The sequence below is a fragment of the Brevundimonas sp. NPDC055812 genome, from assembly GCF_053616535.1.
The window spans coordinates 110,400-221,995 of the sequence record NZ_JBSHDX010000006.1; the positions used below are offsets into that span (position 1 = coordinate 110,400).

101 protein-coding genes, 2 tRNA genes and 1 pseudogene (1 of these 104 only partly in view) are annotated in these 111,596 nt (G+C 68.5%); 65 read left to right on the top strand and 39 right to left on the bottom strand.

All coding sequences use genetic code 11. The features are described 5' to 3' along the window. The first annotated feature begins 9 nt into the window (after positions 1–9). Together ACWGL1_RS11530 and ACWGL1_RS11535 are read left to right on the top strand one after the other, a co-directional pair. Positions 10–2,007, top strand: a complete 1,998-nt coding sequence (locus ACWGL1_RS11530) for a DEAD/DEAH box helicase (protein WP_452112071.1) — start codon at positions 10–12, stop codon at positions 2,005–2,007. Positions 2,008–2,181: 174 nt separating this feature from the next. Next, a complete protein-coding gene (locus ACWGL1_RS11535; protein WP_291779419.1) occupies positions 2,182–2,502 on the top strand; it encodes an Mpo1-like protein in 321 nt (106 codons plus the stop codon). 77 nt (positions 2,503–2,579) lie between these two features. Here the strand turns inward: ACWGL1_RS11535 and ACWGL1_RS11540 are convergent, their stop codons facing one another. Beyond that, complete coding sequence (locus ACWGL1_RS11540; protein WP_291779423.1) at positions 2,580–3,143, bottom strand: 3D domain-containing protein; 564 nt, start codon at positions 3,141–3,143, stop codon at positions 2,580–2,582. 393 nt (positions 3,144–3,536) lie between these two features. Here ACWGL1_RS11540 and ACWGL1_RS11545 point away from each other — a divergent pair, with 393 nt between their 5' ends. The 3 genes from ACWGL1_RS11545 to ACWGL1_RS11555 all read left to right on the top strand — a co-directional run bounded on the left by ACWGL1_RS11545 (position 3,537) and on the right by ACWGL1_RS11555 (position 5,854). Beyond that, positions 3,537–4,568: a S1/P1 Nuclease gene (locus ACWGL1_RS11545; RefSeq protein ID WP_452112072.1), complete on the top strand. Its 1,032-nt coding sequence runs from the start codon at positions 3,537–3,539 to the stop codon at positions 4,566–4,568. Positions 4,569–4,748: 180 nt separating this feature from the next. Continuing rightward, positions 4,749–5,534, top strand: coding sequence for an RNA methyltransferase (locus ACWGL1_RS11550; RefSeq protein WP_452112073.1), 786 nt, complete (start codon positions 4,749–4,751; stop codon positions 5,532–5,534). Then, complete coding sequence (locus ACWGL1_RS11555) at positions 5,531–5,854, top strand: YnfA family protein (RefSeq protein ID WP_088410402.1); 324 nt, start codon at positions 5,531–5,533, stop codon at positions 5,852–5,854. Before ACWGL1_RS11550 ends, ACWGL1_RS11555 begins: the two co-directional genes overlap by 4 nt. Here the strand turns inward: ACWGL1_RS11555 and ACWGL1_RS11560 are convergent. Beyond that, entirely contained in the window at positions 5,851–6,552 is a 702-nt protein-coding gene (locus tag ACWGL1_RS11560) for an NAD-dependent deacylase (RefSeq protein WP_452112074.1), read from the bottom strand. The two genes, ACWGL1_RS11555 and ACWGL1_RS11560, sit on opposite strands and share 4 nt — an antisense overlap. An 11-nt stretch (positions 6,553–6,563) precedes the next feature. Beyond that, positions 6,564–7,436: a LysR family transcriptional regulator gene (locus ACWGL1_RS11565; RefSeq protein WP_452112075.1), complete on the bottom strand. Its 873-nt coding sequence runs from the start codon at positions 7,434–7,436 to the stop codon at positions 6,564–6,566. A gap of 173 nt (positions 7,437–7,609) precedes the next feature. On the opposite strand from ACWGL1_RS11565, the gene ACWGL1_RS11570 reads away from it, so the two are divergent. The 8 genes from ACWGL1_RS11570 (at position 7,610) to ACWGL1_RS11605 (ending at position 15,165) form a co-directional block, all read left to right on the top strand. Continuing rightward, on the top strand, positions 7,610–8,716 hold the full coding sequence (locus ACWGL1_RS11570) for an S-(hydroxymethyl)glutathione dehydrogenase/class III alcohol dehydrogenase (RefSeq protein ID WP_291779442.1): 1,107 nt from the start codon (positions 7,610–7,612) through the stop codon (positions 8,714–8,716). Between the two features lie 16 nt (positions 8,717–8,732). After that, entirely contained in the window at positions 8,733–9,197 is a 465-nt protein-coding gene (locus ACWGL1_RS11575; RefSeq protein ID WP_338577987.1) for a GFA family protein, read from the top strand. A 103-nt stretch (positions 9,198–9,300) separates the two neighbouring features. Then, positions 9,301–9,687, top strand: coding sequence for a VOC family protein (locus ACWGL1_RS11580; RefSeq protein ID WP_312219307.1), 387 nt, complete (start codon positions 9,301–9,303; stop codon positions 9,685–9,687). A 10-nt stretch (positions 9,688–9,697) separates the two neighbouring features. Further along, a complete protein-coding gene (locus ACWGL1_RS11585) occupies positions 9,698–10,252 on the top strand; it encodes a hypothetical protein (protein ID WP_452112076.1) in 555 nt (184 codons plus the stop codon). Positions 10,253–10,269: 17 nt separating this feature from the next. Next, on the top strand, positions 10,270–11,103 hold the full coding sequence (gene fghA / locus ACWGL1_RS11590; RefSeq protein WP_452112077.1) for an S-formylglutathione hydrolase: 834 nt from the start codon (positions 10,270–10,272) through the stop codon (positions 11,101–11,103). A 5-nt stretch (positions 11,104–11,108) separates the two neighbouring features. Further along, positions 11,109–11,351 carry a hypothetical protein gene (locus ACWGL1_RS11595; RefSeq protein WP_291779457.1) on the top strand — a complete coding sequence of 81 codons (243 nt, stop codon included), beginning with the start codon at positions 11,109–11,111 and terminating at the stop codon, positions 11,349–11,351. A 90-nt stretch (positions 11,352–11,441) separates the two neighbouring features. Next, complete coding sequence (locus ACWGL1_RS11600) at positions 11,442–13,277, top strand: DUF885 domain-containing protein (RefSeq protein WP_452112078.1); 1,836 nt, start codon at positions 11,442–11,444, stop codon at positions 13,275–13,277. A gap of 91 nt (positions 13,278–13,368) precedes the next feature. Beyond that, a complete protein-coding gene (locus ACWGL1_RS11605; protein ID WP_346484841.1) occupies positions 13,369–15,165 on the top strand; it encodes a DUF885 domain-containing protein in 1,797 nt (598 codons plus the stop codon). An 81-nt stretch (positions 15,166–15,246) separates the two neighbouring features. On the opposite strand, the gene ACWGL1_RS11610 is transcribed toward ACWGL1_RS11605, so the two are convergent. Beyond that, positions 15,247–16,371, bottom strand: a complete 1,125-nt coding sequence (locus ACWGL1_RS11610; RefSeq protein ID WP_452112079.1) for a DUF1176 domain-containing protein — start codon at positions 16,369–16,371, stop codon at positions 15,247–15,249. A 187-nt stretch (positions 16,372–16,558) separates the two neighbouring features. Here ACWGL1_RS11610 and ACWGL1_RS11615 point away from each other — a divergent pair, with 187 nt between their 5' ends. Next, positions 16,559–17,779 (top strand): NADP-dependent isocitrate dehydrogenase, encoded by a 1,221-nt coding sequence (locus ACWGL1_RS11615; protein ID WP_291779469.1) that lies wholly within the window; start codon positions 16,559–16,561, stop codon positions 17,777–17,779. Between the two features lie 361 nt (positions 17,780–18,140). After that, positions 18,141–18,692 carry a DUF2939 domain-containing protein gene (locus tag ACWGL1_RS11620; RefSeq protein WP_452112080.1) on the top strand — a complete coding sequence of 184 codons (552 nt, stop codon included), beginning with the start codon at positions 18,141–18,143 and terminating at the stop codon, positions 18,690–18,692. Between the two features lie 93 nt (positions 18,693–18,785). On the opposite strand, the gene alaS is transcribed toward ACWGL1_RS11620, so the two are convergent. The 4 genes from alaS to ACWGL1_RS11640 form a co-directional block, all read right to left on the bottom strand. Further along, entirely contained in the window at positions 18,786–21,431 is a 2,646-nt protein-coding gene (alaS, locus tag ACWGL1_RS11625; RefSeq protein ID WP_452112081.1) for an alanine--tRNA ligase, read from the bottom strand. A gap of 278 nt (positions 21,432–21,709) precedes the next feature. Continuing rightward, positions 21,710–22,192, bottom strand: a complete 483-nt coding sequence (gene rraA, locus ACWGL1_RS11630; protein ID WP_452112082.1) for a ribonuclease E activity regulator RraA — start codon at positions 22,190–22,192, stop codon at positions 21,710–21,712. A 628-nt stretch (positions 22,193–22,820) separates the two neighbouring features. Then, complete coding sequence (recA, locus tag ACWGL1_RS11635; RefSeq protein WP_291779483.1) at positions 22,821–23,900, bottom strand: recombinase RecA; 1,080 nt, start codon at positions 23,898–23,900, stop codon at positions 22,821–22,823. A gap of 169 nt (positions 23,901–24,069) precedes the next feature. After that, complete coding sequence (locus ACWGL1_RS11640; protein ID WP_452112083.1) at positions 24,070–25,587, bottom strand: CYTH and CHAD domain-containing protein; 1,518 nt, start codon at positions 25,585–25,587, stop codon at positions 24,070–24,072. Between the two features lie 80 nt (positions 25,588–25,667). Here ACWGL1_RS11640 and ACWGL1_RS11645 point away from each other — a divergent pair, with 80 nt between their 5' ends. Continuing rightward, on the top strand, positions 25,668–27,248 hold the full coding sequence (locus ACWGL1_RS11645) for a GNAT family N-acetyltransferase (protein WP_452112084.1): 1,581 nt from the start codon (positions 25,668–25,670) through the stop codon (positions 27,246–27,248). Positions 27,249–27,373: 125 nt separating this feature from the next. Here ACWGL1_RS11645 and ACWGL1_RS11650 read toward each other — a convergent pair whose 3' ends face one another. From ACWGL1_RS11650 to ACWGL1_RS11660, 3 genes are all read right to left on the bottom strand, one after another. Further along, positions 27,374–28,432, bottom strand: coding sequence for a CaiB/BaiF CoA transferase family protein (locus ACWGL1_RS11650; RefSeq protein ID WP_452112085.1), 1,059 nt, complete (start codon positions 28,430–28,432; stop codon positions 27,374–27,376). A 125-nt stretch (positions 28,433–28,557) separates the two neighbouring features. Then, entirely contained in the window at positions 28,558–30,495 is a 1,938-nt protein-coding gene (acs, locus tag ACWGL1_RS11655) for an acetate--CoA ligase (protein WP_452112086.1), read from the bottom strand. A gap of 35 nt (positions 30,496–30,530) precedes the next feature. Further along, complete coding sequence (locus ACWGL1_RS11660; protein WP_452112087.1) at positions 30,531–31,874, bottom strand: DcaP family trimeric outer membrane transporter; 1,344 nt, start codon at positions 31,872–31,874, stop codon at positions 30,531–30,533. Between the two features lie 181 nt (positions 31,875–32,055). On the opposite strand from ACWGL1_RS11660, the gene ACWGL1_RS11665 reads away from it, so the two are divergent. Then, the gene (locus tag ACWGL1_RS11665; protein ID WP_452112088.1) at positions 32,056–32,670 is read left to right on the top strand and encodes a response regulator; all 615 of its coding nucleotides are present in this window, start codon (positions 32,056–32,058) and stop codon (positions 32,668–32,670) included. 166 nt (positions 32,671–32,836) lie between these two features. Here ACWGL1_RS11665 and ACWGL1_RS11670 read toward each other — a convergent pair whose 3' ends face one another. The 5 genes from ACWGL1_RS11670 to ACWGL1_RS11690 all read right to left on the bottom strand — a co-directional run bounded on the left by ACWGL1_RS11670 (position 32,837) and on the right by ACWGL1_RS11690 (position 41,859). Then, positions 32,837–36,211 (bottom strand): hybrid sensor histidine kinase/response regulator, encoded by a 3,375-nt coding sequence (locus ACWGL1_RS11670; RefSeq protein ID WP_452112089.1) that lies wholly within the window; start codon positions 36,209–36,211, stop codon positions 32,837–32,839. 262 nt (positions 36,212–36,473) lie between these two features. Beyond that, on the bottom strand, positions 36,474–38,144 hold the full coding sequence (locus ACWGL1_RS11675) for an MFS transporter (RefSeq protein WP_452112090.1): 1,671 nt from the start codon (positions 38,142–38,144) through the stop codon (positions 36,474–36,476). 296 nt (positions 38,145–38,440) lie between these two features. Beyond that, complete coding sequence (locus tag ACWGL1_RS11680) at positions 38,441–39,886, bottom strand: NAD-dependent succinate-semialdehyde dehydrogenase (RefSeq protein WP_338578003.1); 1,446 nt, start codon at positions 39,884–39,886, stop codon at positions 38,441–38,443. An 87-nt stretch (positions 39,887–39,973) separates the two neighbouring features. Next, entirely contained in the window at positions 39,974–40,576 is a 603-nt protein-coding gene (locus ACWGL1_RS11685; RefSeq protein WP_291779514.1) for a response regulator transcription factor, read from the bottom strand. Continuing rightward, positions 40,573–41,859, bottom strand: coding sequence for a two-component system sensor histidine kinase NtrB (locus tag ACWGL1_RS11690; RefSeq protein ID WP_452112091.1), 1,287 nt, complete (start codon positions 41,857–41,859; stop codon positions 40,573–40,575). Before ACWGL1_RS11690 ends, ACWGL1_RS11685 begins: the two co-directional genes overlap by 4 nt. 374 nt (positions 41,860–42,233) lie before the next feature. On the opposite strand from ACWGL1_RS11690, the gene ACWGL1_RS11695 reads away from it, so the two are divergent. The 13 genes from ACWGL1_RS11695 to ACWGL1_RS11755 are packed head-to-tail and all read left to right on the top strand — an operon-like array spanning position 42,234 to position 52,718. Then, entirely contained in the window at positions 42,234–42,968 is a 735-nt protein-coding gene (locus ACWGL1_RS11695) for a TorF family putative porin (protein ID WP_291779521.1), read from the top strand. A gap of 49 nt (positions 42,969–43,017) precedes the next feature. Continuing rightward, positions 43,018–45,018 (top strand): methyl-accepting chemotaxis protein, encoded by a 2,001-nt coding sequence (locus tag ACWGL1_RS11700; RefSeq protein WP_452112092.1) that lies wholly within the window; start codon positions 43,018–43,020, stop codon positions 45,016–45,018. After that, a complete protein-coding gene (locus ACWGL1_RS11705; protein ID WP_452112093.1) occupies positions 45,018–45,299 on the top strand; it encodes an STAS domain-containing protein in 282 nt (93 codons plus the stop codon). The genes ACWGL1_RS11700 and ACWGL1_RS11705 overlap by 1 nt, the downstream gene beginning before the upstream one ends. Further along, positions 45,296–45,661, top strand: coding sequence for a response regulator (locus tag ACWGL1_RS11710; RefSeq protein WP_003169188.1), 366 nt, complete (start codon positions 45,296–45,298; stop codon positions 45,659–45,661). Before ACWGL1_RS11705 ends, ACWGL1_RS11710 begins: the two co-directional genes overlap by 4 nt. A 17-nt stretch (positions 45,662–45,678) precedes the next feature. Then, on the top strand, positions 45,679–47,979 hold the full coding sequence (locus ACWGL1_RS11715; RefSeq protein WP_452112094.1) for a chemotaxis protein CheA: 2,301 nt from the start codon (positions 45,679–45,681) through the stop codon (positions 47,977–47,979). A 4-nt stretch (positions 47,980–47,983) separates the two neighbouring features. After that, positions 47,984–48,469, top strand: a complete 486-nt coding sequence (locus ACWGL1_RS11720; RefSeq protein ID WP_291779539.1) for a chemotaxis protein CheW — start codon at positions 47,984–47,986, stop codon at positions 48,467–48,469. Continuing rightward, positions 48,466–49,332 (top strand): CheR family methyltransferase, encoded by an 867-nt coding sequence (locus ACWGL1_RS11725; RefSeq protein WP_452112095.1) that lies wholly within the window; start codon positions 48,466–48,468, stop codon positions 49,330–49,332. The genes ACWGL1_RS11720 and ACWGL1_RS11725 overlap by 4 nt, the downstream gene beginning before the upstream one ends. Further along, on the top strand, positions 49,329–50,366 hold the full coding sequence (locus ACWGL1_RS11730; protein ID WP_452112096.1) for a protein-glutamate methylesterase/protein-glutamine glutaminase: 1,038 nt from the start codon (positions 49,329–49,331) through the stop codon (positions 50,364–50,366). Before ACWGL1_RS11725 ends, ACWGL1_RS11730 begins: the two co-directional genes overlap by 4 nt. An 8-nt stretch (positions 50,367–50,374) precedes the next feature. Continuing rightward, on the top strand, positions 50,375–50,764 hold the full coding sequence (locus ACWGL1_RS11735; protein ID WP_291779547.1) for a response regulator: 390 nt from the start codon (positions 50,375–50,377) through the stop codon (positions 50,762–50,764). Beyond that, positions 50,761–51,303, top strand: coding sequence for a chemotaxis protein CheD (locus ACWGL1_RS11740; protein WP_291779550.1), 543 nt, complete (start codon positions 50,761–50,763; stop codon positions 51,301–51,303). Before ACWGL1_RS11735 ends, ACWGL1_RS11740 begins: the two co-directional genes overlap by 4 nt. Continuing rightward, complete coding sequence (locus ACWGL1_RS11745; RefSeq protein ID WP_452112097.1) at positions 51,303–51,677, top strand: hypothetical protein; 375 nt, start codon at positions 51,303–51,305, stop codon at positions 51,675–51,677. Before ACWGL1_RS11740 ends, ACWGL1_RS11745 begins: the two co-directional genes overlap by 1 nt. Before the next feature lie 4 nt (positions 51,678–51,681). Beyond that, positions 51,682–52,269: a response regulator gene (locus ACWGL1_RS11750; RefSeq protein WP_312219826.1), complete on the top strand. Its 588-nt coding sequence runs from the start codon at positions 51,682–51,684 to the stop codon at positions 52,267–52,269. Positions 52,270–52,277: 8 nt separating this feature from the next. After that, entirely contained in the window at positions 52,278–52,718 is a 441-nt protein-coding gene (locus ACWGL1_RS11755) for a chemotaxis protein CheE (RefSeq protein WP_452112098.1), read from the top strand. 31 nt (positions 52,719–52,749) lie between these two features. Here the strand turns inward: ACWGL1_RS11755 and ACWGL1_RS11760 are convergent, their stop codons facing one another. Together ACWGL1_RS11760 and ACWGL1_RS11765 are read right to left on the bottom strand one after the other, a co-directional pair. Beyond that, complete coding sequence (locus ACWGL1_RS11760; RefSeq protein ID WP_452112146.1) at positions 52,750–54,030, bottom strand: D-amino acid dehydrogenase; 1,281 nt, start codon at positions 54,028–54,030, stop codon at positions 52,750–52,752. Between the two features lie 153 nt (positions 54,031–54,183). Next, positions 54,184–55,875 carry an MFS transporter gene (locus ACWGL1_RS11765; RefSeq protein ID WP_291779567.1) on the bottom strand — a complete coding sequence of 564 codons (1,692 nt, stop codon included), beginning with the start codon at positions 55,873–55,875 and terminating at the stop codon, positions 54,184–54,186. A 179-nt stretch (positions 55,876–56,054) separates the two neighbouring features. On the opposite strand from ACWGL1_RS11765, the gene trhO reads away from it, so the two are divergent. Together trhO and ACWGL1_RS11775 are read left to right on the top strand one after the other, a co-directional pair. Next, positions 56,055–57,017 carry an oxygen-dependent tRNA uridine(34) hydroxylase TrhO gene (gene trhO, locus ACWGL1_RS11770; RefSeq protein WP_452112099.1) on the top strand — a complete coding sequence of 321 codons (963 nt, stop codon included), beginning with the start codon at positions 56,055–56,057 and terminating at the stop codon, positions 57,015–57,017. 173 nt (positions 57,018–57,190) lie between these two features. Next, positions 57,191–58,807 carry an acyl-CoA dehydrogenase family protein gene (locus ACWGL1_RS11775; protein WP_452112100.1) on the top strand — a complete coding sequence of 539 codons (1,617 nt, stop codon included), beginning with the start codon at positions 57,191–57,193 and terminating at the stop codon, positions 58,805–58,807. A 61-nt stretch (positions 58,808–58,868) separates the two neighbouring features. On the opposite strand, the gene ACWGL1_RS11780 is transcribed toward ACWGL1_RS11775, so the two are convergent. The 3 genes from ACWGL1_RS11780 to ACWGL1_RS11790 form a co-directional block, all read right to left on the bottom strand. Next, positions 58,869–58,944, bottom strand: a tRNA-Ala gene (locus ACWGL1_RS11780). Between the two features lie 92 nt (positions 58,945–59,036). Beyond that, positions 59,037–59,112, bottom strand: a tRNA-Ala gene (locus ACWGL1_RS11785). 129 nt (positions 59,113–59,241) lie between these two features. Beyond that, positions 59,242–59,706, bottom strand: a complete 465-nt coding sequence (locus ACWGL1_RS11790; protein WP_291779575.1) for a TIGR02300 family protein — start codon at positions 59,704–59,706, stop codon at positions 59,242–59,244. Positions 59,707–59,840: 134 nt separating this feature from the next. On the opposite strand from ACWGL1_RS11790, the gene aroA reads away from it, so the two are divergent. From aroA to mscL, 5 genes are all read left to right on the top strand, one after another. Further along, on the top strand, positions 59,841–61,193 hold the full coding sequence (gene aroA / locus ACWGL1_RS11795) for a 3-phosphoshikimate 1-carboxyvinyltransferase (protein WP_452112101.1): 1,353 nt from the start codon (positions 59,841–59,843) through the stop codon (positions 61,191–61,193). Then, the gene (cmk, locus tag ACWGL1_RS11800; protein ID WP_452112102.1) at positions 61,190–61,834 is read left to right on the top strand and encodes a (d)CMP kinase; all 645 of its coding nucleotides are present in this window, start codon (positions 61,190–61,192) and stop codon (positions 61,832–61,834) included. The genes aroA and cmk overlap by 4 nt, the downstream gene beginning before the upstream one ends. Before the next feature lie 182 nt (positions 61,835–62,016). Continuing rightward, entirely contained in the window at positions 62,017–63,714 is a 1,698-nt protein-coding gene (gene rpsA, locus ACWGL1_RS11805) for a 30S ribosomal protein S1 (RefSeq protein WP_291779584.1), read from the top strand. A 276-nt stretch (positions 63,715–63,990) separates the two neighbouring features. Then, the gene (locus ACWGL1_RS11810) at positions 63,991–64,281 is read left to right on the top strand and encodes an integration host factor subunit beta (RefSeq protein ID WP_003165992.1); all 291 of its coding nucleotides are present in this window, start codon (positions 63,991–63,993) and stop codon (positions 64,279–64,281) included. Between the two features lie 26 nt (positions 64,282–64,307). Continuing rightward, complete coding sequence (mscL, locus tag ACWGL1_RS11815; protein ID WP_087141720.1) at positions 64,308–64,718, top strand: large-conductance mechanosensitive channel protein MscL; 411 nt, start codon at positions 64,308–64,310, stop codon at positions 64,716–64,718. Positions 64,719–64,740: 22 nt separating this feature from the next. On the opposite strand, the gene ACWGL1_RS11820 is transcribed toward mscL, so the two are convergent. Next, complete coding sequence (locus tag ACWGL1_RS11820; protein ID WP_452112103.1) at positions 64,741–65,907, bottom strand: N-acetyltransferase; 1,167 nt, start codon at positions 65,905–65,907, stop codon at positions 64,741–64,743. Positions 65,908–66,108: 201 nt separating this feature from the next. On the opposite strand from ACWGL1_RS11820, the gene ACWGL1_RS11825 reads away from it, so the two are divergent. After that, the gene (locus tag ACWGL1_RS11825; protein WP_343828575.1) at positions 66,109–67,875 is read left to right on the top strand and encodes a peptide MFS transporter; all 1,767 of its coding nucleotides are present in this window, start codon (positions 66,109–66,111) and stop codon (positions 67,873–67,875) included. Between the two features lie 137 nt (positions 67,876–68,012). On the opposite strand, the gene ACWGL1_RS11830 is transcribed toward ACWGL1_RS11825, so the two are convergent. Further along, positions 68,013–70,061, bottom strand: coding sequence for a TonB-dependent receptor plug domain-containing protein (locus ACWGL1_RS11830; protein WP_452112104.1), 2,049 nt, complete (start codon positions 70,059–70,061; stop codon positions 68,013–68,015). A gap of 142 nt (positions 70,062–70,203) precedes the next feature. On the opposite strand from ACWGL1_RS11830, the gene ACWGL1_RS11835 reads away from it, so the two are divergent. Genes ACWGL1_RS11835 through mnmH form a run of 3 tightly spaced genes read left to right on the top strand, consistent with a single transcriptional unit; the run spans position 70,204 to position 73,344 of the window. Further along, positions 70,204–71,205, top strand: coding sequence for a TraB/GumN family protein (locus ACWGL1_RS11835; protein ID WP_452112105.1), 1,002 nt, complete (start codon positions 70,204–70,206; stop codon positions 71,203–71,205). Between the two features lie 31 nt (positions 71,206–71,236). Continuing rightward, positions 71,237–72,292: a selenide, water dikinase SelD gene (gene selD / locus ACWGL1_RS11840; RefSeq protein ID WP_452112106.1), complete on the top strand. Its 1,056-nt coding sequence runs from the start codon at positions 71,237–71,239 to the stop codon at positions 72,290–72,292. Then, a complete protein-coding gene (mnmH, locus tag ACWGL1_RS11845) occupies positions 72,292–73,344 on the top strand; it encodes a tRNA 2-selenouridine(34) synthase MnmH (RefSeq protein WP_452112107.1) in 1,053 nt (350 codons plus the stop codon). Before selD ends, mnmH begins: the two co-directional genes overlap by 1 nt. On the opposite strand, the gene tldD is transcribed toward mnmH, so the two are convergent. The 4 genes and pseudogenes from tldD to ACWGL1_RS11865 all read right to left on the bottom strand — a co-directional run. Continuing rightward, positions 73,341–74,771 (bottom strand): metalloprotease TldD, encoded by a 1,431-nt coding sequence (tldD, locus tag ACWGL1_RS11850; protein ID WP_452112108.1) that lies wholly within the window; start codon positions 74,769–74,771, stop codon positions 73,341–73,343. The genes mnmH and tldD overlap by 4 nt on opposite strands. 251 nt (positions 74,772–75,022) lie before the next feature. Beyond that, the gene (locus ACWGL1_RS11855; RefSeq protein WP_291779621.1) at positions 75,023–75,802 is read right to left on the bottom strand and encodes a GIN domain-containing protein; all 780 of its coding nucleotides are present in this window, start codon (positions 75,800–75,802) and stop codon (positions 75,023–75,025) included. A gap of 24 nt (positions 75,803–75,826) precedes the next feature. After that, entirely contained in the window at positions 75,827–76,393 is a 567-nt protein-coding gene (locus tag ACWGL1_RS11860; RefSeq protein ID WP_291779624.1) for a DUF1700 domain-containing protein, read from the bottom strand. Positions 76,394–76,509: 116 nt separating this feature from the next. Continuing rightward, positions 76,510–76,821, bottom strand: a pseudogene (locus tag ACWGL1_RS11865) (PadR family transcriptional regulator); the annotation flags it as partial. A 264-nt stretch (positions 76,822–77,085) separates the two neighbouring features. On the opposite strand from ACWGL1_RS11865, the gene coxB reads away from it, so the two are divergent. The 11 genes from coxB (at position 77,086) to ACWGL1_RS11920 (ending at position 87,276) form a co-directional block, all read left to right on the top strand. Continuing rightward, on the top strand, positions 77,086–78,045 hold the full coding sequence (gene coxB / locus ACWGL1_RS11870; RefSeq protein ID WP_346484775.1) for a cytochrome c oxidase subunit II: 960 nt from the start codon (positions 77,086–77,088) through the stop codon (positions 78,043–78,045). 23 nt (positions 78,046–78,068) lie between these two features. Beyond that, the gene (gene ctaD, locus ACWGL1_RS11875) at positions 78,069–79,715 is read left to right on the top strand and encodes a cytochrome c oxidase subunit I (protein ID WP_452112109.1); all 1,647 of its coding nucleotides are present in this window, start codon (positions 78,069–78,071) and stop codon (positions 79,713–79,715) included. 65 nt (positions 79,716–79,780) lie between these two features. Next, the gene (gene cyoE, locus ACWGL1_RS11880) at positions 79,781–80,758 is read left to right on the top strand and encodes a heme o synthase (protein WP_312220017.1); all 978 of its coding nucleotides are present in this window, start codon (positions 79,781–79,783) and stop codon (positions 80,756–80,758) included. A gap of 5 nt (positions 80,759–80,763) precedes the next feature. After that, the gene (locus ACWGL1_RS11885) at positions 80,764–81,018 is read left to right on the top strand and encodes a hypothetical protein (protein ID WP_291779635.1); all 255 of its coding nucleotides are present in this window, start codon (positions 80,764–80,766) and stop codon (positions 81,016–81,018) included. A gap of 5 nt (positions 81,019–81,023) precedes the next feature. Next, entirely contained in the window at positions 81,024–81,599 is a 576-nt protein-coding gene (locus tag ACWGL1_RS11890; RefSeq protein ID WP_291779638.1) for a cytochrome c oxidase assembly protein, read from the top strand. Positions 81,600–81,641: 42 nt separating this feature from the next. Continuing rightward, entirely contained in the window at positions 81,642–82,520 is an 879-nt protein-coding gene (locus tag ACWGL1_RS11895) for a cytochrome c oxidase subunit 3 (protein ID WP_291779643.1), read from the top strand. A 92-nt stretch (positions 82,521–82,612) separates the two neighbouring features. Continuing rightward, on the top strand, positions 82,613–82,942 hold the full coding sequence (locus ACWGL1_RS11900; protein ID WP_452112110.1) for a DUF983 domain-containing protein: 330 nt from the start codon (positions 82,613–82,615) through the stop codon (positions 82,940–82,942). Further along, a complete protein-coding gene (locus tag ACWGL1_RS11905) occupies positions 82,942–83,670 on the top strand; it encodes an SURF1 family protein (protein ID WP_312220016.1) in 729 nt (242 codons plus the stop codon). Before ACWGL1_RS11900 ends, ACWGL1_RS11905 begins: the two co-directional genes overlap by 1 nt. Positions 83,671–83,725: 55 nt before the next feature. Further along, complete coding sequence (locus ACWGL1_RS11910) at positions 83,726–84,940, top strand: M16 family metallopeptidase (protein ID WP_346485623.1); 1,215 nt, start codon at positions 83,726–83,728, stop codon at positions 84,938–84,940. A gap of 45 nt (positions 84,941–84,985) precedes the next feature. Further along, the gene (locus tag ACWGL1_RS11915) at positions 84,986–85,606 is read left to right on the top strand and encodes a GNAT family N-acetyltransferase (protein ID WP_343828586.1); all 621 of its coding nucleotides are present in this window, start codon (positions 84,986–84,988) and stop codon (positions 85,604–85,606) included. Further along, entirely contained in the window at positions 85,603–87,276 is a 1,674-nt protein-coding gene (locus ACWGL1_RS11920; protein ID WP_291779656.1) for a putative bifunctional diguanylate cyclase/phosphodiesterase, read from the top strand. Before ACWGL1_RS11915 ends, ACWGL1_RS11920 begins: the two co-directional genes overlap by 4 nt. A gap of 9 nt (positions 87,277–87,285) precedes the next feature. On the opposite strand, the gene ACWGL1_RS11925 is transcribed toward ACWGL1_RS11920, so the two are convergent. Then, a complete protein-coding gene (locus ACWGL1_RS11925; protein ID WP_452112111.1) occupies positions 87,286–87,855 on the bottom strand; it encodes a YqgE/AlgH family protein in 570 nt (189 codons plus the stop codon). Between the two features lie 135 nt (positions 87,856–87,990). Between ACWGL1_RS11925 and ACWGL1_RS11930 the strand changes: the two genes are divergently transcribed. Together ACWGL1_RS11930 and ACWGL1_RS11935 are read left to right on the top strand one after the other, a co-directional pair. Beyond that, the gene (locus ACWGL1_RS11930; RefSeq protein WP_291779660.1) at positions 87,991–88,479 is read left to right on the top strand and encodes a peroxiredoxin; all 489 of its coding nucleotides are present in this window, start codon (positions 87,991–87,993) and stop codon (positions 88,477–88,479) included. Positions 88,480–88,523: 44 nt separating this feature from the next. Continuing rightward, positions 88,524–88,946 carry a very short patch repair endonuclease gene (locus tag ACWGL1_RS11935; protein WP_338578032.1) on the top strand — a complete coding sequence of 141 codons (423 nt, stop codon included), beginning with the start codon at positions 88,524–88,526 and terminating at the stop codon, positions 88,944–88,946. Here ACWGL1_RS11935 and ACWGL1_RS11940 read toward each other — a convergent pair. The 5 genes from ACWGL1_RS11940 to ACWGL1_RS11960 all read right to left on the bottom strand — a co-directional run bounded on the left by ACWGL1_RS11940 (position 88,943) and on the right by ACWGL1_RS11960 (position 93,593). Next, on the bottom strand, positions 88,943–90,781 hold the full coding sequence (locus ACWGL1_RS11940; RefSeq protein ID WP_452112112.1) for an ATP-binding protein: 1,839 nt from the start codon (positions 90,779–90,781) through the stop codon (positions 88,943–88,945). The two genes, ACWGL1_RS11935 and ACWGL1_RS11940, sit on opposite strands and share 4 nt — an antisense overlap. Positions 90,782–90,906: 125 nt before the next feature. Further along, on the bottom strand, positions 90,907–91,944 hold the full coding sequence (locus ACWGL1_RS11945; RefSeq protein WP_452112113.1) for a quinone-dependent dihydroorotate dehydrogenase: 1,038 nt from the start codon (positions 91,942–91,944) through the stop codon (positions 90,907–90,909). 2 nt (positions 91,945–91,946) lie between these two features. Beyond that, positions 91,947–92,300, bottom strand: a complete 354-nt coding sequence (locus tag ACWGL1_RS11950; RefSeq protein WP_452112114.1) for a DUF952 domain-containing protein — start codon at positions 92,298–92,300, stop codon at positions 91,947–91,949. Then, a complete protein-coding gene (locus ACWGL1_RS11955; RefSeq protein WP_338578036.1) occupies positions 92,297–92,791 on the bottom strand; it encodes a SixA phosphatase family protein in 495 nt (164 codons plus the stop codon). Before ACWGL1_RS11955 ends, ACWGL1_RS11950 begins: the two co-directional genes overlap by 4 nt. Positions 92,792–92,801: 10 nt before the next feature. Next, on the bottom strand, positions 92,802–93,593 hold the full coding sequence (locus tag ACWGL1_RS11960; protein WP_291779679.1) for a class I SAM-dependent methyltransferase: 792 nt from the start codon (positions 93,591–93,593) through the stop codon (positions 92,802–92,804). A gap of 132 nt (positions 93,594–93,725) precedes the next feature. On the opposite strand from ACWGL1_RS11960, the gene gloB reads away from it, so the two are divergent. Both gloB and ACWGL1_RS11970 read left to right on the top strand, forming a co-directional pair. Further along, positions 93,726–94,457, top strand: a complete 732-nt coding sequence (gene gloB / locus ACWGL1_RS11965) for a hydroxyacylglutathione hydrolase (RefSeq protein WP_452112115.1) — start codon at positions 93,726–93,728, stop codon at positions 94,455–94,457. Between the two features lie 42 nt (positions 94,458–94,499). Then, positions 94,500–95,384, top strand: coding sequence for an SDR family NAD(P)-dependent oxidoreductase (locus tag ACWGL1_RS11970; protein ID WP_452112116.1), 885 nt, complete (start codon positions 94,500–94,502; stop codon positions 95,382–95,384). A gap of 169 nt (positions 95,385–95,553) precedes the next feature. Here the strand turns inward: ACWGL1_RS11970 and ACWGL1_RS11975 are convergent, their stop codons facing one another. The 3 genes from ACWGL1_RS11975 to ACWGL1_RS11985 are packed head-to-tail and all read right to left on the bottom strand — an operon-like array spanning position 95,554 to position 99,971. Continuing rightward, positions 95,554–97,032, bottom strand: a complete 1,479-nt coding sequence (locus tag ACWGL1_RS11975) for an indolepyruvate oxidoreductase subunit beta family protein (protein ID WP_338578040.1) — start codon at positions 97,030–97,032, stop codon at positions 95,554–95,556. Positions 97,033–97,037: 5 nt separating this feature from the next. After that, complete coding sequence (locus ACWGL1_RS11980) at positions 97,038–99,179, bottom strand: thiamine pyrophosphate-dependent enzyme (protein ID WP_452112117.1); 2,142 nt, start codon at positions 99,177–99,179, stop codon at positions 97,038–97,040. Positions 99,180–99,185: 6 nt separating this feature from the next. Beyond that, positions 99,186–99,971: a cyclase family protein gene (locus ACWGL1_RS11985; protein WP_291779694.1), complete on the bottom strand. Its 786-nt coding sequence runs from the start codon at positions 99,969–99,971 to the stop codon at positions 99,186–99,188. A gap of 120 nt (positions 99,972–100,091) precedes the next feature. Here ACWGL1_RS11985 and ACWGL1_RS11990 point away from each other — a divergent pair, with 120 nt between their 5' ends. From ACWGL1_RS11990 to ACWGL1_RS12005, 4 genes are all read left to right on the top strand, one after another. Then, positions 100,092–100,568 (top strand): MarR family winged helix-turn-helix transcriptional regulator, encoded by a 477-nt coding sequence (locus ACWGL1_RS11990; protein ID WP_312218379.1) that lies wholly within the window; start codon positions 100,092–100,094, stop codon positions 100,566–100,568. 107 nt (positions 100,569–100,675) lie between these two features. Beyond that, positions 100,676–102,979: a bifunctional salicylyl-CoA 5-hydroxylase/oxidoreductase gene (locus ACWGL1_RS11995; protein ID WP_452112118.1), complete on the top strand. Its 2,304-nt coding sequence runs from the start codon at positions 100,676–100,678 to the stop codon at positions 102,977–102,979. 36 nt (positions 102,980–103,015) lie between these two features. Continuing rightward, positions 103,016–103,483, top strand: coding sequence for a MarR family winged helix-turn-helix transcriptional regulator (locus tag ACWGL1_RS12000; RefSeq protein WP_312218376.1), 468 nt, complete (start codon positions 103,016–103,018; stop codon positions 103,481–103,483). A 20-nt stretch (positions 103,484–103,503) separates the two neighbouring features. Then, entirely contained in the window at positions 103,504–103,881 is a 378-nt protein-coding gene (locus tag ACWGL1_RS12005) for an acyl-CoA thioesterase (RefSeq protein WP_338578045.1), read from the top strand. 68 nt (positions 103,882–103,949) lie between these two features. Here ACWGL1_RS12005 and ACWGL1_RS12010 read toward each other — a convergent pair whose 3' ends face one another. Both ACWGL1_RS12010 and ACWGL1_RS12015 read right to left on the bottom strand, forming a co-directional pair. Next, positions 103,950–104,861, bottom strand: a complete 912-nt coding sequence (locus ACWGL1_RS12010; RefSeq protein ID WP_452112119.1) for a fumarylacetoacetate hydrolase family protein — start codon at positions 104,859–104,861, stop codon at positions 103,950–103,952. Positions 104,862–104,871: 10 nt separating this feature from the next. After that, a complete protein-coding gene (locus ACWGL1_RS12015; protein WP_452112120.1) occupies positions 104,872–105,999 on the bottom strand; it encodes a cupin domain-containing protein in 1,128 nt (375 codons plus the stop codon). 102 nt (positions 106,000–106,101) lie between these two features. Between ACWGL1_RS12015 and ACWGL1_RS12020 the strand changes: the two genes are divergently transcribed. From ACWGL1_RS12020 to ACWGL1_RS12040, 5 genes are all read left to right on the top strand, one after another. Beyond that, positions 106,102–107,055, top strand: a complete 954-nt coding sequence (locus ACWGL1_RS12020; RefSeq protein ID WP_452112147.1) for a carbon-nitrogen hydrolase family protein — start codon at positions 106,102–106,104, stop codon at positions 107,053–107,055. Next, complete coding sequence (locus ACWGL1_RS12025; protein WP_452112121.1) at positions 107,045–107,695, top strand: flavin reductase family protein; 651 nt, start codon at positions 107,045–107,047, stop codon at positions 107,693–107,695. Before ACWGL1_RS12020 ends, ACWGL1_RS12025 begins: the two co-directional genes overlap by 11 nt. Positions 107,696–107,812: 117 nt before the next feature. Then, entirely contained in the window at positions 107,813–109,138 is a 1,326-nt protein-coding gene (locus tag ACWGL1_RS12030; RefSeq protein WP_452112122.1) for an amidohydrolase family protein, read from the top strand. Positions 109,139–109,159: 21 nt separating this feature from the next. Continuing rightward, positions 109,160–109,426: a DUF3311 domain-containing protein gene (locus ACWGL1_RS12035; RefSeq protein WP_452112123.1), complete on the top strand. Its 267-nt coding sequence runs from the start codon at positions 109,160–109,162 to the stop codon at positions 109,424–109,426. Next, a complete protein-coding gene (locus ACWGL1_RS12040) occupies positions 109,423–110,874 on the top strand; it encodes a sodium:solute symporter family protein (RefSeq protein WP_452112124.1) in 1,452 nt (483 codons plus the stop codon). The genes ACWGL1_RS12035 and ACWGL1_RS12040 overlap by 4 nt, the downstream gene beginning before the upstream one ends. 18 nt (positions 110,875–110,892) lie before the next feature. On the opposite strand, the gene ACWGL1_RS12045 is transcribed toward ACWGL1_RS12040, so the two are convergent. Continuing rightward, positions 110,893–111,596 carry the 3' portion of a LysR family transcriptional regulator gene (locus ACWGL1_RS12045; RefSeq protein WP_291779730.1) on the bottom strand. 214 nt of this gene lie beyond the right edge of the window, so the window shows 704 of its 918 coding nt (coding positions 215–918); its start codon lies off the right edge, out of view; the stop codon is at positions 110,893–110,895.

Consider the following 111,596-nt stretch of genomic DNA (forward strand, 5'->3'; position numbering starts at 1 on the left):
AGGCCCTTCATGCCCTTTCCCGCGATCCATCCCGCGCTTGACCGCGCCTTGCTGAACAAGGGCTATCTTGAGCCCACGCCGGTCCAGGCGGCCGTGCTGGAAGGCCATGGCGAGGCGGATCTGCTGGTCTCGGCCCAGACCGGATCGGGCAAGACGGTGGCCTTCGGCCTGGCGGCGGCGCCGACCCTGCTGGGCGAGGCGGAGCAGTTTGGTCAGCCGGACACGCCGCTGATGCTGGCCATCGCCCCGACGCGCGAGCTGGCGCTGCAGGTCGCGGCCGAGCTGCAATGGCTCTACGCCGAGGCGGGGGCCAAGATCGTCACCTGCGTCGGCGGCATGGACGCCCGCAAGGAGGCGCGCGCGCTGAACTTCGGCGCCCACGTCGTGGTCGGCACGCCGGGCCGTCTGAAGGACCACATCGATCGCGGGGCGCTGGACCTGTCGGCCGCGCGCGTCGTCGTGCTGGATGAAGCCGACGAGATGCTGGACATGGGCTTCCGCGAGGATCTGGAATACATCCTCGACCAGGCGCCGGAAGAGCGCCGCACCCTGCTGTTCTCGGCCACCATCGCCCGCGACATCGCGATCATGGCCAAGCGCTATCAGAAGGATGCGGTGCGCATCGACACCGTCGACCGCAGCCAGCCGCACAACGACATCGAATACCGCGCCCTGCGCATCGCCCCGAACGAGATCGAGCGCGCCGTGGTCAACGTGCTGCGCTATTTCGAGGCGCCGGGGGTGCTGGTCTTCTGCTCGACGCGGGATTCGGTGCGTCATCTGCAGGCTTCGCTGGTCGAGCGCGGCTTCGCCTCGGTGGCCCTGTCGGGCGAGATGGGCCAGCGCGAGCGCAATGAGGCGCTGCAGGCCCTGCGCGATCGCCGCGCCCGCGTCTGCGTCGCCACCGACGTGGCCGCGCGCGGTCTGGACCTGCCCGATCTGGGGCTGGTGATCCACGCCGAACTGCCGATCAACAAGGCGACCATGCTGCACCGCTCGGGCCGTACCGGGCGGGCGGGCAAGAAGGGGATATCGGTCCTGCTGGTCCCGCACAGCCGTCGCCGCAAGGCCGAGATGCTGCTGGGCTCGGCCGGGGTCGAGGCCGTCTGGTCGGGCGCTCCGACCGCCGACGAAATCCGCGCCCAGGACGAACAGCGCCTGCTGGCCGCGCCGGTCTTCGCCGAGGAAGGCGCGGACGAGGATGCCGGTCTGGTCGAAAAGCTGGTCAAGGAGCGCACGCCGGACGATCTGGCTCGCGCCCTGCTGGTGCTGCTGCGCAAGAACCTGCCGGCGCCGGAAGACCTGACCGATCCGGGCGAAGGCCCGCAGCGCAAGCCGCGCAAGGATCGCGATGCGGCGGGCGGCGACGCCTACGCCCCCGCGCCGTGGCCGGGCGACCGACTGCAGCCGGACGAGGTCAGCTGGTTCCGTCTGGACATCGGCCGCAACCGCAACGCCGATCCCAAATGGCTGATCCCGCTGATCTGCCGCATCGGCGGCATCACCAAGCAGCAGATCGGCTCGATCCGCACCTTCCCCGAAGAGACCCGCTTCGAGGTCGCCCTGACCCACGCCGACGCCTTCCGTGCGGCGGCGGCCCAGAGCAAGGAAGAGGCGAGGATCACCCCGTCCGAGGCGCCGACGCCCGGTTCGATGAAGGGCGCCCGCAACCGCAAGTTCGAGAAGGACGGCGAGGCTCGCCCCTACGCCAAGAAGCCTTTCCGTCGCGACGAGGACGGTCAGGCCCGCCCGCCGTTCAAGAAGAAGCCGTGGAGCCCTGAGGGCGACGCAGGCCGCAGCGCGGATGGCGAGCGTCCCTTCAAGAAGAAGCCCTATTCGCCCCGCACCGATGCGACGCCGGGCGAGGGCGGCTTCAACAAGAAGCCGGGCTTCAAGGACAAGGGCGACAAGAAGCCCTTCACGCCCAAGGCGGGCTTCAAGGGCAAGCCCGACTTCAAGGCTGGCGGCAAGCCGTTCGCCAAGGGGCCGAAGAGCAAGCGGGCTTAACCATCCGCTCATCCCCGCGGAGGCGGGGACCCAGCAAGAGCCACGCGCTCATCGTTCAGAGCGGCTATCCGCGCGCTTTCGGCCAAAGCACTGGGTCCCCGCCTCCGCGGGGATGAGCGGTGCGGCCGGGGTGAGCGACTTGCCCCCGGCGCGATCCGGGGGCAGGCTGGGGTCATGAGCATCGAGCAACCCCAAGGGCGGTACGCCTCGTTCGAGGCCTTCTACCCCTATTATATCCATGAGCATTCCAACCGGACGTGCCGCCGCATTCATGTGGTCGGGACGGGACTGGTGATCGCGGCCTTTCTGGCGTTTTGCTTCACCCTGAACCCCTGGTGGCTGCTGGCCATGCCTGTGGTCGGCTACGGCTTCGCCTGGGTGGGGCATTTCTTCTTCGAGAAGAACCGGCCCGCGACGTTCAAATATCCGCTGTGGAGTCTGATGGGCGACTTCCGCCTGTTTTTCGAGACGGTCAGCGGCAAGCGGAAGTTCTGAAGGCGGGCCGAGGCCCAAAGAAAAAAGGGCGGCCGGTTCGATCCGGCCGCTCTTTTTTGTCGTCAGGCTGAAAGGCCTCAGTTCGAGGCCGTCTCCCACGCCGGGGGGCAGCCGTCGAAATCGCCCGCGTCGGCGATGGTCAGCGTCTTCATGTTCAGGCTCATGGCCGGGCGCATCGAAGCGCGGCCGTGGCCGGTGTAGAGGTCGATCTTGGCGCCCTTGATCGCGCCGCCGGTGTCGGAGGCGTACCAGTAGCCGTCGTGCACCGTGCCGTCGTTCATGCGCAGGCCGACCGTCTCGCGGATGAACAGCTTGGTGCGGCGCGGGATGACGCGCGGGTCGACCGCGACCGTGCGCATCGGAATCGGGCGGCAGCCCAGAGAATCGTTGCCGGTCGCCCCGCCGCCGCCGGCGTGATAGAGGCGGGCCGAGGCGCGCCAGTCGGGGTCGCCGGCCATCAGCTCAAGCTGTTCGGCCGACAGGTCCGCCGTTTCGGCGGTTTCGATGGAACCGAGGGCCGTCGCGGCGGCTTCTACGATGGCGGCGTCGCGGGCGACGGCCGTTTCGTAAGGGACAGGCTCTCCGGACCCGGAGAAGGCCATGGTCCACAGCATGGCAAGCGCGGCGGCCGTGCTCAACATCGATCAAACTCGTGGAAGCACCGGTCCCAACACGCGCCGGCGGCGAGTTTCTGACGGCCAATTACGGCGCAATTGCGGCAAATGAGATCAGTCGCTGTATCGGTAATGGATGAGGCGCGAATGGGGCCAGTCTATCGCCGGTCTGTGTCGGGTCGGGTAGACTATATATATAAAATATTCGACCTATTTCGTTTCTATACTTCTGCGCTTGCCTTGGTCGTTAATGACTTGATCGTCGGCGCTAACACTTTATTGGCAAGAAAAGCTGACGAACTAGCCAAGATAACGGATGCGTGATCGGCGTTCCTCCGGGCGAGGGCGGCGGGTGGAGGCGCGCGCGGGAATGCGATAAGCGGTCGTTTCTCCTTCTGAAATTTCCGACGGCGCCGTCTCATGAACCGACAAGTCAAACGCCTGATGATTTCCGCCGCGGCCCTGGTGCTGGTCGCGGCGCCCGCCGTCCAAGTAGAGGCCTGGGGCAGTTCGGGCCACCGGGTGATCGGCGTGGCGGCGATGCGCCACCTGCCGGGCGATCTGCCCGCCTTCCTGCGCACGGCCGGGGCCGCCGCCGACGTCGGCGAATATTCGCGCGAGCCCGATCGCTGGAAGGGCGCGGGCCAGCCGCATGATCGCGAGCGCGACACCGCCCACTTCGTCGACATGGACGATGAGGGCCGGGTGATGGATGCGCGGGGCATGACCATGGCCGACCTGCCGCGCCTGAAGTCGGAATACGACGCCGCCCTGATCCGCGCGGGTCTGGACGTGGATAAGGCGGGATACCTGCCCTACGCCATCATGGACGCCTGGCAGAATCTGGAGCGCGACTTCGCCTATTGGCGCGTGCTGACCGCCGCCGAGGCGCGCGAGCCGGACCTGGCCAAGCAGGCCTGGTATCGCGCCGACCGCGAACGCCGCGAGCAGTTGATCCTGCGCGACATCGGCGTGCTGAGCCACTTCGTCGGCGACGCGTCCCAGCCGCACCACACGACCATCCACTTCAACGGCTGGGCGGGCGAGACCAACCCCGAGGGCTTCACCAAGTCGCGCCGCACCCACGGCGATTTCGAAGGCGCCTTCACCAGCCGGACCCTGCGTCTGGACGCGGTCGAGGCGGCCATGGCGCCGCCGAACGTCGAGGGCTTCGACCTGCGCGCCCGCACGGCCTCGCACCTGAACGCCACCCTGACGACGGTGATCCCCTTCTATCGGATGGAGAAGGCGGGAGCGTTCAAGGACGCGGACCCGCGCGGCGCCGTCTTCGTCAATGAGCGTCTGGCGGCCGGGGCGTCAGAGCTGCGCGACTTCGTGTCGGCCGCGTGGCGCGTGTCGGCGAACAGCAGCATCGGCTGGCCGGCGGTGAAGGTCGCCGAGGTCGAGGCGGGCCGCGTCGACCCGTGGACCTCCATGGTCGGCGAGGACTGATTCTTCCTTCTCCCCTTGCGGGAGAAGGTGGGCCCGAAGGGCTCGGATGAGGGGTTTCTCTGACCGGGGGCCAAAGCCGCGGGATTAGAAAGGTCGCGAGACCCCTCATCCGTCAGTCCCCGGGACAAGCCCGAGGACTGCCTCCTTCTCCCGCAAGGGGAGAAGGATTAAAGACCGCCCATGACTGAACTCACCCCTCCCGTCGTCGTCCTCGACAAGTCGCAGATGGCCGACAACATCGGCGCGGTCGCTCGCGTCATGGCCAATTTCGGACTGTCGGAGCTGCGGCTGGTCAGCCCGCGCGACGGCTGGCCCCAGGACCGCGCCTGGGCCACGGCCTCGGGCGCCGACTGGGTATTGGACGGGGTGAGGGTGTTCGACAGCGTGGCCGAGGCCATCGCCGACCTGAACACCGTCTTCGCCACCACCGCTCGCCCGCGCGAGACGCGCCAGCCGGTGCGCACCCCGCGCGAGAGCGCGCGCATCCTGTATGACGACACGGCCTCGGGCCTGAAGACCGGCCTGCTGTTCGGCGGCGAGCGCGCGGGGCTGGAGACGACCGACATCGCCCTGTGCGCCGGGATCACCACCATCCCGATCGACCCCAGGCACCATTCGCTGAACCTGGCGCAGGCGGTGGCGATCAACGCCTATGAGTGGCGCACGCTGATCCTGGACGCCCCGCCGCCGCGCTTCCGCGAGGGCGAGCCGCCCGCGTCGAACGACCTGCTGCTCGGCATGTATGAGCATCTGGAGGCGGAGTTGGACAACGGCGGCTTCTTCTATCCGCCCGAGAAAAAGCGCTCGATGAGCCAGAACCTGCGCGTCATGCTGGGCCGGGCCGCCTTCACCGAACAGGAAGTCGCCACCATGCGCGGCGCCATCCATGCCCTTTCGAAGGGGCGCGGCCGGGTGCTGGCCAAGCTGGCGGCCGAGCGGGCTGAGGCGGCGGCGAAGGATAAGTGAAACTCGCCCTCGTCTATCCTCTCGCCGCCCTCGCCGAGATCGGCGGCTGTTTCGCCTTCTGGGCTTGGCTGAAGCTGGATCGCTCGCCGTGGTGGCTGGCGCCGGGCGTGCTTTGCCTTATCGCCTTCGCGTGGCTGTTGACCATGGTTCCGGCCGAGACGGCGGGGCGAGCGTTCGCGGCTTATGGCGGGGTCTATATCGTGGCGTCGCTGGCGTGGATGGCGCTGGTCGAGAAGACGACGCCGGACCGCTGGGACGTCATCGGCGGCGCGGTCTGCCTGATCGGGGCGGCGATCATCCTGTTCGGGCCGAGGGCCTAGAGCGCGTCGAAGAAGGCGGGCACGGTCTCGCTGGCGGGGCCGTAGACGCCCTCGTCGAACAGGGACGCGCCCTGCGTCGGCTCCAGATTGATCTCCACCGTCCGCGCCCCGGCCATGCGCGCCAGCTGGACGAAGCCCGCCGCCGGATAGACTGCGCCCGAGGTGCCGATGGAGACGAACAGGTCGCAGCGCGCCAGCGCCCGCTCGATCCGCTCCATCTCCAGCGGGATTTCGCCGAACCAGACGATGTGCGGGCGCAGGGTTCCGTGCGGGTGATGGGGCGAGGCGTGGGCGGGCTCAAGATCATCATGCCAGTCGCAGACGACGCCCGAGGCGGTGCAGCGCGCCTTCTTCAACTCGCCGTGCATATGGATCAGCTCGAAGCCCGGTGCGGGCGGCGTGTCCATATGCGCCCGGTCGTGCAGATCATCGACGTTCTGCGTCACCAGCAGGATGTCGCCCGTCCACCGCGCCGCCAGATCGGCCAGCGCCCGGTGCGCGGCGTTGGGGTGGACGCCGGCCAGCTGGCGGCGTCGCTGGTTGTAGAAGTCCTGCACCAGGGCCGGGTCGGCGGCGAAGCCCTCGGGCGTGGCGACGGCCTCGACGCGATGCCCTTCCCACAGGCCGTCCGAGGCGCGGAAGGTCGGCACGCCGCTCTCGGCCGAGACGCCGGCGCCGGTCAGGATGACGAGGTTCATGCGGGGCTCCTCTATGTGGACAGTCGGTCGTGCAGCCAGTCGATCATGGCGCGGACCTTGGGCGGGACGTGGCGGGGGTGGGGGTGGACGGCCCAGACGCCTTCGTCGGGCGGGCGGGCCTCGTCCAGCAGGGAGACGAGGGCGCCCGACGCCAGCGCCTCGGCCACGTAGAAGTCGGGCAGCTGGCACAGGCCGAGGCCTTGCAGGGCGGCGTCCAGCACGGCTGCGCCGGAGTTGCAGCGCCAGCGGCCGGTGGGGCGCAAGGACACTTCGCGGCCCGCCTCGGTGAAGCGCCAGTGTTCGGCCGAGCCGATCAGGCCGTCGTGGCTGGCGATCTCGGACAGGTCGCGCGGGGTGCCGCGGCGGGCCAGATAGTCGGGACTGGCGCACAGGATCAGTCGCCGCGAGGCCAGGCGCCGCGCCATCAGCCGCGAGTCGGTCAGATGGCCGAACCGCACCGCCAGATCATAGCCGTCGCCGACCAGGTCGCGCAGGCGGTTGTCGAGGTCCAGTTCGATGCGCAGTTCGGGGTTCAGCTTCGCGAAGGCGTTGACGGCCGGGGCGATGAACTGCTCGCCATAGGAGACCGAACAGGTCATCCGCAGCAGGCCGCGCGGGGCCTGATCGTCGGGCTGGACGGCGGCCAGGGCCTCGTCGCGTTCGTCGATCAGGCGGCGGCAGCGGGAAAGGAAGTCGCGGCCTGCGTCGGTCAGCTCGACCCGGCGGGTAGTGCGGTGGAGCAGACGGGTCTGCAGGCGATCCTCCAGCCGGGCGATCTCGCGACTGACGGCCGAGGTCGACAGGCCCAGACGCCGCGCGGCGGCCGAGAAGCTGGCCTGTTCGGCGACAGCGGTGAATTCGTCGATCCCGTCCCAGCGGCTCATGGGGACGTTGGATCAGGATTGTTGCTCAACAGCAATAATGTTTTGCGGTTGTCGCCGTTTCGACCCGGCCGCAACGGGCGTAGTAAGGTCGCCAAATCACTCGCCCACCTCATGTCCCTGAAGCAGCGAGCGACCGCGTCGCGAGCGATAGGGACGTCCGAAGGACCAGCATCATGAAAACCCGCGCCGCCGTCGCGTTCGAAGCCAAACGCCCGCTCGAGATCGTCGAGGTCGATCTGGAGGGGCCGCGCGCAGGCGAGGTGCTGATCGAGATCAAGGCGACGGGCGTGTGCCACACCGACGCCTATACGCTGGACGGGCTGGACAGCGAGGGTCTATTCCCCTCGATCCTGGGCCACGAGGGCGCGGGCGTGGTGGTCGAGGTGGGGCCGGGCGTGACCTCGCTGGCGGTCGGGGACCACGTCATCCCGCTGTACACGCCGGAATGCCGCCAGTGTAAGTCGTGCCTGAGCCGCAAGACCAATCTGTGCACCTCGATCCGCGGCACGCAGGGCAAGGGGCTGATGCCCGACGGCACCAGCCGCTTTTCCTACAAGGGCCAGACCCTTCACCACTACATGGGCTGCTCGACCTTCTCGAACTACACGGTCCTGCCCGAGATCGCGGTGGCCAAGATCCGCAAGGACGCGCCCTTCGACAAGGCCTGCTACGTCGGCTGCGGCGTGACGACGGGCGTGGGCGCGGTGGTCAACACGGCCAAGGTCGAGCCGGGCGCCAACGCCGTGGTCTTCGGTCTGGGCGGCATCGGCCTGAACGTCATTCAGGGGCTGAAGATGGTCGGGGCCGACATGATCATCGGCGTCGACATCAACGGCGACAAGGAGGAGTGGGGCCGTCGCTTCGGCATGACCCACTTCGTCAATCCGAAGGAGGTGTCGGACGTGGTGGCTCACCTGGTCGAACTGACCGACGGCGGCGCCGACTACACCTTCGACTGCACCGGCAACACCGTGGTCATGCGTCAGGCGCTGGAAGCCTGTCACCGCGGCTGGGGCGAGAGCGTCATCATCGGCGTGGCCGAGGCGGGCAAGGAGATCGCCACCCGTCCGTTCCAGCTGGTCACCGGCCGCGTTTGGAAGGGCTCGGCCTTCGGTGGGGCGCGCGGCCGCACCGACACGCCCAAGATCGTCGACTGGTACATGGACGGCAAGATCGAGATCGATCCGATGATCACCCACACCCTGCCGCTGGAGCGGATTAACGAGGCCTTCGATTTGATGCATGAAGGCAAGAGCATTCGTTCGGTCATTGTCTTCTAACGAGAGGGATACAGCCATGGGCGACTGGAAACTGCCGTGGACGGGGGCCTGCCTCTGCGGGCAGGTGAAAGTTCAGGTCGCCCAGGCCCCGGTCTTTGCCGCGGCCTGTCACTGCCGCGCCTGTCAGAAGCTGACGGGCGGCGCCTATTCGCTGAGCCTGATGCTGCCCAGCGAAGGGCTGACGGTCGAGGGCGAGACGGAGATCGGGGGCCTGCACAATCCTGTGCCGGAGCATCACTTCTGTCCGTCGTGCAAGACCTGGTTGTTCACGCGCGGCATCGCCGGGGGGCAGTTCGTCAACCTGAGGCCGAGCCTGCTGGACGACGGGGCGTGGTTCGTTCCCCATGCCGACACCTGGACGACGGAGCGCCTGCCGGGCGTGCAGTCGGGGGCCAAGGTCGGCTATCCCGAATTCCCGCCGCCCGAGGACTATGGCGAACTGATGGGCGTCTATGCCCGAGAGGGCGCGCGCCCGAAATGAGGGCGGACTGAGCAGGTGCAGCAAAGTTCGTTGCCAAATGAAACCTGCTCGGCTTAGCTGGCCGCGCCCGGCGAAAGGATCGGGCGGATCTGGGAGGATCACCATGTTCACGCACGTCACCGTCGGCGCCAACGACGTCGAGGCCTCGCACAAATTCTATGACGCCGTTCTCGGCGCCCTGGGCCATCAGCCGGGCGCGTTCAGCGACGTGCCGCTGCCGGGCGTCTGGTACATGACGCCGCGCGGGATGCTGGGCGTGGTCAAGCCGCGCGACGGCCAGGCGGCCTGTCACGCCAATGGCGGGACCATCGGCTTTGCGGCGTCCAGCCCCGAGGCGGTCGTCGCCTTCGCCGAGGCCGGGGTCGCGGCGGGCGGCGTGGCGATCGAGGACCCGGCCGGGCCGCGCACCACCCCCTTCGGCGTTCTGCATCTGGCCTATCTGCGCGATCCGTCAGGCAATAAGATCTGCGCCGTTCACCGGCCGGGCTGAGGATAAGGCGATGAAGGCGAAGGCGGCGATACTGGTCGGGCTGGCGGCGTTCAGCCTGTCGGCCTGCGATCGAGGCGGAGATCGGCACGTTGCGCCGCCCGAGGCCGGAGCGCCCGCCGAGGCCTGGGTCCGCAAGGACGTGGTCCTCTACCTGCCCGACCGCGTGATGAAGAAGCGTGCGGACGAGGCGACCCTGTCGCCCTATCTGCAGGCGGCGGGCGCGGCGGCGGAAACGGCGGTGCGCGCCGCCCCGGTCCAGCCCGGCGCCTCGGGCATGGTGCTGGTGATGGTCAAGCCGGGCGGTCGGTCGAAGGCCTGGGTCGTCACGGGCGAACCGGCGCCCAGTCCGGAGACGCTGGCGGCGGCAGTCGCCGCGGTCGAGGCCGTGCCGGCCCCTGCCGTGCGCGAGGGGCCGGTGCTGGTCGGCATCGGCTTCGACGCCTGGGGCGGGGGCGCGGCGCCGGCCGGGGCCCAACCGCCGATCCCGCGCGACTGGTATGCGCATTTCTCGAAGGACGGCGGCCGACTGGACGACGCCTTCATGGCCACGGTCTGGCCGGACTGATCTGGAGTTTGAGTCCTATGGAAACGGTCAAGAGCCACGTCGTTCATGGCGGGACGCTGCGCTATCTGAAGCACGACAGCGCGACGACGGGCACGCCCATGACGCTGTCGGTCTTTGTTCCGGCGGGAGAGGGGCCGTTCCCGGTCCTGATCTGGCTGTCGGGCCTGACCTGCACCGAGGACAACTTCACCACCAAGGCCGGAGCCTACAAGGCCGCCGCCGAACAGGGCGTCATCATCGTCGCGCCCGACACCTCGCCGCGCGGGGAAGGCGTGGCGGACGATCCGGCCTATGATCTGGGGCAGGGCGCGGGCTTCTATGTCGATGCGACCGAGGCGCCGTGGGCGCCGCATTTCCGCATGGAGAGCTATGTCACGGGCGAACTGATCGAGCTGATCGACGCCGAGTTCCCGACGACGAAGACGCGCTCCGTCTTCGGCCATTCGATGGGCGGGCATGGGGCGCTGACGCTGGCCCTGCGGCATCCCGAACTGTTCCGGTCGGTGTCGGCCTTCGCGCCGATCTCGTCGCCGACGCGCTGTCCGTGGGGCGAGAAGGCTTTCTCCGCCTATCTGGGCGAGGACCGGGCGGAATGGGCTAAACATGACGCGGCCCTGCTGATCGAAGGCGGGGCGGCGAAAGGCGTTTTCGACGACATCCTGGTGGATCAGGGCGACGCGGATTCCTTCCTGACCGATCAGCTGAAGCCGGAACTGCTGAAGGCGGCGGCGCAAAAGGCCGGGCAGGGGCTGACCCTGAGGATGCAGCCGGGCTATGACCACTCCTACTTCTTCATGGCCAGCTTCGTGGACGACCATGTGGCCTTCCACGCCAAGCGGCTGAAAGCCTGAGTGTGATGACCGACGCCGCCCCCGATTTCGACTCCATGTTCGCCGACCTGTGCACCCAGGTCGGCTTCTGCCTGCATGAGAAGGGACAGAAGAAAGTCATCGCCGCCCTGCCCAAGGGGCTGGATGCGGCCGTCCGCGCCGTCTTCGCCGCCGAGGGCGTGGACGAGCCGAACGCGCCGGGCGACCTGAAGCGCGCCGTGCGCGACTGCATCAAGGCCCATGTGGGCGCGCCCCGACCGGGCGCATGACTCAGACTTAATCCGCAAGGCGACGATCAAGCCTTGCGGGCGGCCCTTGCATCGTTAGCATCCCCGACCATCGCTTTTGGGAGGAAGCTCATGATGGATCGCCGCCGCCTGTTGATGTCGGTCGCCGCCGGGGGCGCGCTGGCCGCCGTCGGCCCGGTTCGCGCCCTGGCCTCGACAGCCTTGACGCAAGCCGCGCCGAACGCCGCAACGACCGCATTCCACGCCCTGTTGGACCGCATCGCCGACGAGATGCTGCTGTCGGACCCGGAACTGCTGACCATGCTGGGCATGGACCGGGGACCGAAAGCCGACGCCCGCTTCAAGCTGAGCGATCGCTCTCAGGCCAAGATCGACGCCGACAAGGCCAAGTTCGTCGACGCCATGAAGGCGGTGAAGGCCATCGATCAGGGACAGCTGAACGCGGCGGATCAGGTCTATTACGACACGCTGGAGTTCTTCGGCGACACGGTGATGACCGGCTACGACTTCCCCTACGGCGGCGGCTTCTCGCCCTCGCCCTACACCGTCAGCCAGTTGGGCGGCGCGTACCAGCAGATTCCGGACTTCCTGGACAGCCAGCACCGGATCGAGACGGCCGACGACGCCGAGGCCTATCTGTCGCGCCTGTCCGCATTCGCGGCGGGCATGGACGCCGAGCGGGCGCGGATGCAGGCCGAGTTCGCGGCCGGGGCCGTGCCGCCGGACTTCGTCATCGACCGGACCCTGACCCAGATGGACGCCATCACCGGCACCGCTGTCGCCGACTCGGTCATGACCAAGTCCCTGGCGCGCCGCACGGCCGAGAAGGATATTTCCGGCGACTGGGCCGCGCGGGCCGAGGCCATCCTGACCAATGAGGTCTATCCCGCCATCCAGCGTCAGGCCGAGGCTTTCAAGACCGTGCGCCCGAACGCGACCCACGACGGCGGCGTCTGGCGCCTGCCGGACGGCGAGGCCTATTACCGTTTCGGGCTGAAATACTACACCACCTCCTCCATGACGCCGGACGAGGTGCACCAGATGGGGCTGGAGCAGGTGGCTGAAATCTCGGCCCGCACCGACGCCCTGCTGAAAGCGCAAGGCCTGACGCAGGGCTCGGTGGGCGCCCGCGTCGCCGCGCTCGGCGAGGATGCTCGCTTCGTCTATCCGAACACGGACGAAGCCAAGGATGAGCTGATCCAGGAGCTGAATGCGCAGATGGTCGCCATCCAGGCGCGCATGCCGGAATACTTCGGCCGTCTGCCCAAGTCGCCGTGCGACATCCGCCGCGTGCCCAAGGCCATCGAGGCCGGGGCGCCGGGCGGCTACTACATGCCGCCGGCCCTGGATGGGTCGCGTCCGGGCGCCTACTACATCAATCTGCGCGACACGGCCGAATGGCCCAAATGGACCCTGCCGACCCTGACCTATCACGAGGCGGTGCCGGGCCACCACTTCCAGATCGCCCTGCAGCAGGAGAAGCCGGACACGCCGCTGCTGATGAAGGTCATGGGCTTCTCGGCCTATTCCGAGGGCTGGGGCCTTTACGCCGAACAGCTGGCGGACGAGATCGGCGCCTATGAGAACGATCCCTTCGGCCAGATCGGCTATCTGCAGTCGCTGATGTTCCGGGCCGCGCGCCTAGTCGTGGATTCCGGCCTTCACCACAAGCGCTGGAGCCGCGAGCAGGGCATCCGCTACATGGTCGACACCCTGGGCGACCAGGAATCGAGCATCGCCACCGAGGTCGAACGCTACTGTGTCTGGCCGGGTCAGGCGTCCAGCTACAAGGTCGGCCACACCACCTGGGTGCGTCTGCGCGAGGACGCCAAGAAGCGTCTGGGCGGCCGCTTCGACATCAAGGGCTTCCATGACACGGGTCTGAACCTCGGCGGCGTGCCGCTGACGGTGCTGGAGCGGACCATGAACGCCTGGACCCCGGTCTGACGGCCTGATCCGTCCCGGACGCGCCGGTCCGTCATTGAGTGTGATGAGAGCAACGCCCGGCGCGGCGCGGCTCTGTTGGGGGAGTATCCGAATGATCAATCGCCGCAATCTTCTGCTGAGCGCCGCCGCGACTGCGGCCGCAGCGCCCATGCTGGCCCAATGCGCCGCCGCCGCAAACGACGCCGATGCGCGCCTGAACGCCTTGCTGGACGGCTGGTTCGAGGCCGACATCGACGAGAGGCCTGAACGCGCCACCAACCTGGGTCTGGACAAGGACGCCCGCGCCGGCCTGTCGTCCAAGCTCAGCGAAGCGGGGCCCGACGCCATCCGCAAGGATCGCGAAAAGGCGGTCCGACGCTGGGACGAGCTGAAGGCGTTCGACCAGAAGGGCCTGTCCGAGGCCGGGGCGCTGAACTACGCCATCGCCGCCTTCGGGCGCGAGACGTCGGCCGAGACGGCGCGCTTCGACTATGGTTCGGGGCCGGGGCGTCCCTCTCCCTATATCGTGACCCAGCTGTCGGGCGCCTATTTCTCCACGCCCGACTTCATGGACAACCAGCACCGCATCGAGGATGCGGCCGGCGCCGACGCCTTCCTGTCGCGCCTGGAGGCCTTTGCGGGCGTGCTGGACGGCGAGACGGCCAAGGTTCAGGAAGACGCCGGTCTGGGCGTGATCCCGCCGGACTTCATCATCGACCGGATGCTGCCGCAGATCCGCACCCTGCGCGACACTCCGGCCGCCGACATGGCCATGATCAAGTCGCTGGTCCGCAAGGCCGGGGCGCTGAATCTGTCGGGTTATGACGCGCGCGCCGCCGCCCTGGTGGACGAGAAGGTCAAGCCGGCCCTGGCTCGTCAGATCGAGGCGCTGGAAGCGATCCGTCCAAAGGCGGTGCACGACGCGGGCGTGTGGCGCCTGCCGGACGGCGAAGCCTTCTACGCCGCCGGGTTGAAGTCGAACACCACGACCACGCTCTCGGCCAAGGAAATCCACGCCATGGGCGTCGAGCAGGTGGCCGAGATTTCGGCCGAGATCGACGCCATCCTGAAGTCGCAGGGCTATACCCAGGGCACGGTCGGCGAGCGGGTTCAGGCCCTGAACAAGGATCCCGCCCAACTGTTCCCCAACACCGACGCGGGCAAGGAAGAGCTGCTGAAGTGGCTGAACGAACAGGTCGCCGCGCTTGAGCCGAAGCTGCCGACCGTGTTCGGCCGTCTGCCCAAGACCCACGTCGAAATCCGCCGCGTGCCGGTGTCGATCCAGTCGGGCGCGCCGGGCGGCTACTATCAGGGGCCGCCGCTGGATGGCTCGCGTCCGGGCGCCTATTACATCAACCTGCGCGACAGCGGGAACTGGCCGAAGTTCGCCCTGCCGACCCTGACCTATCACGAGGCCTCGCCGGGCCACCACCTGCAGGTCGCCCTGCAGCGCGAGTCGGGCGAACTGCCGCAATGGCGCCGCGCCGGCGGCTTCTCGGCCTTCAACGAGGGCTGGGCCCTGTACGCGGAGGCCGTGGCGGCCAACGACCTGGACGCCTATGCGGCCGATCCGCTGGGCCGGGTCGGCTTCCTGATGTCCTATCTGTTCCGGGCGGTGCGTCTGGTGGTCGACACCGGCATCCACTCCGAACGCTGGAGCCGTGAGCGGGCGGTCGAATATATGGCGGCCTCGGGCGCCAAGCCGCTGGACGCCTCGAACAGCGAGATCAACCGCTACTCGGTCTGGCCGGGTCAGGCCTGCGCCTACAAGGTCGGCCATACCGTCATCGCCCGCCTGCGTGAGGAAGCGCAGGCCAAGGACGGTTTCGACCTGCGCGCCTTCCACGACAAGGTGCTGGGCAGCGGCTCCCTGCCGCTGGCGGTGCTGGAAGGGCGTATGCGCGCCTGACGCGCGGCTGAAGCCTGAAACGAAAGACGGCCCGGACGTTTGCGCGCCCGGGCCGATTTCCTATCGAGCGTCGTCGGTCTGTCAGGTCGCCGCGCGCCAGGTGGTCGGCCACAGGTCCTGCGGCACCGCCGTGCAGATCGGCATCGCCTTCTCGTTCAGCAGGACGAAGCGTTCGCCGGTCCAGGCCCAGCTTCCCATGCGGCCGCAGTCGCCGATGCCGCGTCCGCGGCCGAAGGCGGACAGGGTGCGGCTCTTGGGGTCATAGCGGCTGTTGACCAGCTCATCGTTGCTGCCCGTGGCCGTGGGGAAGTCGATCGGCTGAGGCGAAGTCCCGTCCGCCGGGGTGATGAAGTAGACCTGGGTGAAGTTGTAGGCGCCCTCGCCGCAGGGCACGCTCCACAACAGCTTGTCGGAGGCCAGGCGGGACACCACGACGTCCGGCTCGAACCGCTCGCCCTTGCGGGACGTGGCCAGGCATTCCTGGACCTTGGGATGGGCCAGCAGGGCGGGCGACAGGTCGTCCTGCACCAGGCCGTCCTGAGGCGCGGCGGAGGCGATGGTCACGCGCGGCGCGGCGGGAGCGGCCGGCACCTCGGAGGCGGGGCGTTCGCCGCGCCGGATCAGGGCGGTGGTGGTGTCCAGCCGCCCCTGGCGTTCGTCGATCCACAGGAAGGCGGCGGCGGCCCCGCCCAGGCTGACCTTCATCTGCCGGTCGCCGCGCCTCAGCGCCATGGCCGCGCCGTCGCCCAGATCGTGCAGAAGCTGGGGCGAGGGAGTGTTGAAGGCGACGACGTCGCCCTCCTCGTCCATCTTCGCGTTCCGACCCGCATAGCGACGTCCGTCGATCTCGGCGTAGACGGAGCCCTCGCCGTCCTCCAGGCCCCAGCCCCCCATGTGGACGACCGGGCGGGCGTCCGGTCCCGGCGCCAGGGCGACCAGGACGAAGCCCATCTGGTTCGCGCCCGGTCCGAAGGCGACGCAGTGGTTGGTGTTGTCGCAGGTCGCGGTCCAGTCGCGGAACTCGCGCGTCATGCTGGGCGGATTGGCGGCGATCTGAACGGCGGGGGCAGGCGCGGCGGCGGCTTCAGCAGGAGGAGGCGCGGGCGGGGAGTCCTGCTTCGCGGCGGCCTCGCCGCCCTTGCAGGCGCCAAGAACGAGAGGAAGAAGGGCGACGGAGGCGGCGAACCGCAGGCGGCGAAGCGACATCAGGCGTTCCATGCGTTTATCGATCGGCGACGCCAAGCGTAGCCGTGAAGAAACCAAGCGGCCAAGCTGCGGTTTCGTTCCGGCGGTTCGGTTCGAGCCGTGCGGCTTTCGTCCCCTTTGCGCCCGCGCGCAGGGGTCGCTATACCGCCTGCACCGAATTCCTTCCCTGAGAGACAGAGGCGTAAGCATGGCCAAGATCAAGGTCGCCAATCCCATCGTGGACATCGACGGCGACGAAATGACCCGGATCATCTGGCAGATGATCAAGGACAAGCTGGTCTTCCCCTATCTGGACCTCGAACTCGACTACTACGACCTCGGCATGGAAAGCCGGGACGCCACCGACGATCAGATCACGATCGACGCGGCCCACGCCATCCAGAAGCACGGCGTCGGCGTGAAGTGCGCCACCATCACCCCGGACGAGGCGCGCGTCGCCGAATTCGGTCTGAAGAAGATGTGGAAGTCGCCGAACGGCACCATCCGCAACATCCTGGGCGGCGTGGTCTTCCGCGAGCCGATCATCTGCAAGAACGTGCCGCGTCTGGTGCCGGGCTGGACCCAGCCGATCGTCGTCGGCCGCCACGCCTTCGGCGACCAGTACAAGGCCACCGACTTCCTGATGCCGGGCGCCGGCACCCTGTCGATCAAGTTCGTCGGCGACGACGGCGAAGTGATCGAGCACGAGGTCTACAAGTCGCCGGGCGCGGGCGTCGCCATGGGCATGTACAACCTCGACTCCTCGATCCGCGACTTCGCGCACGCCTCCTTCGCCTATGGCCTGCAGCGCAACTATCCGGTTTATCTGTCGACCAAGAATACCATCCTCAAAGCCTACGACGGCCGCTTCAAGGACATTTTCCAGGAAGTCTTCGACGCCGACTACGCCGAGGAATTCAAGAAGCGCGGCCTGACCTATGAGCACCGCCTGATCGACGACATGGTCGCGGCCGCGATCAAGTGGTCGGGCGGCTTCGTCTGGGCGTGCAAGAACTACGACGGCGACGTGCAGTCGGACATCGTGGCCCAGGGCTTCGGCTCGCTGGGCCTGATGACCTCGGTGCTGATGACGCCGGACGGCAAGGTCATGGAAACGGAAGCCGCCCACGGCACCGTCACCCGTCACTACCGCCAGCATCAGAAGGGCGAGGCCACCTCGACCAACTCGATCGCCTCGATCTTCGCCTGGACGCGCGGCTTCAAGCACCGCGCCAAGCTGGACGACAACGCCCAGCTGGCCGAGTTCGCCGATACGCTGGAGCGCGTGGTCGTCGAGACCGTCGAGTCGGGCTTCATGACCAAGGACCTGGCCCTGCTGGTCGGCGATCAGCAGTCCTGGCTGACGACCGAAGGCTTCCTGGACAAGGTGTCCGAGAACCTGAAGAAGGCTCTGCCGGGCATCGGCTGAGCTTAGCTCAGAATGACATCAAGGCCCGCCGGAGCGATCCGGCGGGCCTTTTTGTTGGCGGCGTCATTCAACCTGCTGCCGTCATCCTCGGGCTTGACCCGAGGATCCAGCCATCCGCGTGCTGAACGTGGGCGAGGTCGAGCGCGCCGCCGCACTGGATCCTCGGGTCAAGCCCGATGATGACGGCGCGTGGGTGTCGGGTGCGGCATGTGCAGAGGGGACGGCGAAGGCGGCAAGACCGCGGGACGGGCCGGTGAAAACACGCATTGAACCGGCCTGCGATCCATGTCCCTAATCCGTTTAGGGATTTTGGCGCCGTTTCGTCGTCGTCCCGTCGCGTTCGTAAGGCAGGGGAGGGCCGATGAACCGCAAGCTGATCATTCGTCTGGGGCTGACGGCGGGGGCCGTCTTCGTGCTCGCCTACGCCGCCTCGCCCCTGCTGGCGGCGCGGTCGTTGATCCAGGCGGCCCGGACGGGGGACGAGAAGGCGCTGGAGCGCCAGGTCGACTTTCCCGCCTTCCGCGCCAGCCTCAAGGACGAGCTGAACGCCCGCATGATGGTCGAGATGCGCAAGGACCGGCGCCTGGCCGACAGCGGCCTGTCTGGGCTGGGGATGCTGTTGGCGCCGGCTCTCGTCGGCGGGGCGGTCGACGCCTTCGTCACGCCGCAAGCCATCTCGATGATGGTGCAGGAGGGCCGCGCGCCCAAGCCGGAGATCACGCGCCAGGAGCCTCAGGAGCCGAAGTCCGAGAACAAGCGCGTGCGCCAGTCCTGGGGCTATCGCGACCTGGACACCTTCGCCGTCACCCTGACCCGCGACGACCAGCCGGATGAGCAGGTCGCCCTGCTGATGAAGCGCCGCAACCTGTTCGGCTGGAAGCTGGCCGGGATTGATCTGGGGAGGCCGGAGTAAAAATATCCGCTCATCCCCGCGGAGGGTTCAGCCCAAGATAAAGGGCGGCGCATCGGATACGCCGCCCTTCGTCGTCTCAGCTTGTGAGGGCGATCAGCCCTTCAGCGCGGACCGGATGGCGTTCAGGCCGTCCTCGGCCTTGGAGCCGTCGGGCGCGCCGCCCTGGGCGAAGTCGGGCTTGCCGCCGGCGCCCTTGCCGCCCATGGCGATGACGGCGTCGCGGGCCAGGTCGGCCGCATTGACCTTGCCCGCCATGTCCGGCGTGGCGGCGACGGTGATGGCCGCCTTGCCGTCGGTGACGCCGACCAGGGCGACGACGCCCGAGCCCACCTGCTTCTTGAAGTCCTCGGCCACGCCGCGCAGGCCCTTGCCGTCGACGCCGTCCAGAACGCGGGCGATCAGCTTGATCCCGCCGATCTCTTCCGGGGCCGCATTGGCGCCTGCGCCGCCGCCCAGGGCCAACTGCTTCTTCAGGTCGGCGACCTGCTTCTCCAGCGTCTTGACCGAGGCCTGCAGACCCTCGACGCGGGCCGGAACCTCAGCGGGCTGGATCTTGAAGCCCTGCGCCAGATGGCGGGCGACATTGGCCTGATCCAGCAAGAAGCGGCGGGCCGCCTCGCCGGTCAGGGCCTCGACGCGGCGCACGCCGGCGGCCACGCCGCCTTCGGAGACGATCTTGAACAGGGCGATGTCGCCGGTGCGGAAGACGTGGGTGCCGCCGCACAGTTCGACCGAATAGGCGCCGGGACCATTCAGCGCGCGGCCGATGGTCAGGACGCGGACTTCATCGCCGTACTTCTCGCCGAACAGGGCCACGGCGCCCGCCGCGATGGCGGCGTCGGGCGTCATCAGTTCGGTGGTGACCGGGACGTTCTGACGGATGACGGCGTTCACCTCGTCCTCGACGCGGGCGATCTCCTCGTCCGTCATCGGGGCGTTGTGGCTGAAGTCGAAGCGCATCCGTTCGGCGTCGACCATCTGGCCCTTCTGGGCGACGTGGGCGCCCAGCACGTTCTTGACGGCGGCGTGGAACAGGTGAGCGGCCGAGTGGTTGGCGCGGGTGGTCGGACGCGAGCCTTCTTCGACGGTGGCGGTCACGATCGCGCCGGTGGCCAGCGAGCCCTTGGTCACTTCCAGGGTGTGAACGTGCAGGTCGCCGCCGTGCTTCTTGGTGTCCAGGACGCGGCCTTCGCCGCCGCTCCAGACGAAGGCGCCCTTGTCGCCCGCCTGACCGCCGCCTTCGCCGTAAAAGGGGGTCTTGTCCAGCAGCACCTCGACGGTTTCGCCGGTCGCGGCGGACGCCGCCTCGGCGCCGTCCTTAACGATGGCGATGACCTTGCCTTCGCCGGTCTCGGACTCATAGCCGGTGAATTCGGTGCCGCCGTGCTGATCGCGCAGGGCCAGCCAGGCGCCGGCCGAGGCCGTCTGGCCCGAGCCCTTCCAGTGCTCGCGCGAGCGGTCGCGCTGTTCGGCCATGGCGGATTCGAAACCGTCGACGTTGACGCTGAAGCCGCGACGACGGGCCTCGTCCTGCGTCAGGTCCAGCGGGAAGCCGTAGGTGTCGTAGAGGGTGAAGGCCGTCTGGCCGTCCAGCATGTCGCCGGCCTTGAAGTCGGCCGTCGCCTGATCGAACAGGTTCATGCCGCGACCGAGCGTGGTGCGGAAGCGGATCTCTTCCTGCTTCAGCGTGTCCTCGATGAAGGCCTGGGCGCGGCCGAGCTCGGGATAGGCCTCGCCCATTTCCTCGACCAGGGTCGGCACTAGGCGGTGCATCAGCGGGTCCTGCGCGCCCAGCAGGTGGGCGTGGCGCATGGCGCGGCGCATGATGCGGCGCAGGACATAGCCCCGGCCCTCGTTCGAGGGGGTCACGCCGTCGGCGATCAGGAAGGCGGTTGAGCGCAGGTGGTCGGCGATGACCCGGTGCGACGGCGCGCGCTCGCCCTCGGCCTTGGTGTGGGTCAGCTCTTCGGAGGCCGCGATCAGATTGCGGAACAGGTCCACTTCATAGTTGGAGTGGACGCCCTGCAGGACGGCGGCGATGCGCTCCAGACCCATGCCGGTGTCGACCGACTTCTTGGGCAGTTCACGAACGATCTCGTCGTTCTCCTTCTCGAACTGCATGAAGACGTTGTTCCAGATCTCGACGAAGCGGTCGCCGTCCTCGTCCGGCGAACCGGGAGGGCCGCCGAAGATGTGGTCGCCGTGGTCGTAGAAGATTTCGGTGCACGGACCGCACGGGCCGCTGTCGCCCATGGCCCAGAAGTTGTCGTTGGTGGGGATGCGGATGATCTTCTCATCGGCGAACCCCGTGACCTTCTTCCAGATGTCGAAGGCTTCGTCGTCGGTATGATAGACGGTGACCAGCAGGCGGGCGGGATCGAGGCCGAACTCCTTGGTCAGCAGGGTCCAGGCGCGCTCGATGGCGTGGTCCTTGAAATAGTCGCCGAACGAGAAATTGCCCAGCATTTCAAAGAAGGTGTGGTGACGAGCGGTGTAGCCGACGTTGTCCAGATCGTTGTGCTTGCCGCCGGCGCGGACGCATTTCTGCGAGCTGGTGGCGCGGTTGTAGGGCGCGGTCGCCGCCCCGGTGAAATAGTCCTTGAACGGCACCATGCCCGCGTTGACGAACAGCAGGGTCGGATCGTTCTGCGGCACGAGCGGAGCCGACTGCACCTTCTCGTGGCCGTCGGCGGCGAAGTAGTCGAGGAAGGTGGAACGGATCTGCTTCAGGCTGGTCATGGGCGTATCGCTCTGGAACTCGGGCGCGCGGGAGGAAATATCGGAACCGGCGTCATATAGGGATTTTGCGCCGAACGCATCACTGAGGCGTGATGCGGGCGGCGCGGGCGGGCGTTTTCGTTGTTCAGGACCATGTCGGCCGTCGCGCTCACCGTCATTCTCGGGCTTGACACGAGGATCGGACTCTCCGCCTGCGGGACGATAGCGACCGAGGCGCGCGCCGCCTCGCGCGATCCTCGGGTCAAGCCCGAGGATGACGGAACGAGGGGAGGCGAGCCTTAGTCGTGCAACCGCTCGGCCGACACGATGACCCCGTCTTCGTCGGCGTAGAGCCAGTCGCCGGGCGTGAAGATGACGCCGCCGAAGGCGGTGGGGATGTCGATCTCGCCGATGGCGTCGCGGTCGGCGCGCAGAGGGATGGTTCCCAGGGCTTTGACGCCGACGTGCATGGTGTTGATGACAGCGCTGTCGCGCACGGCGCCGTGGACGACGATCCCGGCCCAGCCGTTGTCGATGGCCAGCTTCGCCAGATTGTCGCCGACCAGGGCGCGCTTCAGCGAACCGCCGCCGTTGACCACCAGGACGGCCCCCTGACCGGGCCGCTCCAGCGTCTGGCGGACCAGGGCGTTGTCGTCCAGCACGCTGAGGGTGCGGACCGGACCGTAAAAGGCGGTGACCTGGCCGAAGCTGCGGAAAGGCGTCTGGCAGACCTTCACCACGTCGGTGTGGGCGTCGCAGAGGTCGGCGGTGGCGGGGCGCATGCCGTTCCTTCTCATTTGTCAGGAATCGTTGTTATGTGACTAGGTCTGATGGATGTTTCAGACTTTAATTTAGGGAGAATACGTGTGCGCAGGCTAGTCAAATTGGCGATGTCCGGAATTCTTCTCGCTATGGCCGCTTCGCCGGCGGTTGCGTTCAAATCATGGGAATATGTGTACTATTATACATTCTATTCGGACGCATCCATGACGACCGTTGTGGGGTATGGAAGTGATATTTGCCTGGAATCAGGAGGCAGCGTGACGGTAATTACGCCCCTGTTCCCTACGCCTTACTATACGGCGGAGCGGGGGCACGAGTGTCGTCCTGGGGGGCCGCTTTAGAGCTGACGTCAATTTTTCAGCTTTGAGAAAAAAGAGGCCCGCCCGAAGCAGGTCGGGCGGGCCGATCTCCGTCCGACCGGCCACGCGGGGTCGGTAGGCGGGTCGCGCAGCGGCGAACGGAGAAGCTCTGGCCGATCAGGAAAGGCCCGCCCTTTCCGCCGTCATCCTCGGGCTTGATCCGAGGATCGGACCGCCTGCGCGATCCGGGCGGAGAAGGAAGAGGGCGTTTCCCGACTGGATCCTCGGGTCAAGCCCGAGGATGACGGCGTTCAGATGATGGGACGGATCAACCCTCCAGGTCCTGGCCCTCGTCGGGTTCGGGGGCGCCCAGCATGTCGTCGGCGATCTTGGCCGTGGACTGGCGCACCGCCTTCTCGATGGCGAGGGCCATGTCGGGGTTGTTCTTCAGGAACTCCTTGGCGTTCTCGCGGCCCTGACCGATGCGGGTGGAGTCGTAGGAGAACCAGGAGCCGGACTTCTCGATGATGTTGGCCTTGACCCCCAGGTCGATAATCTCGCCGATCTTGGAGATGCCTTCGCCGTACATGATGTCGAAGATGACCTCGCGGAACGGCGGGGCGACCTTGTTCTTGACCACCTTGACGCGGGTGGTGTTGCCGACGACCTCGTCGCGGTTCTTGATCGCGCCGGTGCGGCGGATGTCCAGGCGCACCGAGGCGTAGAATTTCAGCGCATTGCCGCCCGTCGTCGTTTCGGGCGAGCCGTACATGACGCCGATCTTGTGACGGATCTGGTTGATGAACAGGACGATGCACTTGGACTTGGAGATCGAGGCCGTCAGCTTGCGCAGGGCCTGCGACATCAGGCGGGCCTGAAGGCCGGGCAGGCTGTCGCCCATCTCGCCCTCGATTTCGGCGCGCGGCGTCAGGGCGGCGACGGAGTCGACCACCACGATGTCCACGGCGCCCGAGCGCACCAGGGTGTCGACGATCTCCAGCGCCTGCTCGCCGGCGTCGGGCTGCGACACCAGCAGGTCGTCGAGGTTCACGCCCAGCTTTTGCGCATAGACCGGGTCCAGCGCGTGCTCGGCGTCGACGAAGGCGGCCACGCCGCCCTTCTTCTGGACCTCGGCCACGGTGTGGAGGGCCAGGGTCGTCTTGCCCGAGGATTCGGGGCCGAACACCTCGATCACCCGTCCGACCGGCAGGCCGCCGATGCCGAGCGCCAGGTCGAGGCCCAGCGAGCCGGTCGAGACGCTCTCGATCTCGGCCACCTGTCCGGCCTTGCCCAGTTTCATGACCGAGCCCTTGCCGAAGGCGCGATCGATCTGTGCGATCGCCGCCTCGAGAGCGCGTTGTTTGTCGCCGTCTTCTTTACCCACGAGCTTCAGTGCCGCCTGTGACATTGGTTTTCTCTCCCTTGCCATGATTCCCATCTGACTTCGGGAGAGACCCGCCACGGACCCGCTCCCTTGGTGAGCCGGACTATGGACACGGTTTGTTCTTGTTCGCAAGATGTTCTCGTGAACTGAACGAGAACATTTATTGAGATACGACCGATTGTGTCGTGATCTCTCAGCCGCGCCAATAGGGGCGGACGCGGGACAGGCGGGCGAAGGCGCGGCTTGAGGCGGCGTGCAGGACGGCGGCGCTCTGTTCGCGGCGGCCGACCAGGCGTCCGGCGGCGAAGGCGATCTCGGGCGAGGTCAGTCGGGCCTCGGCGGGGATGCGGTCGCGCGCCACGGCCAGGTCGTTGAGGGCGCCGAAGCGGTCCTGCACCTGCTCCAGGCTTTTGAGGAAACGCCGCTCGCGGCGGGGATGGGCGAACAGGCCGGCGAAGAACTCGGCGGCATAGCGCAGGCGTTTGACGCGGATGCGCAGACGGTGGCGGCCCGCGGCGTCCAGTCGGTCGAGACGACGGCCGCCGCGTCGTACGCGTCGGTTCAGCCTTTGCAGGGCCTCGGCGGCGAAGTCGGCGACAGGCCGCTGTCGGCGCCAGGCGCGCACCGGGTCGGGATCGGTCCGCCAGGCGCCGGTCTCGATCCAGGCCAGAGCCTCGAACATCAGGGCGGCGTAGCGCGGCGAATCGATCGCCGCCATCGCCCGGCGGTAGGCGCCGCTGCGGGCCGCCAGCAGTCGCAGGCCCAGGGGGGCGAGGTCGGGGTCGGGCGTCTCCAGCGCGGCCGGGTGGAAGACGTCGCGGATGAAGACGTCGAGGTCGCGGGCGGCGTCGGTCTCATGCGCCAGCCATTTCAGCTCGGCGACGACGGGGGCGGCGTCCTGACCCAGCAGGGGTTTGAATACGGACAAGGCGGCGCGCAGGCGACGCAGGCCCACCCGTAGCTGATGCAGAGCCTCGGGACGGCGCACCCGGCGCAGCAGTTCGGCGTTGGCAGAGACCTGGCCCAGGGCGGCCAGGGCCGTGCGGCGCAGGGCCGCTTCGGCGCTCAGGGCGCGGGGCAGGGGATCGGCGAGGGCGGTGCGGGGCGCGCGCTCAAGCCCTTCGGCCAGGCGCCAGCCGCGTTCGGCCTTGCTCTCGAACAGGGGGACCAGGGCGATGTCGGCCGACAGGCGCCGGGCCAGGGCGAACAGGGCCTGGGGCGGGCCGTCTTTCAGCTCCAGTTCGAGTTCGCGCAGGGGTTCGACGCGGTCGCCCGCCGACAGTTCGCCCTCGTCATAGGCGGCCTCGATCACCGCGCCGTCGAAGGCGACCAGACGGGTGCGGCGGCGCACCGTGCTGGCGAAACGGGGGGCCAGGTCGCGGCGGCGGCCCTTCAGCAGGGCGGCGGCGGGCGTCGCCTTCAGCGCTTTCCAGTCGAGGGCTTCGCCGGCGACCGGCGTCTCCCATTCGGCGCGGTTGAGGACGTCGCCGCCGGTCTGGCCCTTCAGGGTCTGGACGAAGCCGCGTCCCGTGGCGCGTACGCGCAGGCCCCAGCCGGCGCGCCGCAACACCTGGTCGGGCGTGTCGAAATAGACGGAGCGCACGGTCTGCACGCTGTCCTCGCCCGCCAGGGCCGGGTGGACGGCCAGACGGGCGGCGGCGCCCGGCCCCAGCCGAAATTTCAGTTCGATTTCCTGCGTCATGCCGGACATGACGCCATTGTGCGCCTATCCTCATGCCGGTCCAAGACGATGAAATGATCCAACGGCCAAGCTCGAGCGTTAGGGAGTGCATGACTGATCTTCAGACCACCCAAACCACCCAGACGGCCGAACCGGCCAAGCCCGCCGTCCTGACCATCCGCAACGCCCGCATGGGCGACGTCGCCGGGATCAACGCCCTGGTGGCGCGGGTCTACAAGGACATGCCGCCCTATACGGCGGGGATGCTGCGCGGCCAGATCGCCACCTATCCCGACGGCCAGTTCGTGGTCGAGTTCGAGGGCGAGATCGTCGGCTACGCCGCCAGCTTCCGCATCGACGAAAAATCGGCCATGGGGCCGCACACCTGGGACCAGATCACCGGCGGCGGCTATGGCGCGCGGCACGATCCCGAGGGCGAGTGGCTGTACGGCATGGAGGTCTGCGTCGACCCCGCCCGGCGCCGCCTGCGCATCGGCCAGCGCCTGTATGACGCGCGCCGCGACCTGTGCGAGGCGCAGAACCTGAAGGGGATCGTCTTCGGCGGGCGGATGCCGGGGCTGGCGCGCCGCCGCGCCGCCTATCCCGACCCGAACGCCTATGTCGAGGCGGTGCGCGACCGCAAGGTGAAGGACCCGATCATGGCCTTTCATCAGCGCTCGGGGTTCGAGCCGGCGGGGGTGCTGCTGAACTATCTGCCGTCGGACAAGGCGTCGTTGGGCCATGCGGCGCGCTGGGTCTGGCGCAACCCCTACTATGTCGAGGCGACGGGCAAGGGGGCGGCCTTTGCGGTCAAGGAGACGGTGCGCGTCGCCACCGTCCAGCTGCAGATGCGCAAGGTCGAGAGCTTCGGCGAGTTCATGGACAACGTCGAATATTTCGTCGACGTGGGGTCGGACTATCGCGCCGACTTCGTGGTCTTCCCCGAGCTGTTCACGCTTCAGCTGCTGTCGCTGGAGACGAAGAAGCTGACGCCTGCGGAATCGATCGAGGCCCTGACCCGCTACACGCCGCGCTTCGTCGAGGCGATGCGCGAGCTGGCGGTCGGCTACAACGTCAACATCATCGGCGGCTCGCACCCGACGCGGACCGAGGACGGCGAGATCCAGAATGTCGCCTACGTCTTCCTGCGCGACGGCTCGGTGCATGAGCAGGAGAAGATCCACCCGACCCCGAACGAGCGGCACTGGTGGAACATCAAGGGCGGCGACCGCGTCCACGCCATCCCCACCGACTGCGGGCCGATCGGGGTGATGATCTGCTATGATTCCGAGTTCCCGGAACTGGCGCGACGTCTGGCGGACGAGGGGGCGCGCATCCTGTTCACCCCCTTCTGCACCGACAACCGGCAGGGGTATCTGCGGGTGCGCTATTGCTCGCAGGCGCGGGCCATCGAAAACCAGTGCTACGTCGTCCTGTCGGGCAATGTCGGCAATCTGCCCAACGTCGAGAACATGGACATCCAGTACGCGCAGTCGTGCATCCTGACGCCGTGCGACTTCCCCTTCGCGCGCGACGGGGTGGCGGCTGAGGCTAGCGAGAACGTCGAGACGGTGACGGTGGCGGACCTGGACCTGTCCGATCTGGCCTGGGCCAAGGCGCAGGGGACGGTGCGGAACCTGCGCGATCGGCGGTTCGACCTCTACAAGACGGTGTGGACCGACGGAGGGTGACCTTACCTCCGCTCATCCCGGCGGACGCCGCGACCTAGTAAGAGCAGCGCGCGCGAGGCCTGGTTGTTCATGCCGCGCGGGTGGGGCCAAGCACTGGGCCCCGGCGTCCGCCGGGGTGAGCGGGATTATATGGGCTGCTTTGCCGGACTGTTTCGGAACCGGGGCGCAGGCGCGGGCTGCACCACGCCCTGCGCGGTGACGAAGGTGCCGCGAGCGCGGTTGTGCGGGTGGTCGGGGGCCTCGGTCATGGACAGGACGGGGGCGACGCAGGCGGCCTGGGCGTCGGGGTCGTTGCACCAGTCGTCGCGGGTGCGGGTGCGGAAGACGGCGGCCAGCTTGTCCTTCAGCATGGGCCACTGGGCCGGGGCGAACGGCATGGCGAAATCGGGATCGGCGCCCAAACCCGTCAACCGCATCAGGGCGATGTAGAAGGCCGGTTCGATGGCGCCGACGGCGAGGTATTTGCCGTCCTTCGTCTCATAGACCTCGTAAAACGGCGCGCCCGTGTCGAGCAGGTTGACGCCGCGCTCGTCGCGCCAGGCCAGGCTGGGCGGCAGGGGCGCGGGCAGGTTCTGGCGGAAGCCCCAGATCATGCTCATCAGCAGGGAGGAGCCGTCGGTCATGGCGCAGTCGATGACGTCGCCGCGCCCGGTGCGCTGGGCCTTCAGCAGGCCCGCCACCATGCCGAAGGCCAGCAGCATGCCGCCGCCGCCGAAGTCGCCGACCATGTTGATCGGCGGGGTCGGCTTCTCGCCCGCCCGGCCGAAGGCGTGCAGCGCGCCCGAGACGGCGATGTAGTCGATGTCGTGGCCCGGCGCCGGGGCCAGCGGCCCGTCCTGACCCCAGCCGGTCATGCGGCCGTAGACAAGACGCGGGTTGTCGGCCAGCAGCGCGTCGGGCCCGAGGCCGAGACGCTCCATCACGCCGGGACGGAAGCCCTCGATCAGGCCGTCGGCGGTGCGGATGAGGTCGCGGATCAGGGCGGCCCCCTCGGGCGTCTTCAGGTCGGCCTCGACCAGGCGGGCGCGGCTGCGGTTCAGGGGATCGCGCGGGTCGGGCGCGGCGCCGGGGCGGTGGACCAGCACTACCTCGGCCCCATGATCGGCCAGCATCATGCCGCAGAAGGGGGCGGGGCCGATGCCGGCGATTTCGATGATGGTCAGGCCGTCGAGGGTTCCGCTCATGTCCGGCACTGAAGCCGAGGCGGGCGGCCCCGTCCAGCTTGCGCCGTTCGGGACCGCCTCTTCGGGGGGAGCTGAATGATGTACCGCTCACCCCGGCGTCCGCCGGGATGAGCGGATTTGGATGTCTACGCCGCCCGGTTCTTCACCAGATCATCCACGACCGACGGATCGGCCAGCGTCGAGGTGTCGCCCAGGGCGCCCAGTTCGTTCTCGGCGATCTTGCGCAGGATGCGCCGCATGATCTTGCCGGAGCGGGTCTTGGGCAGGCCCGGCGCCCACTGGATCACGTCGGGAGCGGCGATGGGGCCGATCTCCTCGCGGACCTGGGCGACCAGGGCCTTGCGCAGGTCTTCGGTGGCCTCGACCCCCTTGTTCAGGGTGACATAGGCGTAGATGCCCTGGCCCTTGATGTCGTGGGGGAAGCCGACGACGGCGGCCTCGGCCACGTCGTCGTGCAGGACCAGCGCGCTCTCGACCTCGGCCGTGCCCATGCGGTGGCCCGAGACGTTGATGACGTCATCGACCCGGCCGGTGATCCAGTAATAGCCGTCCTCGTCGCGGCGGCAGCCGTCGCCGGTGAAATACTTGCCCGGATAGGTCGAGAAATAGGTCTCGAAGAAGCGCTGGTCGTCGCCATAGACCGTCCGCATCTGGCCCGGCCAGCTGTCGGTGATGCACAGATTACCCTCGGTCGCGCCCTCCAGAACCGCGCCGTCGGCGTCGACGATCTGGAGCTCGACGCCGGGCAGGGGCTTGGTCGCCGAGCCGGGCTTAAGGTCGGTCGCGCCGGGCAGGGGCGAAATCAGGGCGCCGCCCGTCTCGGTCTGCCACCAGGTGTCGACGATGGGCAGGCGGCTCTCGCCGACGACCTCATGATACCAGCGCCAGGCCTCGGGGTTGATCGGCTCGCCGACGGTGCCCAGCAGGCGCAGGGACTTGCGGCTGGACGCCTTCACCGGGGCGTCGCCGTCGCGCATCAGGGCGCGCAGGGCCGTGGGGGCGGTGTAGAAGATGTTGACCTGATGCTTGTCCACCACTTCCCAGAAGCGGCTGACGGTCGGATAGTTGGGCACGCCCTCGAACATCAGGGTCGTCGCCGCATTGGCCAGGGCGCCGTAGACGACATAGGTGTGGCCCGTGACCCAACCCACGTCGGCGGTGCACCAGAAGACCTCGCCGGGGCGGTAATCGAACACCAGCTCATGCGTATAGCTGGCCCAGAACAGGTAGCCGCCGGTGGTGTGCAGCACGCCCTTGGGCTTACCCGTCGAGCCGGAAGTGTAGAGGATGAACAGCGGGTCTTCGGCTTTCATCGGCTCGGGCGCGCAGTCGGGCGAGGCCTTTTCCGTCTCGACGCCCCAGTCCAGATCGCGGCCCGCGACGAGGGGAACCTCGGCCCCGGTATGGCGCAGGACGACGACGGTCTTCACGCCCGCGACCTTTTCCAGCGCCTTGTCGACATTGGCCTTCAGCGGCACGCGCTTGCCGGCGCGGCAGCCCTCGTCGGCGGTGATGACGAACGCAGATTCGCAGTCCTCGATCCGTCCGGCGATGCTGTCGGGCGAGAAGCCGCCGAAGATGACCGAATGCACCGCGCCGATGCGGGCGCAGGCCAGCATGGCGTAGGCCGCCTCGGGGATCATCGGCAGATAGATGGTGACGCGGTCGCCCTTCTGGACGCCGTTGGCCTTCAGCACATTGGCCAGGCGGCACACGCGCTCATGAAGCTGGCCGAAGGTGACGGCTTCGCTGTCGGTCGGCTCGTCGCCTTCCCAGATGATGGCGACCTCGTCCCTGCGGGCGGGCAGGTGGCGGTCGATGCAGTTGACCGAGGCGTTCAGCACCCCGTCCTCGAACCAGCGGATGCGGAAGTCTTCCTTCTTGAAGGAGACGTCCTTGATCTTGGTCGGAAAGGTCATCCAGTCCAGCCGCTCGGCCTGCGTAGCCCAGAAGGCGTCAGGGGTCTCACGCGCCTGAATCCGGGCCGCTTCATAGCCGGCGCGGTCCATGTGGGTGCGGGCGGCCAGTTCGGCGGGGACGGGATAGATTTCCGGATCAGACACGCGATTTTCCTCCAGGGTCTTTTTCTTCTTCGGCCTTAGAAGCCGTATTTGGCGAACAGGATCAGACGGGTCATGTCGCCGTCCAGCCCTGACTCGAGTTTGCGATCAGCGAACATCACCTCGGCGCCGACATCAAACGCCGCAACCGGCGACCAGATCAGATTGGCGTGAAGGCTCTGGGCCGAGCGGTTGGCGGCCGCGCCGGTCAGGGCGACGTCGTTGTCGACCTTCTGCGTGGACCAGATCAGGCTGGAGCGCCAGCCCGGCGCCCAGACGTGGCGATAGGCGGCGAAGCCCGCGACCACGCCGATGGCCTCAAGCTCGCCCGAGGCGTCCAGCACCGCGTCGTTGGAGAAGTTCAGCCCGACATAGCGGCCGATGCCTTCGCCGCCGGTCAGCATCAGGCGGATGTCGTCCTGGGCCCCGACCTTGAATAGCGCCGAGGCCGACAGACCCCAGCCTGTGGCGGTCGAATCGATGTCGGTCGCCGGGTTCTGATACTTCAGCTGACGTACCAGGCCGGACAACTGGACCGCGCCCCACGGACGGCTCAGCGCGTAGCGGGCGGTCAGGTCGGGCAGGCTGTTGTCGTCGGCGATGATCCGCGCGCCGCCGCCGAAGGGGGTGACGGTCGTCTCGGGGTTCTCCAGCGCGATGGAGAAGGGACCGCGCGTGTAGCGGACCTGGGCCTGACGGGCGAAGACCGTGCCCTCGGCCGCGCCGACGAAGTCCGCCGATTCCGGCAGGACGGCGGTGTTCTGGAAGTTGGTCCACTCCTGGCCGATCAGCCAGTTGTCGATGGTGACGAAGGCGCGGCGCAGGGCGGGGTTCGAGCCGCTGGTCGTGCGCTGGTCGCCCGAGCCGGGCAGGGTCTGGAAGTCCATCTCCAGCCGCGTGCCGATCTTGTGGCCGCCGACCATGCCGTCGGTGGTCAGCCAGAAACGGGTCTGGCGGGCGTTGAAGTCGGTTGCGACGTCCTCGCTGTCGCCGCCGACGGGGATGGCGCCGGGCAGGTGATAGTCGCGCAAGGGATCGCCGTTGGCGGGGTCGCCGCCGGAATATTTCGACGCCATGAAGTCGGTCTTGATGAAGCCGCCGAACTTCACCGTGTGGTCGCCGATGCGGAAGCCGTCCGAAGGCGGCGTCGGCGCGGAGACAGGCGCCGGCGCCGGACGCGTCTCCAGACGGATGATGTCCTGGGCCTGCGACGCCTGCTGGGTGCGAGAGGCGGCGACTTCGGACTTTAGGCTGTTCAGCTCGGCTTCGAGCTGGGCGATGCGGGCTTCCAGGGCGGCGCTGGCCTCTTGAGCCAGTGCGGCGCCGGGGACAAGCAGCAACGCGGCCGCAGCCGCGCCGCTGAACAGACGGCAGCTTCCCATGCGAGGTCCTCCCAGACCGTTGTTCCGGGCCCGTCTGTCGCAGGCCTCAGGACGGCAGCATTCCGCTCGGTCAGGGTTTGCGGCCATTAGCCATTCGTCTAGTTTCGACCAAAGTCGAGGCGCGGCATGGTGTCGTCGCGACGCGGCCGATGAACAAGAACCGCGCGCGGGAAGGACGTCCATGGACCGCATCGTCGTCGCCGACGACCACCCCCTGTTTCGTGCGGCCCTGACCTCGGCCGTCGAAAAGGCGTCCGAAGGCGCGCAGATCGTCGAATGCGCCAGCCTGGCCGAGGCGCAGGCCGCCCTGGGCGCGGCGCCGACGGACCTGCTGCTGCTGGACCTGAAGCTGTCGGACGTGGACGGCATGACGGGCCTGACCCTGATCCGCGCCGATCATCCGGCCGTGCCGGTCGCCGTGGTCTCGGCCAGCGAGGAGGCGCCGACCATCCGCCGCGCCCTGGCGCTGGGGGCGGCGGGCTTCATCCCCAAATCGGCCACCCTGCCCGAAATGGTTGAGGCGATCCGGGCCATTCTCGAAGGCGAGACCTGGGCGCCCGAGGTCGAGGCGGCGGGCGAGGAAGAGGCTGACCTGCAAGCCCGCATCGCCAGCTTGACGCCGTCGCAGTTGCGGATTCTGGAGGGGCTGAAGGTCGGGCGGCTGAACAAGCAGATCGCCTTCGACCTGGGCGTCACCGAGGCGACGATCAAGGCGCATCTGACCAGCGTTTTCCGCAAGCTGGGCGTGCAGAACCGGACCCAGGCGGTGATCCTGGCGCAGTCGCTGGATATTTAGGCACGCTTTCTCCCTCCCCTTTATGGGGAGGGTGGCTGAGGCCGTCAGGCCGAAGTCGGGTGGGGGCGGCTTGGTGGTCAGAGGCCGAGGCCAGGATCACTCGGCCCTCCCCACCCGGTCTCCGCTTCGCTTCGACCACCCTCCCCATGAAGGGGAGGGAGAAGGGTCAGCTCCTCAGGAACGCCTTCAGCGCCGCCGGTTTGACCGGCTTCGGCAGCAGCACGGCGCCGGCCGCCGCCGCCTTCTCCTTCAGGCCGTCGCGGGTGTCGGCGGTGACCAGCGCGATGCGCCTGACCCCCTGCGCGCGCAACTCATCCACGGCGGCCAGTCCGTCCGGCTCGTCGTCGCCCAGGTGAAGGTCGACCAGGGCCGCGTCGAACGGGCCGACGGCCGTGCGCGCTTCGGCGACTGAACGGGCGGTCACGGCCTGCGCGCCCCAGCGGTCGAGCAGGGCCGTCAGGGCGTCGAGAATGGCGGGCTCGTTGTCCACGCACAGCACCCGCAGGCCCGCCAGCGGCAGGCGACGATCATCAACCACGATCTCGGGCTCAGGCCGGGCGGCGGCGCGGGGAACGGCGACGCGGAAGGTCGTGCCGCGCCCGACGTGCGAGGCCAGCGACAGCGGGTGGCCCAGCAGGTCCGACAGCTTCTGGACGATGGCCAGGCCCAGGCCGGCGCCCGGCTCGTCCACCGGCGCGCCGGGCAGGCGAACGAACTCGCCGAAGACGGCTTGCCGGTCGGCCTCGGCGATGCCGCGCCCGGTGTCGCTGACCAGGATCTGCACCCGCTCGCCGTCGCGCCGGGCGCCGATCAGCACACGGCCACGGTCGGTGTAGCGGATGGCGTTGGCGATCAGGTTCTGCAGCATGGAGCGCAGCAGGTCGCGGTCCGAGGCGATCCACAGGCTGGAGGGCGCCGCCGTCAGGGTCAGGCCCTTGGCGCGGGCCAGGGGCGTGAACTCGCGCGCCAGTTCGTCGAACAGGCCGCCCAGGGCCAGGGGCGCCACGGCGGGCTGGACCCCGCCCGCCTCCAGCTTGGACAGGTTCAGCAGGGCGGTCAGCAAACGGTGGGCGCTGTCGATGGCGCGGTCGGCGTTGGTCGCCAGGCCGCGCGCGGGCGATCCGGCCAGATCCGCGTCCTCCCTCAGGGCGGCGATGAACAGGCGGGCGGCGTGCAGCGGCTGCAGCAGGTCATGGCTGGCGGCGGCCAGGAAGCGGGTCTTGGAAGCGGTGGCGTCCTCGGCCGTGCGGCGGGCCTCCTCCAGCCGTTCGGTGCGGTCGGCGACGCGGGCCTCCAGCCGTTCATTGGCCTCTTCCAGCTCGCGTGCGGCGCGGCGCAGGGCGGTGATGTCGGTATAGCTGGTGGCGTAGCCGCCGCCCGGAATGGGCGCCCCGGAGGAACGCAGGATGCGGCCGTCGGGCTGTTCGCGCTCGTGGTCGTGGGGGATGCGGCGGGCCAGGGCTTCCAGCCGTCGTTCGACCCAGGCGTCGATCTCGTGATCCGGAACGCCCGCCTCGCCGCGTTCGGCGTTCAGGCGATAGACGGCGGCGACGGGCAGGCCGACGTGGACGAAGCCGGCGGGCAGGTCGAACATCTCGACATAGCGGCGGTTCCAGGCGGTCAGGCGCAGATCCTCGTCCACGACGCTGACGCCCTGGTCGATGTTGTCCAGCGTGGTCTGCAGCAGGTCGCGGTTGAACTGGACGGCCTGGGACGCCTCGTCGAGCATCCGCACCACGTCCTCGGGCGCGCGGCCTCCGGCGGCCAGGGCGGCGGCCAGGACACGACGGGCGGCGGCGGCGCCGACGGCCCCCGCCAGCATCCGCTCGGCCGCACGGGCCAGCGTCGCGTCGGCGGGGTCGGCGTCCTTGAGCCTCACATCCGTTTCGCTCGCCCAGGCGGCGAAGGCGCGCTCGGCCCGCTCGTCGCCGATGAAGCGAGCGACCAGGGCACGCAGGTCGCCGACCGAGGCCCCGGCCGAGCCGCCGCGCCCCTCCATCCAGTCCGGGCCGAGCCGGTCGACGAAGGCGCGGGCCTGGACCCGGTCGATCAGGCGCGGCGGCCGCGCCCGCGACACCAGGACGAAGACGCCCAGGTTCAGCGCCAGGCTCAGGAAGACGCCCGCCGCGAACGGGTCTTCCAGCCCCAGCATGGCGGGGACGTTCAGGCCGAAGCCGGGCGCCAGCTGCGGCGCGGCCAGCATGACGGCCCAGACCGCCATCCCCGCCGCCAGTCCGGCCAGCGCCCCGCTGGCCCGCCCGCCGCGCCACAGCACCGCACCGAACAGCGACGGCGCCAGCTGGGCCATGGCGGCGAAGGACACCAGGCCGATGGCCGCCAGTCCGCTGGTCCGGTCCATCGCCAGATAATAGAGCCACGCCAGCAGCAACAGGGCGACGATGGCCAGACGGCGGATGTTCAGCAGGGTGCGCGCCATGTCCGGCTGGCTGGCGCCGCCTCGCCGCCCGGCGCCCATCAGCGGCAGGATCAGGTTGTTGGACACCATGGCCGACAGGGCCACGGCCTCGACGATGACCATGGCGGTGGCGGCCGAGAAGCCGCCGACGAAGACCACGGCGGTCAACAGGCTCTGCCGCTCGCCCAGGGGCAGGGCCAGCACCAGCAGGTCGGGATTGGTCTGGGGCGTGAACAGCCCGCCCGCCGCCACCAGCGGCAGGACGGCCAGCGTGGTGAGGATCAGATACAGCGGGAAGATCCAGCGCGCGCGGCGCACCTGGGCCGGATCGCCGCCCTCGACGAAGGCGACGTGGAACTGACGCGGCAGGCAGAAGATGGCCAGGGTCGCCACCAGGGTGATGGCCATGAAGCGGGCGTCGATGTGCGGCCATGTCCCCAACTGGCCCAGGCTGTCGGTCACGGCCTGTCGCGACGGCGAGGCGGCCAGCAGGACGACGGCGAAAACGGCGACGGCCAGCAGGGCGGCCAGCTTGACGATGGACTCGATGCCGATGGCCTGGATCAGGCCGCGGTTGTGCTCGGTCAGGTCGGGCCTTCGTGCGCCGAACAGGATGGCGAACCCGGCCAGGACCGCCGCCATGACCAGGACGGTCAGGCTCTCGGACCCGGCGACGGGGGTGCCGACCGTGATCATCTCGCCCGCCATCGACAGCGACTTGAGCTGCAGCGCGATGTAGGGGACCGAGCCCAGAATGGCGACGCCCGCCACCGCCGCGCCCAGCGCCGGGCTCTTGCCGTAGCGGGACGAGATGAAGTCGGCCATCGAGCCGACGTTCTCGCGTCGGGCGGCCGAGGCGATGCGCCGCCACAGCGGCAACAGCAGGGTCAGCCCCAGGATCGGCCCGGCGTAGATGGGCAGATACTCCCACCCGTCGCGCGCCGCCGTGCCGACGGCGCCGTAATAGGTCCACGACGTGCAGTAGATGGCCAGCGACAGCGCATAGAGCGACGGCCCCAGCATCCCGCGCCGCGCCTTGATCTGCGGCCGCTCGTACCACCAGGCGACGCCGAACAGGGCGGCCATGTAGAAGGCTGTCAGGGCCAGGGTGGCGAGGCTGAACATGGCGTCATCTGGGCCGGGGGCGATCGTGCGGGCAAGTGAAAAAGAGGGCGGCCAGGCCGAAGCCGGACCGCCCGCAGGTTGGCGAAAGTCACATCCTTCTCCCTCCCCTTCATGGGCAGGGTGGTCGAAGCGAAGCTGAGACCGGGTGGGGAGGGCCGGGTGATGAGGGGCTCGGTGTGTGAATAGCCAGGCCGCCCCCACCCGGCCTCGCCCTGTCGGGCTCAGCCACCCTCCCCGGGACGGGGAGGGAGAGGCGCGCGTCTTAGTCGTGGATGTTCACGTCCTTGCCTTCCTTCACGAAGAGGACGCCGACGATCAGGGTCAGCACGGCGATGGCGATGGGGTACCAGAGGCCGTAGTAGATATTGCCGGTGGCCGCGACCATGGCGAAGGCCGTGGTCGGCAGGAAGCCGCCGAACCAGCCGTTGCCGATGTGATAGGGCAGCGACATGGAGGTGTAACGCACCTTGGTCGGGAACATCTCCACCAGGGCGGCGGCGATCGGGCCGTAGACCATGGTCACATACAGCACCAGCAGGAACAGGATGCCGATCACCAGGGGCTTGTTGACCAGTTCGCTGTCGGCCTTGGCCGGATAGCCGGCTTCGGTCAGGGCGGCGGTCAGGCCGGCGTCCCAGGTCTTCTTCTGCGCGTCGAACTCGGCCTTGGGCATGGTCTTGCCGTTGAAGCTGTCGACCACGCGGTCGCCGATGCGCACCTGGGCCACGGCTCCGGCGGGCGCGGCCTCATTGACGTAGGTGACGCCCGCCTTGGCCAGATGGGTCTTGGCGACGTCGCACGAGCTGTTGAAGACGGTCTTGCCGACGGGGTCGAACTGGAAGTGGCAGTCGGCCGGGTCGGCGATGACGGTCACCGGGGACGACTCCGCCGCAGCGGCCAGGCGCGGGTTGGCCGCCTCCGTCAGGGCGCCGAACAGCGGGAAGTAGGTCACGGCGGCCAGCAGACAGCCCGCCATGATGATGGGCTTGCGGCCGATCTTGTCCGACAGCCAGCCGAAGATGATGAAGAAGGGCGTCGCCAGCGCCAGGGCGGCGGCGATCATGATGTTGGCCAGGGTCGGATCGACCCTCAGCGTCTTCTCCAGGAAGAACAGGGCGTAGAACTGACCCGTGTACCAGACCACGGCCTGACCGGCCGCCAGGCCGAACAGGGCGATCAGCACCAGCTTCAGGTTCGGCCACTTCATCAAGCTGTCCTTCAGCGGGGTGGTCGAACCCTTGCCCTCGGCCTTCATGCGCTTGAAGGCCGGGCTTTCCGACAGCTTCAGGCGGATCCACAGGGACACGCCCAGCAGCAGGATCGAGACCAGGAAGGGGATGCGCCAGCCCCATGCGACGAAGGCTTCCTCGCCGATGCTGAAGCGGACGCCCAGGATCACCGCCAGGCTGAGCAGCAGGCCCACGGTGGCGGTGATCTGGATGAAGGAGGTGTAGAAGCCGCGCTTGCCGTCGGGGGCGTGCTCGGCGACGTAGGTGGCGGCGCCGCCGTATTCACCGCCCAGCGCCAGGCCCTGGATCAGGCGCATCAGCACCAGGATGATCGGGGCGGCGATGCCGATGGCGGCGTAGGGCGGCAGCAGGCCGACCACGAAGGTCGAGATGCCCATCAGCAGCATGGTCACCAGGAAGGTGTTCTTGCGTCCCCACAGGTCGCCCATGCGGCCGAAGACGATGGCCCCGAACGGGCGCACCGCGAAACCGGCGGCGAAGGCCATCAGGGCGAAGATGAAGCCGGTGGTCTCGTTCACGCCCGAGAAGAACTGAGCGGAGATGATCGCGGCCAGCGAGCCGTAAAGATAGAAGTCGTACCATTCGATGACGGTGCCGACGGAGGAGGCGAGAATCACCAGCCGGTCGTTCTTGTCGACCGTGTGCTCGCCGTCGTCCGCCGCACCCATGGTGCGGTCGGTCATGGGCAGTCCCTTCCTGTGCGGCCGCAATGCGCGGCGCGTTTCCCTCGCGCCCGGCGTGCTTTGCGCCGAGCGTCGGAAGGGAGAGTGACAGCAGGAAACGCCGTTTGCGGAGAGCGACCTTGGTCGAATGGGAAGGCTGAGCAGCAGCCCCATCCGCTCATCCCCGCGGAGGCGGGGACCTAGTAAGGGCTGCAGGCGCCAGCCCGGAAACCTTTGTCAGCTGAAAGGCTTCCGCCGCGTGTGCCGCCAAAGCACTGGGTCCCCGCCTCCGCGGGGATGAGCGGGAACTTGAAGGATCAGAGGCCCATGCAGAGGTATTTGATCTCCAGGTAGTCCTCGATGCCGTGGCTGGAGCCTTCGCGGCCCAGGCCCGACTGCTTGATGCCGCCGAAGGGGGCGACTTCGGTGGAGATCAGGCCGGTGTTGATGCCGATCATGCCGGTCTCCAGCGCCTCGGCCACGCGCCAGACGCGGCTCAGGTCGCGGGCATAGAAATAGCCCGCCAGCCCGAAAATGGTGTCGTTGGCCAGGGCGATGCCTTCCTCTTCCGTCTCGAAGCGGACGACGCCGGAGACGGGGCCGAAGGTCTCCTCGCGGCACATCTGCATGTCCTGGGTCACGCCTGACAGCACCGTCGGCTGGAAGAAGGTGCGGCCCAGTTTATGACGTTCGCCGCCGGTCAGCAGGGTCGCGCCCTTGGACAGGGCGTCAGCGACGTGCTCCTCGACCTTCTTCACCGCCTTCTCGTCGATCAGGGGGCCGATCTGCACGCCGTCGTCCAGGCCGTTTCCGACTTTCAGCGCTTCGGTGGCCTTCGTCAGCTTGGCGACGAATTCATCATGGACGGCGGCCTGCACATAGAAGCGGTTGGTGCAGACGCAGGTCTGGCCCGCGTTGCGGTACTTCGAGGCGACGGCGCCCGCCACGGCGGCGTCCACATCGGCGTCGTCGAAGACGAGGAAGGGGGCGTTGCCGCCCAGCTCCAGGCTCATCTTCTTGATGGTCTGCGACGACTGCTGCATCAGCAGACGGCCGATCTCGGTCGAGCCGGTGAAGCTGATCTTGCGCACCGTCTCATTGGACGTCAGTTCGCCGCCGATGGCCGAGGCCGAGCCGGTGACGACGTTGAACAGGCCGGGCGGCAGGCCCGCCTCTTCCGCCAGAACGGCCAGCGCCAGGGCCGACAGCGGCGTCTGGCTGGCGGGCTTCAGCACCACGGCGCAGCCGGCGGCCAGGGCCGGGCCGACCTTGCGGGTGATCATGGCGGCGGGGAAGTTCCACGGCGTGATCGCCCCGACCACCCCGACCGGCTGGCGCAGCGTCACGAGGCGCTTGGAGGCGTCATGGCTGGGGATGACCTCGCCATAGGTGCGTTTGCCCTCCTCGGCGAACCATTCGATGAAGCTGGCGGCGTAGGCGATCTCGCCCTTTGCCTCGGTCAGGCTCTTGCCCTGTTCGCGGGTCAGCAGGCGGCCCAGGGCGTCCTGCTCGCTCATCATCAGGCCGAACCAGCGACGAAGGATGCGGGCGCGCTCGCCCGCCGTCCTGGCGGCCCAGGGCTTCATCGCGGCCTCGGCGGCGGCGACGGCGCGGCGGGTTTCAACAGCGCCCATGTCGGGGACCGTGGCCAGCACCTCGCCCGTGGCCGGATTGGTCACCTCGATGGTTCCGCCGCCGTCGGCGTCGATCCAGCGGCCGTCGACATAGGCCTGACGGCGCAGCAGGCGGGCGGGATCGGACATGGGGCGGCTCCTTGGACGCAAGACCGGAACAGGGGGAAGCCGACATAACGCGCCGGAGCGGGCGCGGCTGCAAGGCGGTGGAAACCTTTAGGTCAGCATCAGGCCCATGCGCACCAAGGCCGACAGGCTGTCGGCCTCCATCTTGGTCATGACCTTGGCGCGGAAGACCTCGACCGTGCGCGGGCTGATCTTCAGGTTCAGGGCCATCTCCTTGTTGGAGGCGCCGGCCACCAGGGCGTCGAACACCTGGCGCTCGCGCGGGGTCAGGCGGGCCAGGCGTTGGCGGGTCTGCTGGCGGGCCTGCTGACGGGCGTCCAGATCGCCGAGCTGGGCCAGGCAGCCCTTCACCACCTCGACCAGGCGGGCGGGATCGAACGGCTTTTCGATGAAGTCGACGATGCCGGCCTTCATCATCTCAACCGCCATGGAGACGTCGGCGTGTCCGGTGATGACGATCACGGGCCAGGTCTCGCGCAGGTCGGCCAGGCGGCGCACGATCTCCGCGCCGCCCATCCCCGGCATCCGCACGTCGGTGATGACGCAGGCCGAAGCGTCTTCAGGCAGGGCGGCGAAGAATTCGGTCCCGCTGGCGAAGCCGCGCGCGCGCACCCCGCGTCCGCGCAACACCCGCAGGAGGGCGTCCCGGACGGCCGGATCGTCGTCGATGATGAAGACGGAGTGATCGCTCATGCGGCCTCGGCCTCCTGATCCAAGGGCAGGGTGAAGAAGAAGGCCGCCCCGCCCAGGGCCGAGCTGCGGTGCAGATCCAGGGCGCCGCCGTGCCGTTCGACGATGGTGCGGGTGACGGACAGGCCCAGTCCCATGCCGCCGGGCTTGGTGCTGGTCATGGGCTGGAACAGGCGCTCGCGCTGATCGTCGGCGACGCCGGGGCCGTTGTCCTCGATGCTGATGCGGTAGCCGTCGACCTCGGCGCGGCCCAGGATACGCACCTCGGCGCCGTCGCGGCCCGCCGCCGCCTCGACGCCGTTGCGGACCAGATTGACCACGGCCTGCTGGAACTGGATGCGGTCGGCTTGCACCCGATCGGAGAACCCGGCCATGTCGATGTGGACGGCGACGCCCCTGTCCTGGCCGATGCGGGTCAGGATCTGCTTCATGTTCTCGACCATGACCGAGGCGCGTTCCTGCGCCAGGGCGCCGGTCTCCTGGGTCAGGAAGGCGCGGATGCGGCGGATGATCTGACCCGCGCGCAGGAGCTGGGCCTGGGCCAGGTCCAGGGTGCGGCAGGCGCTGTCGCCCAGGGAGCCGGCCTTCTCCATGTCCGCCCGGCTGGCGTGCAGATAGCCGCCGGCTGCGCTCAGCGGCTGGTTCAGCTCATGGGCCAGGGTGGCGGCCATCTCGCCGAGGGAGTTCAGGCGCCAGACGGTGTTCAACTGGGCGTGCAGTTCGCGGGCCTGGGCTTCGGCGGCGTGGCGTAGCGTCAGGTCGGCCAGACTCAGGGCGACATAGTCCTGGTCCGAACCGCCGGGCGTCAGGGCGAACTGGACGCCGACCGGAAAGGCCGATCCGTCCGATCGTCGACCGGTCCAGGAGCCGGAGTCGTTCTCCAGCAGGCCGTTCGATGATCCGGAAGCGGCCAGAACGGCCATGTCGAACCCCGGCGCCAGATCGGCGAAAGGGCGCCCGAGGGCGTCATCCTTTCTGACTCTGAACATGGCGCAGGCGGCCTCGTTGAGGCGCGAGATCCTGCCGTCACGCGTCAGCATCAGGGCCGCCGTCGACAGGAAGGCCACGTTCAGCAGGGCGTCGCGCGCCGCCAGGGCGCCGCTGAGGCTGGAGGCCTGACGCCAGACCAGGACCAGGGCCGCCGAAGCCGCCAGCGACAGGAGCAGGGCGAGGGGGACGAGGCCGCGCGCCGACGACGGCGCGGCCAGCGCCCCCGCCAGGGCTGCGGCGGCGGCCAGGACGCACGACAAGGCGATCGCCGTCGCCAAAGGGCGCCGGGCGGGCATGACGTCAGGCAGGCGGCGGTCCAATACTGAGTAAATCGAGCTAGTCCTCGTCTCCAATAATTCAGGAGCCGGGCCCTTCTGTGTCGTCATCGTCATGAGGCGGGCGAGGATGACTTATTAGATAGGTCTCGCTCGACGTGCAATTGCCGACTGTAGTTGTTCGAGGGCGTCAGAAATGAAGATTTCTGCAATAACGTCGATATATACGCAATCTGAGTTCGTGGTTACTTAATAGTTAATAGTTATGCTGAAGGTTGTGTGCGGCAAAAGCTGTGCATGAGAAAGGCGCGCAATTGCGGGTTTCTACGTACGGTGGAGTTTACGATTGCTACCGTTGTCCCGCTCAGAAAGGCCTCAGTCTCAAAGAGGTCTGAATGCCCTTCGAATTCCTCGCCCGGCGCCAGAATGGCGGCCGCGCGTTTCATCCCCCGCTGTCCGGCGGGCTTCTCATCGCCCTGTCGGCGGCGCTGCCGATCGTCCTGTCGGCGCCTGCGCAGGCTCAATCCTTCGACGCCCAAGTCGGCGTCGCCAGCGAATATGTCGGCAAGGGACTGGGCAAGAGCGCCGGCGACCCGAGCCTGAACGCCAATCTGGAGGCGTCCTACGGCGCCTTCTACGGCAGCGTCTTCGCCTCGACGGCCAAGCTGTCCCAGGGATCGGACGCCGAGATCATCACGGCCCTGGGCTGGCGGCCCAGGGCGGCGGGGGTCGCCTTTGATCTCTCGGTGATGAACCGCGACCTGCCCGGGACGCGATCGGGCGTCGACGCCAACTACTGGGAATATCAGGCTGACGCGTCGCGCAAGTTCGGGCGCGTCTCGGGACGGCTGCGGGTCAACTATACGCCGGACGGTTTCGCCGCGACCAGGGAAGCCTGGTGGATCGAGGCCCAGGCCGCGACGGCGCTGGGGGCGCGGGCCAGGGCCTCGGCGGCCTTCGGGGTGCGCTCGGCGGATGGCGGGGCCGACTACAACGCCTGGAATCTGGGCGTGAAATACAACCTGACCGAGCGGTGGGCCGCGGATGTCCGCTGGTACGACACGGACAGCCACGATCTCGGCGACAACTACGACGGGCGCCTAGTCGGCGCGCTGAGCTTCAACTTCTGATCGAAAGCCGATTCGGCTCTCAAGAGAATCTTCACGGGGGAAGAGTTAGATGGACGCCATGTTGAGCGACCTGAAGATCGAAAAGAAACTGATGGCGGCCTTTGCGGTCGTCATTCTGGCCATCGTCGCCATGGGCGTGATGGTCTTCCTCCAGATCAATGCTCTGGAAGGCGCCCGCCTGGACCGGGTTCGCGCCTCCGCCGTGCAGCGCGAGGCCGAGACCGCGCAATTCTATCTGGCGCGCCAGGAGGCGAGCTATCGCGGCTTCCTCGTGTCGCGTGACGCCTATTATCTCCAGCGACTGGAAGAGCATCGCCAGAGCTTCAACAAGAGCCTGGATCGCGTGACCCAGCTCGACAGGACCAGCGCGCCCCAGGTGCGGACCGCGCGAGCCGCCGCCGACGAATGGCACAAGCAGGTGGTTCAGCGCGGCCAGGCCCTGGTCACGGATCAGGCCGGCTGGATGCGGGCCATCGCCATGGTCGGCCGCAACGGCGAAGCGGACAAATTCATCGACCCGGTCGAGACCACCCTGAACGCCTTGGTGGACAAGAAGGCGCAGGAAAGCCGCGTTTACGGCGAAGTCCAGGTTTCGACGGCCAAGACGGCGCGGATGATCCTGATCGGCGGCCTGGTCCTGGCCCTGGCCCTGGCCGGCGGCATGGCCGTGATGCTGACCAACGTCCTGGCCAGGCCGCTGACGGCGATGACGTCGGCCATGCGCCGTCTGGCGTCGGGCGACACCTCGGTGGCCGTGCCGGCCGCCGGCCGCAAGGACGAGGTCGGCCAGATGGCCGCCGCCGTGCAGACCTTCAAGGACGCCGCGATCGCCAAGGATCGTCTGGAGGCCGAGGCCGCCGCGCAGCGCCAGGCGGCCGAGGACGAGCGCGTCCGGGTCGAGGCCGAGAAGGCCAAGACCGCCGAAGAAGACCGCGTCGCCGTGACGGCCCTGGCCGAGGGGCTGCAGGCCATGGCCAGCGGCGATCTGACCCATCGCATGACTGCCCAGGTGGCGCTGCGTTCGGAGCAGATGAAGACGGACTTCAACGCCGCCATCTCGCAGCTGGAGCAGGCGGTGGCGGCCGTGATTTCCAATGTCGCCGCGATCCGGTCGGGCTCTGGCGAGATCAGCCAGGCCTCCGACGATCTGTCCCGCCGCACCGAGCAACAGGCCGCCAGCCTCGAAGAGACCGCCGCCGCCCTGGATGAGATCACCGCCACGGTGAACAAGACGGCCGACGGCGCGCGTCAGGCGTCGCACGTCGTGCAGACCGCTCGCAACGAGGCCGAGGCCTCGGGCGCCGTGGTCAGCGACGCCGTCGCCGCCATGACCGCCATCGAACAGTCGTCCAACCAGATCGGCGCCATCATCGGCGTGATCGACGAGATCGCCTTCCAGACCAATCTGCTGGCGCTGAATGCGGGCGTCGAGGCGGCGCGCGCGGGCGACGCCGGTCGCGGCTTCGCCGTGGTCGCCTCCGAAGTGCGAGCCCTGGCCCAGCGCTCGGCCGAGGCCGCCAAGGAGATCAAGACCCTGATCACCGCCTCGGGGCGTCAGGTGGAGCAGGGCGTCAGCCTGGTCGGCCAGACGGGCGAGGCCCTGGGCCGCATCGTCGCCGGGGTGGCCGAGATCGACGGGCTGATGTCGGAAATCTCGGCCTCGGCCCAGGAGCAGGCGACCGGCCTGCAACAGGTCAACACGGCCGTGAACCAGATGGATCAGGTCACGCAACAGAATGCTGCGATGGTCGAGGAATCGACCGCCGCCAGCCATTCGCTGGCCCAGGAAGCCGACGTCCTGGCCGCCTCGGTGGCCCGCTTCAAGGTGGCCCAGGATGCGAGTGTGGGCGCGACTCCGGCGCGTGTTTCAGCGCCCGCGTCTCAAGCCCAGCCGGCGTTCAGGGCCCAGCCGGCGCCGGTCGCTGCGGACGCTGCGCCGGCCCGCACGCCGCAGCCGGTGGCCGAAACGGTCGCCGCCTTGAAGACCATAGGACGCGGCGGCGCCGCCCTGAAGCCTGAAGCCATCGAAGACGGTTGGGAGGAGTTCTGATGACGGCTGTGGTCGTTCTGGCCCCGGTTCTGGACCTGCGCGCGGCCGAGCCGCTGAAGGGCGAGCTGATGGCGGCGCGCGGTCAGGCACTGATGCTGGACGGTTCGGCCGTCGAGCGCCTGGGCGGGCTGTGCCTGCAACTGCTGTTGTCGGCGATCCGCACCTGGCGCGCCGACGGCCAGGCCTTGACCTTCATCAATGCCTCCGAGGCGCTGACGACCCAATGGAGCGCCTTCGGCGCCTCGCCTTCCGATCTTTCCGCACAGGACGAAATTCAATGACCAAGACCGTTCTGACCGTCGACGACTCGCGCACCATGCGCGACATGCTGATGCTGGCGCTCAAGGACGCGGGCTATCGCGTGGTCCAGGCCGAGGACGGCGTCCACGGCCTGGAGGTGCTTCAGGCCGAAAGCCCCGACATCGTCATCACCGACATCAACATGCCGCGCATGGACGGCTTCGGCTTCATCGAGGGGATGCGGGCGGACCCGGCGTTCAGCGCCGTTCCCGTGCTGGTCCTGACGACCGAAAGCGACGCCGCCAAGAAGCAGCGCGCGCGTGAGGCCGGGGCCACCGGCTGGATCGTCAAGCCGTTCGACCCCGTGCGCCTGGTCGACGCCGTGCGCCGCGTGGCGGCCTAGGCGAGAGAGACGGGGCGATGAGCGACGATCCGTTCGAGGCGATCAAGGCGACCTTCTTCCAGGAGTGCGAGGAGCTGCTCGCCGATCTGGAAGGCAATCTGCTGACGCTGGAGTCCGGCTCGACGGACATCGAGGTCATCAACGCCGTGTTCCGCGCCGTCCATTCGGTGAAGGGCGGGGCGGGGGCCTTCGGGCTGGAGGACCTGGTGCGCTTCGCCCACGTCTTCGAAACGCTGATGGACGAGCTGCGCTCGGGCCGGAAGCCGTGCGACGAGCTGACGGTGAAGACGCTGCTGCGCGCCTCGGACGTGCTGGCCGATCACGTCGCCGCCGCGCGCGGCGCGGGCGCCGCCGTCGACCCGGCGCGTTCGGCCGGTCTGGTCGCCGAGCTGGAGACCCTGACCTATGGCGGGGCCGCGCCGGTCGCGGCGGCCGAGCCGGAAGAGGACGACTTCGGCTTCACGCCCGTCGCCATGGACCTGGGGGCGTTCGACGCCCCGGCGGGTCTGCCCGACCTGCCGCCGTTGCCCGATCTGGCGGCTTTGGCGCCCTTGCCTGACCTGTCGGCCCTTGCCGCTGCAGGCGGCTGGAAGATCGTTTTCCGTCCCCATCCGCGCCTCTACGCCAGCGCCAATGAGACCGGGCTTCTGCTGCGCGAACTGGGCCGACTGGGCCCGATGCGGGTGCAGATGGACGACAGCGGCGTGCCGTTGCTGGACGCGCTGGAGCCGACCGACAGCCACCTGATCTGGACCATCGAACTGGAGGGCGACGCCAGCGAGGACGAGGTGCGCGAGGTCTTCGACTTCGTGGAGATGGACTGCGACCTGAGCATCATGCCGCTGGGCGATGCGGCTTCGGTTAAGACTGCGCCCGTCGCGGTCGAAGAGGTCGCCCATGACCTCGGCGACGACGCCTCGGCTCTGGCTCTCGCGGCATCGTCGGAACTGGACATCGCCGCCCTGCTGGCCTCGGTCGGCGCCGCGCCGACGGAGGCGCCCGCGCCCGTCGCCGTGACGCCTGCGGTCGAACCTGTCGCGCCGCCGCCGGTCAAGCCAGCGCCCGCGCCGGCCGCACCGGCTCCCGCGCAGGCGGCCGCCCCCGCCGCTGCGGCGCCGGTGACCATCCGCGTCGATCTGGAGCGCGTGGACCGCCTGATCAATGCGGTCGGCGAACTGGTCATCCAGCAGGCCATGCTGGCCCAGCGCGTGACCGAAAGCGGCCTGGCTCGTTCGTCCGACATCGGCCTGGGTCTGGAAGACCTCGAACTGCTGACGCGCGAGATTCAGGACAGCGTCATGGCCATCCGCGCCCAGCCGGTGAAGTCTGTGTTCCAGCGGATGCCGCGCCTGGTGCGCGAGGCCGCCGAGGCCACGGGCAAGAAGGTCAAGCTGGTCACGTCCGGCGAGGACACCGAGGTCGACAAGACCGTGGTCGAACGCCTGGCCGAGCCGATCACCCACATGCTGCGCAACGCCATCGACCACGGGCTGGAAAGCCCCGAGGACCGTCTGGCGGCGGGCAAGCCGGCCGAGGGCACGGTGCGTCTGGCGGCCCTGCACCGCTCGGGCCGGATCGTCATCGAGATCGCCGACGACGGCAAGGGCATCAACCGTCCGCGCGTGAAGGGCATCGCCGTCGAGCGCGGCCTGATCGCCGAGGATGCGGTGCTGTCGGACGACGAGATCGACAACCTGATCTTCCTGCCCGGCTTCTCGACCGCGACCGAGGTGTCCGACCTGTCGGGCCGGGGCGTCGGCATGGACGTGGTGCGCCGCTCGATTCAGTCGCTGGGCGGGCGCATCTCCATCAGCTCGGTTCCCGGCAAGGGCTCGACTTTCACCCTCAGCCTGCCGCTGACGCTGGCGGTGCTGGACGGCATGGTGGTCGGGGCCGCCGAACAGACCCTGGTCGCGCCCCTGGCCGCCATCGTCGAGAGCCTGACGCCGAACGCGGCCGACATTCACTACGTCGGCGGCGTCGATCCCGTGCTGCGCTTCCGCGAGGCCTTCGTGCCGCTGGTGGACGTCGGCCTGGTCATGGGCTTCCGCGACGCCCCGACCGAGCTGAAGGGCGGGGTGGTGATGATCGTCGAGACCGAAAGCCGCCAGCGCGCGGCCCTGCTGGTCGACGCCATCCACGGCCAGCGCCAGGTCGTCATCAAGAGCCTGGAAACCCACTACCGCCACGTCGAGGGCGTGGCCGCCGCCACCATCCTGGGCGACGGCCGCGTGGCCCTGATCCTCGACATCGACGCCCTAGTGACCGCCAAGCGTTCCCGAACCCCGTCGCGTTCCGACCTGCAAATGGCGAGCTGAGACCATGACCCCGACTGAACACCAGACCCTGACCCCGAACGTCGCCGGGACCGACCGCGAACTGATCGCCTTCCGCATCGGCGAACAGGAATTCTGCGTCGACATCATGAGCGTGCGCGAGATCCGCGGCTGGACCCCGGCCACGCCGCTGCCGCGCTCGCCCGCCTATATGAAGGGCGTCATAAATCTGCGCGGCGTGGTGCTGCCGATCATCGACCTGGGCGCGCGTTTCGGCCTGGCCACGACCGAGCCGACCGAGCGTCACGTCATCATGGTGGCCCATGTCGGCTCGCGCCTGGTCGGCCTGCTGGTCGATGCGGTGTCGGACATCGTGCAACTGTCGGACGCGGCCATCCAGCCGACGCCCGACGTGGCCAGCGACCAGGTGAAGTCCTTCGTGAAGGGCATCTTCGCCGTCGAGGGCGGCCGCATGATCAGCCTGATCGACCTGGACCACGTCCTGCCGGAAAGCGAGGCCGAAGCGGCATGACGACCGTCGCCGGGCGGGAAGCCCTGGTCGAAGGCGAGTTCGTCTTCACGGCCGAGGATTTCCGCCACATCGCCCACACCCTGCACGCCCACGCGGGGATCGCCCTCAGCGAGGGCAAGGCGGCGCTGGTCTATTCGCGCCTGGCCAAGCGGCTGCGCGTGCTGGGGCTGCGCAGCTTCCGCGACTACTGCGCCCTGATCGACGGCGCGGAGGGCGTGGACGAGCGCCAGGCGATGATGGCGGCCCTGACCACCAACGTCACCCGCTTCTACCGCGAGCCGCACCACTTCGATCATCTGCGCGACAAGGTGATGCCGGAACTGGCGGCGAAGGCGCGCGCGGGCGGGCGGGTGCGCCTCTGGTCCGCCGCCTGTTCGAACGGACAGGAGCCCTATTCGATGGCGATGACGGTGCTGGACGTCCTGCCGGAAGCGGCCGAACTGGACGTGCGCATCCTGGCCACCGACATCGACCCCAACATGGTCGCCGAGGGTGCGGCGGGCGTCTATTCCGACGACCTGCTGGCCCCGGTCCCGGCGGCGTCGCGCAGGCGTTTCGAGCCGGTCGCGGGCGCGCCGGGCCGGTTCAGCGCCGATGCGACGCTGCGGCGGCTGGTGACCTTCAAGGAGCTGAACCTGATCGGCGACTGGCCGATGCGCGGCCGCTTCGACGTCATCTTCTGCCGCAACGTGGTCATCTATTTCGACGACGCGACCCAGGAGCGGGTCTGGGGCCGGTTCACGCCGATCCTGAACCCCGGCGGCGTCCTCTACATCGGCCATTCCGAGCGGGTGACGGGCCCGGCGGCCCATGTGCTGCAGCCCGCCGGCCTGACCACCTACGTCAAGGGAGCGGGGGCATGAGCGCGGTCACGGTCCTGGTGGTGGACGACAGCGCCACCATGCGCAGCCTGATCAGCGCCGTCCTGCGCCGCGATCCGGAGATCAACGTGGTCGGCACGGCCGCCGATCCGCTGGAGGCGCGCACGAAGATCAAGGCGCTGAACCCCGACGTCATCACCCTGGACGTCGAGATGCCCAATATGAACGGGCTGGAGTTCCTGGAGAAGATCATGCGGCTGCGGCCCATGCCGGTGGTCATGGTTTCGACCCTGACGCAGGCGGGGACCGACGTGACCCTGGCCGCGCTGGAGGTCGGGGCCGTCGACGCCGTGGCCAAGCCCGCGCCGGGCGTGCCCGCCGCCGAGGCCTTCGGCGACCTGGCCGAGAAGGTGAAGATCGCCGCGCGGTCTCGCGTTCGTCCGCTGGAGGAGCGCGCGGTCAAGGGCCACGAGGGCGCCTATCACGCCGACCCCGACCATGTGCTGGCGATCGGCTCGTCCACCGGCGGGGTCGAGGCTCTGCTGACCATCCTGTCGGCCTTCCCGGCGGACTGTCCGGCGACGGTCGTCACCCAGCACATGCCCGCCAGCTTCACCAGGAGCTTCGCCGCTCGCCTGAACAAGGTCTCGGCCGCCACGGTCAGCGAGGCCGAGGACGGCGCGCCGCTGAAGCCGGGCCACGTCTACATCGCGCCGGGCGGCGAGGCTCATCTGGCCGTGTCGGGCGGGCGTTGCCGCCTGGTCGCCGCCGATCCGGTCAACGGCCATCGCCCCTCGGTCGACGTGTTGTTCGGCTCGGTCGCCCAACTGGGCCGCCCGATGACGGGCGTCATCCTGACCGGCATGGGCAAGGACGGGGCCAGGGGCCTGCTGGCCATGCGCCAGGCCGGCGCCCGCACCCTGGGCCAGGACGAGGCGTCCTGCGTCGTCTATGGGATGCCGCGCGCGGCCTTCGAACTGGGCGCCGTCGAGCGCCAGCTGCCCCTGTCCCGTATGGCCCCGGCCATTCTCGAATCCTGCGCCGCCCGTTCGGCCGCGCCCCAGACTGTCGCGTAAGGACGTTCATGCCCGCCGCTTCCGCCATTCGCACCCTTGTCGTCGACGACCAGCTGACGATGCGCTCTCTTGTCCGCGCCAGTCTGCAGCAGATCGGGATGCGCGACATCGAGGAGGCGCCGGACGGCGAGGCGGCCCTGCGGTCCCTGCTGGCGCAACCGGTCCATCTGGTGATCTCGGACTTCAACATGCCGAATCTGGACGGCCTCAGCCTGCTGCGCGCCATCCGGGCGCACCCGCCCCTGTCCAAGACGGCCTTCATCATGCTGACCGGTCGGGCCGATCGCGAGCTGGTTCAGCGCGCCGTGCAGTTCGGCGTGAACAACTACCTGGTCAAACCCTTCACTACCGCCCAGTTGAAAGAGAAGCTGGAAGCGGTGTTCGGCCCGCTGACGTGATCGGCGCGGCCGCTCAGGAGCCGGTCGAGCGGCGCGTGCACGTAGGGCAGGGCGATCACTTCGTGTCGTCCGATCCCGACGTGGTGCTGACCACCGTGCTGGGCAGCTGCGTGGCCCTGTGCCTGCGTGATCCGGCGGCGGGAGTCGGGGGCATGAACCACTTCCTTCTGCCCGAAGGCTCGGGCTCCGGAACGGACGTCGGCCGTCGCTACGGCGCCTATCTGATGGAAGTGCTGATCAACGACGTGCTGAAGGCGGGCGGACGCCGCGAGCGGCTGGAGGCCAAGCTGTTCGGCGGCGGACGCATGTTCGACAGTCTCAGCGACGTGGGCGCCGCCAACGCCGACTTCGCCGAGAAATTCCTGGCCGACGAAGGCATACCCGTCGTCAGCCGCAGTCTGAGAGGCGCGGGCGGGCGCCGCATACACTATTGGCCGGTCAGCGGTCGGGCGCGTCAGCGCGTGGTGACGGACGGCGCGATCCTGCCGCCCGCGATCCCGTCGTCGCCCGTCGCAACCGGAGATCTGGAGCTGTTCTGATGGCCGAGACAGACAATCGCGACCTGTTGGCCGCCATGGCGGCGGAGCTGGCGGACATCCGCGTCGAGATCGAGGCGGCGGGCGGTCTGGTGTCCGAGGTCCTGCGCCAGCTGCCGGCCGAGGCCCGGCTGGGGTATCTGACGCGCAGCCAGACCTTCGACGTGCTCTCCCAGCGTATCGAGGCCCTGGCCGGCCTGGCCCAGGCCGTGGCCGACGACCAGCCGATGGATACCGCCCTGGCGGCGCTGCCCCTGGCCGAGATGGCCGAGCGGATGCAGGAGACCACCCACCGCGCCCGGCCGGGAGCGACCCCCGCCGAGGAGAGCGCCGAAGACGAACGCGTCCCGGCCTCGGGCGTGCTGCAACTCTTCTGAGCCCATGAGCGAGGACCGCATCAATCTGGAGCAGTCGACGGTCCTGCTGGTGGACGACACGCCGCAGGCGCTCGACATGCTGAGCTCGATCTTCCAGGGCTTCGGCGTCAAGGAGCAGATCAAATGCCCCTCGGCCGTCGAGGCGGTGAAGGTCGTGCAGCAGCGTTCGGTCGATCTGATCGTCATCGACTGCGGCGACCCGGAGATGGACGGCTACGCCTTCACCCGCTGGCTGCGACGCGAGACGCCCGCGCCCCTGCGCTACACCCCCGTCATCCTGGTGACCGGCCACGCCGCCCAGTCCAAGGTGCAGGAAGGCCGCGACTGCGGCGTCAGCTTCGTCATCGCCAAGCCCCTGACGCCCGCCGTGCTGCTCAAGCGCATCCTGTGGCTGGGGGCCGACGAGCGCGAGTTCGTGGAATGCGAAACCTACGTCGGGCCCGATCGTCGTGTCCGTAACTTCGGCCCGCCCGTGGGCATGGCGGGGCGCCGCAAGGGCGATCTGTCGGCCCATGTCGGCCACGCCGTAGAGGCCAATATGGACCAGGCCGATATCGACATGCTGCTGAAGCCGCAAAGGGTGTCCCTGTGACCGAGGCCGTGACCACCAGGATCCAGACCTCCCTGGCGCAACAGATGGCCCGGCCGGGCGGCCGGACCCTGGCCGACGTCGAGCGCCGCGCCAACGAACGCCTGGGCCGGCACAAGGCCGAGGTCATGGTCGAGGTCGAGGCCGCCGTCGCGGGGCTGGAAGGGCTGTGCGTCGCGCAGCCGGAGGCGCCGGCGGGGGAGGTCTATCGCCTGGCGACGCGGGTGCTGGACCTGGGGGGGTTCTTCGAGACCGGGCCCTTGTTCGACGCGGGCTACAGCCTGGCCGACATGGCGGACCGCATGGCGGCGGCCGACGCCTGGGAGTGGCCGCCGGTTCAGGTGCACGTCCAGGCGCTGCGGCTGATCCTCAACGCGGGCTGCGAGCGCAATGCGGCGACGGATCATCTGCTGGCGGGCCTCAAGGCCGTCGCGGGGAAGACGGGCGCCTAGGCCCTTCCCCCCTTGTGGGAGAAGGAAGCCGTTAGCCGTATCTGGCGATGCCCAGGTCGGCGGTTTCGATGTCCGGCGTCCGGCCGCTGATCAGGTCGGCGATGACGCGGGCCGAGCCGCAGGCCATGGTCCAGCCCAGCGTGCCGTGGCCGGTGTTCAGGAACAGGTTGTCCAACCCGGTCTTGCCGATGACCGGGGTGCCGTCTGGCGTCATCGGACGCAGGCCGGACCAGTAGCTGGCCGCCTTCAGGTCGCCGGCGCCGGGGAAGAGCGAGCCGACCGAATGCTCCAGCGTGTTGCGGCGCTGTTCCGGCAGGATGTTGTTGTAGCCCGAGATCTCGGCCATGCCGCCGACGCGGATGCGGTCGCCCAGGCGGGTGATCGCCACCTTGTAGCTCTCATCCATGATGGTCGAGACGGGGGCGGCGGGTTCGTCGATGATCGGGGCGGTGATCGAATAGCCCTTCACCGGATAGACCGGCAGGGTCATGCCCAGCGGCTTGACCATCTGCGGCGAGTAGGAGCCCAGCGCCAGCACATAGGCGTCGGCCGTCACCACGCCCTTGTCGGTCTTGACCCCGGTGATGCGGCCGCCCTCGGCGATCAGAGCCTGAATCGTCGTGCCGTACTGGAAGGTCACGCCCTGCGTTGTCGTCGCGTGGTCGGCCAGGGCGTTGGTGAATTTGAAGCAGTCGCCGGTCTCGTCGCGCGGCAGGCGCAGGCCACCGACGAACAGGTCGCGGGTGGCCTTCAGGCCCGGCTCGGCGCGGATGCAGCCGTCCTGGTCCAGCACCTCGAACGGGACGCCGCCTTCGCGCAGGACCTCGGTGTCCTTGTAGATGCCGTCCAGCTGTTTCTGGGTGCGGAACAGCTGCAGCGTGCCCTGGGTGCGGTGGTCGTACTGAAGGCCCAGCTCCTCGTTCAGCGCCGTCTGCACCACCTGGCTGTACTCGGCCAGACGCACCATCCGCGCCTTGTTCAGCGCATAGCGGCTGGAGGTGCAGTTGCGCAGCAGGGCCAGCAGCCAGCGCACGGTCGCCACGTTCAGATGCGGATGCAGGATCAGCGGGGCGTGACGCATGAACAGCCACTTGACCGCCTTGGCCGGGATGCCGGGCGCCGCCCAGGGCGAGGAGTAGCCGGGTGAGATCTCGCCCGCATTGGCGAAGCTGGTCTCCAGCGCCGGACCGCTCTGGCGGTCGATGACGGTGACCTCGTGCCCCTGACGGGCCAGGTAGTGGGCGGTGGTCACGCCGATGACGCCGGCGCCGAGGATTGCGATCTTCATAGGACTTGACCTTACGCGAACCAGACGCGTGGCCTCCTAGACCAGATTTTGCGCCGGTCGCGCAAGTCGGAGTTTGTGTGCGCCGCAATATCGACGACGTTGATAAGGACTGCCTGTGTTCGGCCGATCACGGTTGATTATTTGCTCGCTATATCGGTCAGGCGCGACAAGCTTGGCCTAGGAGGATCGGGTCGGGTCGGTCAGAGGCTCGCCGTAGTGGCGATCGCCATGCAGATTGGCGGCCAGGGGCGCTGTGGTGCGTTCGATCATGCGATGGACGACCGGCTTGTCCGGCCCCTGGTGCAGGGCGCGGATGCCCTCGTTGATCGAGGCGTCGGCGTGGGTGATGCGCTGGTTGTGGCGGATGTAGTCCAGCCAGGTCGGCGTCTGATACTTCTCAACCCAGATCTCGGGTTCGGCCAGGTCGCGCATCAGGCGCCACTGACGCGCGCCGTCGCGGCGGCGGATGCGACGCCGCTCGTCCATCAGGGCCAGGAAGGCGTCGATGTCCTCCTCGCGGATGCGATAGGCGATGGAGACGATCACCGGCCCGCTGCGCGGCTCGATGGCCAGGGCGGTCTGCGGCTCGGTCCAGCGCCGCAGCAGGTCCATGTTCAAATTGGCGGTCGAGGGCAGGGGGACCCTGAGGCCGATCAGCACGCACAGCGTCAGCACGCCCGCCGAGACGGCCAGCGCCGTCTCGACGCCATAGGTCTGGGCCAGACTGCCCCACAGCCAGCTGCCGCCCGCCATGCCGCCGAAGGCCGCCATCTGATACAGCGCCAAGGCTCGCGCCACGACCCAGCGGGGCACCGACATCTGCACCGTGACGTTGAAGCTGGACAGCACCAGCACCCAGCCCGCTCCGGCGATCATCAGGGCCGGAAGCGTCACGACCAGCCAGGGCGCATAGGCCAGGCCCAGGGCCGCCGCCGCAAAGGCCAGGGCGGCGACGCGGACGATGGTCTCCGTCTCATATTTCGCGCGAAGTCGGCCGACGAACAGGGCGCCGCCCACGGCGCCGACGCCGAATGACCCGAGCAGCAGGCCGAAGACCAGAGGGCCGCCGCCGCTCTCGCGCGCGACCACGGGCATCAGGGCCTGGATCGCGCTGGCGCCGACGCCGAACACCAGGGCGCGCAGCAGCACCGCCGTCACGCGCGGCGACAGGAAGGCGTAGCGCACCCCGCCGGCCATGGCCGCCAGCAGCCGCTCTCGCGGCAGGGTCTGCTTGGGCCGCTCGGGCTTCCAGCGGAACAGGACGATCAGCAGGCCCAGATAGCTGAAGGCGTTGACGGCGAAGGCCGCCGCAGCGCCCGCCGCCGCCACGATCAGGCCGCCCAGCGCCGGGCCGACGCTGCGCGCCATGTTGAAGCCCATGGAGTTCAGGGTCACGGCTCCGGCCAGGTCCTCGCGCGGTACCATGTCGCCGACTGACGCCTGCCATGCCGGGCCGTTGAAGGCCGTGCCGCAGCCGATCAGAAAGGTGAAGGTCAGCAGCACCCACGGCGTGATCCAGCCCATCCAGGTCATGGCCGCCAGCCCCGCCGAGACCAGCAGCATGAAGGTCTGGGCCGCCAGCATGATCCTGCGTCGGTCCACCGTGTCGGCCAGGGCCCCGGCCGCAAGCGACAGCAACATGATCGGCAGGGTGATCGACGCCTGCACCAAGGCGACCATCTGCGCTGAGGCGATGGAGGTCATCATCCACGCCGCGCCCACCGACTGGATCAGGCCGCCGAAATTGGTGACCAGGCTGGTGATCCACACCGCCCGGAAGATCGGATGCCGCAGCGGCGCCAGGGCCGAGGGACGCTCCGGCGGGACGGACGGCGGCCCAGAAGCAGCGGCGTCGGCGGTCGAACTCATGCGGGGCGGCTCCTCGCATGGACGACACGGGGGTGAACGATACGCAGCAGACGGGAACCGACGACGATCATGCGGGCAATCCACACGGCTTCGGCGGGGGAAGCAAGGCAGGAAGCGGTCACTCTGGGTTCCGGATTATTGGCGTCGCGAGGGCGATGGCGGGACGCTATAGGAAGGCCGTGACCGTCCCAGCCGTTCCCTCCCAGTCGCCTTCGGCCCCCTTCACCGTGGCCGCCCTGTATCGTTTCGCGCCCGTGGCCGATCCGGCGGCGTTGCGGATGCATCTGCTGGACCTGTGCGGGACGCAGGTGCGCGGCACGCTTCTGGTGGCGCATGAGGGGATCAACGGCACCATCGCCGGCCCCGAAGCCGACGTCGCCCGCGTCGTCGACGGGGTGCGCGTCCTGCCGGGCTTCGAGCGGCTGGAGCTGAAATATTCGACGGCGCAGGCCATGCCCTTCCACCGCATGAAGGTGCGGGTGAAGGCCGAGATCGTCACCATGGGCCAGCCCGACATCGACCCGGTCGAGGGCGTCGGGACCTACGTCTCGCCCCAGGACTGGAACGCCCTGATCGCCGACCCCGACACCGTCGTCATCGACACCCGCAACGACTATGAGGGCGAGATCGGCGCCTTTGCGGGCGCGGTCCAGCCCAACACCCGCACCTTCCGCGAGTTCGCCGACTGGTTCCGCACCGAGGGGCGCGCCCTGCTGGACCGGCCGACCCCGCCGAAGGTGGCGATGTACTGCACCGGCGGCATCCGCTGCGAAAAGGCCACCGCCTTCCTGAAGGCCGAGGGGGTGCGCGACGTGCATCACCTCGAAGGCGGCATCCTGAAATATCTGGAGACCGTGCCGGAGCCGGAAAGCCTGTGGCGCGGCGAATGCTTCGTCTTCGACGAGCGGGTGGCCGTGGGGCATGGGCTGGTCGAGGGCGAGCACGCCTTGTGCCGGGGCTGCCGGATGCCGGTCAGCCCCGAGGGGCGCCGCTCCGCGCGTTATGTCGAAGGCGTGTCCTGCGACCGCTGCTGGGACGACCGCGACGCGACCCAGCGCGAGGGTTACGCCGAACGCCAGAAGCAGATGGAGATCGCCCGCGCCCGAGGCGTGGCGCATGTGGGGGCGGCGCAGAAAGGTTAAGAGGCGCTTCTTCCGCTCCTCTCACTCTCTGCCGTCATCTTCGGGTCAGACTCGAGGATGACGGCATGTGTCGCGGGGATGGGGCGTAGGTGATGACCGACCCGTCGGAGAGGGTCGCGGACGGCGCCCGCCCATGCCATCCTCCTTCCTTCGCTGAATACGGAGGCCCGCCCATGTCCGCCTTTCGTCCCGTCGAGCGCCTCGACACTCATGAGGTGTCCAATCAGGTTCCGCCGCTGGAGGATGTCGACCTGTTCGCGGGCGACAGGGCGCTGCACGACGCCGTGCGCCATTGGGGCGGGGCGGGGCATGTCGAGCGGCTGACCGATCTGGGCCGCCGCTGCGGCTCGGCCGAGGTGATCGACTGGGGCGTGCAGGCCAATCGGGTGACGCCCGTGCTGGACACCCACGACCGCTATGGCCGCCGGATCGACGAGGTGACCTTTCATCCGGCCTATCATCAGCTGATGGATCTGGGGCTGGGCGCAGGGATCGCCGCCAGCGCCTGGGACGGGACGCCGAACGGGCATCTGCTGCACGCGGCCATCCTGTTCCTGACCGGGCAGGCGGATTCTGGGACCAGTTGCCCCATGACCATGACCTACGCCTCGGTCGCGGCCTTGCAGGCCGATCCGGCGGCGGGGGAGCCGTGGATCAGGGGCGTGCTGGCCGGCCGCTATGACCCGGCCGTGCGCCCGGCGGCGGACAAGGCGGGCGTGACGCTGGGCATGGCCATGACCGAGAAGCAGGGCGGCTCGGACGTGCGCGCCAACACCACCCGCGCCGAGCCGGTCGGCGAAGACGGCTGGTATAGTCTGACCGGGCACAAGTGGTTCTGTTCGGCGCCGATGTGCGACGCCTTCCTGACGCTGGCCTATGCGCCGGGCGGGCTGACCTGCTTCATCCTGCCGCGCTGGCTGCCGGACGGGACGCGCAATGCGGGCTTCCGCGTCATGCGGCTGAAGGACAAGATGGGCGACCGCTCCAACGCCTCGTCCGAGGTCGAATATCACGGCGCGCTGGCCCAGCGGTTGGGAGAGGAGGGGCGGGGCGTCGCCACCATCATCCGCATGGTCCAGCACACGCGGCTGGACTGCGTGGTGGGCTCGGCGCTGCAGATGCGCGGGGCGCTGGCGCAGGCCGTGTGGCACGCCGCCCACCGCACCGCCTTCCAGAAACGGTTGCTCGACCAGCCGATGATGGCCGCCGTCCTGACCGATCTGGCGGTCGAGAGCGAGGCGGCGACGGCCCTGTCGATGCGGCTGGCGGCCACCTTCGATACGGACGACGCCGTGGGACGCCTGCTGACGCCGGTCGCTAAATACTGGGTCTGCAAGCGCGCGCCGAACCTGATCTATGAGGCGATGGAGGCGCTGGGCGGCGCCGGCTATGTCGAGACGGGACCGATGCCGCGCCTGTTCCGCCAGTCGCCGCTGAACGCCATCTGGGAAGGCTCGGGCAATGTCATCGCCCTGGACGTGCTGCGCGCGGCGGGGCGCGAGCCGGAGGCCGTCGAGGCTCTGCGCGACTGGCTGGGGTCGCAGGCCGGGAAGTCCGCCGACTACGACCGTTTCATCGCCGGGCTGGGCGTGACGGCGAACGAGGCGGGGGCGCGGCTGGCGGTCGAGCGGCTGGCGCTGGCGGCACAGGCGGCGGCCCTGCTGGAGATGGACAGCCCCTCGGCCGAAGCCTTCATCGCCCTTCGTCTGCGCCCGCGCGGCATGGCCTATGGCGCCTATGAGGTCGAGGTGGATCAGCGGGCGGTGCTGGAACGGGCCATGCCCGCCTGAAACTCGGGAAAAGGGCGCCGGAAAGGACGAAGGCCTCGCGGGGGCTCCGCGAGGCCTTCGGTGGTGGAGCTAAGCGGAGTCGAACCGCTGACCTCTTGAATGCCATTCAAGCGCTCTACCAACTGAGCTATAGCCCCAGGCCGTATCGGCTTGGTCATGTCGTCGACCGTGTCAGGCTGAAGCGCCCGGAAAGGACGAAGGCCCCGCGGGCGTTCCGCGAGGCCTTCGATGGTGGAGCTAAGCGGAGTCGAACCGCTGACCTCTTGAATGCCATTCAAGCGCTCTACCAACTGAGCTATAGCCCCGAACCTTTCGGTCGGTCCCGCCGGGGAAGCTGTCGCCCCCCAGCGAGGCGCGGAAACTAGGTCAGGCCGTTTTGAAGATCAAGCGGGTCTGACACATTTTTTTCCGCTTATTTTTCCGACTCTTGGGCCTTAGTCGTCGTCACGCGACGGCTTGGCCAGCTCTTCGTCGAGGTCGTCGTCGTCCTCGTCCTCGATGAAGGGCACGGAATCGTCGTCGTCATCGTCCAGGACGTCGTCGTCATCGTCGCCGTCGGTCGAGCCCATGCCGGCGTCGTCGCCGCCCGGCTCGCCGTCGTCGTCGTCCGGCGTCAGGATCGGCTCATGGCCTTCCTGGTCGATTTCCGGGGTGGAGCCTTCGGCGTCCTCTTCGTCCTCGTCGCTCTCGACCGACTTGTCGGCGACCTGATCTTCGGCCTCCGCGTCGTCAGCGGCGAAGCCGGCGCCGCGCCGCGCACGGCGGCTACGGACGGCTTCTTCCATCGGATCGAACTCGGTGTCGCACTTGGGGCAGTGGGCCGGGCGACGGTTCAGATCGTAGAATTTGGCCTGGCAGTTCGGGCAGACCTGCTTTTGGCCCAGTTCGGGATTGGCCACGTGATTAGACCTTCGGCGGGTTTAAGGGAGAAATCGGAAATAGGGCGGCTCCCTTGCCACCGGCGGGGGCCGCTGTCAAAAGCCTTCTTTTCCGCGCCTGCGCGGCCTTCCTGACATTCGGAGCCTGCATCAGGGTGAGCACTCCCCAGACCTTCACCGCGTCCCGCGTTTCCAGCCTCGATTCCGGCCTTCGGGGCGTGGTTCGCGCACCGGGCGACAAGTCGATGTCGCACCGCGCCCTGATCTTCGGCGGCATGGCTGAGGGCGTCACCGAAATCGAGGGTCTGCTGGAGGGCGACGACATCTTGGCCACAGGCCGGGCCATGCAGGCGTTCGGGGCTGGGGTGGAGCGGATCGGCGAGGGGCGCTGGCGGGTCGAGGGGCGCGGCGCCCTGCGTTCGCCCGAGGCGGTCATCGACTGCGGCAACGCCGGAACGGGGGTGCGCCTGCTGATGGGGGCGGCGGCGGGCTATGCGCTGACGGCGACGTTCGACGGCGACGCCTCCCTGCGCAAGCGGCCGATGAAGCGGGTCACCGGGCCGCTGGCCGACATGGGCGCGCGGTTCGACTGGAACGCGGCCGAGGACCGGGTGCCGCTGACTCTGCATGGGGGCGGGCTGAAGGGCGTGACCTTCGTCCAGAGCGTCGCCTCGGCCCAGATCAAGTCGGCCATCCTGCTGGCCGGGCTGAACGCGGACGGCGAGACCGTCGTGGTCGAGCCGGAAAAGAGCCGCGACCACACCGAGCGGATGCTGCGCGCCTTCGGCGCCGAGGTCGAGGTGACCGAAGAGGGCGACGGCTGGCGCATCCGCCTGTCGGGCGGACAGAAGCTCAAGGGAACCCACGTCGCCGTACCGGGCGATCCGTCCTCGGCGGCCTTCCCTCTGGCGGCGGCGCTGGTGGTTCCGGGCTCCGAGGTGACGGTCGAGGGGGTGATGCTCAACCCCCTGCGCACCGGCCTGTTCCAGACCTGGCTCGACATGGGCGCGGACCTGACCATCGCCAACCGCCGCATGGCCGGGGGCGAAGAGGTCGGCGACGTCACCGCGCGTCATTCGGCGCTGAAGGGCGTCGTGGTTCCCGAAGACCGCGCCGCCTCGATGATCGACGAATATCCGATCCTGGCCGCCACGGCCGCCTTCGCCGAGGGCCGCACCGTCATGCGCGGCATCAGCGAGATGCGCGTCAAGGAAAGCGACCGCATCGCCCTGATGGTCGCGGGCCTGTCGGCCTGCGGCGTTCAGGTGCAGGAGGAGCCGGAGGGCTTCATCGTCACTGGCGCCGTCGGGGTCGGCCCGGTGAAGGGCGGCGCGACCGTCGACACCGCCCATGACCACCGCATCGCCATGAGCCATCTGGTGCTGGGCCTGGCCGCCGAACAGCCCGTCTCGGTCCGCGACCCCGAGATGATCGCCACCAGCTTCCCCGGCTTCGTGGAGATGATGAACGGGCTGGGCGGGACTATTGTCCAAGGGGATGCGGCGTGAACCTCGTCATCGCCGTCGACGGCCCCGCCGCTTCAGGCAAGGGCACCATCGCCGCGCGTCTGGCCGCTCATTACGGCCTGCCGTATCTGGACACCGGCCTGCTGTATCGCGCCGTGGGGCTGGCCGTGCTGGATGCGGGCGGCGACCTGGGCGACGCCGAGGCGGCGGCGCAGGCCGCGCGGGCGCTGGATCTGGCGAGCCTGAGCGACAATCCCCGCCTGACCGATCGCGGCGCGGGCGAGGCGGCCAGCCGCGTGGCCAGCCATCCGGGGGTGCGCGCGGCCCTTCTGAAGCTGCAGCAGGACTTCGCCGCCCAGGCGGGCGGAGCGGTGCTGGACGGGCGCGACATCGGCACGGTGATCGCGCCGGACGCTCCGGCCAAGCTCTATATCGCCGCCAGCCCAGAGGTGCGCGCCGAGCGCCGCTGGAAACAGTTGACCGCGCGCGGCGAGGTCATCGCCTTCGAGGACATGCTGGAGGATATCCGTCGCCGCGACGCTCGCGACGCCGGCCGCGACGACGCCCCGATGGTCCAGGCGGACGACGCCGTCTTGCTGGATACGACCGATCTGGGTATAGAAGCCGCCTTCGATGCGGCCCGCCGTATCGTCGAGGCGGCGCGAGCCAGGGCCGGGATCTGATCCCGCCGGGCGAATCCAACGCTCCGATCTCCTCGACGGCCGCGGGCGTTCTGGCTTTTGTTTCGCGCTTTTCGAGCGTGCGTCGCCTCGCCTCGTGACGACCTGACTTTCCCTTTTTCACCCCATTCGCGCATGTCCGTTCGGTCGTGCGCGTTTCGCCTTCATCAACCTCAAGAGTTTCCATGACTGAAACCCTCAACCCCACCCGCGACGATTTCGCCGCGCTCCTCGACGAACAGCTGCAAGGCCGCGATCTCGGCGAAGGCCAGGTCGTTCACGGCCGCGTCGTCGGCATTGAAAAAGACATCGTCATCATCGACGTCGGTCTGAAGACCGAAGGCCGCATCGCCATGCGCGAGTTCGGCCAGGGCGAAGGCGCCGTCCTGCCCAAGGTCGGCGACAACGTCGAGGTCTACCTGGAGCGCGTCGAGAACGCGATGGGCGAGGCCGTCATCAGCCGCGACAAGGCTCGCCGCGAAGAAGCCTGGACCCGTCTGGAAGCCGTGTTCGCCGAAGGCCACCCGGTCAACGGCGCCATCGTCGGTCGCGTCAAGGGCGGCTTCACCGTCGACCTGGGCGGCGCCTCGGCCTTCCTGCCGGGCTCGCAGGTCGACATCCGTCCGGTCCGCGACGTCGGCCCGCTGATGGGCAAGGAACAGCCCTTCGCCATCCTGAAGATGGACCGTCCGCGCGGCAACATCGTCGTCTCGCGTCGCGCCATCCTGGAAGAAGCCCGCGCCGAACAGCGCACGGAGCTGGTCGGCCAGCTGCAAGAGGGTGAAGTCCGCGAAGGCGTCGTCAAGAACATCACCGACTACGGCGCGTTCGTCGACCTGGGCGGCATCGACGGCCTGCTGCACGTCACCGACATGTCGTGGAAGCGCGTCTCGCATCCGTCGCAGGTCCTGGCCGTCGGCGACACCGTCAAGGTCCAGATCGTCAAGATCAACCCGGACACCCAGCGCATCTCGCTCGGCATGAAGCAGCTGCAGTCGGATCCGTGGGACGGCGTCGAAGCCAAGTACCCGGTCAACGCCAAATACACCGGCCGCGTCACCAACATCACCGACTACGGCGCCTTCGTGGAGCTGGAGCCGGGCGTTGAAGGCCTGGTCCACGTGTCGGAAATGTCCTGGACCAAGAAGAACGTCCACCCGGGCAAGATCGTCTCCACCTCGCAGGAAGTGGACGTCATCGTCCTGGACGTCGACAGCGCCAAGCGTCGTATCTCGCTGGGCCTGAAGCAGGCTCAGAACAACCCGTGGGAGGCCTTCCTGGAGGCTCACCCGGTCGGTTCGACCGTCGAGGGCGAAGTCAAGAACGCCACCGAGTTCGGCCTGTTCGTCGGCCTGGACAACGACATCGACGGCATGGTCCACCTTTCGGACCTGGACTGGAACGTGTCGGGCGAAGAAGCCATCCAGCGCTACCGCAAGGGCGAGGTCATCAAGGCCAAGGTGCTGGACGTCGACATCGAGAAGGAGCGCGTCTCCCTGGGCGTCAAGCAGCTCGGCGGCGACCCGATGGAAGGCGACACCTACAAGCGCGGCCAGCAGATCACCGTCACCGTGACGGCGATCGAGACCGGCGGCATCGAGGTGAAGTTCGGTGAAGACGACGCGCCGGTTACGGCCTTCGTGCGCAAGTCGGACCTGTCGCGCGACCGCAACGAGCAGCGCACCGAGCGCTTCGCCGTGGGCGACCGCGTCGACGCCATGATCACCGCCGTCGACAAGGCTACGCGCCGCGTCTCGGTCTCGATCAAGGCCCTCGAGATGAAGGACGAACAGGAAGCCATCGAACAGTTCGGGTCGTCGGACTCGGGCGCCTCGCTGGGCGACATCCTGGGCGCCGCGCTCAAGAACGCGGGCAAGGAATAAGCTTCCTTCCCGACGGGAAAACGGGGCGGCCGGAGCGATCCGGCCGCCCTTTTTCTTGGAGCGTGCGCGCCGGCGGGCGGCGGCCGGGCTGAGCCGTTCTGGGAATCGCTCTCAGCGCAGATCGGCTTTTTCTCCCTTTCGGAGCCGCTGGCGGGACGAAACCTGTCGGCCTCGAAAGCAAGAAACCTTCGCGACGATACGTTTTGTCTCTTTCTTCCTGTGGCGACAGACGGTTAGGGTGTCGTCCCGGACGGTGAAGCCAAGGCGGGGGCCTGAATGATCAAGTCTGAACTGATCGAGAAACTGGCGGCTGAGAACCTGCATCTCACCCATGCGGAGGTGGAGCGGGTCGTGAACGTGATCCTGGGCCGCATGACCGAGACCCTCTCGGACGGCGGCCGGGTCGAGCTTCGCGGCTTCGGCGCCTTCTCGGTGCGCAGCCGCCCGGCGCGGACGGGACGCAATCCCCGCACCGGCGAGACGGTCGAGGTGCCGGCCAAGGCCGTGCCCTTTTTCAAGAGCGGCAAGGAACTGCGCGAGCGCCTGAACGCTTCCGGCGACGCCTGATCCCTAATCGAAAGACTGAAGATCCCATGAGCCTGCTGACCGAGTTTCGGGAATTCGCCGCGCGCGGCAACGTCGTCGACCTGGCGGTCGGCGTCATCATCGGCGCTTCGTTCGGCAAGATCGTCACCAGCCTGGTGGATCAGGTGGTGATGCCGCCGATCGGCCTGCTGCTGGGCAAGGTCGACTTCTCCAAGCTGGAATGGGTCCTGGTGCCCGAGAACCCGGCGACTGAGGCGGTCGAGAAGGTGGCCATCCAGTACGGCGCCTTCATCAACACCCTGATCCAGTTCCTGATCGTGGCCTTCGTGGTCTTCCTGGCGGTCAAGGCGATCAACAAGATGCGCCGCGAACAGCCGGCCGAGCCGGAAGCGGCCGGCCCGACGCCGACCGAAGCCCTGCTGGCTGAAATCCGCGACGAATTGAAGGCGCGCCCCTAAGGGGCCGTCTGCGAGCGCCGTTTCAGGCCCGCGCCTCCATCGCGCGACGAGGTGCGGACGACGGCGCCAGCCGCAGGGCGGCGCTGGCCCGCGCGGGCAGCGGCCGCAGACAGAAGGAATAGTCGCCGTCATAGGGGGTGGGCCGCCAGCCGGCGTCCTGCATCCCCGCGTCGAAGGCGACGTGACAGTGGCCCCAGCCGCCTTCGCGCCGTGCGCGGTCGGCTTGCCGTCCCAAGGCCCGCTGCAGTTCCGACGACGCGACCTGCAGCCTGACCTTGGCTGCGCCCAGGGGCGGAGCCAGCCGACGCAGGCTCTCGCACAGCGCCTGGATCGCGCGGGCGTCGTTCTTCAGGGCGATCAAGTCGATGATCTCCAGGGTCGGCGGCTCCAGCGGCGTCTGCTTGTTCAGCATGGCGACGGCGAACCCCGTGATGCGTCCCTCGTCTCTATAAGCCAGCGTCAGCGGCGGCACCGTCAGATCGGGGTCCGACAGCCGCCATCGCATGATCGCCGGGCTGCGGTCCGCCGTCAGCCTCCCCTCGGCGCGCAGGGCCTGCCAGAAGCGGGCGTAGTCCGATCGTTCGGACAGGTCTGGCCTGAGGGTCACGCTGGCGGACAGGCGGCGCTCGGCCTGACGTAGGCCGCGTCCGTTAAGCAGGCGGGGCAGGGGAGACAACTGCTCGCCCAGCAGGCGCGCCAGCGTCGGGGCCCGGTCCACCACGCCGCGCAGGGCGCGTCCATAGAGACAGGCGACGGGGTCGATCACCCAGGCCAGCTTCACCGCATGGGCCTCGGGCGGCCAGGGGATCATGCCGTGCCGCCGGTACAGGGGGCTTGAGCGGGCGTTCGCGTTCAAGGTGTATCGGGCGAAGCAGCCCGGCTGGTTGACGAAGGCGTCGATCAGGGCGCGACTGCGGCCTCTCTGCGCCGGAGGCACCACGATGGAGTAGCCGGTGGCGCCGAACAGGGCGCGATCGTTCAGCCAGAACCGCTGGATGAAGTTGCCCACGACGGCTTCCGCGCCTCTGCCGTGGTCGATCACCCAGCCGTGCGGGGCGTCAATTTCCGAGGCGGCCGGATTGGCCGTCAGCCAGCGCCAGCCCGCCGCCGATCGTTCCGGCCACCAGACGCTGCGATGCAGCCGATTGACGGCGTCCAGGTCTGACGCATGCAGCGGGCGCAGCGGCATGAACGGCTCCTTGTGGAAACTCAGGGAGCATTCACGTAAAAAGTGTAAATTGATCTAACGACACCCAAAGCGAGAATTGTTTGGCCGTTGTGCGACGACCTGACGGCCGGATTTCGCCGTTAACGCTTGTTTGCAATCCGTGACCGTGCTGTTTCTGCACGCTTCCGCGCCCGTCGGGGGCGCAAGAGATGGAGCTTGCCGTTGAGCACGACGGACGCAGGGGGCGCGCTCGAAGCGCCACGCAAGACCTTTCTGGGTCACCCGCGGGGGCTGGTGATCCTTTTCTTCACGGAGATGTGGGAACGCTTCTCCTATTACGGCATGCGGGCGCTGCTGGTCATGTATCTGACCCAGCACTTCCTGTTCGGACCGGCCGAGGCGCAGGGCATCTACGCCGCCTACGCTGCGCTGGTTTACCTGATGCCGGTTCTGGGCGGCATGATCGCCGACAGATACCTGGGCGCGCGCAAGGCCGTGGTCATCGGCGCCGTGCTGCTGGTGGCGGGCCACTTCACCATGGCGTTCGAAGGCTCGGGCGGTAAGGAAAGCCTGACCATCGGCGAGCGCGCCTATCAGATCGAGGTCGTCGGCCGCGATCAGAACCGCACCATGTTCGCCGTCAGCGGCGACGAGCGGGTCCAGATCTCCATCACCCCGGAAGGCGTGTCCAAGGTCGGCGCCGAGCCGGCGGCGGCCCAGGCCGCCGACGCTGCGGCGGTCGCGGCGGTCAGCGAGGGCTTCCCCGCCTTCACGCCCGCAGGCGGCTACAAGGTCGAGACCAAGCGCGACACCGCCTTCGGCGAGCCGGTCCTGTTCCTGGCCCTGTCGCTGATCATCATGGGGGTGGGCTTTCTGAAGGCCAACATCTCGACCGTGGTGGGCGCCCTCTATGAAGAGAACGATCCGCGTCGCGACGGCGGCTTCACCATCTTCTACGTCGGCATCAACCTGGGGTCCCTGCTGGCCACGGCGGCCTGCTCCTACCTGGGCTTCACCTACGGCTGGGCCTACGGCTTCGGTCTGGCGGGCTTCGGCATGCTGTTGGGGCTGCTGACCTTCCTGATCGGCGCGCCCTGGCTGGAAGGCCGCGGCGGACCGCCGGTTCCGCTGAAGGGGCGCTCCATCTTCGGCGTGCCGGTCGAGGCCTTCTTCTGGATCGCGGGCATCGTCGCCGTCTTCCCGGTCTGGATGCTGATGCAGCGTCACGAGATCGTGCAGACGATCCTGATCCCCATCGCCCTGATCACCTTCGTCTCGGTGGTCGGCTACACCGTCTTCCGCCTGAAGGGCGCCGAGCGGTCGCGGATGCTGGTCGCCCAGGTGCTGATCTTCTTCTCGGTGCTGTTCTGGGCCCTGTTCGAACAGGCGGGTTCGTCCCTGACCCTGTTCGCCGACCAGTCGACGCAGATGCCGAGCTGGTTCAACGCCGGCTACACCCAGATGTTCAACCCCGGCATCATCGTCGTGGGCGGGCCGATCATGGCGGCCCTGTGGGTCTGGCTGGGCAAGCGCAACCGCGAGCCGTCGACCCCGGTCAAGTTCTCGGTCGCCCTGGTCCTGGTCGGCGCGGGCTTCCTGCTGCTGTCGTGGGCGGCGGCGAACAACTTCAACGAATCCTTCCGCGTGCCGTTGATGATCCTGTTCCTGACCTACGCCTTCCACACCATCGGCGAGCTGTGCCTGTCGCCGGTCGGCCTATCGATGATCACCAAGCTGTCGGTGGCGCGCGTGGTCGGCCTGATGATGGGCGTGTGGTTCCTGTCGTCGTCGGTGGCTCACATCGTCGCCGGCTGGATCGCCGCCGCCACCGCCACGGACACCGTGGCCGGCGTCGTCACCAATCCGCAGCTGGCGTTGCAGACCTATGGCTCCATCTTCGGGACCATCGGCTGGACCGGCGTCGGCGTCGGCGTCGTGCTGCTGGCCCTGTCGCCCCTTCTCAAGAAGGGCATGGCGGGCGTTCACTGATCGCCTGATCGGTTTGCGACAAGGAAGGGGCGGCGTCTCGCAGGAGACGCCGCCCTTTTCAGTTGGTGCGGGTCGCCCGCCTGGGCCGCTTCGCGTTGGGGAGACGAAGCGACGCCGACGGGTCCTCTTCTTGTGGCTCAGAACGTCTTGCGCAAGCGGATCTGATAGAAGGTCCGCGGATCGATGAAGCGGTTCTCGACGAAGGCGATCGGCCGGGTCTCGCGGTCGCCGAAGACGGTCCGCTCGACGTTGAAGTCGTCCCAGAGGTTGACCTGGCCGCGGATCGACAGGGTTGGGGTCGGCTTGTACTCGGCCCACAGCTCGTAATAGTCGTGGCCGCGCCAGCCGTTGATTTCGTCGGGACGGAAGGTCTTCTGACCCAGCAGCGGGATCCAGGCGCCGCCCCATTGCAGCTTCCAGCTGGTGATGTCCTGCTGGAAGGTGATGGTCGCCTGGGTGGGGCGGATGCCCGAGATGGGGCGGATCTCGCCCGTGGTCGGATCGGTGACCTCGGTGTGGTTCCAGGTGTTTCTGAAGCCGAACTTGCCGCCCGAGAGGCCGAGCTTGTCGGTCGGGACGGTGACGTTCAGCACCAACTGATCCAGCGTGCCGTCGCCGATGTTGCCCACGGCGGCGTAACCGCCCTCAAGGGGGATGACGTCGATGGCGTTCGAGATTTCGTCGTGGCGCAGACCGACGCTGACGATCCCTTCGCCCCAGAAGCGCTTCTCGAAGGTCAGTTCGCCGACCCAGCGGGATTCGGGCTCCAGATTGACGTTGCCGCCGAAGACGTTCTCGTCCTCCAGGTCGGCCGAGGCGGCGAAGTCGCCGAAGTCCAGCTGGCCGACCGTGCGCTCGATGCGCAGGCGCACCTGGGTTGAGGCCGTCGGCGTCCAGGTCGTCAGCAGGCGGGGCTTGGCGTAGAAGAAGCTCTTCTCCTGCTCGGCGTCGCCCGACTGGCTGATGGTCGAGGATTCCAGCCGCAGGCCGCCCTCGAGCGTCCATTTGGGATTGATGCGCCAGGTGGCCTTGCCGAACAGTTCGCCGCGCGTCTCCTCGACCTTGACCGAGGCCGAGGGCAGGGGCTTGTTCACCCCGCCGACCGAATAGGTCTGATCGATCTCCAGCATGTTGTAGGCGATCTCGCCGCCGCCTTCGAACTCCAGGGCGGCGGACCGCTCGAAGCGCAGCAGGCCGCGCAGGATGGTCTCGGAGGAGTCGCCGTTGGCGGCGAACCGTTCGATCGGCTCTTCGACCCCGGCTTCGCGGTTCAGGGCGGTGGCGACGTTGTCGAATTCCTCGAACTCGTGGATGAAGCGCGTCTCCAGCTTGAGCCGCTCCGACAGGGGGCGGGTGTAGACGACGCCGACCTCGCCGCTCTTGGAGTCTTCGTCGGACAGGCTTTCGCGCAGCACGTCCGGCGCGGTCTGGCGATAGACGCCGTGCCAGTCGTTGATCCCGTAACGCGCCGTCAGGTCGATCCTGCCGCCCATTAGCGGGCCGGCGTAGGTGCCTCGGATCGAGTTCCCGCCGCCGTAGCCGTCGTTGTAGTAGTCCTCGGCGCGCAGCAGTTCGCCGTTCGGGCCGACGCGGCGCAGGGGACCGGCGCCGTTGGAATCGCTGTTGGAGATGCCGTCGCTCAAGGTCACGCCCCAGGTGCGGTCGCCCTTGCGCTCGGTGAACTGATAGGAGCCGCCGAACAGGTCTTGGCCGCCCTCGAACAGGAAGGCGTTGCCGGTCAGGATGTGCTCGCGGCTGACGGTGTTCTTCAGGATGACGTTGGCGACGACGGAATAGCCCTGCATCTCGATGCCCGGCGCGCCGCCGCGGATCAGTTCGATGCGTTCGACCTGGGCGGCGACGGTGCGGCCCAGGACGTTGGAGCCGGTGTCGTTCTTCGACGCCGGGCGCGAGCCGTTGATCAGGACGTTGCCGACCGCGCCTTCGAAGCCGCGCGCGCCGTCGCCGTCGTTGACGGAGAAGCCGGGCACCCGGTTGACCATGTCCAGCGCGGTGTTGGGACGGGCGTCGGCGAAGAAGTCGGGGGTGAAGATCAGGACGGCCTGATCGCTGGGCACGGCCGTCTGGCGGGCGGGCGCGTCCGTCCCCTCGGCGGCCAGGGCCGCGGCGGGAGCTGCAGCCAGCAGCAGGGCGGTGGTCGCCAGCAGGGCGCTCTTGGTGTTCATCTTTCCTCTCCCTCGGTGTCGGCAGAGGTGTGACGGCGGCGACGCCCGATCTCCAGTTACAAGCGGGACAGGTGGATTAAATCGCTGACAGCATTACGGAATAGTCACGTGCGGCGGATTGGCCAGACCTTAGTATAGGGGCATGAAAGCTCGCTTCGCGCCGATCGCCCTTCCCGCTCTGCTGGCCGCTCTTCTGGCCGTGTCCGCGGTTCCGATCGCGGCCCGCGCCGGCCAGGCCCAGACCGAGGCGGCGACACGGGTGGACGAGGTGGTCGTCAGCGCGCGACGGGCGGGCGCGCCCATGTGGACGGTGCGGCGCGACGGCGAGGGGGTGATGATCCTGGTCGGCGCCATCGAGGAGGCGCCGCGCGGCTTCGAATGGCGGGCGCGGGCGCTGGAGGAGGCCGCCGCGCGTTCCGACCGCATCCTGTTCCCGCAGCGCGGCCGCGCCTCGCCCGCCGACGTCCTGCGCCTGATGTGGCGCATCCGCACGATCGGCTGGCTGCCGGAAGGCGCGACGACGGCCGACTATCTCTCGCCTGAGGACCAGGCGCGGCTGGAAGCCGTGATGGCGACCGAGAAGAACGATCAGTGGAGGCGCGAAAGCCTGCTGCTGCTCGCCATCGGCCTGATTCAGGACAGGGCGGGCGAAAAGGGATCGCGGCCGGTCGGCGCCGACGACGCCGTGCGTCGCGCCGCCCGCAAGGCGCGCGTGCCGGTCCGCTCCATCGGGGTGGTGCGAGGCGCCGACCTGGTGGAAAGCCTGATCACGGCCCCGCCCGAGACGCACCGGGAATGCCTGCGCGCGGCCCTGTCTGCGGCTGAGCTGGGACCGGACGCCGTGCGTCTGCGGGCCGAGGCGTGGCGCGGGCTGCGGGTGGCCGAGGTGCTGGCCTCGCCGGTGGATCAGGCGGTGGACCGCTGCTGGCCGTGGGGCGATCCGCAGATCGGGCGGCAGTTGCGCACGGAATGGACCGACGCGGTCGCCGAGGCGCTGACCCAGCCCGGCCTGACCATGGCGGTCGCGCCGCTGCGCCGCCTGGCCGAGCCGGACGGCGTGCTGGATGCGCTGGAGGCCCAGGGCTTCGAGGTGGACGGCCCGGAATGGCGCGCGGCCGCCTCCGCCACGCACGAAGGCGGTTGACGTCCGGCGTGCGAAGGCCGACGCCGGGGGGATGAGCGAGACCGAACCCAGACTCACGTCCCTGGCCCATGGCGGCGGCTGCGGCTGCAAGATCGCGCCTGACGTCCTGCAGTCCATCCTGGCCTCGACGCCGCGCACGGCGGCCTTCGCCGATCTGATGGTGGGGACCGAGACTTCGGACGACGCGGCGGTCTGGCGGTTGAACGACCGGCAGGCCCTGGTGGCGACGACCGACTTCTTCATGCCGATGGTGGACGACCCGTTCGACTTCGGCCGAATCGCGGCGGCCAACGCCCTGTCGGACGTCTACGCCATGGGGGCGACGCCGATCTTCGCCCTGGCTATCGTCGGGATGCCGGTCGGCAAGCTGTCGCCCCAGACCATCGGCCGGGTGCTGGAAGGCGGCGCGTCGGTCTGCGCCGAGGCGGGCGTGCCCGTGGCGGGCGGCCATTCGATCGACAGTCTGGAGCCGATCTACGGTCTGGTCGCCCTGGGCCTGGCGCACCCCGACCGGGTGCTGACCAATCGCGGCGCGCGGGCGGGCGACGTGCTGATCCTGACCAAGGCGCTGGGCGTCGGCGTGCTGAGCGCCGCCTATAAGCAGGGGCGGCTGGAGGCGGGCGGCTATGAAGCCCTGATCGGCTCGACCACCAGGCTGAACACGCCGGGACCGAGGCTGGCGGCGACGGACGGCGTCCATGCGGTGACGGACGTGACCGGTTTCGGCCTGCTGGGCCATGCGCTGGAGATGGCGCGCGGCGCGGGGATGACGGTCGAGATCGACGCTGAAGCTCCCGACTTCCTGGACGGATCGCCCGCTTTGGCGCAGGCGGGGGTGCGGACCGGGGCCTCGGTGCGCAACTGGGCGGCCTATGGCGAGGCGGTGACGCTGGACGCCGAGCTGCCGGAATGGCGGCGCGACCTGCTGACCGATCCCCAGACCTCGGGCGGCCTGCTGATCGCCGTCGCGCCCGAGGCGGCGGAGGCGGTGATGAGCCTGGTTCAGGATCTGGGCTTCGCCTCGGCGCGCCGCGTCGGCCGGGTGCGCGAGGGCGAACCGGCGGTGGTCGTCAAGGCGGCCGGCTGATGGCGCGGCTGACGGCGGACGTCTCTCTGGCGGCGCTCGCCCGCTACGACGCCGTCATCGACGTGCGCAGTCCTGGCGAGTTCGCCGAGGATCACCTGCCCGGCGCGATCAACCTGCCGGTGCTGGACGACGCCCAGCGCGCGGAGGTGGGAACCCTCTACGTCCAGACCTCGAAATTCCTGGCCCGGCGCTTGGGCGCGGCCCTGGTGGCGAGGAACATCGCGGCGCATCTGGAAGGGGCGCTGAGCGACCGCGACGGAAGCTTCCAGCCGCTGGTCTATTGCTGGCGCGGGGGGCAGCGCTCGACGGCCATGACCACGGTGATGGATCAGGTCGGCTGGCCCGTCACGCGGCTGGAGGGCGGCTATCAGACCTGGCGGCGGACGGTGGCCGCCGCCCTGCATGATCTGGAGACGGCCCCGGCGCTGAAGCTGGTTCTGCTGGACGGCCTGACCGGCAGCGGCAAGACCGAGGTGCTGGCGCGCCTGGCCGATCACGGCGTCCAGAGCCTGGATCTGGAGGGGCTGGCGGCGCATCGCGGCTCCCTGTTCGGACGCACCGAGGCGGAACAGCCGTCGCAGAAGCTGTTTGAGAGCCGTCTCTACGCCGCCCTGTCCGCTCTGGATCTCAGCCGCCCCGTGGTGGTCGAGGCCGAGGCCAGCCGCATCGGCCGCCTGACGGTGCCGCCCGCGCTGTGGGCGGCGATGAAGGCGGCGCCAACCCTACGTCTGGTGGCTCCGTTCGAGGCGCGGGTCGAGCGGGTGCTGCGCGACTATCAGGCGGCGACTGAGGATGCGGCCGTGCGCGACGCCCTGCTGACGCGGATGCCCAGCCACCACAGCCGCGAGCGGATCGCGCAGTGGCGCGCCCTGTCGCAGGCGGGCGACCTGCGCGCCCTGGCGACGGCCCTGATGCGCGAGCATTACGACCCGGCCTATCGCCGGGCGTCTGCGGGGACGCGCGATCTGGGTGAGATCGTCATGGACGGCGACGTGAACCGTGCGGCTGAGGCGATCGCGGCTTCCCTCTCCCGATGGGAAAGGGTCAGTTAGACCGCCGTGCCGCCGACGGTCAGGCCGCCGATCTTGAGGCTGGGCTGGCCGATGCCGACGGGGACGCCCTGACCAGCCTTGCCGCAGGTGCCGACGCCGGGGTCGAAGGCGAAGTCGTCGCCGATCATCTGGATCTGGGTCAGGGCCGTGGCCCCGTCGCCGATCAGGGTGGCGCCGCGCACCGGCGCCGTGATCCTGCCGTCCTCGATCAGATAGGCCTCGGTGCACTGGAAGACGAACTTGCCGTTGGTGATGTCCACCTGGCCGCCGCCGAAGTTGGCGGCGTAGAGCCCGCGCCTGGTCGAGGCGATCATGTCGGCCTGCGAATCCTTGCCGCCTTCCATGAAGGTGTTGGTCATGCGCGGCATGGGCGTGTGGGCGAAGGACTGGCGCCGACCGTTGCCGGTGGCGTTCGCCCCCAGCTGACGCGCCGACAGCCGGTCGTGCATCAGGCCGACCATGACGCCGTCCTCGATCAGCACGGTGCGCGAGGTCGGGGTGCCTTCGTCGTCGAACGACAGGGAGCCGCGACGCCCGGCGATGGAGCCGTCGTCCACGACCGTCACGCCCGGCGCAGCCACCCGCTTGCCCATCATGCCGGTGAAGACCGAGGAGCCCTTGCGGTGGAAGTCGCCCTCGAAGCCGTGGCCGACGGCCTCGTGCAGCAGGACGCCGGGCCAGCCCGCGCCCAGCACCACGTCCATCTCGCCCGCCGGGCAGTCGACGGCCTCCAGATTGACCAGGGCCTGACGCAGGGCCTCGTCCACCTGAGCCTGCCAGCGTTCGGGGGCGACCCATTCCTCGAAGCCCGCGCGGCCGCCTGCGCCGGACGAGGCGCTTTCGCGCTTGCCGTCCTTCTCGACGGTGACGGAGACGTTCAGGCGGACCAGAGGGCGCAGGTCGCTGAGCAGCCGCCCGTCGCCGCGCAGGATGTCGATGGCGCGGCGCTCGCCGACCAGTGAGGCCGAGACCTGCACCACGCGCGGATCGCGGGCGCGGGCCCAGGCGTCGATCTCGGCCAGCAGGGCGATCTTGTCCGAGAAGGCCGGGGCCAGCAGCGGATCGACCGGATCATAGAGACGCTGGTTGGTGGCGCGCGGCGCCTCGGCGGCGGTTCCGTCATAGCCGCGCTTGGCCAGGGCGGCGCTGTCGGCGGCGCGGCGGATGGCGGCGGCGGAGATTTCATTGGCGTGGGCGTAACCGGCCGTCTCGCCCGCCACGACGCGCAGGCCAAAACCTTCAACAGCATCGTAGGAGGCGCCCTTCAGCCGCCCGTCGTCGAAGACCAGGGATTCGCTCTCGGTCTTTTCGAGGAACAGCTCCCCGTCGTCGGCGCCCGACAGCGCGGTCTGCAGGATCGACAGGGCCTCGTCCGGGGCTACGCCCGCGGCGTCGAGGATGGGGGAGGGGGAGGCGACGGTGCTCATGGACGCTAGATAGGGGTTGCGGGGGCCGCCGTCACGGGGGCAGCAAAAACCCTCTCCTGTTGGGGGAGGGCTTGAGCCTCCAAGAGCCGAAGGCGATTGGCTAAGGCGAAAGGGTGAGGGTTCGCGGTTGATAAGGTCGCGCGGCGGCTTGCGCCGACTGACGGGACAAGCCCCTCACCCTTTCGCGCCAGAACGACGGCTGCGCCGCCGTGCGCTCAAGCCCTCTCCCGCCGGGAGAGGGTGAGCGTTTGTCAGTCCTGCGACACCTCGCCCGAGCCGCTGACCGACTGGCGCAGTTCGGCAGGGCGGCGGGTCAGGCGGACCTCGCCGCTGCCCGAGACGTCGACCTCGGCCTTGCCGCTGGGGCCGACGCGGACGTCGCCCGAGCCGCTGACGCGCACCTTGGCGTCATCGACGATCAGTTCGTCCATGCGGGCGTCTCCGGCGCCGGAGACGTCGACCGTCACGGTCTCGGCGCGGCCCTGGACCCGCACGTCGGACGAGCCGGTCAGCGTCAGGTCCAGCGACGGCTGGTCGTAGCCGCGGATCTTCAGCTCGGTCGGACCCGACAGATCGAAGGCCTTCACCGAGGGGGCCTTGATGATGATCTTCAGGGCGTCCGTCTCGCTCCAGCCGCGAATGCCGGTGCGCGTCCAGCGGACATAGCTGCGGTCGCCCCGCGGGGCCTCGTCCAGCGTCAGGCGGCCGTTGGAGAAGCGCACCCGATCAACCACGCTCTGGGCGCCCGAGACGGTGATGCCCGGCGTCTCGGCCTGCTGGTCGTAGACGACGTCGGCAGGGATGTTGATCGCCAGGCGCTCGTCGCCCGTCCATTCGATGGTGCGCGTGGCGTCGGGCGAAACCTGACCGCGCTCGACGGTGAAGCCGCTGTCGCCGGCCTCATCGTCGGTGATGACCCAGGTCCAGTCGTGGCGGGCCAGGTCGCGGCCGCCCACGGCGAAGGCGCCGCCGATGCCGACGATGGCCAGGATCAGGCCTGCGCCGGAGATGATGAGCAGATTGCGGATCATGACTGTGTTCTCCTCTCTCTGGCTTTAGGCCTGGGGTTCCAGGGCGGGCTTGATGACGCGGTAATGCAGGCGGGCGTACCAGACGGTGGCGTCGATCAGCCATTTGGTCAGCAGGGCCATGGTCCCGATCATGAAGATGCCCATGCCCATCAGGCCGACGCCCAGCAGCGCGGCGGCCAGCGCCCCGCCCGGCAGGCCCATGAAGGCGCCCGCCACCATAACGAAGCCGCCGGCGATGAAGACGCCGACCCCGCCCAGCAGCAGCGACAGAACCGTGCCGAAGACAGGCAGGGCGATGGGCAGAAGGATCAGGATGTCGATGGCGCCCAGGCCCAGGATGCCGAACACGGCCCCGGCGGCGGATGAGGCCGACGGCTCCTGACGCCAGCGCTGGGCGCCGGCCTCGGCCTTCAGTTCACGGGCGAGGCGATCGGGATCGCCCAGGGCCTCGGCCACCTCGGCCTCGCTGCGCCCGGCGGCTGCGCCGTCGGCGAAGTGGGCTTCATAGTCGGCCACGATCTCATTGGCGGTCGTTGCGGGCAGGCCCACCAGGCCGCGGCGCAGGCGCGCCAGGAATTCCGCGCGGTTCATTGGTCCTCTCCCCTGTCAGCGTGGGCGGTCGATTCGGTCTTGGCGCTCTGATCGAGCAGGGCGGGCGTTTCGGCCGGGGGCTCGGCGACGATGACGCTTTCGTCGTCATCGCCAGCAATCAGGGCCTCGACGGCGCGGGCGAACGCCCGCCACTCGCCGGTCTGGCCGTCCAGGGCGCGGCGGCCCGCGGCGGTCAGGCGATAGTATTTGCGCGACGGGCCGCTGGATGATTCGACCAGATAGGTCTCGACCAGGCCGTCGGTCTGCATCCGCCGCATCAGCGGATAGATGGTGCCTTCCCCCATGCCGATGGCGTCGGACAGGCGGCTGGCGATCTCATAGGCGTAGCTGTCTCGCCGGGCGAGCAGGGCCAGGACGCATAATCCCAGCACGCCTTTCTTCAGTTGGATGTCGATGGTGTCGGGCATGAAATCCCTCTCGGTCGTCCCTCGTTCGGGTATCCAAGAGGTATCGCAAGGTATCTTGCCGTGCAAGGTAGCTATCGAAACATGACAGCGATTTAATCGACCGCATTTTGTCGAGACGGCGCCATAGGTGCGCTTGATCGCTTGGCAAGGGCGATCCGAGCCGATAAGGACCGGCCCATGACACGCCGAGGTCCTCTGGGCCCGGCGACGCTTGCGAATTGCTCGCAAACGTCTGCTGCTGAACGGTTTATGAGGACTTCTCGAATGGGGATGGGCATGCGAGCCATGGCGCGGTTGGGAGGCGGTATCGCCGCGACCGCCCTTGCCGCCATTTTCGCCGCGCCGGCGATGGCGCAGGATGTGTTGGGTCAGCCGACGCCGGCAGGCCTGGGCCTGCAGACGGCCGGCGCGCCGCTGGCGCATGAGGCCCACTTCTTCCACAACATCGTGCTGATGCCGGTCATCACCGCGATCTGCGTCCTGGTGCTGGCGCTGCTGGTGTGGATCGCGATCCGCTACAACAAGCGCGCCAACCCGACCCCGGCCAAGTGGAGCCACAACACGGTCATCGAAGTGATCTGGACCGTGGTGCCGGTGCTGATCCTGGTCGGCATCTCCCTGTTCTCCTTCCGCCTGCTGTTCGCCTACCATGACTATCCGGATGCGGACGTCACGGTGAAGATCACCGGCAACCAGTGGAACTGGGGTTATGAGTATCCGGACCAGGGCGTGGCTGAGTACATCTCGAACATGCTGCCGGAAGACAAGGCTCCGGCGCACCTGTACCGCCTGGCCGCCGACGAGCCGATGGTGGTGCCGGTCGGCGAGAACGTCCGCCTGCTGATCACCGCTTCGGACGTGATTCACGCCGTGGCCGTGCCGGCCTTCGCCATCAAGGTGGACGCCGTTCCGGGCCGCGTGAACGAGACCTGGTTCCGCGCCGAGAAGGAAGGCGAATACTACGGTCAGTGCTCCGAGCTGTGCGGCGTCGACCACGCCTTCATGCCGATCCACGTCAAGGTGGTGAGCAAGGACGCCTTCGCCGCCTGGGTCGCCTCCAAGGGCGGCTCCATGACCAAGGCCGCCGACGAAGCCGCCGCCGCCGCCGCGCCTGCCGTCGCCGAAGCGCCCGCCGCTCCGGCTGCTGACGCCGCCGCCCCGACCGACGCCGCGCCTGCGGCCCCCGCAACCGCCGCCGCGCCCGCCGCGCCGGCTGCTCAGTAAGAGAGACGCGAGAGCCCAGATCCATGGCCACCGCTGCACTTCACGATTCACACGACCATAAGCCGGGCTTCTTCACCCGCTGGTTCCTGTCGACCAACCACAAGGACATCGGGATTCTGTACCTGGTGTTCGCCATCTTCACCGGCCTCGTCGGCGGCGCCCTGTCGGGCCTGATCCGCTGGGAGCTGGCCGAGCCGGGCATTCAGCTGTTCAAGGAAGGTACGATCATCCAGTACCTGGGCCTGGTTGAGGCCTCCAAGCACGGCTACAACGCCACGGTCACGGCGCACGCCCTGATCATGGTGTTCTTCGTCGTCATGCCGGCGACGATGGGCGGCTTCGGCAACTACTTCATCCCGATCATGATCGGGGCGCCGGACATGGCCTTCCCGCGCCTGAACAACATCTCGTTCTGGCTGATTTTCTTCGCCTTCGTGCTGCTGGTGCTGTCGATGTTCGTCGACGGCGGGCCGGGCCGCGGTTTCGGCGGGGGGTGGACCTCCTATCCGCCGCTGTCGACCATGGGCCATACGGGGCCGTCGTTCGACCTGGCGATCTTCTCGCTGCACGTCGCGGGCGCTTCGTCGATCCTGGGCGCCATCAACTTCATCACCACCATCTTCAACATGCGCGCGCCGGGCATGACCCTGCACCGCATGCCGCTGTTCGCCTGGGGCGTGCTGATCACGGCCTTCCTGCTGCTGCTGTCGCTGCCGGTCCTGGCGGGCGCCATCACCATGCTGCTGACCGACCGTAACTTCGGCACGTCGTTCTTCGACCCCGCCGGCGGCGGCGACCCGGTGATGTACCAGCACCTGTTCTGGTTCTTCGGCCACCCCGAAGTGTACATCATGATCCTGCCGGGTTTCGGCATGATCTCGCACATCGTCTCGACCTTCTCGAAGAAGCCGATCTTCGGCTACCTCGCCATGGCCTACGCCATGGTCGCCATCGGCTTCATCGGCTTCATCGTGTGGGCTCACCACATGTACACGGTCGGCATGAGCGTGAACCTGCGCGCCTACTTCGTGGCCGCGACCATGATCATCGCCGTGCCCACGGGCGTGAAGATCTTCAGCTGGATCGCCACCATGTGGGGCGGCTCCATCACCTTCAAGGCGCCCATGCTGTGGGCGATGGGCTTCATCTTCCTGTTCACCGTCGGCGGCGTGACCGGCGTGGTCCTGTCCAACGCCGGCATCGACTACAGCCTGCACGACACCTACTACGTCGTGGCGCACTTCCACTACGTGCTGTCGCTGGGCGCCATCTTCTCGATCTTCGCGGCCTTCTACTACTGGTACGAGAAGATGTTCGGGGTGAAGTACAACGAGTTCCTGGCCCAGGCGCACTTCTGGATCATGTTCATCGGCGTGAACCTGGTGTTCTTCCCGCAGCACTTCCTGGGCCTGCAGGGCATGCCGCGTCGTTACATCGATTACCCGGAAGCCTTCACCTACTGGAACCACGTCTCGTCGGTCGGCTACCTCATCACCATCATCGGCGTCGCCGTCTTCCTGGCGATGCTCCTGGAGTCGGCCATCCGTCGCCGCAAGGCCGAGGCCAATCCGTGGGGCGAAGGCGCCACCACCCTGGAGTGGACCCTTTCCTCGCCGCCGCCGCACCACCAGTTCAACGAACTGCCGGTGGTCAAGGCGGACAACCACTGATCCGTATCGGATAGACCCGGAGAGGCCGCCCTTTCGAAACCGGAAGGGCGGCCTTCGCGCTTTATATGACCATGACCGAACGCCCCGCCCGCGAGACCCCCCTCGTCACCACGTCCCAGCCGGAAGACTTCTTCCAACTGCTGAAGCCGCGCGTCATGTCGCTGGTGGTGTTCACGGCGGTGACGGGCCTGGTCGTGGCGCCGGGGCAGCTGAGCTGGGTCAACGCCATCGTCGCCGTCCTGTGCATCGCCATCGGGGCGGGGGCGGCCGGCGCTCTCAACATGGCCGTCGAGGGCGAGACCGACGCCCTGATGCGCCGTACGCGCGGCCGACCGGTCGCCGCCGGCCGCGTGCGCAAGAACGACGCCCTGGCCTTCGGCATGGTGCTGTCGGTCTTCTCGGTCATGCTGCTGGGCATGACGACCAACTGGCTGGCGGGCGGGCTTCTGGCCCTGACCATCGTCTATTACGCCTGGCTCTACACCCTGGTGCTCAAGCGCCGCACGCCTCAGAACATCGTCATCGGCGGCGCGGCGGGCGCCCTCCCGCCGGTGATCGGCTGGGCCGCAGTGACGGGCGACGCGCCCTGGCAGGCCTGGCTGCTGTTTCTGATCATCTTCATGTGGACGCCGCCCCATACCTGGGCCCTGACGCTTTATTCGGCCGGCGACTACGCCAAGGCGGGCATTCCGATGATGCCGGTGGCGCGCGGGGCCAAGTCCACGCGTCTGCAGATCCTGCTCTACAGCCTGGTCTTCGTGCCTGTGGCGATCGCGCCGGCCTTCACCGGCCTGGGCGGGCCGATCTATCTGGTGGTGTCGGCGGTCGGGGGGCTGGGCTTCCTGGCCCTGGCCTTCCGCCTCTGGCGCTCGCGCGCGGGCGACCAGCCCGACAAGGCCGAGGCCGTGGGGCGAGAGGCCGCATTGTATGACGTTCGGGTCGAGGCCAAACCGGCTCGCAACCTGTTCGCCTTTTCGATCTTGTACCTGATGGCGTTGTTCTCGGCCCTGTTGGTCGAGCATCTGTCGGGCGTCGGAGTCTGAATCCCATGTCCAAACCAGAGTTCCTGAAGCTGAACGATGAACAGGTCCGTGCGCGCAAGCGTCGCAACGTGGCCATCGCCCTGGGCCTGCTGGCCTTCATCGCCCTGGTCTACACCGTGACGGTGTCGCGCATGCACGCCAACAACCAGGCGCGGCATGAAGCCGAGGCGGCGGCCCTGGCCACGCTGGAGAGGGCCGATCCGGCCCTGCCGGCGCCGGTCCAGCCGGACGCCCCCGCGCCTGCAACCCAGGAGCCTTGAGGGCTGTGAAGAACAAGAATTCGGTCGCGCTTCTGTGCGCGGCTCTGGTGATTCTGATGACGGGCGCGGCCTTCGCCGCCGTGCCGCTGTACCGGCTGTTCTGCCAGGTCACCGGCTTTGACGGCACGGTGAAGAAGGCCGAGGCCGCGCCGACGGCGGTTCTGGACCAGGAAGTCCTGATCCGGTTCGACACCAACGTCCGCGACCTGCCGATGAAGTTCCGCGCGGAGCAGACCAGCCAGAAGGTTCGCATCGGCGAAACGGGCATGGCCTATTTCGAGGTGACCAACACCTCGGACCAGCCGATCCACGCCACGGCCGCCTATAACGTGGTGCCCGAGCGGGCCGGACCCTATTTCCAGAAGCTGCAATGCTTCTGCTTCGAGGGGCAGGAGATCGCGCCGGGCGCGACGGTGTCCTTCCCGGTGCAGTATTTCGTGGCGCCCGAAATGGCGACCGACGCCGAGGTGAAGGGGGTGCGCCAGATCACCCTCAGCTACACCTTCTTTCCAACCAAAGGCTTTCAGCAGGCCGTTGCGAACGACTCTGCTGTTGGCAAAGCCGGAGAGCGGGGGCTATAGCCCTCTTCAAACGACTCTCGCCTTAATTCAGAGACCTTGGGAATGGCTGACGCTCACGCGAAACCGCAACACGACTACCATCTGGTAGACCCCAGCCCGTGGCCGCTGGTCGGCTCCATGTCGGCCTGCATCATGTTCATCGGGGCTGTGGTGTGGATGAAGGGCCTGTTCGGCCTGGAAGCCGGCACCAAGTGGCTGTTCTTCGCCGGCCTGGCCGGCGTCCTGTTCACCATGTTCTCGTGGTGGTCGGACGTGGTGAAGGAAAGCCGCAAGGGCGACCACACCCCGGTCGTGGGCATTGGCCTGCGTTACGGCATGGTGCTGTTCATCGCGTCGGAGGTGATGTTCTTCGTCTCCTTCTTCTGGATGTTCTTCGACATGGCGATCTTCAACGAAGCGCGCACGATCATCCCGGAAGTCGGCAACTGGGCGGACACCGCCGCCGCCTGGCAGACCTGGCCGCCCAAGGGCGTCGAGCTGCTGGACCCGTGGAGCCTGCCGCTCATGAACACGGTCATCCTGCTGCTGTCGGGCACGACCCTGACCTGGGCGCACCACGCCCTGATCTCGGGCGACCGCAAGGGCGCCAAGCTGGGCCTGCTGATCACCGTCCTGCTGGGCGTGCTGTTCACCGCGGTTCAGGCGTACGAGTATTACCACATCCTGCACGGCCACCTGTTCTTCAGCGAGGAAGCGGCCCAGGCGAAGCTGTACGGCTCCATCTTCTTCATGACGACGGGCTTCCACGGCTTCCACGTGCTGATCGGCACCATCTTCCTGGCGGTCTGCCTGCTGCGCCTCTACGCCGGCCAGATGACGCCGCAGAAGCACTTCGGTCTCGAAGCCGCCGCCTGGTACTGGCACTTCGTCGACGTGGTGTGGCTGTTCCTCTTCGTCTTCATGTACGTCGTCTTCGGTTGATCGAACCCGACGGACAAGTCGAGCTTTCGTCGGCGCGGGGCCCCAAGCCCCGCGCCGATTTGCTTGTCTGGCCCGCCGTGCGCGCAGGGCTCATGGGACGCTGTCCGGCCTGCGGGCGGGGGCCGCTGTTCGAGGGCTTCCTGAAACGCCGCTCGGCTTGCGAAGTCTGCGGCTATGATCTGGGGGCGGTCGAGACCGGCGACGGGGCGGCGACCTTCATCATGCAGATCGCCGGCTTCCTGGTGGGCTTCTCGGCCCTGGCCGTCGAGATCGCCTGGAGCCCGCCGATCTGGCTGCACCTGATCATCTGGCTGCCTCTGGTCGCGGTTCTGGCCGTGACCTTGATGCGCCCCGGCAAAGGGCTGATGACCGCCCTTCAGATGCTGCGTCAGCGCGGCGCCGATTCACACCGAGAGACCTGATGACCGTCGCCGCCCGGCCTCGCTTTCCCATCATCCTGACGGCGGTCGCCGTCCTGCTGCTCGGCGTCCTGCTGGCTCTGGGCGTGTGGCAGGTGCAGCGGCTGCAGTGGAAGCTGGACCTGATCGACAAGGCTGAGGCCGCTGCGGAGCAGGCGCCCATCGCCCTGACCGACGCCCTGGCGCTGGAGGATCCCGAGTTCCGCCAGGTGGTCGTGACCTGCCGGGGCCTGAACGCGGCCCCCTTCGTCGAGCTTCAGACCATCGAGGACGGCGACGCGGGGGTGCGGCTGATCTCGGCCTGTCCGGTCGAGGGGCGGGGGACGGTGCTGGTCGATCGCGGCTTCCTGCCGGCGGATGTCGCCGAGCGTCCCGCCGTGCGCGCCGACGCTGCGGCCATGCCGGTCGTGATCGCAGGCGTGGTGCGCCAGGCGCCCGGCCCCAACGCCCTGACGCCGCCGCCGTCGGGCAAGATCTTCTACGGCCGCGACCGGGCGGCCATGGCTGAGGCTCTAGGCGTGACGGGGGCCGTCTCGCCCTACACCGTCTATGCGACCACCTCGGCCAACCCGGAGCTGACGGGATTGCGGCCGGTGGCGCCGCCCGCCGCCTTCAGCAACAACCACCTGGGCTACGCCCTGACCTGGTTCGGCCTGGCGATCGTGCTGGTCGTCTTCTACGCGGCCCTGCTGCTGCGCCGCTATCGTCCCATGCCTGCCAAGGACCGCTGACCTGACTGCTCGCCTTCACACCCTGTCCAACGGCGTGCGCGTCGTGTGCGACCCCATGCCCGGCCTGCGCACCATCGCCGTGACCGTGGCCGTCAACGGCGGCGCCCGCATGGAGGACGAAGTCCATTCCGGCTGGTCGCACCTGCTGGAGCATCTGGTCTTCAAGGGCGCGGGCGACATGGGCGCGCGCGAGATCGTCGAGCGCATCGAGGCCGAGGGCGGCTCGATCAACGCCGCGACCGGCTATGAGCGCACCAGCTTCGACGTGCGCGCGCTGAAGGGCAGCCTGCCGCTGGCCATGCAGGTGTTGTCCGACCTGGTGTTCCGCCCGACCCTGTCGCCCGAGGAGATCGAGCGCGAGAAGGACGTGGTGGCTCAGGAGATCGCCGAGGCCTTCGACACCCCCGACGACCATGTGTTCGAGATGGCCCAGACCCAGGCCTTCGCCGGCCAGGCCCTGGGGCGGCCGATCCTGGGTTCGGTCCCCAGCCTGGCCCCCGCCGACCGGGCGGCCGTCGCCGACTGGCGCGCCCGTCTCTACTCGCCCGACCGCATGGTCGTGGCGGTTTCCGGCGCGGTCGATGAGGCCGAGTTGTTGACCCTGGCCGAAGCCTGGTTCGGCCAGGCGGCGTCGGCGCCGGGCGAAACGACGGCGCCGGCTGTCTTCACGGGCGGCGAGGCGCGGCTGGCGCGCAAGATCGAACAGGCCAATCTGGTGTTCCAGCTTCCCAGCCTGGGGGTGAGCGATCCGCGCCAGCCCGCCGTGCGCCTGTTCACCGAAATCCTGGGCGGGGGCATGGCCTCGCGCCTGTTCCAGAGCGCGCGCGAGGATCGGGGGCTGGCCTACGCCATCGACGCCTATCACGAGACCTATGACGATCTGGGCCTGTTGGGCGTCTACGCCGGAGCGGCGGCCGAGCGCTCGCTGGAGCTGGCCGAGCTGTGCGCCGCCGAGATCCTCGACCTGGCCGAAAGGGGGCCGACGGACGCCGAACTGGCGCGGGCCAAGGCCGTGCTGAACGCCAGCCTGTGGATGGCCGACGAAAGCCCGGCCAGCCGCTCGGGCCGTCTGGCGGGGCAGACCCTGGCGTTCGGCGCACCCGTGTCGTCCGAGGACAGCGCCGCCCGTATCGAAGCCCAGACGGCTGACGACCTGCGCGTCGTGGGCCGGCTCATGGCGGCGCCGGGGCTGTCGGCGACGGCGGTGCTGGGCCCCAGGGCGGCGGGCGGGGCGGGGCGCGCCTTCCGTCAGCGGATGGCGGCGGGCTGATCGCGGCCTGCTGACGCCGGGACCGCTTCGCGCTATCGTTTGACCATGGCCCTGTTCGACTGGATGGCCGAGGCGACCGGACCGGTCCTGAACGGGCAGGGGGTCGTGCTGCGCCCGCCGCGTCCCTCCGACTACGTGGCCTGGGCCTCCCTGCGCGAGGAATCGCGCGACTATCTGCAGCCGTGGGAGCCGGCCTGGGCCGAGGACGACCTGACCCGCGCCGCCTTTCGTCGCCGCCTGGGCGTCTATGCGCGAGAGATGGAGCAGGGGACGGCCTGGCCGTTGTTCGTCTTCGATCCGGCGGACGAGGCCCTGCTGGGCGCCATCACCCTCTCCAACATCCGGCGCGGCGTGGCCGAGACCGGCACCCTGGGCTACTGGATCGGTCGCCCCTATGCGGGGCGGGGCGTCGGCACGGCGGCGGTCCGGGCCATGCTGGCCCACGCCTTTGGAAGCCTGGGACTGCATCGGGTCGAGGCGGCCTGCGTGCCGACCAACCATGCTTCGCACCGTGTGCTGGAAAAGGCGGGCTTTCGTCAGGAAGGCGTCGCCCGGGCTTATTTGAAAATTAACGGCCGTTGGGCAGACCATTTGCTGTTCGGCGTCCTCCAGGAGGAGTTCGACGCCAGAGTCGCCCATTCCGTCAGAGTATCGGACCCGTCTTGAGCACACGATCCAGAGCCCTGACGTGGGACCCCACCACGGCGATCGAGGCCCTTGCGGCGGCGGACGCCGCCCTGTGGATATGGACGCCCGCCGAGGATCAGATCCGCTTCACCGGGGCCACCCGGCCGCTCGGCCTGGGGCCGCTGGCGCCGCAATGCTCGGGCGCGGCCTTCACCGCCCTGGCCCTGCCGCAGGACCGGGCTCTGGCGGATCGTCTGCTCAAGCCGCAGGCCGAGGGGACGGAGATCGCCGTGCGCCTGCGGATGCGCGGCTGCGAGACCTGCCTGTGGCGCGGCGTCTGGCTGGAAGACGGCTTGCGCGCGGCGGGCATCGTCGCCCTGGAGACCAAGTTCGCAGGCGCCGACCGGGACACGCTGACGGGGTTGCTGGATCGACGCACCTTCCTGGTGCGCGTGGCCGAGACGCTGGGAACGGCGGGCGACTATGAAATGGTGGTGGCCGATCTGGATCGGCTGCGTCGTCTCAACGAAGCCCTGGGCCATGAGCGCGCCGATCTGGTGCTGTCGGCCCTGGGATCGCGCCTGTCGGCGGCCTTCTCCGAGGACTGCATCCCGGCCCGCATCGGCGAGGACGAGTTCGCCGTCCTGGTGCGGCGGGGCGGCAGCGGCGCCAGCGGCAGCGAACGACTGCGCGAGGCGCTCGAACAGCCCCTGCGGCTGGCGGGTTTCGACATCTATCCCACCCTGTCGATCGGCGCCGTGACGGCCGAGGGCGGACCGGACGCGCCGGACGCCGCCGAACTGCTGCGCCGGGTCGAACTGGCGGTCGAACAGGCCAAGCAGGCCGGACGCGGCGGGGCGGCGGCCTATGGTCGGGCGCTGGAGAGCGACAGCCTGTCTCGTCTGGCGCTGGAGGCGGACCTGCGAAACGCCTTCGTGCGCGGCGAGATCGAGCCCTTCTACCAGCCGATCGTCAACCTGGGCACGGGCGCGGTGGCGGGCTTCGAGGCCCTGGCCCGGTGGCGTCATCCCCGGCGCGGCCTGGTGCCGCCGGATGAGTTCCTGACCCTGGCCGATGAAATGGGCCTGATGAACGAGCTCGGCCTGCTGATGATGACCCAGGCCGCGCGTCAGCTGGCCGAGTGGCTGCAGCGCCATCCCGGCGCCGGGCGGCTGTTCTGCAGCGTCAACCTGTCGGTGGGCGAGATCGAGCGCGCCCATCTGGTCGAGGACGTGGCCCGCATCATCAAGGAAGCCGGCCTGCCGCGCGGCGCCCTGAAGCTGGAAGTCACCGAGGGCGACATCATGCGCGACACCGCGCGCGCCGCCGAGGTGCTGAAGGCCCTGCGCGAGGCGGGGGCCAGTCTGGCGCTGGACGACTTCGGCACGGGCTTCTCGTCCCTGTCCTACCTGGCCAAGCTGCCGTTCGACACGCTGAAGATCGACCGCTATTTCGTGCTGACGATGGACAAGGACGAGGGCTCGGCCAAGATCGTCAAATCGGTCGTCAACCTGGGACGCGACCTGGCGCTGGAGGTGGTGGCCGAAGGGGTGGAGAACGCGGTCCTGGCCAAGCTGTTGCTCGACGACGGTTGCCACTACGGCCAGGGCTTCGGCTATGCGCCGGCCCTGCCCGCCCAGGAGGCGGAGGTCTATCTGAACGAGTCTCTCGCCGACGGGGCCGCCCCGATCAAGGCGCGCTCGGTCTAGAAGCGGGGCTCAGGCCCGGCCGCTCTGGCTGGACAGACGGGCGGCGTCGACGCCGAGGGCGGCCAGGGCGCGGCTCCATTTGGTGTCGTAGTCGGCGTCGAAGATCAGGGCCGGATCGGCGTCCGTCGTCAGCCAGATGTTCTCGTTCAGCTCTTCCTCGAGCTGCCCCTCGCCCCAGCCGGCGTAGCCCAGCAGCAGGATGGAGCGGCTAGGTCCGTCCTCGGCGTCGGCCATGGCGGTCAGGGCGTCGCGTGTGCCGGTCAGGGCCAGGCCGTCGCCGAAGGTCAGGCTGGCGTCCTCGCTGGTCCAGTCGTCCGTGTGCAGGACGAAGCCGCGCTCGCGCTCGACCGGGCCGCCGATCAGCACCGAACGGTCGCCCGCGGCGTCGTCGATCGGCGTGTCCAGCTTTTCAAGGACCTCGGCCAGGGACACGCCCGGCGCGGGCTGGTCCAAGCGCAGGCCCAGGGCGTGTTCATCGTCGTGGGCGCAGATCAGGATGACGGCGTGGCGGAAGCGATCGTCGTCGATACCCGGCATCGCCACCAGAAGACGCCCGGTCAGGGAGGAGAAGGCGGTCATGCCTCTATCATCGGGGCGGACGATGGCGGGCGCAAGCCATTCTCAGGGCCCGGCGCGCTTGGCGATCCCCCTGCGGGTCTCTATCTGACTCCCATCGTCCTGGATCGTCCGGGCCGAACTCCCGGAGACCCCGACATGACCATCCAGATCGGCGACCGCATTCCCGACGCCACCCTGACGACCATGACGCCCGACGGCCCCAAGCCGGTCACGACGGCCGAGCTGTTCGGCGGCAAGACGGTCGCCCTGTTCGCCGTGCCGGGCGCCTTCACCCCGACCTGCTCCGCGCGCCACCTGCCGGGCTATGTCGACCATCGCGCCGATCTGGCGGGCAAGGGCGTGGACACCGTCGCCTGCGTCTCGGTCAACGACGCCTTCGTCATGGGCGCCTGGGCCAAGGACAATGAACTGAACGGCGCCGACGACATCGTCATGCTGGCCGACGGCAACGGCGACTTCACTCGCGCCGTGGGCCTGTCGCTGGACGCCAAGGGCTTCGGCATGGGCGAGCGCTCGCAGCGTTACTCCATGCTGGTCAAGGACGGCGTGGTCGACCAGCTCAACATCGAGCAGGGCGGCGAGTTCAAGGTCTCCTCTGCCGAGCACCTGCTGGCCCAGCTGTGATGAGCGTCGTCGCCCAGACGGCGGCCCGAACGGCCGGTTGAGCCATGGGCGACGTCTTCACCCCGGAAAAGCGCAGCGCCGTCATGCGGCGGGTGAAGGGGCGCGACACCGCGCCCGAACTGAAGGTCCGGCGCCTGCTGCGGGGCGCCGGGATCGGCTATCGGCTGGGCGGCTGCGGCCTGCCCGGCCGACCCGATGTGGTGATGAAGGGGCGACGCGTCGCCCTGTTCGTCCACGGCTGTTTCTGGCACGGCCATGATTGCCCGCGCGGCGCGCGCCAGCCCCGTTCCAACGCCGACTACTGGCTGGCCAAGATCGATCGCAACCGGGCGCGCGACGGCCGCGTCGCCGCCGAGCTGGCGGCGGCGGGTTGGCGGGTGCTGACCTTGTGGGAGTGCGAGCAGAAGACGCCGGATTGGGGCGAGCGGCTGCTGGCTGAGGTGCGGGGCGAAGCCGACGCCGGTTAGGCCACGGCCTGGGCGCCGACTTCAGCGTCGCCGGCGGGGTCCAGGACTTCGCTCAGGGCGGTGAGCAGCACCGCCGGCGTCAGCGGCTTGGCCACGAAATGGTTCATGCCGGCCTCCAGGCAGGCGGCGATGTCCTCCGGAGAGGTGTCGGCGGTTACGGCGATGACCGGGGCGTCGGCGTTCGGTCCGCCGCCCGCGCGCAGGCGGCGCGTCGTCTCGCGACCGTCCAGTTCGGGCATCCGCACATCCATGAAGATGACGTCGAAGACGTCGGCGTCACAGGCCTTGAGGGCGGCCATGCCGTCCTCGGCCATGGTCAGTTCGCAGTCGAGGGCCTGCAGGATCACTTGAACGGCGCGGCGGTTGATGGCGTGGTCGTCCACCACCAGAACCCGCAGCGGGCGTTCGGCGTCGGGGTCCGGCTCGGCTGGGGCGGCGGCGAGGGGCGTTTCCGTCTCTTCGCGCGGCGCAGGCGGGGCGTCCATTGGGAGCGGACGCCGGGTCGGCGTCGCGGCGGGCGGGGCGCCGGCCAGAGGAGGGGCGGCGAGGAAGGCGGCGACTTCACCGTCTTCTTCGCCTTCCGACAGGGTGAGGGCGACGGTGAAGGTCGACCCCTGGCCCGCCTCGCTGCGGACCGTCAGCCGACCGCCCATCAGTTCGATCAGGTCGCGGCTGATCGCCAGGCCCAGGCCTGAGCCGCCGTAGCGGGCGGCCACGCCGTCGGCGGTCTGGTCGAAGGGGGTGAAGAGGCGCTCCAACTGGCTGGTCGTCATGCCCGGCCCCGTATCGGCCACGTCGATCAGCAGGACATGGCGCCCGGCCTCGTCCCGCCAGGCGCACAGTCGGACGGTGACGGCGCCGGAGTCGGTGAACTTCACGGCGTTGGAGATCAGGTTGTTGAGCACCTGGCGCAGGCGCATGGCGTCGCCCTGGACGATGCGAGGCATGTAGCGCGAACCGTCGAGACGCAGGCGCAGGCCCTTGGCGCGGACGGGACCCTGCCACAGACGGAAGGTATGATTGAGCAGGTCGCGCAGATCGAACCCGCGCGTCTCGACCTTGAGGCGGCCGGCGTCGAGGCGGGCGTGATCGAGCAGGTCGTCCAGCAGCTCCTTCATCATCAGACCGGCGTCCTCGATCATGGCCGTCTGCTGGCGGGTCGAGGAGGAGGACGCAGCAACGCGGCTCAACTCATGCGCGCCGGTCAGGATGGCGCCGATCGGGGTGCGCAGGTCGTGGGCCACGGCGGCCAGAAGGGCGCTGCGACCCGCCATGATGCTTTCGGCCTCGCGGCGCTTGTCGTCCGCCTCCTTGAGGGCGCGGGCCTCCGCCGCGCCCGCCGCGTAGAGGCGGCTGCGCGTGGTCAGGCAGAAGAAGACGAAGGCCAGAACCCCGACGGCCACCGGCAGGATGAAGCGTCCCTCGACGTTTGACTGGGCCATGAAGAACGGCGTCAGCGCCAGGACCGCCACCTGGGGCGTGACGGTCCAGATGAAGACCCGCAGATTGCCGGCCGAGGCGATGACCGAATTGATCGCGCCCGCCGCCAGCAGGGTGGTGGCGACCACGCCGCCGGGCAGCCCGCCCATGGTCCACAGGGGGATGGCGATGCTGGCGTAGACGCCGGCGTTGGCCGTCAGGGCCAGGTCGCCCAGGGCGCCGCGCCAGCCCTTGAGCGCCATCGCCTGACCGCGCGTCACCGATGCGAATGCGGCGGCCTCGGCCAGTTGCAGCAGCAGATAGACAGCCAGCCAGACGAGGCAGAGCGACAGGCCGAGGATGGGGCTGAACAACAGGGCGCAGGCCAGACCCACGACGAGTCGTTGGGGCAGCATCTTGTGCCGCTGTCGGATGGCGGAAGCCCACCCGCTCCGGGATGCATCGGTCTGCGTCATGCGGCGATCCGAACGGGCGACGGCGCCCTTCCGTTGCATCATGGCGACGGAGACCTAATGCTCCGTCAACGGCCGGAGCCGACCGCTTCGGCCACGCTGGAAAAGCCCTCGGCCCGCAGACGGGCCGCCAGATCGCGCTTGATCCGGCCGACCATGCCGGGGCCTTCATAGATCATGGCCGAGTAGACTTGGACGGCCGAGGCGCCCGCGCGGATGCGGGCCCAGGCGTCCGCGCCGTCGGCGATCCCCCCGACTGCGATCAGCGGCAGGCGCCCGCCGGCGGCTTCGGCCGCCGCCTCCAGCGCTTTCTGGGCGAAGGGTTTCAGCGGGGCGCCCGACAGGCCGCCAGCCTCGCCCTTATAGGCGGACCGCAGGGAGGCGGGCCGCTCCAGCGTCGTATTGGACACGATCAGGGCGTCGATGCGGTGGGCGATGGAGGCCTCGACGATCATGCCGATCTCCTCGCCGATCAGATCGGGCGCGATCTTCAGGAAGACCGGCGCGCCGTCGGCGGGGCGGGCCTCATGGATACGGCCCAGCAGGTCGTCCAGCGCCTCGCGGCCCTGCAGTGCGCGCAGGCCCGGCGTGTTGGGCGACGAGATGTTGACGGTGAAATAGTCGGCCAGCCCCGCCAGCCGCTTCAGCCCCGCGACATAGTCGGCGGCCTTGTCCTCGGTATCCTTGTTGGCGCCTAGATTGGCGCCGATGGCGGTGCGGGTCGGACGCCGCGCCAGACGGGCGGCGAAAGGCTCCAGCCCCTCGTTGTTGAAGCCCATGCGGTTGATGATGGCCCGGTCTTCCGCCAGGCGGAACAGGCGCGGCCTGGGGTTGCCGGGTTGGGCGCGCGGGGTGACCGAGCCGCACTCCACCGCGCCGAAGCCCAGGCGCGACAAGCCTTCCAGCGCCTCGCCGTTCTTGTCGAGACCGGCGGCCAGACCGACGGGGTTGGACATTTCCAGCCCTGCGATCGTGGTCTTCAGGATCGGATCGTCGGCGCCCGGCGCGGGCAGGGGCGTCATCTTCAGGGCGCGAATGGCCAGGCGGTGCGCGGCTTCCGGATCGAGTTGGCGCAGCGCCCAGGCGCCGAGGTCGGTCAGGCTCATGTTCAGGCGGTCTCGTCGATGATCATGCGGCCGTCGGCCGTCACCGACAGGGCGCGCGCGGCGCGCGTCGCCGCGACGGGCAGGGGGCCGTAGATGTGAGGAAACAGGGCGCCGCCGCGCGACGGCTCCCAGATCAGGGCGTCGCCCAGGGCGGTCAGATCCACCTCGACCAGCATCAGCTCGGCCTGATCGGCGTAGTGTTTGGCCGCGGTGGCCTCCAGCTGATCGGCTGCGGATAGGTGGATGTAGCCGTCGGCCAGGTCCACGGCCGAGCCGTCGTAACGGCCCTCGGCCAGGGCGGCGCGCCAGTCGGCGCGGCTCAGGATCTTGAAGGCGACGTCGGGCCGGTCGGTCACGCTACGGTCTCCGGGGTCAGCCAGCCTTCATAGGACGGGCGCCCGGCGACATCGACGCTGAAGACCGCCGCCGCCCCGGTGGGGAAGCCGCCGCTCATCTTGTCCAGCACCGCAGGCGAGGCGGCGCTCTCGATCAGGTATTCGACCGCCAGCTGATGCACGCCGGGGTTATGGGCGATCAGCAGCAGGCAGCCCGCCTGGTCCTCGGCCGCCTCGACCGCGCGGCGCAGGACGTCGGCGGGGGCGTTGTAGAGGGCGTCGGAGACGTGCAGCTCGACATCGCCGAAATGCTCGCTGACCCCGTCCCAGGTGTCTCGCGTGCGCTGGGCGCCCGAGACCAGAGCCATGTCCGGCTTCATGCCGCGTTCGGCCAGGGCGCGGCCCATGGCGGCGGCGTCGCGGCGGCCGCGTTCGCTCAAGGGCCGGGCTGTGTCGCCGCCCGGCGCCGAGGCTTCGGCCTTGGCGTGGCGCATCAGGATCAGTCTCTGCATGGCGAGGGCTTTACGGCTGTTTGCGCGCGGCGCCCATAGGGTGCGCGGGACGGGCGCGCGCGTGATGGGCGGGCGCATGGTCGCGCGCGGCGGGCGAGGGGGTCAGGGACGGGCGTCCGGCCAGCACGGCCTGGGCCAGGCCGCCGGGCCGCACGCGGGCGTAGGCGCGACGCGAGGCTTCCAGCATGATCAGGCCCGCCGCGCCGGGAAACAGCTTCGGCCCCACCTGCTCCAGGCCGTCGGCCAGCGGCAGCATCGGCCGCCACGGCGGGACGTAGAGGGCCTGGGACCAGGCGGTCGGCTCCAGCCCGACCTCGCGCACCAGCCGCTCCAGCTGGCCGCGCGTGAAGGGACGGCCGTGGCCGAAGGGGGTGGTCTCGGCCCGCGCCCACATGCCGCCGCGCGCCGCCGCTGCCAGGATGATCCGCCCGGCCGGTGCCAGGACGCGCACCGCCTCGGCCAGCAGGCCCTGCGGATCGTCGGCCTCTTCCAGCGCATGGACCAGCAGGATGCGGTCGAACGTCCCGGCCGCGAAGGGCAGGCGCCGGTCGTCGACCAGGACGGTGCGGTTGCGTCCCGCCGCCGCCCATTGCTCGGCGCCCTGTCCGCCCGGCATGGCGGCGATCACCCGGCGCGCGCCGATGAAGCCGTCCAGCCAGGGCGTGGCGTAGCCCAGACCCAGGACGTCGCAATTGTTGGCCTCGCCCCAGGCGTCCTCCAGCCGTCGCGCCAGCATACGCCGGGCCAGCGCGCCGGTCGGCTCGCCATAGAAGGTGCGGAGATCGTCGATGCTGCGGCGCATGGGGCCAGTATGGCGGATTTCGCGGCGGATGTCGGCCTTCCCGCCTAAAACCGCGCGTCCCGGCGTCCGTCGGGATGAGCGGAGTTTGTCGTGCGGCCCCGGTAGGATAGGGTTTCGATAGGAGACCTCCCCATGACCCTGACCGTTCGCCAGTTCCCCTGCCTGTCCGACAACTACGGCTTCCTGATCCGCGACGAGGCGACGGGGCTGGTCGCCGCCGTGGACACGCCGGACGCCGAGGCCATTTTGGACGATCTGGAGGCGTCGGGCTGGGGGCGGCTGGATCTGATCCTGAACACCCACTGGCACGCGGACCACACCGGCGGCAACGAACGGCTGAAGGCCGAGACCGGTTGCGAGATCGCCGGACCGGAGGAGGTGCGCCGCGCGGCGCCGCTGGATCATGTCCTGGTCGACGGAGAGGCGGTGCGGCTGGGTGAAACCGCCTTCGACGTGGTGCTGTCGCCGGGTCATACCCTGGGCCATGTGGTCTATCATGCGGCCGACGATGGCCTGGCCTTTGTCGGCGACGTCATCTTCGCCCTGGGCTGCGGACGGCTGTTCGAGGGCACGCCGCAGCAGATGTGGGACAGCCTGAACCGCATCGCCGCCTGGCCCGAGGCGACGACCCTCTATTGCGCCCATGAATATACGGCCTCGAACGCCCGCTTCGCCCTGTCGCTGCCGGACGCCGATGAGGCGTTGAAGGCGCATGCCGAGGCCGTCTTCGCCGCCCGTGAGCGCGGCGAGGCGACCGTGCCGACCACGGTGGGGATCGAGCGCCGGTTCAATCCCTTCCTGCGCGCCCGCGACGCCGCCGACTTCGCCGCGCGCCGCGCCCTCAAGGACGGTTTCAAGGGCTAGGACGCCCGCCGGATTTCCAGTCACCCATCATCGGAGATGTTCATGCAGTTGAAGGATCGGGTCGCGATCGTGACCGGCGCGGGCGGGGGCCTGGGCCGCTGTCACGCCCTCTATCTGGCCGGCCAGGGCGCCAAGGTCGTGGTCAACGATCTGACCGAGGCGGCGGCCCAGAACGTCGTGGACGAGATCGTCGCGGCGGGCGGCCAGGCGATGGCGGCGGCCGGTTCGGTCACCGACGTCGACGCGGTTCAGGCCATGGTCGAGGCGGCGATGAAGGCCTGGGGCCGCATCGACATCCTGATCAACAACGCCGGCATCCTGCGCGACAAGAGCTTCTCGAAGATGACGCTGGACGACTTCCGCCTGGTGGTGGACGTGCATCTGATGGGGGCGGCCATCTGCTCCAAGGCGGTGTGGGAGATCATGCGCGCGCAGACCTACGGCCGCATCGTCATGACGACCTCGTCCTCGGGCCTCTACGGCAATTTCGGCCAGGCCAACTATGGCGCGGCCAAGCTGGCGCAGGTGGGCCTGATGCAGACCCTGGCCATCGAGGGCGCCAAATATAACATCAAGGTCAACGCCCTGGCGCCGACCGCCGCCACCCAGATGACGGCGGGCATCCTGTCCGAAGAGGTGCTGAAGGCGCTGGACCCAGCCCTGGTCAGCCCCGGCCTGCTGGCGCTCGTGGGCGAGGACGCGCCGACGCGGGCCATCCTGTGCGCGGGCGGCGGGCATTTCGCCACGGCCAACATCACCCTGACGCCGGGCGTGCGCATCGGCGGGGGCGCGGATGCGGGCGAGCAACTGATCGCGCGCTGGGCCGAGGCCTCGAATCGCGAAGGCGAGACCGTGCCGGAGTTCGGCTTCCAGCAGGCGGCGCAGGAGATGGCCTCGGCGGGCGTGGAAGGGCCGGTGGCGGTTTGACTAGGGCGGGCTGACGAATGTCCGAACACCTCTTCGCCAGTTCGGCCATGGCGCTCAAATAACGCGGCCGGGCCCCAGCAGCGGCCCTCCGGCCTCGCCGCGATCGAGGAGGCGCATCTGCGGGGGCGGCGCGAAAGGGATGATGGGCTGCAGTTTCACCGCACCGGAGTCAGGCGGCGCCCAGTCGGTTGAGTTCCGCCTCAAGCGCCTGCCCCTGTTCGTCAGCCAGCGCGGCGCGACGAAGGGCGGCGATGTTGTCCGCGGTCGGAGTGCCTGAGCGGATGAAGTCCAGGATTTTTGCGTAGCTCGACAGGCCGCGATCGAAGGTCTCGCCATAGCCCTTGATCAGGTTCTGGCATCGCGCGATTTCGAGCGCGACGTCTGGTTGCGACGGAGTCACGGCCTGAATTTGCGCGAGCCATTCCTCAACGCGCCTTTGTTCCTCCTGGTAGCGCAGGGAACTGCGGCGCCATGGACGCAGGGCGGCCAGCAAGCTCAGCATCAGGAACCAGCGCAGCCGCGTCGTCTCCACATGGCGGCCCTTTGTGAAGAAGCGGCCCAGGAGGCTCTCGGCGGCGGCGCTGTGCAGGAGGCGCAGCCCGATAGGGGCGGGTAAGGTCTCGCAGATCTCGCGCAGGCGCGGGTGCATGAACTCGGTGACGCTGAGGAGCTGGTCGTTCTTGACGCGTACTTCACCCCTGACGCGGGCGGCGCGGGACGCGCGGGTCTTCAGGTCCGCCACCCGGATGGTGTCGTCGTAGGCCATCCAGAGCGCCAGGGCGGCGGCCGTCTCTGTGGTCAGGGCGTGCGGGGCCTGGTCCAGCGCCGCGATCCGCTCCAGCCGTTCGAGATAGAGCGCGGCGTAGGCCCGGTCCTGATAGTCCATCAGGCGCTGAACCCCGAGCAGGGCGTTCCTGTGCGCGGCGGTGGGCAGCCGGGCGCGAATCCTAGCCGCCAGCGCCTGGCCGAAGGGCGTGGTCGGCGCGGGCGTCGGCGCTCTAGGTTCTTCGGGCGCCGCAACGGGCTGGCGGGCGGCGTCGAACCCCTCGGCAAAGCCCTTCAGGTTGCTGTCGACCGCGACGCCGCTGGCGCGGATCGCGTCTTCGAAGGCTTCGCGCGGGAAGGGCAGGGCGCCGCTGCCGGCCAGGGCGCCGAACATGATCGAGCTGATGACGCTGCCGGACCGAGCGGAGGCGGCGTCCATGTCGAAGCCGACGAAGCGGCGCGCCCGCTTGGCGGCGGCCTCGAGAATCTTGCTGCTGTCGGCGCGTCCGTCGCCCATCGCCGACTTCTCGGAGATGGCGTAGATGCGATGGGTCGAGCCGATCAGCGTCGTGCGTTCGGTGCTGACGAAGCCGCGCACCATCGCGCGACCGACCTCCATCAACTCCGAGGCGATGACGACATCGACGTCGCCGGGCGTCGGCATCTGCGCCAGGACAGGCGCGCGACCGTCGGCCGGCAGGGGCGCCAGTTCGACATAGTAGACGGTCGACCCCGTGCGCTGGGCCACGCCGGGGACGGAGGTGCCCTGAGCCAGTTGGCCCTGGTTGCGGGCGACGCTCTGAATCCAGTCGGCCAGCACGCCGCCACCCTGTCCTCCGAGCGCCAGAATGGCGATGCAGAGACGATCTCTTTGCTGTGTCATGGTTCTTAGAAAGCTCGTGCCGCCAGGCGGCGCTCGGCGTCGCGCTGGAGGGTCGTGATGATCCGTTGGCGCAGTCCGTTGACGAAGCGCTCCCAGCGCCCCGGATTGGTCACCACCCGCGCCCGATAGAAGCTGGGACACAGAATGGCGGCGTGGCTGACCTCGCCGCACAGGCCGCAGCCGACGCAGGAGTTGTCGACATGGGCCACCGGATCGCGCCGCAACGGATCAGGATTGGGCTTGATCGACAGGGAGGGGCAGCCGGACAGACGGATGCAGCTGTGGTCCCCGGTGCAGGTGTCGGGATCCACGCCGAAGCGGTCCTGAGAGACGCGCCGTCCCGCCTGAGCGGCCTTGCGCAGCAGGGGCTTCTCGCGGCGCTGCTTGTTAAGCATGCATTCGGACTGGGCGATGATGACCTTCGGACCCTTCTCCGGGCTGGTCAGCGCTTCCTTCAGCGCGCCCTTCATGCGTTTCAGGTCATAGGTGCGGTCGATGGAGCGCACCCATTCCACGCCGACGCCTCGGGCCGCCTTCTCGATCGGATTTCGGGTGCTGCGCGCCTTGTTGTCGGCCCGCGAAGACAGCACGTCCTGGCCGCCGGTCGCGGCCGAATAGCCGTTGTCGACGACCAGGGTGACGGTGTCGTTCTTGTTGAACACGGCGTTGCCGACGCCTGAGGTCAGGCCGTTATGCCAGAAGCCTCCATCGCCCATGATGGCGATCGCACGCTTGTCCTTCGGCTTGAAGGCCGAAGCCCCGGCGGCGCCCAGGCCGTAGCCCATCGTCGTATTGCCGATGTTGAAGGGCGGCAGGATGGAGAACAGGTGGCAGCCGATGTCCGCCGACACGTGCGACGGGCCCAGTTCGCGCTCGACCATCTTCATGGCGGTGAAGATCGGGCGTTCCGGGCAGCCGGTGCAGAAGCCGGCGGGGCGTGCGGGAACCTCGGCGGCCAGGCTGGCCACGGCGGCGGGCGGCGCAGCCTTCGGGGCGGGCGCGGCCGTCGGCAAGCAGCCGGGGCTCCATTCCTCAAGGAAGCTCTTCAGCCCCTTCTGGATGATGTGGGCGGCGTATTCGCCGGCGCGCGGCAGCGGTCCCTTGCCGACGATGCGGGTCTCAAGGCCTGCGCGCCGGATCAGGGTGTTCAGCTCATGCTCGATGAACTCGGGCTGGCCCTCCTCGATGATCAGGACCGCCTTCTTGCCGCGACAGAAGTCCGTCACCTCTTCGGGGATCAGCGGATAGGTGACGTTGAGGCAGTAGATCGGCAGGGCGCTGTCGCCGAAGGCGTCGGCCAGGCCCAGCAACTCCATCGCCCGGTTCAGGTTGTTGTAGAGGCCGCCCTGAACGATCAGGCCGATCTCGCCTTCGTCCGGGCCGAAAGTCTCGTTGAGTTTGTTGTCGCGCACGAAGGCGATGCCCGCGGGCCAGCGCTTCTCGACCTTCTCGACCTCATGCAGGAAGTTGGCGGGCGGCAGGACGATCCGTTCCACATCGCGCACGGGCGCGGCCGCCGCCTGGGCCACGGTTAGAGGCGGGCGGCGATTGTCGCGGGCGACGAAGCTTCCGGTCATGTGGCAGGAGCGCACGCGCAGCTCCAGCATGACGGGCGTGTGCGAGGCTTCGGAAAGCTCGAAGCCCTTTTCGACCATGTCTACGATGCTGGTCAGGTTGGGGCGCGGGTCGAGCAGCCACATCTGCGACTTCATGGCGAAGGCGTGGGTGCGCTCCTGCATGATGGAGGAGCCTTCGCCGTAGTCCTCGCCGACGATGATCATGGCGCCGCCCGTCACCCCGCCAGAGGCGACGTTGGACAGGGCGTCGGAGGCGACGTTCGTGCCCACGACCGACTTCCAGGCCACGGCGCCGCGCAGCGGATAGTTGACGGAGGCGGCCAGCATGGCCGCCGCCGTGGCTTCCGAGGCGCTGGCCTCGAAATGAACGTCCAGGCTTTCAAGCAGGTCGTTTGCATCGGCGAAGACGTCCATCAGGTGGCTGATGGGCGAGCCTTGATAACCGCCGACATAGGCGACGCCGGATTGCAGCAGCGCCTTGGTCACGGCGAGGATGCCCTCGCCGTGAAAGACATCGCCTTCCGACGCGGTCAGCTTGCGGACTTCCGACTTGAACGAACGCTCGGCCATCCTGGATCAGCCCGCGATCAGAGCCAGAACGCGCAGCGGGCTGCCCGATCCATCGCGGATCTTCAGCGGCGGCGCGATCACCACGGCGCCCGTCGGCGGCAGGGCGTCCAGGTTCTGCAGGCATTGCAGACCATAGCGGCCGGCGCCGTGGAACAGGGCGTGGGCGGGGTAGGGCGGCTCCAGCAGGTGCGCCTGGCCGGCGTCCGTGCCGATGGTTTCGACGCCGAAGCCCAGGGCGTCGCGCTCTTCGACCAGAAGGCGGACAGCCGCGACCGACGGTCCGGGGGTGTGGGCGCCGTCTTCGCGGCGGTTCACATAGGCCTCCGGGTCACGCTTGGACCAGTCCGTGCGGAACAGGACCCAACTGCGCGGCGGGATGCGGCCGTGAACAGCCTCCCACGCCTCGATATGCGAAGGTTCAAGCAGGAAGTCGGGATCGGCGGCGGCCTCGGCTGAGCAGTCGATGACGACGGCAGGCGCGATCAGGTCCGATGCCGGCACCACGTCCACGGTGCCGGCTGGCCGGTCCTTGCCCGTGATCCAGTGGGCGGGCGCGTCGAAGTGGGTGCCCGTGTGCTCGCCGACGGTGAAATTGCTCCAGTACCAGGCGACGCCGCGCTCGTCGTAGCGGGATATTTCCTCGCGGCTGAACGGCGCGCACTGGCCGAACGGCGGCGGCAAGACCAGCGTCGGCGTGTCTTCCGAAAGCGTTTGCGTCAGGTCGACGACCTTCACATCACCGCTGGCGATGCCTGTCGCGATTTGCGACAGAGCTTGTGCAGATACGGACATTCGTCCTCCCCATCTCTTTTCCCTCAGGACTAAGCCTTGCCGAAGAAACTTGCATCTGCAACTAATTTCTTGAGCGCCGACGCTGATCCTTCGTCGGCTCTGCGCAAGGAGGATGGCGCCGTGGCTGGGCAATTGCGCCGGACGGGGGATCCCGGTTCAGAGGAGTTCCGTCTCGAGCGCTATCCCTTCTATCAGGTGAACAGGGTGCTGAGCCGGTACAACCTGATCATCGAGCGCGAGTTGCGGAAGATCGACATAGACATCCCGACATGGCGGGTGCTGATGATCCTTGGCGAACGCGCCCCACGGTCCATCGGCCAGATTTCGCGCGCCGGGGTGGTCAATCTCTCGACGATGATGCGGATCGTGGAGCGCATGACCAACGCCGGCCTGGTGACGCGCAGTCCCAGCGCGGTGGACGCTCGGGTGATCGACGTCGGCCTGACGGAGGCGGGGCGCGAGCGATTGGCCCGGGCTCGGGTTCTGATGGCGCCCGTCTATCGTCAGGCTCTGGCGGGATTCTCCGAGCGGGATTCCGAGCGATTGCTGGCGCTGCTGGGGCGATTGAACGCCAACCTGGAAGTCATGACGGACTAAACGCTTTCGCGATCTGATCGCCCTCTGAGCGCCGTTTCGGCAACGGCGATGAAGCGCTTGCCTGTCGTCCCTATTTATTTTAGACCTAAAGTAATAGGAGGCGTTCCATGCGTGTTGCTTGTCTCGGCGGCGGCCCCGCCGGCATCTATTTCGCCATCTCGATGAAGCTTCGGAATCCGGGGCACGATATCCATGTTTTCGAGCGCAACCGGAGCGGGGACACCTTTGGCTGGGGCGTTGTCTTTTCGGACCAGACGCTCACCAATCTGACGGCGAACGACCCGGTCAGCGCGGATCGGATCCGGGACAGCTTTGCGCACTGGGACGATATTGCAGTGACGCTCGATGGCCGGACGGAGGTGTCTTCCGGCCACGGCTTCATCGGCATCGGCCGCAAGCGGCTATTGCAGATTCTGCAGGCTCGGGCGGCCGAGCTGGACGTGGTCATGCATTTCGAGACCGAATTCGGCGACGATCTGGAGCCTTACGCCGAGTTCGATCTGATCGTCGCCGCCGACGGCGTCAACAGCCGCATCCGCACCCGCTACGCCGACCGCTTCGACATCGACATCCAGACGCGCCGGAACAGGTTCACCTGGCTGGGCACGCAGAAGCTGTTCGACGCCTTCGCCTTCATCTTCGAAAAGACGCCGGAGGGCTGGATCTGGGCTCACGCCTATCGATTCGACGAAACCCATTCGACCTTCATCGTCGAATGCTCGCCTGAGACCTGGGAGGGATTGGGCTTCGAGGACATGAGCCAGGAAGAGACGCTGGCGGCGTGCGAGCGGATCTTCGCGCGTCACCTGGACGGCAAGCCGCTGTTGAGCAATTCGGCGCACCTGCGCGGCTCGGCGTCCTGGATCAACTTCCGCCGGGTGCTGTGCGGCCAGTGGTCCTTCGACAATGTGGTGCTGCTCGGCGACGCCGCGCACACGGCGCACTTCTCGATCGGCTCGGGCACGAAGCTGGCGTTGGAGGATGCGATCAAGCTGGCCGAGGTGCTGGACCGGCCGGGCCTCGATAACCGACAGGCGCTGACGCAGGCGCTGAAGGACTATCGCGACGAGCGTCAGGTCGAGGTGCTGAAGATTCAGAACAGCGCGCGCAACTCCACCGAATGGTTCGAGAACATCGACCGCTATGCGGATTTCGACGCGGAGCAATTCGCCTACGCCCTGCTGACCCGCAGCCAGAGGGTCAGCCACGAGAACCTGCGTCTGCGCGACGGCCCCTGGCTGGGGCGGGTCGAGGACTGGTTCGCCGGCAAGGCGGACGCGGGGGCTGGGACGCCGCCGATGTTCACGCCCCTGCGCCTGCGCGACGCGAAATTGCCCAATCGGATCGTCGTGGCCCCGATGCAGACGTATCAGGCTGATGCTCAGGGGCGGGTGACGGACTTTCACCTGGCGCATTATGGCGCGCGAGGGCTGGGCGGCGCGGGTCTGCTCATGACTGAAATGCTGGCCGTGTCCCCGGAGGGGCGGATCACGCCCGGCTGCCCCGGTCTCTATCACGACGATCAGATTGCGGGCTGGGCTCGGATCAACGCCCTGATCCATGCCGGCGGGGAGACCCTCGCCTGCGCTCAGATCGGCCACTCGGGCCCGCGCGGGGCGTGCGCCGCGCCGCAGGACGGCCGCGCGGCCACGACTCCGCTGGATCAGCCCTGGCCGCTCGTGGCGGCTTCGGATCGACCCTGGGGCGAGGGCGGCGTCGTTCCCGCCGCGCTGGACGAGGCCGGGATGGACGCGGTTCGCGAAGCCTTCGTCGCCGCGGCGCGCCGGGCGGAGACGGCGGGCTTCGACGTGCTTGAGCTTCAGGCCGGGCACGGGACCCTGCTGTCCAGCTTCATCACGCCGCTGATGAACCATCGCCAGGACGCCTATGGCGGCGATCTGGATGGGCGTCTGCGGTTCCCGCTGTCGGTGGTGGAGGCGGTCCGCGCCGCCTGGCCAGGGGCCAAGCCGCTTCTGGTGCGGATATCGGCCGAGGATTGGATGGGGGAGGCCGGGCTGGCTTCGAACGAAGCGGTCGAGATCGCCAGGCGGCTGGCTGCGGCCGGGGCGGACCTGATCGACGTCTCTTCCGGAGAAACCCATCCCGATGCGCGCCCTGTCACCGGGCGGATGTTCCAGACGCCCTTGTCCGACCGCATCCGCAACGAAGCGAGCGTTCGCACCATGGCGGTCGGCGCCGTCACCGAGGCGGATCAGGCGAACGCCATCCTGGCGGCAGGGCGAGCGGACCTTGTCGCCCTGGGCCGCCCGCACCTGCTGGACCCGGCATGGACGCTCAAAGCGGCCGCCGCGGCGGGCCGCCGGGAGCACCCGACGCCCAGCGTCTATCGGGCCGGTTTCGACCAGCTTGCGCGACAGGCCCGAAGCGCCGCAGATGGCGCAAGAGCCTGACCGGGCGGCCGGGCGTTTCGCAGAGGAGTCTCGTGCATGCGCGAGAAGCATGACGGCGGCGCGGGGCCGATCGATGTCCGAGCGTGGCTCCGGATGCTGAGCTGCACCATGACGATCGAGAAGAGTCTGCGGCGCGGCTTCGCGGAGCAATACGACACCACCCTGCCGCGTTTCGACGTCATGGCGGCGCTGGACCGCCATCCGCAAGGGCGGACCATGGGGCAGCTGTCGCGCGCGCTTCTGGTGTCCAACGGCAATGTCACGGCCATCGTGCGCCAGCTTCAGGATGCGGGTCAGGTCGTGGTCAGCCCTGATCCCGAAGATCGCCGATCGTCCATCGTGCGGTTGAGCGCGGCCGGGCAGGCCAGTTTCAACGTGCTGGCGGAGGCGCACCATGCGTGGATCCATCAGGCGCTGTCCGACGTGGCGCCCGACGATCTGGAACAGCTTCACGCCCTGTTGGCCAAGGTCAAGGCGTCGATCGGAGAGAACCTGCACACATGAGCTTCACGACGCGGAGCAAAGTGCGTTTCGCACATGTCGATGCGGCGGGCATCGTCTTCTACCCCCGCTATTTCGAGATGCTGAACGGGGCGGTCGAGGACTGGTTCGCCGAAGGTCTGGGCGTTGATTTCGCCGAACTGCACCTGACGCGCGGCCTGGGCGTGCCCACGGTAAGCCTGGACAGCCGGTTTGCGGCGCCCAGCCGTCTCGGCGACGAGTTGGACATCACCATCGAGGTGAAATCGGTCGGCCGATCCAGTTGCGCCGTGGCCTATACGGTGGCCTGCGGCGATGAGGTGCGGATGACGGCCGAGGGCGTGCTGGTCTGCATGATCCTGGCTGAAGGGCGCTCGGCGCCTTGGCCGGATGACGTTCGCGACGGTCTGGCGAAGACCTGAGCCTCGCCCTGTTCCTGAAATGAAAAAGCCCGCCTCTGCGCAGCGCAGGGGCGGGCTTTTTTCCGTCGTCAGGCGGCGACGACGGGATGGCGCAGCTTGCCGATGCCGACGACCTCGGCTTCGATCGTATCGCCGGGCCACATCCATTCCTGCGGATCAAGACCTGCGCCGACGCCTGCGGGCGTTCCCGTAGCGATGATGTCGCCTGGCTCCAGGGTGATGCCCTTGCTGATGTCGGCGATCAGTTCATCGACCTTGAACAGCATATAGGCCGTGTTGCTGCTCTGCTTCTGGACGCCGTTCAGCGACAGGGTCAGGTCCAGCGTCTGCGGGTCGGGAATCTCGTCGGCGGTGACGATGCACGGCCCCATCGGGGCGAAGCTGTCCTGGCCCTTGGAGTAGATCCACTGGCCTGCGCGGCGGCAGTCGCGGGCGCTGACGTCGATCAGCACCGTATAGCCAAATACGTGCTTGAGCGCGTCCTCGCGGCTGACGCCCTTGGCGGTCGAGCCGATCACCGCGGCCAGTTCGACTTCCCAGTCCAGTTGCTGGGTGATGGCGGCGTTGTGGACGATGGGGTCGCCCGGCCCGACCACGGTCGTCGGCGGCTTGGAGAAGATCACCGGCTCGCGCGGCAACTCGGGCGAGGTGTCCAGCGATTTGGCGGACTCCGCCACATGCTCGGTATAGTTCAGCCCGATGCCGAAGATGTTCTTGCGCGGGCGGGGGATGGGAGCCAGCAGCTTCGCGTTCGACAGCGGCGTGGCGACGCCGACCGGATACAGGCCCTTGGCCTCGGCCATCAGGGCCGTGGCGGCGGAAATCGCCTGAGGCCCCAGGTCGATGAAGGCCAGCATCGCGGAGGGCAGGGCGACGCCGCGCGCCTGGCCCAGTTTTTCAAGGTCGACGACCAGGTCGCCGTCGATGGCGCCCAGCCGGGCTTCGGCCTCGACGCTGGCGCGATAGGTAACAAGACGCATTCATTTAGTCCTATTCAGAGATGATGGGTTGATGGCCGCCGTTCTCGGCCAGGGCTTCTTCGCGATAGAGGCCCAGGGCGCGCATGACCGGCAGGTCGTGAAAGGCGAACAGACAGGCGTCCTCGCGGTCCGAGGCGTTGGCGTGCTCGTGATACATCCAGGCCGGGACGACGAAGATGTCCCGCTCGCGCCAGTCGAACCGGCGGCCGTTGATGATGGAATAGCCCTGCCCCTTGGCGCACTGATAGACGAAGCTGCCGGTCTGGCGGTGGGCCTTCGTCCGTTCGCCGGGACGCAGCATCTGCATCGAGGCGCCGATGGTCTGCATGACCGGTCCGCCGGTGTTCGGATTGACGTAGTCCATGTGGACGCCGTCGTAGGGGCTGCCGTCGGTAACGGCGGCGAAGCGTTGGAGGGCTTCGTAGGTCGGGCCCCACTCATACTTCAGCAGCGGCGAATAGGGCTTGTTCCAGGGCGTCGACGCCGGGCGCAGGGCCGCGCCAGCCCACGTCGCCGTGCTGTCGTCGACAGGGAAGGAGACCGCCTGGTTCAGGTCCGGGTGGACCTCGTAGAAGTTGGCTTCCAGCGCGTTCATCATCGGAATGTCGAGGCCGTCCTGCCAGATGCAGATCTCGCCGTCCTCGGCCACGCCGTGCTCGTGCCAGGTTCCGTTGGGGGTCAGCACGAAGTCGTTCGGCCCCAGCGTCATCTTGTGCCCGTCGACATTGGTGAAGGCGCCGCGCCCTTCCATGATGAAGCGCAGGGCCGAGGCGCTGTGGCGGTGGCTGGAAGCGCATTCGCCGGGCTTCATCACCTGCAGGCCTGAATAGAGCCAGCCGACGGCGGCGACCACGTCGGCCCGGCCCTTGTTCTCCAGATAGACGACGCGACGCCCCGCCTGTTCCGGGGTGACCAGATCCAGGGCCTTCAGCACATGGTCGCGCAGCTCGGCGTAGCGCCACAGCATGGGGACAGAGGTCGAGACCGGCTCCCAAGGCTCGATCTTGTTGGCCACCGTCCACAAGGCGCCGGTCCCCAGCTCCGAGAGGCGGCGATAATAGTCCACCAGTTCGGGAGTGTCGGCGACGTTGGCGCGGCCGATGACGTCTTCGCGGTATTGGTCGAAACGGTTCGTCATGACCCCTCTCCTCCACTAATATTATAGACCTAAAATATCTTCCAATTGCTGTCAAACGCAACTAATCTGCGCTGAGGTTTCAGGGATGAAGAGGGGGCCGTGATGTCTCAGTCCTACAAGGCGGCCGTGGTGCAGGCGGCGTCGATTCCGGATGATCCAGGGGCGTCGGCGGTCAAGGCGGCGGACCTGATCCGACAGGCCGCCGACGAAGGCGCGCGGCTGATCGTTTTTCCCGAGGCCTTCCTGGGCGGCTATCCGAAAGGCGCCTCGTTCGGCACGCCCGTTGGGATGCGCAAGCCGTCGGGACGCGAGGACTATCGCCGGTACTATGAGGGCGCGATCGATCTCGACGGACCCGAGGTGGCGACCCTGGCCCAGGTGACGGCCGAAACAGGCGCCTTCGTGGTGATGGGGGTCATCGAGCGCGGCGGGGCGACGCTCTATTGCACCGTCCTGTTCTTCGATGGCGAGCGCGGCCTGATCGCCAAACACCGCAAGCTGATGCCTACGGGCGCCGAACGGCTGATCTGGGGTTTCGGCGACGGCTCGACCATGCCGGTGATCGACACCTCCCTGGGTCGGATCGGGGCCGTCATCTGCTGGGAGAACTACATGCCCATGCTGCGGATGGCGATGTACGATCAGGGCATCGGCCTCTATTGCGCGCCGACGGCGGACGACCGCGACGGCTGGGCTGCATCCATGCGCCATATCGCGCTGGAAGGCCGCTGCTTCGTCCTGTCCGCCTGCCAGCATATCCGACGCGACGCCTATCCGGCGGACTATGACTGCGCCCTTGGAGACGCGCCCGACACCGTGCTGATGCGCGGCGGCAGCATGATCGTCGCCCCTCTGGGCGAGGTGCTGGCGGGACCCGACTATTCCGGGGAGACGATCCTCTACGCCGATATCGACCTGTCCGAGATCGCGCGCGCCAAATACGACTTCGACGTCGCGGGCCACTATGCGCGTCCCGATGTTTTCCAGTTGAGCGTCAACACGGCGCCGCAACGTCCGGTGCGACGCATCGGGGCGGAGGACGATCTTGCTGTTTGACCTGTCGCAGTTGCAGGCGGGCGATCGTTACAAGCTGATGGCGTCGTCCATCACGCCCAGGCCGATCGCCTGGGTGACGACCCTGTCGCCGGACGGGGCGCGCAACGCAGCCCCCTACAGCTTCTTCAACATGATGGCGGCCGATCCGCCTTTGATCGCCCTGGGCCTGATGCGCAAGTCGGACGGCGATCGCAAGGACACCTGCGCCAACATCGTCACGACGGGGGAATTCGTCGTCAACCTGGTGTCCGAGGTTGATCTGGACGCCATGAACTGGACCTGCGCCGAGGCGCCTGCGGGGTATGACGAACTGGCCGCCGCCGGGGTGGCGACGGCGCCGTCCGCTATGATCAGGCCGCCGCGCATCGCCTCGGCGCCCGTCAGTTTCGAATGTCGGGTCGTCGAGACGCTGGACTTTGCGCCGGCGGCCACGGTGGTGATCGGACAGGTCCTGGCCCTGCACGTCGATGACCGCTTCGTCGATCCCGAGCGCCTGCATGTCGATACGCCCGCCATGCAGTTGATGGCGCGTATGCACGGCGCCGGCTGGTACACGCGTTCGACCGACCGGATTCAGCGCAATCGTCCCAGTTTCGATGATCTCCGCCGCAAGGCGACGGGTTGCGACGTAACTGCCTGATCTCTGATCTTCGTTGCTATTGGCGCAACAGACTGTATCAGCGAACTGCATTGTCAGGCTCATTGCATTTCCTGACAGTGCGGGGCTCCGGCGCGCCCGGGCTAGAGGGGATTTCACATGTACTCGCTTCGTCTTCCACGTTTCGCGCCGCTTATGGCGGCGGTCTCGGCTGCGGCCCTGACCGTTTTCGGCGCGCAGGCCGCCTCGGCCCAGGCGCAGCCGGATGGAGAGGTCACGGCTCTGGTGGGGGGCTCGGTGATTTCGGTCGAGGACGGGCGGATCATTCCCGACGCCGTGGTCGTGGTCGAGGGACAGCGCATCGTCCGCGTCGGTCCGCGCAGCGAGGTCCAGCCGCCGGCCGGCGCCCGCATTATCTCGACGGAGGGCCGTTGGCTGGCTCCGGGGCTGATGAACATGCACGTCCACTTCGGCCTGAAGCTGCCGGGGGCGGCGGGGGCTGAACTCCAGAATGAAACGGACGCCCAGCAGGTCCTGCGCATGGCGCACAACGCCGAGCGTTCGCTACGCGCCGGGGTCACCAGCGTGCGTCTGACGTCCGAACTACACGGCAATGACTTCGCCCTGAAGCGCGCTATCCAGCGCGGCGAGGCGGTCGGTCCGCGCATCGAGACGGCGGGCGAACTGATCGTGCCGACCGGCGGTCACGGTTTCCACGAAGTCGATGGCCCCTACGCCTTCGCCCGCGCCGCGCGCGAGCAGATCAAGCAGGGCGCATCCTGGATCAAGATCGCCATTTCGGGCGGCATTTCCGACACCCACGGCGACATCGCCGCCGCGCCGATGACCGATGAGGAACTCTCCGTCCTGATCGACGTGGCCCATCGCAACGGGGTGCGCGTCACCGCTCACAATGGTTCGCCCCAGGCGGCGATGCAGGCGCTGGAATACGGCATCGACGCCTTCGAGCACGGCTATCACCTGACGGAGCCGGTGCTGCGGCGCATGGCCAAGGACGAGGCCTGGCTGATTCCGACCATCGTCGTCAGCCAGCCCGGCGCGCGCGCCTTCTACCAACGGATCGGTTCGCCGGACTGGTACCTGGCGCGGGTCGACAGCGTGGGCAAGGATCACTGGGCCGTGCTGCAGCAGGCGATCCGTCTGGGCGTGCCGATCGCGTTGGGCACCGATCAGTTTCCGTTCGAGGACAATGAGGGCACGACCGCCACGGTGCGCGAAGCCGAACTCTATGTCGATGCGGGCATGACGCCGCTTCAGGCGCTTCAGGCCGCCACGATCCAGCCCGCGCGCATGATGCGTCGCGACGCCGATATCGGCAGCATCACGGTCGGCAAATACGCTGATATCGTCATTCTGGACGGCGACCCGACCAAGGACATCGGCGCCCTGCGCTCGCTGAGCTTCGTCATGAAGGGCGGGGCGGTCGTGCGCGATGACCACGGCCTGTCGGGCCAGGCGCGCTGAACCGACTGGGACCCTGTAGTCATGACGCATTACGCTTCGTTCCGGGCGATGCACCGGCGGTATGTTCACCGCTGGCTGCTCGTCATCCCCTTCATCTGGCAGATCGGCCTGACGCCGCTGGTCAATACGGCGTCGGTGCGGGTCTTTTCATTGCCTATGCCCATGGTGTGGCAGATGGCGGGCATCCTGGTCGCGACAGCCGTGATCGGCTTCGTCTTCTGGCGCGATGAGCGGATCGAGAAGGAACTGGGTCGGACCGACGATCAGGACGGGGAGGGGCTTTCGTGACCCTGGCTCTGACCCTCGGCATCGTGCTGGCGACCATGATCGGCGCCATGCTCTACGGACATCAGAAGTCCAAGGCCAAGACGGTGACCGAATGGGCGGTCGGCGGCCGTCGCTTCGGCACCCTGATCTTCTGGTTCCTGAACGCGGGCGAGATCTATACGACCTTCGCCGTTCTGGGCATTTCAGGCTACGCCTGGGCCTATGGCGCCCCGGCCTATCTGGCCTTCACCTCCGTCTCCCTGGCGGCGACGCTGGGCTACTGGCTGATGCCGCGTATCTGGCAGGCGGGCCGCCAGGGCGGCTTCATCACCCAGGCGGACTTCTTCGCCGCCCGCTACAAGGCGACCTGGCTGGGGTGCCTGGTCGGTCTGGCGGGTATCGCCGCCATCGTCGTCTATGTGCAGATCCAGATCACGGCCCTGAGCCTGATCCTGCGCCTGACGTTGGGGACCGAGGTGTCGGTGACGGCGGCGGCCATCATCGCCGCAGGCATCATGTTGGCCTTCGTCTATGTGGCGGGTCTGCGCTCGGCGGCCTTCGCCGCCGGGGTCAAGGACGTGCTGATGATCGTTCTGGTCGTCGGGCTGAGCGCCACCGTCGCGGGCAAGGTGGGCGCTTCGTCCATTCTGGACGTGTTCGCGCGGGTTCAGGACCAGAATCCCGGCATCGGCGTCTTTCCGGGCATGGTCCCCGAAGCCGGCCTGACGGTGACCTGGATGATGACGGCGGCCCTTAACGTCGCCCTGGGCACCTGGATCTTCCCGCACATGTTCCAGCTCTGCTACGCGGCCGGCAGCCGCAAGGCCATCCGCCGCAACGCCGTGCTGCAGCCGATCTATTCCCTGTCCTTCTTCTTCATCATCCTGTTGGGCTTCGGCGCGCTGCTGGCCGGGGTTTCTCCGCCGGGCGGGGACGTCAACGCCGCCCTGCTGCAGTTCGTGTCCGACGCCTATCCGGCGTGGATGATCGGCCTGCTGGCCGGGACGGCCTGCCTGCTGGCGCTGGTGCCGGGTTCGGTGCTTCTGCTGACGGCTGGATCGATCTTCAGCCGCAACGTAGTCATTCCGCTCAAGCCCGACCTGAGCGACCGGGCCAGTCTGCTGGTTTCGCGACTGTCGATGGTGGGCTTCGCGGCGGTGGCCGTGTGGCTGACGATCGGCGCGACTTCTTCCCTGGTCGAGATCGGCCTGGCCGCCTACGCCGCCATCGGCATGTTGGCGCCCGGCGTCTTCCTGGCCTTCCTGTGGCCGCGCGCCAATGCGATCGGCGTGGCTGCGGGCATAGGCGCGGGCTACGCGGCCCTGTTGCTGCCGTCCGCTCAGTCCCTGTGGGCGGCGCTGCTGCCGGGGTGGGACAAGGGACTGGTGGCGATGGGCGTCAACGCTTTTGTCGCGATCATCGCCGTACTGCTGACGACGTGGGGCCGCGCCGAGGAAGGCGGGCGTTAAGCCCGCCTCCTGTTCGCGTCAGTCGCGCCCTGCCTCGGTCTCGTTCCAGCCCTTGATGCGGGTTTCGAACGCGGCCAGCAGGCGCGCGGGCGCACCGTCCAGCTGACGCCCCAGTCGGTGGATCAGGCTGATGGTCGTGTCTTCGAGGTTGGCCTCGCTGAGCGGGCGGACCACCAGGGTTCCCTCTTCCAGTTCGCTCGTCACCGCGATGCGCGGCAGGACGGTGACCATCCTGCCCGCCCGCGCCGCCTCGCGCATCACATACAGGGAGGTCGTCGTCAGGGCGGGCTCCAGCCACACCTGTTCACGCCGCTCGGCCTCGCGAAGAATCTGGCGGATTCTTAGACCGATGTCCGGCAGGCACAGGTCGAAGGCGCTCAGTTCGGACAGGGAGACGCTCTTCAGCCGCGCCGCCGGGTGATCCGGGGCGCACACCACCATCAAGGGCTGGGCCGCCACGGCGCGCACGCGGATCTTGGGTTCGGCGCAGTCGTTGAAGATCAGGCCGAAGTGGGCGTTGTCATCGAGGACCGCCCTGACGATTTCCGTCGTCGACTGCACCGATACGGACGCGGCGATGCCGGGGTGCTGGCCCTGGAACTCCTCAAGGACCTTGGAGAAGAAGCCGCCCAGAAAGCCCTCGCCAACCGCGATGCTGACCTTGCCCGCCTTCATCTGCCGATGCTCGTGGAGCCTGTTCATGAAAGCTTCTTCGTTGGCGA

Excerpts from the sequence above, each read along its gene's own strand:
- ACWGL1_RS11530 (WP_452112071.1), top strand. The coding sequence starts at position 10 with ATGCCCTTTCCCGCGATCCATCCCGCGCTTGACCGCGCCTTGCTGAAC.
- ACWGL1_RS11535 (WP_291779419.1), top strand. The coding sequence starts at position 2,182 with ATGAGCATCGAGCAACCCCAAGGGCGGTACGCCTCGTTCGAGGCCTTC.
- ACWGL1_RS11540 (WP_291779423.1), bottom strand. The coding sequence starts at position 3,143 with ATGTTGAGCACGGCCGCCGCGCTTGCCATGCTGTGGACCATGGCCTTC.
- ACWGL1_RS11545 (WP_452112072.1), top strand. The coding sequence starts at position 3,537 with ATGAACCGACAAGTCAAACGCCTGATGATTTCCGCCGCGGCCCTGGTG.
- ACWGL1_RS11550 (WP_452112073.1), top strand. The coding sequence starts at position 4,749 with ATGACTGAACTCACCCCTCCCGTCGTCGTCCTCGACAAGTCGCAGATG.
- ACWGL1_RS11560 (WP_452112074.1), bottom strand. The coding sequence starts at position 6,552 with ATGAACCTCGTCATCCTGACCGGCGCCGGCGTCTCGGCCGAGAGCGGC.
- ACWGL1_RS11565 (WP_452112075.1), bottom strand. The coding sequence starts at position 7,436 with ATGAGCCGCTGGGACGGGATCGACGAATTCACCGCTGTCGCCGAACAG.
- ACWGL1_RS11570 (WP_291779442.1), top strand. The coding sequence starts at position 7,610 with ATGAAAACCCGCGCCGCCGTCGCGTTCGAAGCCAAACGCCCGCTCGAG.
- ACWGL1_RS11575 (WP_338577987.1), top strand. The coding sequence starts at position 8,733 with ATGGGCGACTGGAAACTGCCGTGGACGGGGGCCTGCCTCTGCGGGCAG.
- ACWGL1_RS11580 (WP_312219307.1), top strand. The coding sequence starts at position 9,301 with ATGTTCACGCACGTCACCGTCGGCGCCAACGACGTCGAGGCCTCGCAC.
- ACWGL1_RS11585 (WP_452112076.1), top strand. The coding sequence starts at position 9,698 with ATGAAGGCGAAGGCGGCGATACTGGTCGGGCTGGCGGCGTTCAGCCTG.
- fghA (WP_452112077.1), top strand. The coding sequence starts at position 10,270 with ATGGAAACGGTCAAGAGCCACGTCGTTCATGGCGGGACGCTGCGCTAT.
- ACWGL1_RS11595 (WP_291779457.1), top strand. The coding sequence starts at position 11,109 with ATGACCGACGCCGCCCCCGATTTCGACTCCATGTTCGCCGACCTGTGC.
- ACWGL1_RS11600 (WP_452112078.1), top strand. The coding sequence starts at position 11,442 with ATGATGGATCGCCGCCGCCTGTTGATGTCGGTCGCCGCCGGGGGCGCG.
- ACWGL1_RS11605 (WP_346484841.1), top strand. The coding sequence starts at position 13,369 with ATGATCAATCGCCGCAATCTTCTGCTGAGCGCCGCCGCGACTGCGGCC.
- ACWGL1_RS11610 (WP_452112079.1), bottom strand. The coding sequence starts at position 16,371 with ATGTCGCTTCGCCGCCTGCGGTTCGCCGCCTCCGTCGCCCTTCTTCCT.
- ACWGL1_RS11615 (WP_291779469.1), top strand. The coding sequence starts at position 16,559 with ATGGCCAAGATCAAGGTCGCCAATCCCATCGTGGACATCGACGGCGAC.
- ACWGL1_RS11620 (WP_452112080.1), top strand. The coding sequence starts at position 18,141 with ATGAACCGCAAGCTGATCATTCGTCTGGGGCTGACGGCGGGGGCCGTC.
- alaS (WP_452112081.1), bottom strand. The coding sequence starts at position 21,431 with ATGACCAGCCTGAAGCAGATCCGTTCCACCTTCCTCGACTACTTCGCC.
- rraA (WP_452112082.1), bottom strand. The coding sequence starts at position 22,192 with ATGCGCCCCGCCACCGCCGACCTCTGCGACGCCCACACCGACGTGGTG.
- recA (WP_291779483.1), bottom strand. The coding sequence starts at position 23,900 with ATGTCACAGGCGGCACTGAAGCTCGTGGGTAAAGAAGACGGCGACAAA.
- ACWGL1_RS11640 (WP_452112083.1), bottom strand. The coding sequence starts at position 25,587 with ATGTCCGGCATGACGCAGGAAATCGAACTGAAATTTCGGCTGGGGCCG.
- ACWGL1_RS11645 (WP_452112084.1), top strand. The coding sequence starts at position 25,668 with ATGACTGATCTTCAGACCACCCAAACCACCCAGACGGCCGAACCGGCC.
- ACWGL1_RS11650 (WP_452112085.1), bottom strand. The coding sequence starts at position 28,432 with ATGAGCGGAACCCTCGACGGCCTGACCATCATCGAAATCGCCGGCATC.
- ACWGL1_RS11660 (WP_452112087.1), bottom strand. The coding sequence starts at position 31,874 with ATGGGAAGCTGCCGTCTGTTCAGCGGCGCGGCTGCGGCCGCGTTGCTG.
- ACWGL1_RS11665 (WP_452112088.1), top strand. The coding sequence starts at position 32,056 with ATGGACCGCATCGTCGTCGCCGACGACCACCCCCTGTTTCGTGCGGCC.
- ACWGL1_RS11670 (WP_452112089.1), bottom strand. The coding sequence starts at position 36,211 with ATGTTCAGCCTCGCCACCCTGGCCCTGACAGCCTTCTACATGGCCGCC.
- ACWGL1_RS11675 (WP_452112090.1), bottom strand. The coding sequence starts at position 38,144 with ATGACCGACCGCACCATGGGTGCGGCGGACGACGGCGAGCACACGGTC.
- ACWGL1_RS11680 (WP_338578003.1), bottom strand. The coding sequence starts at position 39,886 with ATGTCCGATCCCGCCCGCCTGCTGCGCCGTCAGGCCTATGTCGACGGC.
- ACWGL1_RS11685 (WP_291779514.1), bottom strand. The coding sequence starts at position 40,576 with ATGAGCGATCACTCCGTCTTCATCATCGACGACGATCCGGCCGTCCGG.
- ACWGL1_RS11690 (WP_452112091.1), bottom strand. The coding sequence starts at position 41,859 with ATGCCCGCCCGGCGCCCTTTGGCGACGGCGATCGCCTTGTCGTGCGTC.
- ACWGL1_RS11695 (WP_291779521.1), top strand. The coding sequence starts at position 42,234 with ATGCCCTTCGAATTCCTCGCCCGGCGCCAGAATGGCGGCCGCGCGTTT.
- ACWGL1_RS11700 (WP_452112092.1), top strand. The coding sequence starts at position 43,018 with ATGGACGCCATGTTGAGCGACCTGAAGATCGAAAAGAAACTGATGGCG.
- ACWGL1_RS11705 (WP_452112093.1), top strand. The coding sequence starts at position 45,018 with ATGACGGCTGTGGTCGTTCTGGCCCCGGTTCTGGACCTGCGCGCGGCC.
- ACWGL1_RS11710 (WP_003169188.1), top strand. The coding sequence starts at position 45,296 with ATGACCAAGACCGTTCTGACCGTCGACGACTCGCGCACCATGCGCGAC.
- ACWGL1_RS11715 (WP_452112094.1), top strand. The coding sequence starts at position 45,679 with ATGAGCGACGATCCGTTCGAGGCGATCAAGGCGACCTTCTTCCAGGAG.
- ACWGL1_RS11720 (WP_291779539.1), top strand. The coding sequence starts at position 47,984 with ATGACCCCGACTGAACACCAGACCCTGACCCCGAACGTCGCCGGGACC.
- ACWGL1_RS11725 (WP_452112095.1), top strand. The coding sequence starts at position 48,466 with ATGACGACCGTCGCCGGGCGGGAAGCCCTGGTCGAAGGCGAGTTCGTC.
- ACWGL1_RS11730 (WP_452112096.1), top strand. The coding sequence starts at position 49,329 with ATGAGCGCGGTCACGGTCCTGGTGGTGGACGACAGCGCCACCATGCGC.
- ACWGL1_RS11735 (WP_291779547.1), top strand. The coding sequence starts at position 50,375 with ATGCCCGCCGCTTCCGCCATTCGCACCCTTGTCGTCGACGACCAGCTG.
- ACWGL1_RS11745 (WP_452112097.1), top strand. The coding sequence starts at position 51,303 with ATGGCCGAGACAGACAATCGCGACCTGTTGGCCGCCATGGCGGCGGAG.
- ACWGL1_RS11750 (WP_312219826.1), top strand. The coding sequence starts at position 51,682 with ATGAGCGAGGACCGCATCAATCTGGAGCAGTCGACGGTCCTGCTGGTG.
- ACWGL1_RS11765 (WP_291779567.1), bottom strand. The coding sequence starts at position 55,875 with ATGAGTTCGACCGCCGACGCCGCTGCTTCTGGGCCGCCGTCCGTCCCG.
- ACWGL1_RS11775 (WP_452112100.1), top strand. The coding sequence starts at position 57,191 with ATGTCCGCCTTTCGTCCCGTCGAGCGCCTCGACACTCATGAGGTGTCC.
- rpsA (WP_291779584.1), top strand. The coding sequence starts at position 62,017 with ATGACTGAAACCCTCAACCCCACCCGCGACGATTTCGCCGCGCTCCTC.
- ACWGL1_RS11810 (WP_003165992.1), top strand. The coding sequence starts at position 63,991 with ATGATCAAGTCTGAACTGATCGAGAAACTGGCGGCTGAGAACCTGCAT.
- mscL (WP_087141720.1), top strand. The coding sequence starts at position 64,308 with ATGAGCCTGCTGACCGAGTTTCGGGAATTCGCCGCGCGCGGCAACGTC.
- ACWGL1_RS11820 (WP_452112103.1), bottom strand. The coding sequence starts at position 65,907 with ATGCCGCTGCGCCCGCTGCATGCGTCAGACCTGGACGCCGTCAATCGG.
- ACWGL1_RS11830 (WP_452112104.1), bottom strand. The coding sequence starts at position 70,061 with ATGAACACCAAGAGCGCCCTGCTGGCGACCACCGCCCTGCTGCTGGCT.
- ACWGL1_RS11835 (WP_452112105.1), top strand. The coding sequence starts at position 70,204 with ATGAAAGCTCGCTTCGCGCCGATCGCCCTTCCCGCTCTGCTGGCCGCT.
- selD (WP_452112106.1), top strand. The coding sequence starts at position 71,237 with ATGAGCGAGACCGAACCCAGACTCACGTCCCTGGCCCATGGCGGCGGC.
- mnmH (WP_452112107.1), top strand. The coding sequence starts at position 72,292 with ATGGCGCGGCTGACGGCGGACGTCTCTCTGGCGGCGCTCGCCCGCTAC.
- tldD (WP_452112108.1), bottom strand. The coding sequence starts at position 74,771 with ATGAGCACCGTCGCCTCCCCCTCCCCCATCCTCGACGCCGCGGGCGTA.
- ACWGL1_RS11855 (WP_291779621.1), bottom strand. The coding sequence starts at position 75,802 with ATGATCCGCAATCTGCTCATCATCTCCGGCGCAGGCCTGATCCTGGCC.
- ACWGL1_RS11860 (WP_291779624.1), bottom strand. The coding sequence starts at position 76,393 with ATGAACCGCGCGGAATTCCTGGCGCGCCTGCGCCGCGGCCTGGTGGGC.
- coxB (WP_346484775.1), top strand. The coding sequence starts at position 77,086 with ATGGGGATGGGCATGCGAGCCATGGCGCGGTTGGGAGGCGGTATCGCC.
- ctaD (WP_452112109.1), top strand. The coding sequence starts at position 78,069 with ATGGCCACCGCTGCACTTCACGATTCACACGACCATAAGCCGGGCTTC.
- cyoE (WP_312220017.1), top strand. The coding sequence starts at position 79,781 with ATGACCATGACCGAACGCCCCGCCCGCGAGACCCCCCTCGTCACCACG.
- ACWGL1_RS11885 (WP_291779635.1), top strand. The coding sequence starts at position 80,764 with ATGTCCAAACCAGAGTTCCTGAAGCTGAACGATGAACAGGTCCGTGCG.
- ACWGL1_RS11895 (WP_291779643.1), top strand. The coding sequence starts at position 81,642 with ATGGCTGACGCTCACGCGAAACCGCAACACGACTACCATCTGGTAGAC.
- ACWGL1_RS11900 (WP_452112110.1), top strand. The coding sequence starts at position 82,613 with ATGGGACGCTGTCCGGCCTGCGGGCGGGGGCCGCTGTTCGAGGGCTTC.
- ACWGL1_RS11905 (WP_312220016.1), top strand. The coding sequence starts at position 82,942 with ATGACCGTCGCCGCCCGGCCTCGCTTTCCCATCATCCTGACGGCGGTC.
- ACWGL1_RS11910 (WP_346485623.1), top strand. The coding sequence starts at position 83,726 with ATGCCCGGCCTGCGCACCATCGCCGTGACCGTGGCCGTCAACGGCGGC.
- ACWGL1_RS11915 (WP_343828586.1), top strand. The coding sequence starts at position 84,986 with ATGGCCCTGTTCGACTGGATGGCCGAGGCGACCGGACCGGTCCTGAAC.
- ACWGL1_RS11925 (WP_452112111.1), bottom strand. The coding sequence starts at position 87,855 with ATGACCGCCTTCTCCTCCCTGACCGGGCGTCTTCTGGTGGCGATGCCG.
- ACWGL1_RS11930 (WP_291779660.1), top strand. The coding sequence starts at position 87,991 with ATGACCATCCAGATCGGCGACCGCATTCCCGACGCCACCCTGACGACC.
- ACWGL1_RS11935 (WP_338578032.1), top strand. The coding sequence starts at position 88,524 with ATGGGCGACGTCTTCACCCCGGAAAAGCGCAGCGCCGTCATGCGGCGG.
- ACWGL1_RS11940 (WP_452112112.1), bottom strand. The coding sequence starts at position 90,781 with ATGCTGCCCCAACGACTCGTCGTGGGTCTGGCCTGCGCCCTGTTGTTC.
- ACWGL1_RS11945 (WP_452112113.1), bottom strand. The coding sequence starts at position 91,944 with ATGAGCCTGACCGACCTCGGCGCCTGGGCGCTGCGCCAACTCGATCCG.
- ACWGL1_RS11955 (WP_338578036.1), bottom strand. The coding sequence starts at position 92,791 with ATGCAGAGACTGATCCTGATGCGCCACGCCAAGGCCGAAGCCTCGGCG.
- ACWGL1_RS11960 (WP_291779679.1), bottom strand. The coding sequence starts at position 93,593 with ATGCGCCGCAGCATCGACGATCTCCGCACCTTCTATGGCGAGCCGACC.
- gloB (WP_452112115.1), top strand. The coding sequence starts at position 93,726 with ATGACCCTGACCGTTCGCCAGTTCCCCTGCCTGTCCGACAACTACGGC.
- ACWGL1_RS11970 (WP_452112116.1), top strand. The coding sequence starts at position 94,500 with ATGCAGTTGAAGGATCGGGTCGCGATCGTGACCGGCGCGGGCGGGGGC.
- ACWGL1_RS11975 (WP_338578040.1), bottom strand. The coding sequence starts at position 97,032 with ATGACACAGCAAAGAGATCGTCTCTGCATCGCCATTCTGGCGCTCGGA.
- ACWGL1_RS11980 (WP_452112117.1), bottom strand. The coding sequence starts at position 99,179 with ATGGCCGAGCGTTCGTTCAAGTCGGAAGTCCGCAAGCTGACCGCGTCG.
- ACWGL1_RS11985 (WP_291779694.1), bottom strand. The coding sequence starts at position 99,971 with ATGTCCGTATCTGCACAAGCTCTGTCGCAAATCGCGACAGGCATCGCC.
- ACWGL1_RS11995 (WP_452112118.1), top strand. The coding sequence starts at position 100,676 with ATGCGTGTTGCTTGTCTCGGCGGCGGCCCCGCCGGCATCTATTTCGCC.
- ACWGL1_RS12000 (WP_312218376.1), top strand. The coding sequence starts at position 103,016 with ATGCGCGAGAAGCATGACGGCGGCGCGGGGCCGATCGATGTCCGAGCG.
- ACWGL1_RS12010 (WP_452112119.1), bottom strand. The coding sequence starts at position 104,861 with ATGCGTCTTGTTACCTATCGCGCCAGCGTCGAGGCCGAAGCCCGGCTG.
- ACWGL1_RS12015 (WP_452112120.1), bottom strand. The coding sequence starts at position 105,999 with ATGACGAACCGTTTCGACCAATACCGCGAAGACGTCATCGGCCGCGCC.
- ACWGL1_RS12020 (WP_452112147.1), top strand. The coding sequence starts at position 106,102 with ATGTCTCAGTCCTACAAGGCGGCCGTGGTGCAGGCGGCGTCGATTCCG.
- ACWGL1_RS12030 (WP_452112122.1), top strand. The coding sequence starts at position 107,813 with ATGTACTCGCTTCGTCTTCCACGTTTCGCGCCGCTTATGGCGGCGGTC.
- ACWGL1_RS12035 (WP_452112123.1), top strand. The coding sequence starts at position 109,160 with ATGACGCATTACGCTTCGTTCCGGGCGATGCACCGGCGGTATGTTCAC.